At 62.8% G+C, this 115343-nt stretch carries 93 protein-coding genes and 1 riboswitch (2 of these 94 running past the window's edge); of the genes, 39 read left to right on the top strand and 54 right to left on the bottom strand.

Translation table 11 applies throughout. The annotated features are described in order from the left end of the window. On the bottom strand, positions 1-856 hold the 5' portion of the coding sequence (locus INT29_RS03520) for a winged helix-turn-helix domain-containing protein (RefSeq protein WP_193070747.1). It extends 386 nt beyond the left edge of the window; 856 of the gene's 1242 nt are visible here — the first part of the coding sequence; it begins with the start codon at positions 854-856; the stop codon falls past the left edge of the window. A gap of 159 nt (positions 857-1015) precedes the next feature. Here INT29_RS03520 and INT29_RS03525 point away from each other — a divergent pair, with 159 nt between their 5' ends. From INT29_RS03525 to INT29_RS03540, 4 genes are read left to right on the top strand one after another with little or no spacing between them, the layout of a single operon-like run. Then, positions 1016-1582 carry a hypothetical protein gene (locus INT29_RS03525; RefSeq protein ID WP_193070748.1) on the top strand — a complete coding sequence of 189 codons (567 nt, stop codon included), beginning with the start codon at positions 1016-1018 and terminating at the stop codon, positions 1580-1582. Positions 1583-1641: 59 nt separating this feature from the next. Then, positions 1642-2778, top strand: coding sequence for a sensor histidine kinase (locus tag INT29_RS03530; RefSeq protein WP_193070749.1), 1137 nt, complete (start codon positions 1642-1644; stop codon positions 2776-2778). A gap of 52 nt (positions 2779-2830) precedes the next feature. Next, positions 2831-3463, top strand: a complete 633-nt coding sequence (locus tag INT29_RS03535) for a response regulator (RefSeq protein WP_413463152.1) — start codon at positions 2831-2833, stop codon at positions 3461-3463. 31 nt (positions 3464-3494) lie between these two features. After that, positions 3495-3914 carry a DUF418 domain-containing protein gene (locus INT29_RS03540; RefSeq protein WP_264298554.1) on the top strand — a complete coding sequence of 140 codons (420 nt, stop codon included), beginning with the start codon at positions 3495-3497 and terminating at the stop codon, positions 3912-3914. A gap of 18 nt (positions 3915-3932) precedes the next feature. Here the strand turns inward: INT29_RS03540 and hpf are convergent, their stop codons facing one another. From hpf to mtrA, 5 genes are all read right to left on the bottom strand, one after another. Beyond that, on the bottom strand, positions 3933-4592 hold the full coding sequence (gene hpf, locus INT29_RS03545) for a ribosome hibernation-promoting factor, HPF/YfiA family (protein ID WP_101569795.1): 660 nt from the start codon (positions 4590-4592) through the stop codon (positions 3933-3935). A gap of 66 nt (positions 4593-4658) precedes the next feature. After that, positions 4659-5381, bottom strand: coding sequence for a ComF family protein (locus INT29_RS03550; protein WP_101569794.1), 723 nt, complete (start codon positions 5379-5381; stop codon positions 4659-4661). A 35-nt stretch (positions 5382-5416) separates the two neighbouring features. After that, positions 5417-7138: an LpqB family beta-propeller domain-containing protein gene (locus INT29_RS03555; RefSeq protein ID WP_193070751.1), complete on the bottom strand. Its 1722-nt coding sequence runs from the start codon at positions 7136-7138 to the stop codon at positions 5417-5419. Continuing rightward, positions 7135-9156, bottom strand: a complete 2022-nt coding sequence (gene mtrB / locus INT29_RS03560; RefSeq protein ID WP_193070752.1) for an MtrAB system histidine kinase MtrB — start codon at positions 9154-9156, stop codon at positions 7135-7137. Before mtrB ends, INT29_RS03555 begins: the two co-directional genes overlap by 4 nt. Beyond that, on the bottom strand, positions 9153-9833 hold the full coding sequence (gene mtrA, locus INT29_RS03565) for an MtrAB system response regulator MtrA (protein WP_143921237.1): 681 nt from the start codon (positions 9831-9833) through the stop codon (positions 9153-9155). Before mtrA ends, mtrB begins: the two co-directional genes overlap by 4 nt. 136 nt (positions 9834-9969) lie before the next feature. Here mtrA and INT29_RS03570 point away from each other — a divergent pair, with 136 nt between their 5' ends. Genes INT29_RS03570 through INT29_RS03590 form a run of 5 tightly spaced genes read left to right on the top strand, consistent with a single transcriptional unit; the run spans position 9970 to position 15345 of the window. After that, positions 9970-11022, top strand: a complete 1053-nt coding sequence (locus INT29_RS03570) for a hypothetical protein (RefSeq protein ID WP_193070753.1) — start codon at positions 9970-9972, stop codon at positions 11020-11022. Next, entirely contained in the window at positions 11019-11675 is a 657-nt protein-coding gene (locus INT29_RS03575; RefSeq protein ID WP_101569789.1) for a hypothetical protein, read from the top strand. The genes INT29_RS03570 and INT29_RS03575 overlap by 4 nt, the downstream gene beginning before the upstream one ends. Beyond that, the gene (locus INT29_RS03580) at positions 11672-12937 is read left to right on the top strand and encodes a DUF4350 domain-containing protein (RefSeq protein ID WP_193070754.1); all 1266 of its coding nucleotides are present in this window, start codon (positions 11672-11674) and stop codon (positions 12935-12937) included. The genes INT29_RS03575 and INT29_RS03580 overlap by 4 nt, the downstream gene beginning before the upstream one ends. Beyond that, the gene (locus INT29_RS03585; RefSeq protein ID WP_193070755.1) at positions 12934-14058 is read left to right on the top strand and encodes an AAA family ATPase; all 1125 of its coding nucleotides are present in this window, start codon (positions 12934-12936) and stop codon (positions 14056-14058) included. The genes INT29_RS03580 and INT29_RS03585 overlap by 4 nt, the downstream gene beginning before the upstream one ends. Beyond that, positions 14059-15345, top strand: coding sequence for a DUF58 domain-containing protein (locus INT29_RS03590; RefSeq protein WP_193070756.1), 1287 nt, complete (start codon positions 14059-14061; stop codon positions 15343-15345). Positions 15346-15413: 68 nt separating this feature from the next. On the opposite strand, the gene INT29_RS03595 is transcribed toward INT29_RS03590, so the two are convergent. Next, positions 15414-16412, bottom strand: a complete 999-nt coding sequence (locus tag INT29_RS03595) for a stage II sporulation protein M (RefSeq protein WP_101569785.1) — start codon at positions 16410-16412, stop codon at positions 15414-15416. Positions 16413-16505: 93 nt separating this feature from the next. On the opposite strand from INT29_RS03595, the gene INT29_RS03600 reads away from it, so the two are divergent. Further along, positions 16506-17330: an RDD family protein gene (locus INT29_RS03600; protein WP_319020829.1), complete on the top strand. Its 825-nt coding sequence runs from the start codon at positions 16506-16508 to the stop codon at positions 17328-17330. Positions 17331-17436: 106 nt separating this feature from the next. Here the strand turns inward: INT29_RS03600 and ahcY are convergent, their stop codons facing one another. From ahcY to INT29_RS03615, 3 genes are read right to left on the bottom strand one after another with little or no spacing between them, the layout of a single operon-like run. Continuing rightward, a complete protein-coding gene (gene ahcY / locus INT29_RS03605) occupies positions 17437-18897 on the bottom strand; it encodes an adenosylhomocysteinase (RefSeq protein WP_193070757.1) in 1461 nt (486 codons plus the stop codon). A 44-nt stretch (positions 18898-18941) separates the two neighbouring features. Further along, complete coding sequence (manB, locus tag INT29_RS03610) at positions 18942-20435, bottom strand: phosphomannomutase/phosphoglucomutase (protein ID WP_193070758.1); 1494 nt, start codon at positions 20433-20435, stop codon at positions 18942-18944. Continuing rightward, a complete protein-coding gene (locus INT29_RS03615) occupies positions 20432-20782 on the bottom strand; it encodes a DUF3499 family protein (protein ID WP_374701004.1) in 351 nt (116 codons plus the stop codon). Before INT29_RS03615 ends, manB begins: the two co-directional genes overlap by 4 nt. 130 nt (positions 20783-20912) lie before the next feature. Between INT29_RS03615 and INT29_RS03620 the strand changes: the two genes are divergently transcribed. Then, positions 20913-21272: a metallopeptidase family protein gene (locus INT29_RS03620; RefSeq protein WP_101569780.1), complete on the top strand. Its 360-nt coding sequence runs from the start codon at positions 20913-20915 to the stop codon at positions 21270-21272. Between the two features lie 36 nt (positions 21273-21308). Here INT29_RS03620 and INT29_RS03625 read toward each other — a convergent pair whose 3' ends face one another. From INT29_RS03625 to INT29_RS20545, 3 genes are read right to left on the bottom strand one after another with little or no spacing between them, the layout of a single operon-like run. Further along, positions 21309-22766, bottom strand: coding sequence for a DUF5719 family protein (locus INT29_RS03625; protein WP_193070759.1), 1458 nt, complete (start codon positions 22764-22766; stop codon positions 21309-21311). Next, positions 22763-25933: a glycosyltransferase gene (locus INT29_RS03630; protein ID WP_193070760.1), complete on the bottom strand. Its 3171-nt coding sequence runs from the start codon at positions 25931-25933 to the stop codon at positions 22763-22765. Before INT29_RS03630 ends, INT29_RS03625 begins: the two co-directional genes overlap by 4 nt. Then, positions 25930-26373, bottom strand: a complete 444-nt coding sequence (locus tag INT29_RS20545; protein ID WP_308298048.1) for a WhiB family transcriptional regulator — start codon at positions 26371-26373, stop codon at positions 25930-25932. Before INT29_RS20545 ends, INT29_RS03630 begins: the two co-directional genes overlap by 4 nt. 494 nt (positions 26374-26867) lie before the next feature. Here INT29_RS20545 and INT29_RS03640 point away from each other — a divergent pair, with 494 nt between their 5' ends. The 4 genes from INT29_RS03640 to INT29_RS03655 are packed head-to-tail and all read left to right on the top strand — an operon-like array spanning position 26868 to position 30230. Further along, positions 26868-27998 carry a coenzyme F420-0:L-glutamate ligase gene (locus INT29_RS03640; RefSeq protein ID WP_226841571.1) on the top strand — a complete coding sequence of 377 codons (1131 nt, stop codon included), beginning with the start codon at positions 26868-26870 and terminating at the stop codon, positions 27996-27998. Positions 27999-28050: 52 nt separating this feature from the next. Next, a complete protein-coding gene (locus tag INT29_RS03645) occupies positions 28051-28776 on the top strand; it encodes a hypothetical protein (protein WP_101569778.1) in 726 nt (241 codons plus the stop codon). Next, the gene (locus INT29_RS03650; RefSeq protein ID WP_101569777.1) at positions 28764-29552 is read left to right on the top strand and encodes a CoA transferase subunit A; all 789 of its coding nucleotides are present in this window, start codon (positions 28764-28766) and stop codon (positions 29550-29552) included. Before INT29_RS03645 ends, INT29_RS03650 begins: the two co-directional genes overlap by 13 nt. Positions 29553-29564: 12 nt before the next feature. Then, positions 29565-30230: a CoA transferase subunit B gene (locus INT29_RS03655; protein WP_101569776.1), complete on the top strand. Its 666-nt coding sequence runs from the start codon at positions 29565-29567 to the stop codon at positions 30228-30230. Between the two features lie 399 nt (positions 30231-30629). Here INT29_RS03655 and manA read toward each other — a convergent pair whose 3' ends face one another. The 9 genes from manA to INT29_RS03700 form a co-directional block, all read right to left on the bottom strand. Then, positions 30630-31943, bottom strand: coding sequence for a mannose-6-phosphate isomerase, class I (manA, locus tag INT29_RS03660; RefSeq protein ID WP_193070761.1), 1314 nt, complete (start codon positions 31941-31943; stop codon positions 30630-30632). Between the two features lie 362 nt (positions 31944-32305). Continuing rightward, positions 32306-35224 carry an NlpC/P60 family protein gene (locus INT29_RS03665; protein WP_226841572.1) on the bottom strand — a complete coding sequence of 973 codons (2919 nt, stop codon included), beginning with the start codon at positions 35222-35224 and terminating at the stop codon, positions 32306-32308. Between the two features lie 262 nt (positions 35225-35486). Then, a complete protein-coding gene (locus tag INT29_RS03670) occupies positions 35487-37007 on the bottom strand; it encodes an LCP family protein (RefSeq protein WP_101569773.1) in 1521 nt (506 codons plus the stop codon). Between the two features lie 262 nt (positions 37008-37269). Continuing rightward, positions 37270-38418 (bottom strand): acyl-CoA dehydrogenase family protein, encoded by a 1149-nt coding sequence (locus INT29_RS03675; protein ID WP_101569772.1) that lies wholly within the window; start codon positions 38416-38418, stop codon positions 37270-37272. Between the two features lie 37 nt (positions 38419-38455). Beyond that, positions 38456-38929, bottom strand: a complete 474-nt coding sequence (gene purE / locus INT29_RS03680; RefSeq protein WP_193070802.1) for a 5-(carboxyamino)imidazole ribonucleotide mutase — start codon at positions 38927-38929, stop codon at positions 38456-38458. 121 nt (positions 38930-39050) lie between these two features. After that, complete coding sequence (locus INT29_RS03685) at positions 39051-40232, bottom strand: 5-(carboxyamino)imidazole ribonucleotide synthase (protein WP_413463153.1); 1182 nt, start codon at positions 40230-40232, stop codon at positions 39051-39053. 130 nt (positions 40233-40362) lie between these two features. After that, positions 40363-41670: a methyltransferase gene (locus tag INT29_RS20550; RefSeq protein WP_193070763.1), complete on the bottom strand. Its 1308-nt coding sequence runs from the start codon at positions 41668-41670 to the stop codon at positions 40363-40365. A 35-nt stretch (positions 41671-41705) separates the two neighbouring features. Then, complete coding sequence (locus INT29_RS03695; protein ID WP_193070764.1) at positions 41706-42869, bottom strand: alkaline phosphatase family protein; 1164 nt, start codon at positions 42867-42869, stop codon at positions 41706-41708. After that, positions 42869-43456 carry a DUF5998 family protein gene (locus INT29_RS03700; RefSeq protein WP_101569768.1) on the bottom strand — a complete coding sequence of 196 codons (588 nt, stop codon included), beginning with the start codon at positions 43454-43456 and terminating at the stop codon, positions 42869-42871. The genes INT29_RS03695 and INT29_RS03700 overlap by 1 nt, the downstream gene beginning before the upstream one ends. Before the next feature lie 122 nt (positions 43457-43578). On the opposite strand from INT29_RS03700, the gene INT29_RS03705 reads away from it, so the two are divergent. From INT29_RS03705 to INT29_RS03715, 3 genes are all read left to right on the top strand, one after another. Next, complete coding sequence (locus INT29_RS03705; RefSeq protein WP_193070765.1) at positions 43579-46251, top strand: bifunctional GNAT family N-acetyltransferase/acetate--CoA ligase family protein; 2673 nt, start codon at positions 43579-43581, stop codon at positions 46249-46251. Between the two features lie 273 nt (positions 46252-46524). Then, positions 46525-47079 (top strand): TetR/AcrR family transcriptional regulator, encoded by a 555-nt coding sequence (locus INT29_RS03710; protein ID WP_193070766.1) that lies wholly within the window; start codon positions 46525-46527, stop codon positions 47077-47079. Positions 47080-47386: 307 nt separating this feature from the next. Next, positions 47387-50125: a DNA topoisomerase (ATP-hydrolyzing) subunit A gene (locus INT29_RS03715; protein WP_193070767.1), complete on the top strand. Its 2739-nt coding sequence runs from the start codon at positions 47387-47389 to the stop codon at positions 50123-50125. A gap of 100 nt (positions 50126-50225) precedes the next feature. On the opposite strand, the gene INT29_RS03720 is transcribed toward INT29_RS03715, so the two are convergent. The 3 genes from INT29_RS03720 to INT29_RS03730 form a co-directional block, all read right to left on the bottom strand. Then, a complete protein-coding gene (locus tag INT29_RS03720; protein WP_076611397.1) occupies positions 50226-51506 on the bottom strand; it encodes an ISL3-like element ISBli3 family transposase in 1281 nt (426 codons plus the stop codon). Between the two features lie 354 nt (positions 51507-51860). After that, the gene (locus tag INT29_RS03725; protein WP_193070768.1) at positions 51861-53483 is read right to left on the bottom strand and encodes an adenylate/guanylate cyclase domain-containing protein; all 1623 of its coding nucleotides are present in this window, start codon (positions 53481-53483) and stop codon (positions 51861-51863) included. Next, positions 53480-54427, bottom strand: a complete 948-nt coding sequence (locus INT29_RS03730) for a biotin--[acetyl-CoA-carboxylase] ligase (RefSeq protein WP_101569763.1) — start codon at positions 54425-54427, stop codon at positions 53480-53482. Before INT29_RS03730 ends, INT29_RS03725 begins: the two co-directional genes overlap by 4 nt. Before the next feature lie 67 nt (positions 54428-54494). Here INT29_RS03730 and INT29_RS03735 point away from each other — a divergent pair, with 67 nt between their 5' ends. Continuing rightward, positions 54495-56075: an acyl-CoA carboxylase subunit beta gene (locus INT29_RS03735; RefSeq protein WP_101569762.1), complete on the top strand. Its 1581-nt coding sequence runs from the start codon at positions 54495-54497 to the stop codon at positions 56073-56075. Continuing rightward, a complete protein-coding gene (locus INT29_RS03740; protein WP_101569761.1) occupies positions 56072-56350 on the top strand; it encodes a hypothetical protein in 279 nt (92 codons plus the stop codon). The genes INT29_RS03735 and INT29_RS03740 overlap by 4 nt, the downstream gene beginning before the upstream one ends. A gap of 241 nt (positions 56351-56591) precedes the next feature. On the opposite strand, the gene INT29_RS03745 is transcribed toward INT29_RS03740, so the two are convergent. The 4 genes from INT29_RS03745 to INT29_RS03760 all read right to left on the bottom strand — a co-directional run bounded on the left by INT29_RS03745 (position 56592) and on the right by INT29_RS03760 (position 61453). Further along, on the bottom strand, positions 56592-58442 hold the full coding sequence (locus tag INT29_RS03745; RefSeq protein WP_226841574.1) for an MDR family MFS transporter: 1851 nt from the start codon (positions 58440-58442) through the stop codon (positions 56592-56594). Further along, positions 58439-59272, bottom strand: a complete 834-nt coding sequence (locus INT29_RS03750; protein WP_193070769.1) for a TetR/AcrR family transcriptional regulator — start codon at positions 59270-59272, stop codon at positions 58439-58441. Before INT29_RS03750 ends, INT29_RS03745 begins: the two co-directional genes overlap by 4 nt. Positions 59273-59343: 71 nt before the next feature. Then, the gene (locus tag INT29_RS03755) at positions 59344-60141 is read right to left on the bottom strand and encodes a carbon-nitrogen hydrolase family protein (protein WP_193070770.1); all 798 of its coding nucleotides are present in this window, start codon (positions 60139-60141) and stop codon (positions 59344-59346) included. Positions 60142-60256: 115 nt separating this feature from the next. Next, positions 60257-61453, bottom strand: a complete 1197-nt coding sequence (locus tag INT29_RS03760) for an MFS transporter (RefSeq protein WP_193070771.1) — start codon at positions 61451-61453, stop codon at positions 60257-60259. A gap of 246 nt (positions 61454-61699) precedes the next feature. On the opposite strand from INT29_RS03760, the gene INT29_RS03765 reads away from it, so the two are divergent. After that, complete coding sequence (locus INT29_RS03765; RefSeq protein ID WP_009884558.1) at positions 61700-63370, top strand: DUF885 domain-containing protein; 1671 nt, start codon at positions 61700-61702, stop codon at positions 63368-63370. Between the two features lie 76 nt (positions 63371-63446). On the opposite strand, the gene INT29_RS03770 is transcribed toward INT29_RS03765, so the two are convergent. Both INT29_RS03770 and INT29_RS03775 read right to left on the bottom strand, forming a co-directional pair. Continuing rightward, a complete protein-coding gene (locus tag INT29_RS03770) occupies positions 63447-64772 on the bottom strand; it encodes an LLM class flavin-dependent oxidoreductase (RefSeq protein WP_009884559.1) in 1326 nt (441 codons plus the stop codon). A 14-nt stretch (positions 64773-64786) separates the two neighbouring features. Further along, positions 64787-65599: a 3-oxoacyl-ACP reductase gene (locus INT29_RS03775; protein WP_009884560.1), complete on the bottom strand. Its 813-nt coding sequence runs from the start codon at positions 65597-65599 to the stop codon at positions 64787-64789. An 84-nt stretch (positions 65600-65683) separates the two neighbouring features. Further along, positions 65684-65777: riboswitch (TPP riboswitch) on the bottom strand. A gap of 50 nt (positions 65778-65827) precedes the next feature. Here INT29_RS03775 and INT29_RS20555 point away from each other — a divergent pair. After that, positions 65828-66529 carry a GntR family transcriptional regulator gene (locus INT29_RS20555; protein ID WP_009884561.1) on the top strand — a complete coding sequence of 234 codons (702 nt, stop codon included), beginning with the start codon at positions 65828-65830 and terminating at the stop codon, positions 66527-66529. Positions 66530-66531: 2 nt separating this feature from the next. On the opposite strand, the gene INT29_RS03785 is transcribed toward INT29_RS20555, so the two are convergent. The 7 genes from INT29_RS03785 to INT29_RS19980 all read right to left on the bottom strand — a co-directional run bounded on the left by INT29_RS03785 (position 66532) and on the right by INT29_RS19980 (position 74737). Further along, positions 66532-67257, bottom strand: a complete 726-nt coding sequence (locus INT29_RS03785; protein ID WP_009884562.1) for an aspartate/glutamate racemase family protein — start codon at positions 67255-67257, stop codon at positions 66532-66534. Between the two features lie 13 nt (positions 67258-67270). Then, a complete protein-coding gene (locus INT29_RS03790) occupies positions 67271-68788 on the bottom strand; it encodes an NCS1 family nucleobase:cation symporter-1 (protein ID WP_009884563.1) in 1518 nt (505 codons plus the stop codon). Positions 68789-69019: 231 nt separating this feature from the next. Continuing rightward, complete coding sequence (locus INT29_RS03795) at positions 69020-70603, bottom strand: MFS transporter (protein ID WP_009884564.1); 1584 nt, start codon at positions 70601-70603, stop codon at positions 69020-69022. Positions 70604-70691: 88 nt separating this feature from the next. Next, complete coding sequence (locus INT29_RS03800) at positions 70692-71957, bottom strand: MFS transporter (protein WP_009884565.1); 1266 nt, start codon at positions 71955-71957, stop codon at positions 70692-70694. Positions 71958-72094: 137 nt separating this feature from the next. Then, on the bottom strand, positions 72095-73474 hold the full coding sequence (locus tag INT29_RS03805) for an LLM class flavin-dependent oxidoreductase (protein ID WP_009883054.1): 1380 nt from the start codon (positions 73472-73474) through the stop codon (positions 72095-72097). A gap of 58 nt (positions 73475-73532) precedes the next feature. Continuing rightward, entirely contained in the window at positions 73533-74243 is a 711-nt protein-coding gene (locus tag INT29_RS19975; protein WP_240518420.1) for an MFS transporter, read from the bottom strand. Next, positions 74138-74737, bottom strand: a complete 600-nt coding sequence (locus INT29_RS19980) for an MFS transporter (protein ID WP_050773366.1) — start codon at positions 74735-74737, stop codon at positions 74138-74140. Before INT29_RS19980 ends, INT29_RS19975 begins: the two co-directional genes overlap by 106 nt. Before the next feature lie 308 nt (positions 74738-75045). Between INT29_RS19980 and INT29_RS03815 the strand changes: the two genes are divergently transcribed. The 3 genes from INT29_RS03815 (at position 75046) to INT29_RS03825 (ending at position 77566) form a co-directional block, all read left to right on the top strand. After that, on the top strand, positions 75046-75582 hold the full coding sequence (locus tag INT29_RS03815; RefSeq protein WP_096160893.1) for a flavin reductase family protein: 537 nt from the start codon (positions 75046-75048) through the stop codon (positions 75580-75582). A gap of 63 nt (positions 75583-75645) precedes the next feature. Then, positions 75646-76776: an Rv2578c family radical SAM protein gene (locus INT29_RS03820; RefSeq protein ID WP_096158568.1), complete on the top strand. Its 1131-nt coding sequence runs from the start codon at positions 75646-75648 to the stop codon at positions 76774-76776. A gap of 79 nt (positions 76777-76855) precedes the next feature. Next, positions 76856-77566: a DsbA family oxidoreductase gene (locus tag INT29_RS03825; RefSeq protein WP_009883050.1), complete on the top strand. Its 711-nt coding sequence runs from the start codon at positions 76856-76858 to the stop codon at positions 77564-77566. A gap of 39 nt (positions 77567-77605) precedes the next feature. On the opposite strand, the gene INT29_RS03830 is transcribed toward INT29_RS03825, so the two are convergent. Further along, complete coding sequence (locus INT29_RS03830) at positions 77606-78262, bottom strand: TetR/AcrR family transcriptional regulator (protein ID WP_069599866.1); 657 nt, start codon at positions 78260-78262, stop codon at positions 77606-77608. Between the two features lie 202 nt (positions 78263-78464). Between INT29_RS03830 and INT29_RS20560 the strand changes: the two genes are divergently transcribed. Further along, a complete protein-coding gene (locus tag INT29_RS20560; RefSeq protein WP_193070772.1) occupies positions 78465-80963 on the top strand; it encodes an ABC transporter permease in 2499 nt (832 codons plus the stop codon). Between the two features lie 203 nt (positions 80964-81166). Further along, the gene (locus INT29_RS03840; protein ID WP_096177456.1) at positions 81167-81904 is read left to right on the top strand and encodes an MgtC/SapB family protein; all 738 of its coding nucleotides are present in this window, start codon (positions 81167-81169) and stop codon (positions 81902-81904) included. A gap of 63 nt (positions 81905-81967) precedes the next feature. On the opposite strand, the gene INT29_RS03845 is transcribed toward INT29_RS03840, so the two are convergent. From INT29_RS03845 to INT29_RS03855, 3 genes are all read right to left on the bottom strand, one after another. Then, a complete protein-coding gene (locus tag INT29_RS03845) occupies positions 81968-83158 on the bottom strand; it encodes a M20 metallopeptidase family protein (RefSeq protein WP_009883043.1) in 1191 nt (396 codons plus the stop codon). An 85-nt stretch (positions 83159-83243) separates the two neighbouring features. Further along, positions 83244-84566 carry a metal-dependent hydrolase family protein gene (locus tag INT29_RS03850; protein ID WP_009883042.1) on the bottom strand — a complete coding sequence of 441 codons (1323 nt, stop codon included), beginning with the start codon at positions 84564-84566 and terminating at the stop codon, positions 83244-83246. Between the two features lie 187 nt (positions 84567-84753). After that, entirely contained in the window at positions 84754-85323 is a 570-nt protein-coding gene (locus INT29_RS03855) for a TetR/AcrR family transcriptional regulator (protein ID WP_050773370.1), read from the bottom strand. A gap of 122 nt (positions 85324-85445) precedes the next feature. Here INT29_RS03855 and INT29_RS03860 point away from each other — a divergent pair, with 122 nt between their 5' ends. Together INT29_RS03860 and INT29_RS03865 are read left to right on the top strand one after the other, a co-directional pair. Further along, the gene (locus INT29_RS03860) at positions 85446-86645 is read left to right on the top strand and encodes a hypothetical protein (protein WP_009883040.1); all 1200 of its coding nucleotides are present in this window, start codon (positions 85446-85448) and stop codon (positions 86643-86645) included. 121 nt (positions 86646-86766) lie between these two features. Beyond that, complete coding sequence (locus INT29_RS03865; protein ID WP_009883039.1) at positions 86767-87594, top strand: hydrolase; 828 nt, start codon at positions 86767-86769, stop codon at positions 87592-87594. Between the two features lie 153 nt (positions 87595-87747). Here INT29_RS03865 and INT29_RS03870 read toward each other — a convergent pair whose 3' ends face one another. The 5 genes from INT29_RS03870 to INT29_RS03890 all read right to left on the bottom strand — a co-directional run bounded on the left by INT29_RS03870 (position 87748) and on the right by INT29_RS03890 (position 94884). Beyond that, the gene (locus INT29_RS03870) at positions 87748-88899 is read right to left on the bottom strand and encodes a fatty acid desaturase family protein (protein ID WP_081448551.1); all 1152 of its coding nucleotides are present in this window, start codon (positions 88897-88899) and stop codon (positions 87748-87750) included. Positions 88900-88985: 86 nt separating this feature from the next. Further along, on the bottom strand, positions 88986-89786 hold the full coding sequence (locus INT29_RS03875; protein ID WP_083248702.1) for a response regulator transcription factor: 801 nt from the start codon (positions 89784-89786) through the stop codon (positions 88986-88988). Beyond that, positions 89783-91267 (bottom strand): sensor histidine kinase, encoded by a 1485-nt coding sequence (locus INT29_RS03880; RefSeq protein WP_193070773.1) that lies wholly within the window; start codon positions 91265-91267, stop codon positions 89783-89785. The genes INT29_RS03875 and INT29_RS03880 overlap by 4 nt, the downstream gene beginning before the upstream one ends. Positions 91268-92180: 913 nt before the next feature. Continuing rightward, a complete protein-coding gene (locus INT29_RS03885) occupies positions 92181-93455 on the bottom strand; it encodes an IS256-like element ISBli2 family transposase (RefSeq protein ID WP_009882371.1) in 1275 nt (424 codons plus the stop codon). Positions 93456-93984: 529 nt separating this feature from the next. Further along, the gene (locus INT29_RS03890) at positions 93985-94884 is read right to left on the bottom strand and encodes a hypothetical protein (RefSeq protein ID WP_096158549.1); all 900 of its coding nucleotides are present in this window, start codon (positions 94882-94884) and stop codon (positions 93985-93987) included. An 80-nt stretch (positions 94885-94964) separates the two neighbouring features. Here INT29_RS03890 and INT29_RS03895 point away from each other — a divergent pair, with 80 nt between their 5' ends. After that, positions 94965-96752 carry a hypothetical protein gene (locus tag INT29_RS03895; RefSeq protein ID WP_096158548.1) on the top strand — a complete coding sequence of 596 codons (1788 nt, stop codon included), beginning with the start codon at positions 94965-94967 and terminating at the stop codon, positions 96750-96752. A gap of 209 nt (positions 96753-96961) precedes the next feature. On the opposite strand, the gene INT29_RS03900 is transcribed toward INT29_RS03895, so the two are convergent. Next, positions 96962-97921 carry a DUF4190 domain-containing protein gene (locus tag INT29_RS03900; protein ID WP_226833507.1) on the bottom strand — a complete coding sequence of 320 codons (960 nt, stop codon included), beginning with the start codon at positions 97919-97921 and terminating at the stop codon, positions 96962-96964. Between the two features lie 164 nt (positions 97922-98085). On the opposite strand from INT29_RS03900, the gene INT29_RS03905 reads away from it, so the two are divergent. Further along, positions 98086-99396: an ISL3 family transposase gene (locus INT29_RS03905; protein ID WP_193070774.1), complete on the top strand. Its 1311-nt coding sequence runs from the start codon at positions 98086-98088 to the stop codon at positions 99394-99396. Between the two features lie 145 nt (positions 99397-99541). Here the strand turns inward: INT29_RS03905 and INT29_RS03910 are convergent, their stop codons facing one another. Continuing rightward, positions 99542-100357: a PaaX family transcriptional regulator C-terminal domain-containing protein gene (locus tag INT29_RS03910; protein WP_069599852.1), complete on the bottom strand. Its 816-nt coding sequence runs from the start codon at positions 100355-100357 to the stop codon at positions 99542-99544. Between the two features lie 187 nt (positions 100358-100544). Between INT29_RS03910 and INT29_RS03915 the strand changes: the two genes are divergently transcribed. The 7 genes from INT29_RS03915 to INT29_RS03945 all read left to right on the top strand — a co-directional run bounded on the left by INT29_RS03915 (position 100545) and on the right by INT29_RS03945 (position 109599). Next, complete coding sequence (locus INT29_RS03915; protein ID WP_193070775.1) at positions 100545-101930, top strand: MFS transporter; 1386 nt, start codon at positions 100545-100547, stop codon at positions 101928-101930. After that, positions 101927-103540, top strand: coding sequence for an acyl-CoA synthetase (locus INT29_RS03920; RefSeq protein ID WP_205676700.1), 1614 nt, complete (start codon positions 101927-101929; stop codon positions 103538-103540). The genes INT29_RS03915 and INT29_RS03920 overlap by 4 nt, the downstream gene beginning before the upstream one ends. Next, positions 103537-104361 (top strand): crotonase/enoyl-CoA hydratase family protein, encoded by an 825-nt coding sequence (locus INT29_RS03925; RefSeq protein ID WP_009884794.1) that lies wholly within the window; start codon positions 103537-103539, stop codon positions 104359-104361. Before INT29_RS03920 ends, INT29_RS03925 begins: the two co-directional genes overlap by 4 nt. Positions 104362-104372: 11 nt before the next feature. Next, a complete protein-coding gene (locus INT29_RS03930) occupies positions 104373-106415 on the top strand; it encodes an acetoacetate--CoA ligase (RefSeq protein ID WP_096158546.1) in 2043 nt (680 codons plus the stop codon). Further along, positions 106412-107347 (top strand): 3-hydroxyacyl-CoA dehydrogenase NAD-binding domain-containing protein, encoded by a 936-nt coding sequence (locus INT29_RS03935; protein ID WP_009884792.1) that lies wholly within the window; start codon positions 106412-106414, stop codon positions 107345-107347. The genes INT29_RS03930 and INT29_RS03935 overlap by 4 nt, the downstream gene beginning before the upstream one ends. Before the next feature lie 80 nt (positions 107348-107427). Further along, positions 107428-108312, top strand: a complete 885-nt coding sequence (locus INT29_RS03940) for a 4-hydroxyphenyl-beta-ketoacyl-CoA hydrolase (RefSeq protein ID WP_009884791.1) — start codon at positions 107428-107430, stop codon at positions 108310-108312. A gap of 297 nt (positions 108313-108609) precedes the next feature. Then, the gene (locus INT29_RS03945) at positions 108610-109599 is read left to right on the top strand and encodes a universal stress protein (protein ID WP_009884790.1); all 990 of its coding nucleotides are present in this window, start codon (positions 108610-108612) and stop codon (positions 109597-109599) included. A 192-nt stretch (positions 109600-109791) separates the two neighbouring features. Here INT29_RS03945 and INT29_RS03950 read toward each other — a convergent pair whose 3' ends face one another. Together INT29_RS03950 and INT29_RS03955 are read right to left on the bottom strand one after the other, a co-directional pair. Then, entirely contained in the window at positions 109792-110550 is a 759-nt protein-coding gene (locus tag INT29_RS03950) for an SDR family NAD(P)-dependent oxidoreductase (RefSeq protein WP_096158545.1), read from the bottom strand. Between the two features lie 52 nt (positions 110551-110602). Then, positions 110603-111745 (bottom strand): acetamidase/formamidase family protein, encoded by a 1143-nt coding sequence (locus tag INT29_RS03955; protein WP_009884787.1) that lies wholly within the window; start codon positions 111743-111745, stop codon positions 110603-110605. Between the two features lie 70 nt (positions 111746-111815). Between INT29_RS03955 and INT29_RS03960 the strand changes: the two genes are divergently transcribed. Continuing rightward, the gene (locus INT29_RS03960) at positions 111816-112580 is read left to right on the top strand and encodes a phosphatase PAP2 family protein (protein WP_009884786.1); all 765 of its coding nucleotides are present in this window, start codon (positions 111816-111818) and stop codon (positions 112578-112580) included. 17 nt (positions 112581-112597) lie between these two features. Here INT29_RS03960 and INT29_RS03965 read toward each other — a convergent pair whose 3' ends face one another. The 3 genes from INT29_RS03965 to INT29_RS03975 form a co-directional block, all read right to left on the bottom strand. Then, a complete protein-coding gene (locus tag INT29_RS03965; protein ID WP_009884785.1) occupies positions 112598-113200 on the bottom strand; it encodes a PadR family transcriptional regulator in 603 nt (200 codons plus the stop codon). A 69-nt stretch (positions 113201-113269) separates the two neighbouring features. Continuing rightward, complete coding sequence (gene ligM / locus INT29_RS03970; protein ID WP_009884784.1) at positions 113270-114673, bottom strand: vanillate/3-O-methylgallate O-demethylase; 1404 nt, start codon at positions 114671-114673, stop codon at positions 113270-113272. 80 nt (positions 114674-114753) lie between these two features. Beyond that, positions 114754-115343, bottom strand: the 3' portion of a protein-coding gene (locus tag INT29_RS03975; protein WP_009884783.1) for a methylenetetrahydrofolate reductase. 262 nt of this gene lie beyond the right edge of the window; only the last 590 of its 852 coding nucleotides appear in the window; its start codon lies beyond the right edge, outside the window; it ends in the stop codon at positions 114754-114756.

The raw sequence follows: 115343 nt of genomic DNA on the forward strand, positions 1-115343 counted from the left end.
CAACATCGACCTCGATGAGCTCATCGGAGGCCAGCAGGGAGGTGATGGCCTCATCTGTGGGCGCGCGCCTCTGCCGGAAGTAGTCTGCCAGACAGTCGGGCCGGGCGATGCCGAGAGCTTGCGCCGCAATTCGGGTCAGTTCGAGCACATTGTTGCTTGTGCCGGATACGCCTCGGGGTCGTTCTGCTTCGGGATCGAGGCCGAGCTCAGGGGCGCAGGCGGGGCCGTAGGAGAGCTCAGACGCCGGCAGGGACCGGCTGACGTCGCGCGGCAGGGCATAGACCCGTTCGAAGTGGTCGTTGCGGCCCGCGGCGCTGATGATGCCACCGGCGAACAGTGCTTCCAGCGCCACCTTGACCTGGCTGGGGTTCCACCCCCAATGATCGCGGTTGCGTTCGGGGATTTCATGGTCGACGAGTTCGGCGACTCCCCGTGCAGTCTTCGGCCCGGTTTCCAACACGTCGAGGACCGAGTGCTGCAGTGCCCGGAACTCAGGTCCGCTCTCGGGGTGCCGTTGCCCGTAGTCGTTGCGCCACCATTCGGTTCTGGTGCGTTCGAAGTGACTCCAGGTCTCGGGAGGGATGAACGCCGCGGCGTGGGCCCAGTATTCGACGCCCATGCGAGGTGCTGAGTAGAAGAGCCGGTCGAGGGTCTCACGCGGATACGGTCCGAGTCGCGAGTAGTAGGGCAGGTAGTGGGAACGCACGACGCGAGAGACCGAGTCGATCTGGGTCAGTCCTAGTCTGGCGAACGTCGACTTCAGGTGTCTCGCCGTCACCTGCTTCGGACGTGCCCTGTCGAGTCCGGTCGCCGCGATCGCCGTTCTCCGAGCTGCTGAGAGCGTCATCTTCTGCATGGATCCACAGTAGAGCACGGCACTGACACAGCACATCTGCGGCAGGTCTGTCCATCCGGCCGACCCTGATCGGCCGTTTGGCCGACGCCATCTTCTGACCAAGACGGAAAGATCGAATACGTCAACACGAATCCGACACCGAAGGAACCAGGAAACACCATGAAGAAGGCAATCATCGCGCTCGTCTCCACACTCTGCATCATCGCTGCCGCCATCGGCGCCCTCTTCGTCTGGGAACACCAGTCGAAGCTGGCGCTGGAGTCCCAGGCCGAAGATTTCCTCGACGCCCGCGATACCGACGCGACTTCGATCGATGTCCATGGCCGGCCCTACATCCTCTATGCCATGCGCGACTCCGCCGACCTCACCTACGTCGATCTCGCACTGCAGGCCGGAACGAACAAGGATCAGCTGCTCGTCCACCGCCTCAGCGACTCTCACGCGGACCGTCTCACCCGCTTCGTCACCTTCGACCACCCGGACGGTGAAGTCGAGCCGATCGAACGGGCAGACGGTTCATTCACCGACTCCGCAGAAGTCAACGGTTCGAGGGTCACCTTCTCAGCCGACGTCGCCGATGACCGACTGCAGGTGTTCGCCGATGGTTCGTCCACCGGACAGATCGAGATGAAGCAAGACGTCACGGTCAAGGGCACAGCAGTCACGAACGCGGGAGTCGTCGTCGAACTTGAGTACGACTCCCCCGACTGCCCGGCCGCAGCCTGATCCGAGTCCACCCCGTGAACGCTCCCGGCGAGCACCGGGCCTGACTAGACTGAGTGACGATGAAGACCGTGATCACGTGGCTGTGGCTCCTCCCCCTGCCTCTGACGTTCCTGCTCGAGCTGGCGACAGGGTCGAGTCTGCTGCTCGTCATCGCCGAACTGTTCGCTCTGGCCACGGCACTGCCGATTCTGGTGCGAATCCAATCCCGTGCCTCGGGCGGACGCAGTCCGAGCATCAGGCTGCTGCCGTTGGCCGCTCTCGCCCTGCTCCTCGCACTCGTCCCGGTCGGTCTCGCTTCGACTCTGAGTCTGACCGTGATGTGGCTGAGTCTGGTGACGGTGGTGATGCTCTCCCGATGGTTCGTCACCCGCACTCAGATGCTGATGCTCGTTCTGCTGTGTGTGGGCAACATCGTCGAGCCCTGCCTGATGGGCTGGGACGATGGGCTGGCCTTTGCATTCGGTGCCTCCACCGTGATCGTAGTGAGCCTGTCTCTGGGTCTGCTGCTGCGGATGATCGACCGTTCCCTGGTCGAACGTCATGCCACCGCCGTTGAGGCGGAGCGACGTCGCATGGCCACCGAGCTTCATGACCTGGTCGCCCACGAGGTGACGGGAATCGTCGTCCTCTCCCAGGCGGCAGGCCGCAGTGAAGATGTCCGAGTCCTCTCCACCGCTCTGGCCAAGATCGAAGAGTCGGGAACCCGTGCTCTTGAGGAGATCCGCTCGCTCGTCTCGAACACCTCGAACGCGATCGGTCCCCGGTCGCCCATCGCATCCGGAGCTCAGGCACTCATCGACCGAGTCAACGGCTTCGGTACCCAGGACACCATCAGACTCGACATCACCGACACCGTCGCCGAGGCGGTTCCCTCCACCCTCTGGCCCGTCCTTGATCGAGTGCTGGCCGAGGCGCTGACGAACATCCGCCGACATGCGGGAACCGGGGTCCCGGTCACGGTCCGGGTGTCCACCACAGCCTCGGCGAGGCCCGGAGACCCGTCTCGATATGACGTGGTCCTCACTGTGGTCAACGGCCCCGGTTCCGGTGGGATCGGTTCGGGCAGCGGAACTGGGCTGCAGGGTCTGCGGGCCCGGGTCGACCACCTCGGCGGGGATCTGTTCGCAGGACCGGCCCAGGATAGCAGCTGGGTGCTCGAGGCTCGGATACCCTTGGCTCCGACGGGCAAGGCATGACGGACGAGGCATGACTGGCGACGACGATCGATGGAGGACGAACGTGATTTCAGTGGCATTGGTCGATGATCAGGAAATGGTGCGGATGGGGTTCTCCCTCATCCTCGACGCCGATGAGTCGATCACTGTGGTCGGACAAGCCGCCGACGGGGTCGATGCCATCGAACTGGTCAAACGCGAACGCCCCGACGTCATCCTCCTCGACATCCGAATGCCCAAACTCGACGGTCTCGCCGCGCTGCCCCACCTGACGCCGATCTCCAAGGTCATCATGGTCACCACCTTCGACGATGATGACTATGTCGATGCGGCTCTCGCCGGCGGTGCCAGCGGATTCCTCCTCAAGGATGCCGGGCCTGACCTGCTGCTGGCCGCAGTCAGGGCCGCCGCGAACGGTGACGCGCTGATCTCTCCGTCGCTGACTTTGGACCTGCTCAGCCGCCGTTCCCGCAACAACACAACGGGCGAGGACCGGGTGGCCGGGCTCAGCGAACGGGAGAACGATGTCGCTCGCCTGGTTGCGCGGGGGCGGACCAACCAGGAGATCTGTTCCGAACTCTATATTTCCCTGGGTACTGTGAAGAGCCACTTGGGCAATATCCAGACCCGCCTCGAGGCACGCAATCGGGTCGAGATCGCGGCTCGAATGTGGGAATCGGGGGCAATGAATCGGCCGAACGACTGAGACTTGCTCACGCAGTCCGGCCATTGTGCCGATGCGGGCCGAGGTGCGGTTCGACCAGGATGGATGTCATGAGTTCAAACACCACGGCCGCACACCGCCCCCGCCGTCCGCACCATGGGGTCGGATGGCGCTGAGCAACTACATCGGAGCCACACTGCTCATCCTCGCCGTCAAAGCCGTCGAGCCCGGCCTGAGCAGGTTTGATGACCATGACGGATATCTGGCCGGGATCCTCATCTGTGCAGCCATCATGGTCATCCAGATCATCGTCTCGGCCCTGTGGCTGCGCTTCGTCGGGCAGGGACCATTGGAGAAGCTCTGGCGCCTGGTCACCGGGGGTCGCGAGGGTGCACGAGCCTGGGGCCAGAGTGGGTGTAACCGCAGATCGCCGAGGTGGGGGTTCCCACCTCGGCGATCATGTGCGTCTATTCGCGTGTGTTCAGATCAATGATGATCAGATTGGAATCGGTCAGTCGCCGACGGCCTGAAGTTCAGGATCCAAAGCGATGACACCGTAGCTCCAGCCCTTGCGGCGGTAGACCACGGAGGGTTTGCTCGACTCCTCGTCGATGAACAGGTAGAAGTCGTGCCCTACGAGCTCCATCCGGTTGAGCGCTTCCTCGATTCCGATGGGTGCGCCGTTGAATGTCTTCTCACGCAGAACCACGGGAGAATCACCTTCAGCCTTGATGCGGCCGTTCGTCTGGTCGTTGTTCGCAGACTCGTTCGCATCGATCGCTTGGCCTTCTTCGGGAACCAGCGAATCTGCGACGGGCATCTTCGCCAGGGCCTCCGCCGTGGATTCCTTCCTGTGGTGACCCGCTCGAGGAACCTTATTGCGGTCCCTGGCACGCCTTAATCGCTCAACGAGCTTCGCCCAGGCCAAATCCAATGCAGCATACTTATCGCTTGCCATGGCTTCCGCACGAATGGCGGGCCCCTTCGCCACTACAGTGAGTTCGACTCGTTCGCTGGTCTCGGGCTGACGAGAATTCTTCTCGTGGGCAACGTGCACTTCGACTCGTTGAGCTCGCGGTGCGAGCTGCTCGACCTTGGCGATCTTGTCCTCAATGTGGGCCCGAAAACTATCGGAGATGGTCAGTTGACGTCCGTTGACAACAATGTCCATGATGCGTCCTTAGCGACTCGTTCGTCGGATTCATCCGATCCCATTCCCTTGGATGGGTAACCACCGTTATACAGTAAAGGGAGAGACAAATCGAGTGCCCCCGCGGCCGAGACCGAGAACGGCTCCTGCAGCGGGTCTGATCTGCACCGATGCTAGTACCCTTGCGCTTTCTGCCAAAGTTGCTCCGGTAGTTGAGAAATCATCGATGAGAAGATCCACACCGGGAGCGGACGCACTTTCGTCTCCGCGTTCAGAAGGTTCCGAGGGCAGAACCCTCGGGTTGAGGTACTGCGATTTCGCCACGTTGGCCTCCCTGGCATGAGCTCCCAGCCCGACCTGGTCATGGTGACGTCTGGCCAGGAGAACGTCGACCACCTCCAGAGACAGCTCGGGTACGAGTTCCGCCGCGCGGCGAGCCAGTGCCGCAGTGTGGGAGCCGCCTCGGCGTCGCCGTGCTCGTTCAGAGCTCGGCGCGGGAAACAGCCTCACCTGACCACCCGGATGATGAGCCAACTCCAAGGCTGCGGTGATGGAACGCGCAAGGGCCAAGGCCAGAGGGTCAAGAATGTCTCGGCGGCCGTTGTCTTTGAAGTTGACCACCATATGAGAAATCTCAGAGCTGTATTCTGAGACTCCGACGACGGGAATCTGGCCATAGCGCGGCTCCATGGCTCGGGGGATGCCGCCGAGCAGACTCAGACACGCCGTGCACAGTGAGACGTCCTCCCGACCGCAACCGGCGCACCGGCGGGGCAGGAAGAGCTCGCCGAATTCGGTCAGCAGTCCCATGGGAGAAATCTACTATGCCATGGTGAGAAGAATCCTCAGCCCGGGTAGGAAGGGTCCTTGGCCGAGATATCGATGAGCTTCTGCCAGGCATTGGAGTTGTAGGAGTAGATCTCTCCAGAGGAGCTCGTCACGAGGATCGAACGACCGTCTTCGCCGGAGGCGATCCGACTGCCATCAGGGACCTCTCCCAGCTGGGCGGGAGGCCCAGTCACGCCGATGCGGAACGGCTGGACCCGTTCGCCTGCCGTGGCAGCCAGCGCCACCACCGAGGTCGATCCGGCCCAGGAGATGTCCCTGACCTCATCGAAGTTCGACCCGACTTCGATCGGCGCATCAGACACGGTGCCGGAGGGGTTCCCCGCTTTGTCACGTGGGATTCCGACGACGTCGATGCGTGATGGTTCGCCCTTGTGTCTGCTCAGCAGCGCGATCCGTGTGCCGTCACGGGAAACTTCCAGGTCGATGAGGTCGCGACCGGCCAGGAAGTCCGTGTTGATGGTGTGTTCCTTGCTGTCATCGCCGATGGCCGTGAGCTTGCCCTTGTTGGCGCGCTCCCCCGTCCAGACCGTATTGAACCGATCGATGCTGGGGCGCACCAGTTTTTTTCCCTTGAAGATCGGAGTCGCATCAACAGAGTCGGCTTTGAGACGCATCAGCTCCTTCCCGGAATTCTGCAGGTAGACGTAGAGCGAATCGTCGAAGGAGACGGCGGGGTCGCTGGCCCTGGCCTTGGACAGGTCAGGACTGTTCTCGACTTTGGCCACGGTCGTGCCGGAGATGCGCGAGAGTCGGTCTTTGGCCAGCACCACCGGTGGACCGTCGACCTGGACCGAGGAATCGGTCTCGGGCTGCAGACTCTCTGGGACGAGTTGTCCCCCGATAGTCAGTTCGATGCTTGAGATTGAGGGAATTACCTTCAGAGTCGATGCGATCTGTTCTCGAATCAGCCCCTTCTCCTTGTCCGTGGGCGCATCCCCCTGGTTACTCAGGGCAATGTGTGCGACACCGTTTTCGATGCTCACCACGTTCGTGTCGCTGAGTTTCGCGCCGTCGGGAATCGAGGTCACGACAGCCCCTGACAGATATGGGGCTGGACCGCTGAGGAGTTCGTTGATGAGAGCTGTCGGCGTCGACGACGACCGGAGGAACCAGCGGGAGTCAGGAACCAGGTAGGAGTAGTCAGAGGTGAAGAATTGGAGCGAGTAGTTGAGGAAGATCGTCTGGAACTCCGACTGCGAGATGAGCAGACCGTCGGGCGCCGAGGCGATGCGCCATTCCCCGTTCTCCTGCCTCAGCGAGAATTCCATGTTCGACTGGGTTCCCGGTTTGGTTGAGTTGAAGATGCCCGAGGAGTTGACCAGTCCGACGACGGGCGCCGACATCGTCAGCGTCTTCTGGTCGGAGGTGACTTCGGCGTTGAGCGAATCCAGATCGGTGTCGTTGGGCAGCAGCGACACCGATTCCTGCGGATTCCACTCCTGTGCCTCGGCTTCGGTGAGGAAGGACTTGGCGACGGAGAAGTTGTTTCCGGTGCCCGCGCCAGCGGCGAGGAACCCGCGGACGATTTCACCGATGCTGTCACCGGGTTCGGGGCCATCAGGGATCCGAGCGTTGCTGGCACCCGGGTCACCGGAACCGGCCTCGATGTGACCCACGGGCGAATTGCTCGGGATCGAAGAGCAGGCTCCCAGGGCCAGACTGGCGAAGACGGCGAGGATCGCCATGCTCAGACCCTTCTTTCGTCGGGGCGTCGTCATGACTTCGATCCTCCTTCGGGGGGCCACACGGTGTCCATGTCAATGTGAATGCTGGTGTCGGTGTCATCGGCAACGGTGTCGTCTGTGTCGTCAGCAGCAGTGTCGTCGCGGTTACCGGTGGCGTCTTCGCTCATGTCCTCAGTCTGCTCTGCCTCGCCGAGGTCTTCAGCGATCGAGTTGCTGTCAGCGGCCGAGTCACTCTCGGCGTCGCTGGAACTCTCCGTGCCCCTGCCTATGTCAGTGCCGTCGTCGATGATGGCAGCATCGCCGCGGATGACCTCAGGGCCGTCAACGTATCCTCCACGGGCGGGAGGAGTCTGATTGGCTTCGACCACGATGGGGATCGACCCCGTCTGGATTCGCACGGAACCGTCGGAGGACAGAGGGCCTGCCACCAGCGCAGCACCTTGGATCTGCGCATCCCGAGGCGGCAGCGGCAGAGGTGAGGAGGTGATTTCCTGGTCGGGTCGGCGTGGAATGGTCAGGCGGAAGCATGAGCCTTCGCCCGGTTTGCCCCAGACCTGCAGCCAACCGTTGTGCAGGTGAGCGTCCTCGAGTGAAATCGCCAGGCCCAGGCCAGACCCACCCAGTGTGCGTTTGCGAGCGGGATCGGCACGCCAGAACCGGTCGAAGACGTGCTCGACCTGTTCTTCGTTCATGCCCACACCGTGGTCGCGCACGCTCACGGCCACTGCCTCGGCGTTGGAGGCGACATAGATGTCGATCGGGTTGGTCTCACCGTGTTCGATCGCGTTGACGACGAGGTTGCGCACGATCCGTGTGATGCGCACCCTGTCGACCTCGGCCATCACCGGCGAGGACGGAGCGTGGACGACGATGTTCGTCGACATCTGATCTGCCACCATCGACACTGTCTCGATGATCGAGGTGACGATGGCGCCGATGTCGACGGGCTTGGCTACCAGGGCAGCGGCGCCGGCATCATAGCGGGAGATCTCCAGCAGGTCCGAGAGGAGGTTGTCGAACCTCTCCGCCTGCGAGTTCAGCAGTTCGGCGCTGCGAGCTGTCACGGGATCGAGGTCATCACGCGAGTCGTAGATGAGGTCCGCGGCGGCGCGGATGGTGGTCAGAGGTGTGCGCAGCTCATGAGAGACATCGGAGACGAACTGCCTTTGCAGGACGGAGAGTCGCTCCATCTGTTGGATCTGATGCTGAAGGGTGTCGGCCATGTCATTGAAAGACTCCCCCAGCACGGCAATCTCGTCGTTGCCGTGGACGGGCATGCGCTCGTCAAGGTCACCGTCGGCGATCAGTCGTGCCACCTCGGCTCCGGTGCGCACCGGGGTCACTACGAGCCGGGTGACGATCCACGCCACAGCACCGACGAGGACGACGAGGACGAGGGCGGCGACGAGCATCGACCTCTGGACGAAGTCGAGGGTGTCCTGCTGTTCGGACAGGTCGCCCAGATAGTAGAGCTGGAACTGTCCTGCGCCAGGGATCTGAAGCTCCTGGGAGATCAGCAGCCCGGGCCCGGACCCATCGGGAAGTGCCACTGACTGATAGAGCATGTCGTCGGTCGGAGCCTTGCCGATGGCAGCCTTGAGCTCATCACTGATGGGCACCGCGGCCGCCGCACCATCGGAGTCCGTCGTACCGGCACTGATCGTTGAGAACGAGGAGTTCGGATCGCTGGGTTCCAAGGTCAACGAGTACACAGAGCCGGTGGAGCGGTTGTAGATCGATGACAGCTGTGAGCTCAGGTTCTCTTGGGTCACGGCCTGACCGTCGACGGGAGAGAGGCTGCGCAGCTCGGAGACGATGGTCCCCGCCTGGGACGACAGAGACTGGAGCCTGGTGTCGAAGAGGCCACGTGAGATCTGCTGTGACATGTACGTCCCCACCCCGAAGATGGCCACGGAGGTGAGGACGATGGTGAGGACGACGATCCGCAGCTGCAGAGAATGGCTGAACGAGCGGAGGAGGAACCGCCAGAACGTCCGGATCGCCGAGGCTGCGGTGCGGATTGCTCCGCCCACAGCCGAAGAGCGACTCACGCCGCTCTGCCTGCCTTATATCCGACGCCGCGCACGGTGACGATGATGTCTGGTTTCTCCGGGTCACGTTCGATCTTCGACCGCAGTCGCTGCACGTGTACGTTCACCAGGCGCGTATCCGCCGCATGCCGGTAGCCCCACACTTCTTCGAGCAAGGTTTCGCGGGAGAAGACCTGCCATGGTTTGCGGGCGAGAGCCACCAGCAGATCGAACTCGAGTGGTGTCAGTGAGATCGGCGAACCGCCCTTCGTCACGGTGTGACCGGCGACGTCAACGACAACGTCACCGACGGTGAGCAGCTCCGGGGCCTGTGGTTCGGAGATGCGCAGGCGGGCTCGCACCCGGGCAATGAGCTCCTTGGGTTTGAAGGGCTTGGGAACGTAGTCGTCGGCGCCGGATTCCAAACCGAGGACAACATCGACGGTGTCCGATTTCGCCGTGAGCATGATGATCGGCACCGAGGAGATCTCGCGGATCTCTCGGCAGACCTCAAGCCCGTCTTTGCCGGGCAGCATGAGGTCGAGGAGGACGAGGTCCGGGTTCACCTTCTCAAATTCGCCGAAGGCCTGATCACCGGTAGCGCAGAAGAAGGGCTCGAAGCCTTCACTTTTGAGCACAATCCCGATCATTTCGGCCAAAGCCGTGTCATCATCAACTACGAGGATACGAGCGTTCATCTTTCCATTGTCGCTTATGAGCGCCCAATCTTTCGACCTCGACACCCCCACCTCTCATTGCAGACGTTGTGAACTCTGTTTCAGGGTGCGATTCGAGTCGGCGCTGGGCACCAAATCATGGCAGGATTGCGTGGTAATGGGACGATCTAATGCGTGGACCTCAGAGGTCGACTGGCAGACAGGTCAGTGGCAACGACGAGATCAGGGCCCGACGCATCACGAATGGCACCCGCCTTCCCCGCGTGGAGTTCTGGCCAAACGACCGCTGACCTTCTTTGAGGTGCTCGATTCCGGTTTCCGTCTGCTGCGATTCATTCCCGGGCTCACCATCGGTGCGGCTCTCATCGTGTTCACGCTCTGGAGTCTCGTCCTCACCGCGGTCGGTGCTTTCGTCGCGCTCAAGTTCCTGCCCTTCCTCAACGATCTCGTCAGCAATGACGATGCGATGTCCGGGTTCTTCCTGCTCGCGCAGATGGGATCGTTCGCGATCAGCCTGCTCAGCCTCGGCGTCGCTCATTTCCTTGCCGGACTGGCCGCCAGCGGTGCCGAAAATTCGTTCGGGGCACGCAAGACGACTTTGACTCAGTCGTGGGCGTCGCTGCGTGGTCGCCGCTGGTCACTGATTCTCGCGGCCCTTCTCCTGGGCGCCGTCAATCTGGGTCTGCTGGTTCTTCTCGGGCTGCCCTCGCTTCTCTTCGCACTCTCCGACAACACGGTTATCGCAATCGTCACTGCCTTCCTCGCGCTGGGACTCTGGTTGTGCGCCCTGATCTGGCTGAATCTGCGTTTCGCCTTCACCGGCTCTGCGATCGCCGTCGAAAAGCTGGGCGTGCGAGCCGGACTGCGACGCTCCTGGCGCCTGACCGGCACCGGATTCTGGCGCACCCTCGGACAGCTGGGACTCGGCTACTTCCTGTCCAACCAGTTGGTCCAACTCATCATCTCTCCTCTCGTCATGGTCGTCACCGTCATCGCCACCATCGCCATCGGCGCCGCTGGTGCGGCCTCCATGTCGATGACGATCATCGTCGCCATCGCCGGAGCTCTTCTTCTGCTCCTGACGACAGTGTCCTCGGCGATTCTCTTCGCATACTTCTCCTGCCTCGTCTGCGTCTGCTACTTTGACCAACGCATGCGTACTGAAGGGTTCGACCTGGTTCTCATTCGCCGTGAGGAGGACGCCGCATGAGCATGTTGGCAAGTTCGACCATCGATCGAGAGACCGGGCGCGAATGGGTCGAGCACGAACTGTCGAAGAAGGAATACTCGGACACCGATCTCACCCCGTTGGAACAGATCGGTCAGTGGTTGAGCAACTTCTGGGACTCGATCGTCTCAGGCGCACTCAACAACAACTCTCCGTGGATGCTTCTCATCGTCATCGTGGCTCTGGCCGCCATCGTCGGCCTCATCATCTGGCGGGTCCGCCGAGTCGGGCTGAAGAAGACCTCCCTTCCGTTGTCTGCCTTCGACCCTGTCGTCGCCTCACCTGAGCCCGGCCCTTGGAGAGAGAGTGCGCGGGCCGCCGCCGAGCGCGGGGATATGAGGACTGCGGTCATCGATTCTGCACGTGCCATCTTCGCTGTGCTCTCCCAGAAGCACATCGTCACTCTCGATTCAGCATCGACTGCCAGCGAACTCAGCCGCACTGCCGGAGACGAAGTGCCCGAACACCGGCGCCAGTTGGCCCGAGTCGCCGAGGTGTTCAACGACCTCTTCTTCGGTGAGGACCCTGATGGGACTTCGCTCGCTTCGTTATCTGAGACCTATCACGAGTTCCTCGCACTTGATGAGGCGTTGAGCGCGTTGAGTCCGCGCCATCGATCGGCGGTGGCATCATGAGTGCCCTTATCGACGTCGCTACCAGAGGCACCCGTTCGAGTGCGGCGGTCCCGCTGACGGCTAGGCTGAGGTCGGCCGGTGTGTGGATCGTGGCGGCCATCGCCATCCTCATCACCGTGATCGCCACGATGCTGATGACCTCGGACCGCGAGTCCGAGGCACCTCTGCACTACGATTCCACGGCTCGTGAAGGCACGAAGGCCATGGTCGAAACTCTGCGCGACCATGGGGTCGAGGTGACCACGACCGAGGACTACGAAACGGCTCACAAAGCTTCCGGGAAACCGGACACGACACTCCTGATTCCGACGAAGGCCGATCTGCTCTCCCAGGGCGATATCGACGGCTTCCAGTCTCAGCTCGCCGCCAATGACAATCGACTGGCACTCATCGATCCCGGCCATATGGTCCAGGAATTCACCGACAGGATCACGGTCGATGACAGCATCAGCCCCTTGGCCACCCCGGATAAGATCTCACGGCCGCATTGTGAGGTGCCGGCGGCCCAGGCTGCCGGCGGCGTTGAGACCGGCGAGACGGAGTATGCCGAGGCCCGAAAAGGCACCGAGGGTCTGAGCACCTGCTACCCGTTCACCGGCCCTGGCGTCTCCCAGGTTGGCGGTGGCGAAGTCACCCCTGGATCGGCGCACGGGCAGCTCATCGTCGATGAGGGCGGCGGAGGGAAGGCCGACTTCCCCGTCACCGTCCTCGGCAATCCCGACTGGGCGACCAACGCCGGCATCGATGAAGAGGGCAATGCCTCACTGGTTCTCTCCCAGCTATCACAGTCCGGCCACCTGGTCGTCTACTACCCCACCGAGTCCGGTGAGTCCGAGTCGACCCCGTCGACCTTGGACTATGTGCCCAGCTGGTTCATCGCCGGAGCCCTGTGGCTGGTTCCGTGTGTGCTCATCCTCCTGCTCATCCTCGGCCGCAGGTTCGGTCCCCTGGCCGTCGAACGCCTGCCGGTCATCGTTCCCGCTGTGGAGACGGTGCACGGTCGTGCGGCTCTGGCCGCGCGCAGCCACGACCGGACTGGTGCCCTGCACACCCTGCGCACTGGCGCTCTCCTGCGCGTTGCGAAACGGCTGGCGCTGGGTCCCGAGGCCGGGCCCCGCGACATCATCGTCGGCATCGCGAACGCGACCGGCCGAGATCCGGCCCAGGTCGATTCGGTCTTCTCCTCCGCAGTGCCCAGCACCGACTCAGAATTAGCGAACATCGTCCATCAGCTCACCCTCATCGAAAGTGAGATCTCATGACACAGACTCCAGGCGAGAACTCTGCCCAGCAGCCGCAGGGCCAGGCCCAGCCGACCCAACCGGCACAGGCCCAGCCCCAGTCGGCACAGGCACAGGCACAGGCCGAGCCCTCCCAGCCAGCGCAGTCGCAGGCGGCACAGCCAGGCCAGCCCCAGCAGGCGGCTCAGGAGCGCGACCCTCTCCGGGAGGCGTTCGTCGACGTGCGCACGCAGATCGCCAAGGCCGTGGTCGGACAGGACGAAGCGGTCACCGGGATGCTCATCGCACTGCTGTGCCAGGGTCACGTGCTGCTTGAGGGTGTGCCCGGTGTCGCCAAGACCCTCCTGGTGCGCAGTTTCGCCACCTCGGTCAGCCTCGACAACACCCGCATCCAGTTCACGCCCGACCTCATGCCCAGCGATGTCACCGGTTCCCTGGTCTATGACGCGTCCGTGTCGAATTTCGAATTCCGGCCCGGCCCGGTGTTCACCAACATCCTCATCGCCGATGAGATCAACCGCACCCCGCCCAAGACACAGTCGGCGCTGCTCGAAGCCATGGAGGAACACCAGGTCTCGGTCGGCGGCGGGTCCCGTGCTCTGCCGGAACCGTTCATGGTCGCGGCGACCCAGAACCCCCTCGAATACGAGGGCACCTATCCTCTGCCCGAGGCTCAGCTCGACCGGTTCCTGTTCAAGCTCGTCCTCGGACTGCCCGAACGCGACCTGGAATTCGAGATCCTTGACCGTCATGCACGCGGTTTCGACGCCTCTCACCTTGCTGAGGCGGGACTGACACCAGTCGTCGACGCCGCCATGATCGCTCAGGCCAGGGAGCGCATCGCCGGCATCTACATCGCCCCACAGGTCATCACCTACATCGTCGACCTGGCTCGCGCAACCAGACAGGCACCGTCGCTGGCCCTGGGCGTCTCTCCCCGCGGTGCCACCCGAATGCTCGGTGCCGCACGCGCCTATGCCTGGCTCTCGGGCCGCGGCTACGTGACACCCGATGATGTCAAGGCATTGGCGCACATGACCCTGAGCCACCGTGTGATCCTCCGACCCGAGGCTCAGATGGATGGACTCAACGTCGATCAGGTCCTCAACTCGATCATCGCGACCACCGAAGTACCACGCTGAATGACCACACGACTGCTCCTGCTGACCCTGCTCGGGCTCGTCCCCGTCATGCTCATGCCGGGGTTCACGAGTGCACTGATCGTCGCTGGCGTCATCGTCATCGTCGCGCTGCTCGATTTCTTCCTCGTTCCCCCGCCGAGGTTGGTGTCCCTCCAGCGCACGCCTGGACCGATGGTCCGGCTGGGTGATCCGACCGACTGCACGCTCACCATGGTCAATGACTCCCCCAAACGCCTGCGGATCGCGGTCCGTGATGCGTGGTCACCGAGTGCGAGAGCCGAAAACACACGCTCGCACTTCGACCTGTCCCCAGGTGAGAGCAGTCAGATGGTCACTCACCTTCTGCCCGTGCGCCGCGGTGCTCTGCACGCGGACAAGGTCACCATCCGCAGCCGCAGCATCTTAGGCCTCATCGCTCGGCAGAAAAGCTTCGATGTGCCGGCGATCGTGCGCGTCCTGCCGCCGTTCATCTCCCGGCGCGAGCTTCCTTCGAAGACGCAGAAGCTGCGTGAACTCGATGGCCGGTCTGCTGTGATGATCCGCGGCATGGGCACAGAGTTCGATTCGCTGCGCGACTATGTCGACGGTGATGATGTGCGCTCTATCGACTGGCGTGCCAGTGCCCGTGCTCAGGATCTGGTCGTCAAGACCTGGCGGCCAGAGCGTGACCGGAGAATCGTCATCGTCGTCGATTCCTCCAGACTGGCCGCACGTCGCTGCGGTGACGGCACCATCTTCGATGCTGCGCTGGAGTCTGCTCTGCTGTTGACGGCTTTGGCCTCTGGGGCAGGCGACCGAGTCGATGTCATTGTCGCCGATGCACGCATCCGGGCAATCGCCTCGAGCCATCGCTCGAAGGATCCCGTCCATGACCTTTCGGTGGCGCTGACGACGGTGCACCCGGAACTCTACGATGCCGACTGGGAGCAGATCTCGTCGACTGTCCTGTCCACCTCACGCCAACATGCGCTCGTCGTCCTCGTCACCGCTTTGGATGAGGGCAGCGTCTCCGACGAGATCCTGCCTGTCCTGCCGACTCTCTTGGCACGTCACCGCGTCGTGGTGGCCTCGGTGGAAGATCCTGGCCTGGGTGAACTTGCGGCGAAGCGTGAGGGCACCGATGAGATCTTCACAGCTGCGGCTGCGGAATCGGAGCTGCTGACATCGAAGTCCCTGCAGACGCGTCTTCGCGGAGCCGGTGTCCAGTCGGTCGAAGCGGGACCTGAGGATCTGCCCGGAGCTCTCGCTGACCTCTACATCAATCTCAAGGCGACTGGGAAGCTGTAGGACCCTCACACAGTGGTGCAGGCTAGACCAGTCAGTGGTGGAAGGTCCATCTGTCTGCGGTGGAGGCTCTACCGATCTGTCGCGAGGATCGAGTAGCCCGCCTGGTGCTCGTCGAGATCGGCGCTGAGTCCGGCCCTCGCGGCACGCTTGCCGAAGTACCAGGCATAGGCGATGACTGCTGCTGTGTAGGCAACGCCGATGGCGATTTTAAGCTCCGGCGGGATCGGATTGGGGGTGACGAACCCTTCGATGAGTCCCGAGATGAACAGCATGAGGACCAGACCACCGGCCACGGTCAGCAGTGATCTGGCTTCTGAAGCGAGTTTGTTCCGCCGCAGCTGAGGTCCCGGCACCACCCAGGCGAAGAACAGTCTCAGTCCCGCCGCACCTGCGAGGATGATGCAGCTGATCTCGGGGATTCCGTGCGGAAGAATGTAGAGGAAGAAGTCCGAGCCGCGGTCGAACTCGAACATCATCGCACCGGAGAATCCGACGTTGACCGCGTTGGAGAAGAGTCCTGAGACGACAAAAATGCCGGTGATGCCGAGGAGCACGAACTGCACGGCGATCCACGCATTGTTCGTCCACACCCCGACTGCGAAGAACCCGTTCGGATTCTCCTTGTAGTACTCAACGAAATCATGCTCCGCGAACTGCTTGCGGAAGGCGTGGTCGCCGAAGGTCTCGAGAACCTCCGGGTGCATTCCCGCCCAGATCCCGGCCAGACTCGCCACTGCCAAGAAGCATGCGGCGACGATGAGGAAATCCCACCGGAGTCGATAGATCGACAGCGGCAGGCTGATGACGAAGAAACGAGAGAGACCGCTGAGGCCACCGGAGGGAACCGCCGAGAGATGGTTGCGCGAACGATGCACGATCGCCGACAGTCGTGCGGCTTCCAAGGAGTCGGGAGCCACCGTCATGATCCGAGAGAGGTCCTTCGACGCATCCCGATAGAGGTCGAGGAATCTGTGGGCCTGGGCCGGATTCAGCCAGTTCTTCTTCGCCAGCATGGACAGTTCTCGCCACTTGTCGCCGTGCAGTTCGGCCAGCAGATTCGGGTCCATGACTCAACCCTATCTGAGTGTCAGGCAGACCAGAATCTGTGTCCCAGGCGATCCGCAATGAAGTGGGGATGCGAATTATGACAGGATGGAATCGTGAGTACTTTGGTGACGGGCGAAGCCGTCGAATTGAGCATCCAGCCTGCGGCTTTGGCCGCGCGTGCGTTGAGCTGCCTCATCGACTACATCGTGTATTCGATCGTCAACATCGGGCTCCTCATCGCCATGTTCTGGTTCCTGCTGCAGGTCCTTGACGTCAACGAGCTCCTGCTGGCATCGGTGATGACCATCATGAGCATCTCGGTGTTCGTGCTCTTGCCGATGATCATCGAAGTCCTCACCCACGGCCGTTCGATCGGAAAGCTCATCCTGGGTCTGCGCGTCGTCCGCGACGACGGTGGGGCCGTGCGGGCCAGGCACTCGTTCATTCGCGCCATCCTCTGGCCCTTCGAGATCCTCTCCACCGGTGGCGGACTGGCAGCCCTCTCCGGTCTGGTCTCGCCACAGTCCAAGCGCCTCGGCGACTACATGGCTGGGACGATGGCCGTCAGCGAACGCACCGCCCCACCCCAACCGGTTCACACACATGTCTCACCGCATCTGCAGAACTGGTTGGCAGAGACCGACATTGCCACGCTCCCTGCCGGGCTGCACCGCCGGGTTGTGCAGTTTCTGTCCATGGCTGAGAACCTGGGCCGCGATTCGCGCTGGGAGCGGGCGAAGGAACTCGCCACCGAGCTCAACCCCTATGTCGCACCCGCACCGCCAGAGGGAACGATGCCGGAACAGTTCCTGTCTGCAGTCATCCACCGACAGCGCTCGGCAGAGTTTTCGAAGCAGCAGCGCCGCAGTGAACAGTCACAAGCGTTCCGTGCAGGCGTCAACACACTCCCACATGGGCTGCATCTGCAGAACCGCTGAAGGTTTCAAACCCGGCCCCGCGCTCATCTCTCTACACTTAGATCCGCAGACTTTTCAGGCCCGGCCCCCATCGTTTGGGGGTCGGACCTGAAGACGTCAGGGAAGCTCAGTACCGGTAATGCTCGGGCTTATATGGCCCGGCGACGTCGACGCCGATGTATTCGGCCTGCTCCTTCGACAGCTCGGACAGGTTCGCTCCGAGTGCCGGCAGGTGGAGGCGCGCGACCTTTTCGTCGAGCTCCTTCGCCAGGCGGTGCACATCGTTGTCGTAGCGTTCGGGGCTGACCCAGAGTTCGATCTGCGCGAGCACCTGGTTGGCAAAGGACGCGCTCATCACGAACGAGGGGTGGCCGGTGGCGTTGCCCAGGTTGAGCAGGCGGCCTTCGGACAGGACGAGGAAGTCCGTCTGTTCGCGGTCCAGACCCAGGTCGGTGGGGACGGGCACGCGCCATTCGTGGACCTGCAGCTTGATCTCGACCTTGGTGACTCCGGAGACCTTGGCCAGGCCGGCCAGATCGATCTCGTCGTCGAAGTGTCCGACGTTGCCGACGATCGCCCCGGGTTTGAGGCTGGTCAACACCTCGACTCCGACCACCCGCGTGTTGCCTGTAGTCGTGATCATGATGTCCGCGGTCGGTGCCACCGCGGAGAGATGCTCAACCTGGTAGCCGTCCATTGTCGCCTGCAGGGCGCAGATCGGATCGATCTCGGTGACGATGACCCTGGCACCCTGACCACGCAGCGCCTCGGCGGCCCCCTTGCCGACATCACCATAGCCGACGACGACGGCGATCTTGCCGCCGATGAGGACATCTGTGGCGCGGTTGAGACCGTCGGGCAGGGAGTGGCGGATGCCGTAGCGGTTGTCGAACTTCGACTTCGTCACGGAATCATTTACGTTGATGGCGGGGAACGGCAGCTTGCCGTCCTCAGCCAGACGGTAGAGGCGGTTGACTCCCGTCGTGGTCTCTTCGCTGACACCCTTGATGCCTGCAGCCATGCGACCGAAACGTCCTGGTGCGGCCTCGAGCGATTTCTGCACCTGTGCCAGAAGGACCTTGAACTCTTCCGGGTCGTCCTCACCCGCGGTGGGCACTCCCCCGTCGAGCTCGGCCTGGGCACCCTTGAGAACGTACATCGTGGCGTCGCCGCCGTCGTCGAGGATGAGGTTGGCTCCCTGCGCGAAGTCGAAGATCTTATCCGCGGCCCACCAGTACTCTTCGAGGGTCTCACCTTTCCAGGCGAAGACCGGCACACCAGCTGGAGCGTCGAGGCTGCCGGTGCCGACGACGACAGCGGCAGCGGCCTCGTCTTGAGTGGAGAAGATGTTGCAGCTGGCCCACCGCACCTGCGCACCAAGCGCGACGAGGGTCTCGATGAGCACAGCCGTCTGCACAGTCATGTGCAGGCTTCCGGCAATGCGAGCCCCGGTCAGCGGCTTACTCTGCCCGAATTCTTCACGCAGTGCCATCAGCCCAGGCATCTCGCGTTCTGCCAGTCGGATCTGGTGCCGGCCGGCCTCGGCCAGGCTCAGATCGGCAACCTTGAAGTCGGTGGATTCGAGCACGGTACCTCCATGGAGAACGGAAACTGTTGTCGTCTGAGTTGAGTCTATTGCCTTCGGGCCTCGACGAAGTCACTGGCCTGTGCCGTCAATTCGCGCAGCCGCTGCGGGTCGCTGGCCTCGACGTTGAGTCGCACCAGGGGCTCCGTGTTCGACATGCGCAGGTTGATCCACCAGTCTTCGCCCTGTAGCCCGATGCCGTCGAGGTCATCGACCGTGTTGGCCGGGAAGTGACCGGATTCGGCCGAGAAGGCGGTGAGCACGGCTTCGGGATCGGCCACGGTGAAGTTGATCTCTCCCGACTGTGCGTAGAGATCGTAGTCGGCGACGAGTCGTGACGCAGGTGCCTTTGTCTTCGCCAGAGCGGCAATCAGGTGGCAGGCTGCGAGCATGCCGGAGTCGGCACCGTAGAACTCATCGAAGTAGAAGTGAGCGGAGTGTTCGCAGGCGAAGACGGCATGTTCGGTGCGCATGAGTGTTTTGATGCCCGAATGCCCGACCTTCGAGCGGACCGCCCGACCTCCGGCGGCTGTGATCGTTGCAGGCACGCTGCGGGAGGTGATGAGATTGTGGATGACCACAGGTTCGGTGACGCCGGCCGTCTTCGCACGGGCGATCTCACGTTCGGCGACGAGTGCACCGATCGCCGAGGGCGACATGGTCGCCCCGGTTTCGTCGATGAAGAAGCACCGGTCGGCATCTCCGTCGAAGGCCAGTCCCAGGTCCGCGCCGTGATCGAGAACCGCTTGGGAGACGTCGAGGAGGTTCTCCGGCTTCAGCGGGTTCGCCTCGTGGTTGGGGAAAGTACCGTCGAGTTCGGTGAACAGTCCGATGACGTCGAAGGGCACCTTCGCAAAACCGGAATCAGGGCCGAAGACCTCACCGAGGAGTTTGCCCGCCATGCCGTTGCCGCAGTCGACGATGACCTTCAGACCAGTGACCTCATCGACGTGCGTCAGCGTCCGGATGCGTTCGACGTAGCGTCTGCGCATGTCCGCGGCCGCAACCTCGTTGATGTCCACCGCGGGTGCAGAACGGTGTGAACCGTCGACGGCCCGGCCGAATGTCGGCGCCTGTGGTGCCAGCTCCTTGATTCGTCCCAGCCCTGAGGCGAGGCTGACTCCTGCGGCTCGGGGGCCGCAGATCTTGATTCCGTTGTAGTCGGCCGGGTTGTGACTTGCGGTGATCATCGCACCGGGCAGGTCGAAGATTCCCGAGGCGAAGTACAGCTGATCGGTCGAGCACAACCCCAGCAGCACCGCTCGATAACCGGCTGCCTCGATGCCTGCGGCGAAGGCGTGCGCGAAACCGGGAGAACTGGGTCGCATATCGTGTCCGACGACCACCTCGGCGCTCGATTCGAGCTCCGACATAGCGAAGGCAGTGGCCCAGCCGAGAGCGAAGAGCACATCCTCGTCGAGCTGATCAGGGATGCGGCCGCGAATGTCATAGGCTCCGACCGCGGATTCGAGCGCAGTCGTGCGGGCCTCGACGAGGTCTGGACTGGGACTCGGCACAGCTCCGGGCCTGGGGTCGGTCATGAGTCGCCGATGATGCGCAGGTGACCGTGTTTGCGGCCCGGCACGGATCCGTCGCTTCGCCTCTCAGCGCTCGACGACGACGCAGACGAGGGTGACGACGCTGCCTCGCCCGCACTCGCACCGTCTCCGGGGCGTCCTGCCGCTTCTCTGACGGCGTCGGCGATGGCCAACAGATCGTCATGGGTGCGCTCGGGAGGCGCCTGCTCACCTCCGATGCGGATGAGCTCCCACCCCACCAAAGGGGTCAGTTTTGCGGCGTGGTCGGCGCACAGGTCATGGGCACCGGGCTCGGCGCGACGCGACAGCGGACCGATGACGACACAAGCATCAGCGTGCACGTACGTCATGGTGGCTGCGGCACTGCTCGAGCAGCTGACTTTTGAACACAATCTCACGGCTGACACAGTCAACCACTTTACACGCGAGTACCGCCTGTTCCTGTCAGCCAGGGCCGTATGGTCAGTACAATATTGACTCATGAGTACCAGGCGTCATCGTGATCGGCATGGCCGCGGACTGCGGTCCCCGCTGTTCTTGGCCGACGTCCCGGCCCGACTGCGCAGAGGGGAGAGCTTCGCTCGTGTCGCGGCCGAGGAGTTCGCCCGTTTCCGGGCGCAGGAACCGGCCCTGCTCGCCGAGGTGGTGCTGGCCATCGATGCGGTTCCACCGGCAAGTTCCACTGAGCCCGCTTTCGGCCGGGTCTTCCCGGCCACCGCCAACAGGCTCACGCACATCGTCCTCTACCGGCGAGTCATCGAATACCACAGCAGCGGCCAGCGTGATTCTCTCATCGCCGAGGTGGTCGCCGATCAGGTCGAGATCCTCCGGAACTCCTAGCGAAAGCGGATGCAGCCGACGCAGAAGCGTCTGCAGTCAGCCGAGGCGGATGTCGCGGTAGGCTACGCCGGCAGGTGCCGGTGCGGGCTGCACCGCAGAGATCCCAGAGTCCGTGGTTACCACATAGCTGGCGTGAACACCATCGGATTGCGAGCCTGAAGCGTTCTCCCCGCTGATGACGATGGCGCGGACCGCGTCCGGGGACACCTCGGCGGGGCTGAATTCGGTGGTGCCGGTCGGGTTGAGATCGATCGACTGGGGATCCGTGAGCGAACCATCGTCGAGCATGCCCCTCACCTGCACCTGTCCCTGTCCTGGTGAGAGGTAGAGCTTTCCGGTGCCCGTGCGCGGCAGGGCCATGATCTGTGAGTCAGCGAGAGTGTCGGTGGCGTTGATGCTGCCGAAGTCTGCACTGCCCTTCTCTCCGTCACGGCCGATGAAGGCGCTGGCCTGAATGCTCTGATCCGAGTCGAGGACGACACTCGTGGCGTCAAGATCGCCGAGGTCTGCCTCGGCGACTCCGTGTGCAACCACGGTCATCGATGAGCGGGGAATGTCGACCTCCCCATCGTGCCCGTAGGCCTTAAGCGATACCTCTGCCAGGTCATCGCCCGGGTTGGCCACGCGCAGGCGTGCGTCCTTCCCGTCGAGACCGGTGACGACCTGCTGCGAGGCGGCATCCGCTCCGCTGGTGGCCAGGTCGATGCCCTGGGGTGTCAGACCCTCGAGCACTGTCTCTTGGAGAGAGCCGGCCACGACTCCCCCGTCGACCTTGACAGCGACGGCCAGAGCCTCTGCACCGGAGGCAAGGCCTCCCAGTCGGATGGCTCGCTGCTTGCCGGCCTTGATGCTGACCTCTGTCGGTTCCCCGCGCTGTCCCGACGGCGTCATGAGCGTGACCTCAGCCTGGACGGGAACGTCGCCGGGATTGCTCAGCAGCAGTTGGGAATTCGATCCCGCAGCCCCGGAGCCAGCCAGAATTCTGAAGTTGCTTGCCGCTGACCCGCAGGTCAGAGTCGCGAGCCCAGTGAGGTCTCCAGATGTGCCTTCAACGGTCTGCACGCCGGTTGTCAGCGCCGGTGACCCGGGGCGGGCGAAGCCGGTGATGAGCTTGGTCTGATCGATCGGGTCATCGCCGGAGACGAATCCGTCCGAACTGGGATTGTCGAAGTTTGCTGACCCGCCCAGGTCTGCCACCTGCAGACGCGCTGCGGAGACCGAACCGTCTGCGGCGCTGATCGGTGCAGAGGCGGAGACTGCGCGGGTGGACACGTTGGAGTCGTCGACGAACTCCGCGTCGGTGCCTTCTGCCTCGTCATCGGTCAGGAGCGGGCCGGGACAGATCACACGAGTGTCGGCCGTGGGCATTCGGACCTGCTCGGGGCTGCGATCGAGCGTGCCCGGGGTCAACGGGGTCAGGAATGAGGTCGTGGCCACAAGCACTCCGGGGACGGCGATCGCCGCGAAGGTCACGAAGCTTCGCATATGTCTCATGACTTCGCCTCCACAGTGTGCTCGAATGCTGACTGCTTGGTTGCTGGGCTCTCGGTTGCCGGTTCAGCCTTTCGCCGAGGCTTCACCCGCATCGCACGCCCAGTCTTGGCTCGCCCGGTCTTCGCACGACTCGTGCGTGACCACGCCTCGGTCTGGCGCTGGGACCCGAAGGGGATCGCAACGATGATGGTGAGGAGGCCGAGAATCCAGCCGACGATGACGCCCGGAGCATAGAGCGGGGAACCGTAGGTGAGCTCGACGTCTCCGCCGGCGGCCGGCAGTGAGTATTCGGAGGCCCAGCTGATCGTGGACTTCACAGGCTTCGGCAGTTCCTTGCCATCGATGCTGGCGGTGATGTCTTCGGCACTGTCGGACACGATCAGGGTGCGCCCATCGTCGCCGGGAGCCACCTCGGCGGTGGAGCCGTGCATCGGTGCGGTGCTCATCGCACCTTCGGGTTCCCGCACCAGGAATCGGCCGCTGTAGGGGGTGTCAACCTGCCACAGTCCGCCGGATTCGGTTGGGCCGATCTGGATCACACCGTCGGCGGCGGCCACCGAGTTCGTCAGATTCTTCGCGCTCGAGTCGACCAGGACGAAGTCCACGCCCAGCTGGCCCAGGATGGGTCGGACGTCTCCTGCATCATCGGCCGAGAGTGCCGCGGCAGCCTGGGCGATGAGTGTCTGATCAGCGCTGATGGGCAGGGGTCTGCGCTCCCAAGGCCACCCGCCGACCGCCTCGGCGGACCGGATGGTCGAGGTGCCGATGACGGTTCCGTCGGCGGATGCGAGGAGGCGGACACGGACCTCACCATCGACGACATCGAGGTGCAGCGTGCGTGACTGAGTGTCACCGGTGGCCCGATCGGCGGCCAGTGCCGGGACGGTGCCGTGCTCCTGGGTGGTGACGATGTCCGCCGAGGTGGTGCTGGGGCCGGCGCTGACGACGATGAGTCCCACGGCGGCGATGGCTGCGAGCCCGGACAGGCCGCGCATGGGCAGTCGGCGGGAGTTCGTCGACTTCGTCGTCGTGGTTTGGGCACCGAGCGTGAGCAGCATGATCGACCCGAGGCTGAGCAGAGTCAGACCCGCGGCCGGATAGGAGCCGATGAGGTGGAAAGGCCCGGTTTGGGCAGGAAGGAGGATCTGGACGGTGGCCACCAGAAGACCGCCGAGGTAGAGGCCGACGGCCCACATCAGGCGGGACAGTCTGAGGTGAGCTTCGATGAGCGTGAGGAACGCGAGGATGAGCATCGGCAGCACCAGGATCGGTGCCCACAGCTGCAGCATCCCTGGGCTGATGCCGCTGATGCCGACAGCGCCGAGGAGATCGGCCAGCCAGGTCATGTCGATCGGTGAGGGGAAGCCGACAGCCAGGAGGTAGGTCGGTGGTGCCGGTGGGGCGAGGGGCTGGCCGGGCATGACGAAGATCGCGCCAGGGTCGGTGACGAGGCCGACCAGCCAGGGCCAGGCCAGGAACAGGGTTGGAGCCAGCAGCCACAGGTGGCGCAGTCCACGACCGGTGCACAGGAGCACTGCGGTGAGGATGATTCCCAGTGGCAGCATCAGCGGCACACCCGCGGTCATCAGGAACAGCAGAAGTCCGGCGGTTGCGGTGGCGGCGATCGACCCGGTGCGCAGGCTGCGTCGCAGGGCGATGACGAACAGAGGTGCGGCAATCCAGACGAAGATGACGCCGAGGCGGCCGTCCGAGAGCGCGGTGACGAAGAGCGGGGCCGCGATCCACAGCAGGGCGGCGAATCCGCGCACCCAGTTCCGTCTCACGATTGCGCCCGCAGCGCTGTAGGCGGCGATGACGGCAAGGATCGGGGCCAGGAGGATCAGGGTCCGAACCATGATGTCGACATGGCCCAGGAACGGAACACTCAGGGCCGCCAGGAGCAGCTGGTAAGGATCGGCGGGGACTGCAGCACCGGTGGAAACGTCGAGATGGGGGCTGAGCAGGCGGGAGACCAGCTCGCCCAGGCTGACGTCGGTGGACCCGAGCGCACCGCCGACCAGGTAGCCGGGGCCGAAGAGTCGGAAGGAGACGAGGCCGCTGAGTGCCGCAGCTGCGATGAGGAGGTAGGTCAGGGGGCTGCGGAAGAGTCCCGAACCGCCGGTGACTTCGAGGCGTGAGAACGAATCGATTGCTTCTTCGGTGTCACCGACCGGGTTGAGTTCGGTTTCGTCGATGTGCTCCGGGCTCGATCCGGCTGCCGAGTCGGCTTGGGCCTGGCGGGCCTCCTCGGCGGAGTTCATGCTCCGGCGCTGGACGGCGAGTTCGTCCGGGTCCGCGTAGAGGGGTGCCACATGGGAGCCGGTGGTGCGTTTCGCCCGACGGCTGCGGCGGGCGTTGGATCGTCGCAGCCGCGAGGTGATGCGGGCGTCGGCGGCGAGTCCGAGAAGCGCGGAGAAATACCAGGAGGCGGCGCGGACGTTGTTCGACAGCAGTCCCGCCAGGGTGTTCTTCAGCTGAGTGAGGATGAGGAGGCAGAAGATGCCGGCGAATCCGGGGCTGGAGAGGCTGAGGCGGTAGCGCTGTTCGGTCCGGATCTGTGACTTCGACGCGGGTGGCAGTGGTGAGGAGCCCAGCTGAGCGGCCGAGCGTGCGGACACCGTCAGTCTGGCGTTTGGTGCAACGACGACCCTGCGACCGAGGTCGCGCAGTCGACGCGAGTATTCGAGACCGCGGTAGGACATGCCGAGAACACGGGAGGGAGCTCCGATTCTCTCAAGCTCCGCGGTGGAGATGAGCATGCCCGGCAGGTCGAGGCCCAGCGTCTCCGACTGACCGTCGCGCTGTCCCTGGTCGACCTCGCCGTCTCCGACTGGATTGACCCGGGCTCCAGCCGAGGTGGTGGTGACGCCGGCGGAGATGATGCGGTCTCCGTGCGTGATCTTGGGACCGACAGCGGCGATCGATTCGGTCGCGCCGATGGCATCAAGCAGCTCTTCGAGGCACTCGGGGTCGGGACGCGAGTCTGCGGAGAGGAACCACAGATGGGTGCTGTCGGCGACTTCGGGGAGTGCAAGGGCCTCTGTGACGGCAAGACCCCCGAGATCCACAACGGGGATCTCGGGGAAGCTCGCGTTCAGAGCTGTTTCAAGCTCAACCCTGCTGTTGTCGTCGCCTGAGGCGACAACAACGGTGACGGCAGGTTTCACACGACCTGTTTCTTGAGTCGACGGCGTTCGCGTTCAGACATTCCGCCCCAGATTCCGAAGCGCTCATCATTCGCCAGCGCGTATTCGAGGCAGTCCGAGCGGACGTCGCATGAGGCACAGACACGTTTGGCTTCGCGAGTCGATCCGCCCTTTTCGGGGAAGAACGCCTCGGGGTCGGTCTGAGCGCACAGCGCTTGGTCCTGCCAGGAAAGCTCGCCGTCTTCGCCTGCTCCGAAGAGCAGTGAGAGCGGCGATACTGCGGAGTTGTCCGTGGGCAGCGGTGTCAGATCGTTTGGATCGATCGCTAATGGATCAGGCAGAGTATCCGGTGTACGCGCCCCCGGTTCGACGAACCAGTCTTCGGCACTTCGTGAAGTGACTCCGGGCGCGACTGTGGAGAGGTCTTCCCTCTCCTGCCTTTTGCTCTGTGCGCTTTGCACGGTTTTCCCCTTTCTCACGCTCAGCTCACCTACCACTGCGGGCTTCTGTTCCGGTACCGTTCGAGGAGTGAAATGGTCTGGGTGCGACCGACTCCCCGGATGGTTCCGAAGGTGAAGCTCGTGCTGACGGTATCAGCGTGGTGGGTGCTCGAATCCGAGAATTCGTGCTAAGTGCGTTCCCCTGTTAAGTATAAATTACACGCGTGTCATTACCGACTCGTCAAGCCCTTGTGGAGTATTGGCGGGAACGCATGTGGATTAATCGAACACACCTTCACATACACACGCACTATGAACACCACATATAGCGACCACCTGCTGATATTGACACAACCTGTGGTGAGCACCTGAACAAATCTGGAGAATTTCGAAATCATTCGCCGTCGGTGGGATTATGGAGACATGAGAGTCGAATCACTCGCGATCGCTGCCCGATCCCAGCATCCGCCCACTGAAAACGGGCGTGCAGGCGGCCCGAAGACGATAGAGACGCGATGATGAACGACCGACTGCTCACCGTGTATGCGCCTCCCGTCGAGGAGGACATCACAGCCGGGTCTGATCTGGCAGCGATACTTGTCAACGCTCTGCGCCGGAATCGGATCGACCTCAAGGACGGCGACATCCTCGTCATCGCATCGAAGGTTGTGTCCAAAGCGGACGGACGTCTGCGCAGTGTGAAGGACCGAGCGGAGTTCGAGGATCTGGTCAAGGATTCCTCGAATCACCTTGTTGCCGAACGGACCTATGCCTCGGGGTCGACCGTCCAGATCGTGCGCACCCATTCGGGCACCGTGCAGGCGGCGGCCGGGCTCGACCAGTCGAATTCGAGCGGCGCGGTCGTCCTCCACCCTCAGGACAGCGATGATTCGGCTCAGAAGCTGCGGCTGCGGGTCGAAGAATCCTTCTCGGTGCGGATCGGCGTCGTCATCTCCGACACCATTTCGCGGCCCTGGAGGATCGGTGTCGGCGACTTCGCGCTCGGTCTCTCCGGCTTCTCCGGACTTGATGATCAGCGCGGTAAGCCAGACGACGATGGCCGAATGCAGTCGGTGACTGTTCGCGCGGTCGCCGATGAGATCGCGGCAGCGGCAGATCTCGTCAAGGGATCATCACGTGGCCTGCCGATGGCGTTGGTCCGAGGCGCCGGCGGGTACCTGGACAACGGCCAAGCCGGGGCGAAGGCGCTGAGCCGCGACCTCGGCGAGGACTGGTTCCGCTACGGCCACGTCGAAGCAATCCACAGAGGGCTCGGAGTCACGAAGCTGCCGGGCCGCGCCGCTGCCGGAGACAACAGCGACGACATCCTCGAACGCGTCTCCCGAGCCATCCGCGTCGTCCGCGCGGGAACCACGCGCACCCCAGGGCAGGCGGCGTGGCGGATGCGCATTGAAGGTTCCGGATCCAGGATCACGCTTGCCCCCTCGGACTCTCCGGCGACGCCGCAGGCTGGTGGCCCTCCCCTGTTGGAGGCGATGGTCGGCCTCGGCTCACTCGTCGAGCGCATGCACACCGCTCTCTTCGCCGAGGATCTCAGCGCCACCACGAAATGGGAGTGGGCCGAGGGAGAACTCGGAGCATTCCCCCACGGGGTGCGCATCAACATCGGACTCATCAACCACTGAACGTCGCAGGCATCGAACGATTCATCCTCATCCAGAAAGCAGGTCATCCCTCGTGGATCTCTCCATCATCAGCCGCACCGGCGGACCCATCCTCTTCTGGCGCGGCCCTGACTACGACCGACTCGATCTCACCGGTCCGGTCGTGGCCAACTGGGTGAACAAGGGTGTCGGTCTCTTCGGAGACTACGACCTCGGCCCCGACTTCACGCTCTTCGTGCCGATGCCTGCTGGACTGCACTGGCGTGAGCTCGTCGCGATCCTTGCCGTCCTCCTCGCCGATGGTCGCGTCGTACTGGGAACAGATACACAGTCCGACGATTCGATGGCCTCAACAGCCGCCTCGGCCGCACCGGAAGGTGACTTCCATGCCTTCGTGCCGCTGGGCTACGAGGACGATGTACGTCTCTCCGATGCTGAAGAGGTCTTCGTCTACAACCCACCGGCATTGGCTCTGAGCACCCCGGTCGGTGAGGACTTCATCGACGTCAACTCCGCGATCCGCGCCTACCCCGACGTGACGCCTCGGCGCCTCCAATCCACCGGGACTCTCATCGTCGGTGACCAGGAGGTCGAGTGGACCGAAGCACCGAAGGACTCCAAAATCGGCATCCTCGTTTCGAACTCGACTCCCCTCCCCGAGGAGTGGGCGACATTCCTGGGCCATCTTCTGCGCGGCGGTGAGTCGCTGCTGGCCAACGGGATGGACAAGGCTCGCATTACGGACCTGGCGAGCAGCCTCGGCGAGGTCCGTGGCAGACTGGGAACATGGACAAAGTAGTTGATACCCCCGCTGCCGCGGTAGCCGATATTGCAGATGGATCATCGATCGCCGTGGGCGGTTTCGGTGTCGTCGGCGTGCCCGAATTCCTGATCCGAGCGATCAAGGAACAGGGCGCCAAGGACCTCGAAGTGATCTCGAACAACGCCGGAGTCGACGGGCGGGGCTTGGGCCTGCTGCTCGCCGACCACCGTCTCCGTCGCATCATCGCCTCCTACGTCGGCGAGAACAAGGAATTCGCACGCCAGTACCTCTCTGGTGAACTCGAAGTCGAGCTCACCCCGCAGGGCACGCTGGCAGAGAAGATGCGTGCCGGTGGAGCCGGGATTCCCGCGTTCTACACGATCACCGGAGCTGGCACTCAGGTCGCCGACGGCGGCATGCCGTGGAAGTACGACACAGAGGGCAACGTCGTCAAGGAATCACCGGCCAAGGACACCCGGGTCTTCGACACCTTCGGCGAAGAGAAGGAATACGTTCTCGAAGAATCGCTGGCACCCGATTATGCGCTCGTTCGCGCCGCTGTCGGAGATCGTCACGGCAACCTCGTCTTCCACTCATCGGCCCGGAACTTCAATCCCCCGGCAGCGCAGTCGGCTCGGATCACCATCGCCGAGGTCGAGAAGCTCGTCGAGCCCGGCGAGATCGACCCCGATGACGTGCACGTACCCGGCATCTTCGTCCACCGCGTCGTCGAGCTGACCCCGGAGCAGGTGGCCGACAAGCCCATCGAGAAACGCACCGTTCGCACAGAGCCAACCGCTGTAGAGGGCTGAGGAGAACCAGATATGTCATTGACAAGAAACCAGATGGCGGCCCGCGCAGCCCAGGAACTCGAAGACGGAAGCTACGTCAACCTGGGCATCGGAATGCCGACACTCGTACCCAACTACCTGCCCGAGGGAGTCGATCTCGTCCTCCAGTCGGAGAACGGCCTGCTGGGCGTCGGCCCCTACCCCACGGAGGAAGAGATCGACCCTGATCTCATCAACGCCGGCAAGGAGATCGTCACGATGGCCCCCGGTGCCTCCTACTTCGACTCTGCTGCCAGCTTCGGCATGATCCGCGGCGGCAAGGTCAATGCCGCGATCCTCGGCGCGATGCAGGTCGCCACGAACGGCGACATCGCGAATTGGATGATCCCCGGCAAGATGGTCAAGGGCATGGGCGGGGCAATGGACCTGGTCCACGGCGCGCAGCGCGTCATCGTCATCATGGACCACGTTGCCAAGGACGGCTCACACAAGCTCCTGCCCAGCTGTGAGCTGCCGCTGACCGGCAAGGGCGTCGTCAGCCGTGTCATCACCGACATCGCAGTGCTCGACGTCTCCGGAGACTCATTCACCCTCGTCGAGCTGGCTCCCGGGGTCACCGTTGAGGAAGTCAAGGAGAAGACCGGCGCCGAGGTAAACGTCCCCGACGACGTCCCTACTATCAGCGTCGACGCTGCCTGAATCACCGCGCGATAGCGCGGTTGCCGGGTCCTGTGGTCCCGGCAGTCTGAAAAGAGGCCGTCCTGAGCCGATTCCTTTTGAGGAGTTCGGCCCAGGGCGGCCCTTTTCACGTGCGAGGAATGCTGTGCAGACGTCATGGGGCGAAGCGCGGTGCAGGCGTCATGGGGCGGGAGCGCTTCGCCTCTTAACCGTCGGCGATCAGCCTATTCGCCGTCCCGCGTACCACGCACCGTCGGACGTTCAGCACCTCGTCACCCACACGGACAACAGCTCACTCAGCACCACCTACACTCCATGCAAGACGCCACCGCAGCAATGGGTTGATCCGCTGCTCACGGTACGGGGTGCTCGCGAAATCTGAACGATCCGAGAGGCTCGAGAGATCCAGTCGCAGCTGGTTCAGACGGAGGGCAGCGTGGCGTCGAGACCGGTAGTGGCCACGAACAGATCTCCGTGGCCGTCTGCGGTCACTGTGGGCTCGTTGGCCGCGATGAACACGCTCTGGCCACGTGCGAGTGTCACTGTGGACCCGAGGGACGTCAGAGTGACGCTGCCCGAGGTGCACAGGGCGATGCTCGCGCCTCGGCGTTCGACCTGTGTCAGTCGTGGGCAGCGCAACGACTGCAGGGCGAAGTCTTCGGTCGCGCCGAGGAGGATTCCGTCACGGTCGGGTTCGACCATCCGAGGTGTGGCCGAGGTGAACTTCGCAACCTTGCCCAGCTCCGGGATGTCGATGTGCTTGTTCGTCAGTCCACCCCGCAGGACGTTGTCGCTTGAGGCCATGACCTCGATCCCGGTCCCACCCAGGTAGGCGTGGAGCACGCCTGATTCCATCGCGAGGGCTTCCCCGGGCTGTAGGTGGACGCGATTGAGCATGAGCGCCACCAGCACTCCGGGATCGGAGGGATAATCGGCCACAAGTTCCTGGAAGGTCTCCGCAGGATCGACGGCTGTGCCCGAACGGCTGATGTGGCCTTCGGACAGTTCAGCCAGATCCTGCGCGGCGACCTCGTCAACGAATGCAGCGGACCGCGAGTCGCCGAGGACGAGTTCGACCGTTTTGGCGAAAGCCTTGGCCTCAGTCAGGGACTTCAGCGCGGAGACCACATCACCCAGAAAGTCCAGGGAGACCGGCGACAGAGACAGCGAGAGCAGACGTTCGAAGGTTGCTCGCACGGCCTTACGCGACCGGAATCCGGTCAGCGCGTGGAATTCGGTGAGGGCGTAGATAAGCTCCGGCTTCGCGGAGGGATCTTTGTAGTTTCGGGTCGGTGCGTCGAGATCGGGGCCTTGCGACTCTTCGCGGGCGAATCCGATGGCCGCCTGCTCGGGATTCGGGTGAACCTGGATCGAGAGCGCCTTCTGCGCGGAGAGGACCTTGAGCAAAAAGGGCAGACGCGGCCCGAAGGCGTCCAGCGAATCGTGGCCCAGCAGTCCGTCTGGATCACCGGCGAGATATTCGATGAGGTTGGGGCCGACCGTATTGCTGGCCGTCTTCACGTCCAGAGATGATGATGCCCCCTGCTGCGCGGAACGGTGGGTCGAGCGCTGCTGATCAAACTGTCCTGCGTCTAGATGGGAGGGGCTCATAGGGTGGGCTCCGAGCCACAGCTCGGCGCAGGGAGTGCCGTCGGGAGCGGTTCCCAGGATTGCCGGGATCGCGTCCGTGCTGCCCCACGCAAAATTCTTGACCGTATTGTGCAATCGACGCACTGTCTTGGTCCCCTTCGGCTGGACTCATCGGATGAACATACGCACTTGCTGTGCGTGTTTCTCCACGTTAGCGCGTTCATCTCGACTAATCATCGATTTCGGAAGTGCCTTCACTGACTGTTCAGCTAAGGACATCTGCTGTTCACCAGGTGCGACCAGGGCGAATAGAAAAGCACATGGGGATGGCCGGACGAGAAGAGTGAGGCTGTCCGCAATTCCGGCCTGAGGAGAACTGGGACCGGGCGGTACATGGTCCGGAGACCAAAACGTCTCGTGGCCAGTTCCTTTCAGAACCGGCCACGAGACAGTGGGACTTTCTGCGAAGCCTCACCCAGCTCCTAGCTGAGGCGAGGTCGCTGTGATCAGCCGACTACGCGGATGACCTTCGCTCCACGATTGAGCATCCAGCTGTAGCTGCGCTTCGTCGTGTTCGTCCGGGTCGAGCCCGCATCGTACATCTGCCCCTTGGTTTCAGAGATGATGCCGATGTGGCCTGGGATCCAGATCAGATCGCCTGCTTTGGCCTGGCTGACCGGAATGACCGTCCCCGCGTTGCGCTGCTGGCTGGTTGTACGCGGCAGTTTGATGCCGTGCTTGCCATAGACGTACTGGGTGTATCCAGAGCAGTCCCAGCCCTTCGTCGGAGAGGTTCCACCCCAGACGTACCTCACGCCGAGGTGGCCCTTCGCTTCGCTGATGATGGAGTCACGCTGAGCCTGGATCTTCTCAGCCTTGGACGGCTTGTCCTTCTTGTCTTTTTTGCTGTCCTTCGGCTTGTCCTTCTTGCTGTCCTTGGACTTGTCGCCATCCTTGGACTTGTCGTTCTTCTTATCGTCCTTAGGCTTGTCAGACTTCGACTTGCCGTCGTCCTTCTTATCGTCCTTGGCCTTGTCATCAGCCTTGGACTTGTCATCCTTGGAACCCTTGTCGTCAGCCTTGGCGTCTGTAGAACCTTCCCCGGAGTCTGCAGCCGCACCGCCATCGGTGGCCTTGTCGCCCGGTGGCGCCGACTCATCGGCACCACCGGAAGCGTTGGCATCATCGGAATCGCCCGGACCATTGTTGTCGACTACGCCGCCTTCAATGGTTCCCTTGGGCGAGAACTCCGTAGTCCCGTATCCCTCGGCCCAGACGAGTCGAGCGCCTTCGAACAGCTGCTCTCCTCGCCCGTCCTTGTAGACCGGGTCTGAGGTGGGGTAACCGAGGTGTCCCTTGACGGTACCTTTGTCACCCCAATAGTTCAGGAGCGTGCCGGTGGTGTAGTGAGCACCGGTGTCCTTGGACCAGTAGATCTTGCCCTTCTGGAACGACTGTGCCGATCCCCCGTCTTTCAGGCCGCCCTTCTCTTGCGAGGTGGGCAGGCCCAACCGGGTGACAACGTCACCCTTATACGAGTTCTTGATCGCACCGGTCAGGTGGTAGGCACCGGTCTTCTTGGACCAGAAGACGTTGCCCTTCTCGTAGCTGCGGGTACGTGCCCCGTCAACGCCCTTGACATCGTGTTCCTTGCCAGTGGCCTTGCCGAGTTCCTTCGTGTGGTCGGCAGCGTACTTGTCGATGGCAGTCTTGGGCTTCGGCGTTGCCTTCTTGCCATCGTCCTTCTTCTTGCCATCGTCCTTCTTCTTGCCATCGTCTTTCTTGCTGTCGTCCTTTTTCTTGTCGTCCTTTTTCTTGTCGTCCTTCTTCTTATCGGACGGCAGTTCGCCGGACTTCGTGATGCTGGTGACAGTCGAGCGGATTTCGCCCATCTTGGAGTAGAAGGCATCACCGGGGCAGCTGGTGTTCGCGAGGTCGCGGTGTGCGACGACGGTCGATTTGCTCGGCTTGACGCCATCGAGCGAGAGCTTCCAGGCGATCGCCGAGGCGACTGCGTCCCGGGTCTTCTTCGGCGGGGCCGACTTGTCATAGGAGCCGATCACCGAGATGCCGAATGTTCCGGTGTTGTGTCCGGCAACGTGGGCACCGACGACGGCTTTCTTGATGTCGCCGCCGCGGGCCTGCCAGAGGCGACCGTACTTATCGGCGATGACGTTGTATCCGATGTCGCTCCAGCCGCGACCCGACTGGTGGTAGGACTGGATACCGCGCAGGACCGAGGGAACGTCTTCAGCAGAGTAGCTGTTCGAACCTGCGGTGTGGTGAACGACCGCCTGCTTGATGCCGCTGGCATAGTCGGGGCTGCCCTTGTATGCCTTGGCACCCCAGGAGGAGCGCGAACCGATCTTCGGCTTCGGCACCTTGGCCGATTTCGCCACGTTGTTCACGGAAGAAGATCCGGGAACGTAGTTCTGATTGGTGACCTCGGCCTGACCCGATGCAGCCACATTCTCGGTGTTCGCAGCATCGGCGGTCGAGCCGGAGCTCGTCTCCGAGGTGTCGGCATCGGTTTCGGCGGAATCTGAGTTCTGCGGTTCGATCTCGACAGGAGCATTCTCCGCCACGGCGGCAGCATCGTTGGGATTCTGCTTCGGGTCGACGAGTACGAGCTCGGCGTCGCTGGGAGCCTTGTCGCCCAGGATGCGCATCTGCACACCCGAGGCACGGTTGACGGTGAACGGCTCGGAGCCTTCGTTCTTCGCCTGCTCCTGCTTCTCCTCATCCAGAGACTCCCAGTTACCCCAATCAGAACCACTCTTGACGCGGACCTGAATGCGGATATTGGACTGCGTTTGGGAGAAGGTGAAGCCGATGAGGCTCGGGTTGTTGGTCGGAACGTCGAGAACGTCGGAGATCAGCGCAATGTTGACGCCGTCCTCGGTCTTCTGACGAACCGAACCCGAGATGTCGTCGCTGTCCTTCGAGTCCTCAGAAGATTCGGAGCCCTTGGATGTCTCGCCATCGGACGCTCCATCCTTCTTCTCCGACTCTTCAGCAGACGCCGATGGGTCAGCCTTCGGCGCGGAGTCTTCCGATGCAGCCGCTTCGCCTGCACCCTCAGGTGAGGACAGTCCTGCAGAGACAGGATTGATCGACCCTGTGGAGCCGGCAGCAGCACCGGAACTCGCGTTGACGAAGGCTGGCACCTGCGTCGAGGCGGCAGCCGTCTGCGACTTGAAGATGTTCGGCAGATTGCTGGTTGTGCTTTGGTTGGCAACGCTGGCAGAGGAGTCACTGGAATCACGGGCACCGGGGACATTGAGTCCGTCTTCGCTCACGCTCAGCGCCTCTTGGGTCACTTCCGGCTCAGTCGATGCCGCGAAGGCAGTCGGTGCCGTGACCGCTAAGGTGCCGACGAGTGCGACTGTTGCGCAGCCCGCGACTGTGGGCAATAAGTATTTCATCGTTCAGCCTTTTCGAGGAAGTCAGGGAAGTTCAGGCCCTGGAATCATCTCACCGTTGGCAGGACGGTGGGTAATCCCAACATCTCAAAATTGTTACACATATACGGCGTGTCACACTAGCCAAATTACAAATTAATCAAATTACACCAGTGTGGTTCCCAGTGTTTGCAAGGGACACACCGAGGGAAAGTTTTTCTGGCAAACGGCTGCGATTCCCGGCTTCTGTCGTCAGCCTCACAAGACCGCCTGGGTCATCGCAACCTCAGGGAACGTAGCAGATAGCTCTCTCTGCGCTCTCTTGGCCCTCGTCAGAGCCGCCTTCGCTTCCACTTTGAGCACTGACCCGGGTGTCACTGCCAGCCGAGAGACCACGGCCCGCATTGACCCCTGCAAGAGCTGCAGAGTTGCCACCTGGCGCCGCCTGAGCGCCTTTGTCCTTCTCAGAATCCTTGGACGATTTTTCGATCGTGTCCGCAATCAAGGTCCGGGCGGTGTCGAAATCAGGGTGTGATGGTGTCACGTTGGGCGGAGTGAGGTCAAGCGACTCGATCTTCTGCGACTTCACCTTCAGCGCGAGATCGACGAAATCATCCACCTCGGAGGAGGGAATGTCCGTCGACAGTGCGCCTGGTGTGGCTTTGGCGATCTCCTGGTACCGGGTGAGAACGGTAGCGGGGTCGAGCTGCTTGACCATCGCCGTCTGCACGCAGCGCTGCCGGATCATCCGCTCGTAGTCGCTGGAGAACTCCCGTGAGCGAGCGAACCACAATGCGTGGAAGCCGTCGAGCTTCTGCTTGCCCGGCTCGATCCAGCCCTTGACCGGACCGTGCTCGCCGGTCGTCGGATCGACCTTCGAGGAGATGGGGACTCGCTTGCCTGAGACCAGCGTGATCCCGCCGAGAGAGTCGATGAGCTTTTCGAACCCCTTGAGGTTGACCATGGCGAAGTACTGGACTTCGAGACCGGTGATCGCCGAGGCAGCATCCATAGTGGCCTGCTCCCCTGCCCGCTTCGGGTCCTCGAACTCGTCCTTGTGTCGCTCGCCTTGCTGGAAGACGGCATTGAGCAGGCATTCGTCACCACAGTTGAACCCCTGTGGGTAGTGCTTGTACAGCGGGGAGCCCTTGGGGAAGGGCACGTTCTCCATATTGCGTGGAAGGCCGACGATGACCGTCTTGCCGGTCTTCGCATCGATCGAGACCAGGGACAGCGAATCCGGACGGATGCCGGTGCGTCCCTTGCCGGCGTCTGAGCCGAGGAGAAGAATGTTGTAGCGGCCATCGACGGGCTTCGCCGCTTTTCCGGAGGCGAAGAGGTCAGCCATCAGTCCGCGCTGGGAATCCAGCAGAGTGGTGCCCCAGGCCAGTGGGCCGACAACGACGAGGACCAGGGCGCAGAATGCGGCGACAAAGCGCTTGCGCGCCCGCGCCGAGAGTGTGACCAGCTTGATCCGGCGCAGCGTGTCGAAGAGGCACACGATCCAGTTGATGGCGATGACCGGCAGCCAGATTGTGAGGAACGTCAGCAGGAATGGATTCGTGCCGATCGTGAAGAGGAACTTCTTGTCGATGAGAATCACGATCAGAGCAATGATCGTAAGGATCCAGCTGATCGCGGTGATCGACAATGAGATCTTGGCCCAGCGGCGAGCCCGGAACAGCAGCTGCACTCCCCCAGGAATGAGAACAGTGACTAGGAGAAGGATCCACGCCCGTACATCCCGCGTCGGCTGTGAAGCGTACGAGGGATGATGAATGGGGTCGACGTATCTCGTTTCGGCCACTGACCTACCTTTACCTCGCGCTCGCTGCTGCTATGGCCACCCCGCTGACCTGAGGCCCGCGGCGACACAGACCACTGTGCCAAACCTTCTGGAGAGTCCACTGTGTTCATCCATTGTGGCGCGTGGGAGCCGTGGATTCCGGCACATTTCGCCTGCGCATGTCGCGTCGTTCCAGGAGTACTTGATCACAGATACGAAGGAGGCCACCACTTGGAGGCGGTGGCCTTCTTTCGTGCGGTGAGCGCTCTCACCTGCTGAAACATCAGCCGATGAGCTTACGGCCCATCACCATGCGCTGGATCTGGTTGGTGCCTTCGTAGATCTGTGTGATCTTCGCATCACGCATCATCCGCTCGACAGGGTGGTCGACGACATAGCCAGCCCCGCCGAGGAGCTGGACGGCATCGGTCGTGATTTCCATGGCCGCGTCCGAGGCGAAGGCCTTCGCCGCTGCGCCGAAGTACGTGAGGTCGTCATCGAAGCGCTGGCTCTTGGCTGCCGCGGTGTACGTGAGCTGACGGGCCGCCTCGAGTTTCATGCCCATATCGGCGAGCATGAACTGAATGGCCTGGTTCTCGGCGATGTTCTTGCCGAACTGCTGACGCTCCTTGACGTAGCCCAGCGCATAGTCCAGCGCGCCCTGGGCGATGCCGACGGCCTGAGCCGCGATCGTGACGCGAGTGTGGTCCAGTGTCCGCAGAGCGATCTTCAGGCCCTCACCTGGGTCACCGATGATGCGGTCACCGGGCAGGCGAACATTGTCGAAGAGGAGTTCGCGCGTCGGTGAGCCCTTAATGCCGAGCTTGCGCTCCTTCTCGCCGAAGGTGAAGCCCTCATCGGACTTCTCCACGACGAAGGCGGAGATGTTGCGTCCGCGAGCACCGTCCGGGTCGGTCACGGCCATGACCGTGTAGTAATCGGAAACGCCGGCGTTCGTGATCCAGGTCTTGACTCCGTTGAGGACCCAGTCGTCGCCATCGGCGATGGCCCGGGTCTTCATCGAAGCTGTATCGGATCCGGCTTCGCGCTCGGAGAGCCCGTAGGAGAAACCAGCCTCTCCACGGGCGACCTGTGGGAAGTACTTCGCCTTGATCTCTTCGCTGCCGCCGAGCTGGACCGGCATGCTGCCGAGTTTGTTCACCGCTGGGATGAGAGAAGACGAAGCGCATCCACGGGCGACCTCTTCGATGATGATGGCCACTGCCAGCGCGTCGGCACCCATCCCGCCGTGCTCCTCGGGAATGTGGGCGGCGAAGAAGTCGGTCTCGACCAACGCGTCGTGGGCTTCCTGCGGGTAGCGGGAATCGGCGTCAACCTCGGCGGCGAAGGGCGTGATCTTCTTCTCGACGACGTTGCGCACTGCCGCGCGGATCTCTTCGTGTTCTTCGCTGGGCTGGTAGAGGTCGAACATCATTCTCCTATAACTGATCGATCGTTAAGTACTACTATTATCGCCGCAGTGCCTGCCCTTTGTCGAGAGCGACCTGACGCAGCTGGCTCCGATGGTCGTCGAGTCGACCGCGGATCTCCGCCGCTGCTGCCGTGTCACCGGCGCCCAGGATCCGGGCGGCGAGCAGTCCCGCGTTCTTGGCTCCGCCGATGGAGACCGTCGCCACGGGGACCCCTCCGGGCATCTGCACAATCGAGAGCAGGGAATCCATGCCATCGAGGTACTTCAGCGGGACGGGCACGCCGATGACCGGAAGTGAGGTCATCGAGGCGATCATTCCGGGCAAGTGGGCCGCTCCCCCAGCTCCGGCGATGATGACGCGCAGGCCGCGATCTGCTGCGGTCTTGGCCCATTCGACCATTTCCTCGGGCATGCGGTGGGCGGAGACGACCTCCGCGGTGGAGTCGATGCCCAGTTCCTCGAGCGCTTCCGCCGCGGCCTTCATCGTCGGCCAGTCCGAATCCGATCCCATGACGATTCCGACGACAGCGGGCACGGAACTCGCAGAGCCCGTCGCCGAGGTGGTCCCGGAGGTCTCGTCGACAGCTGGGGTCTCGTTCGTCGTGGAGTTCTCGTCATTCGTGTGCGGCATATCAGGCCCTTTCGTCACTGGAGGTGGCACTTACGCCACCGGAGTCGCCGGCGGCCGGTGTCGCTTCGAGATTCGCAGGGGCCGGCATCTTCGGATGCGGGTCGACGTCGACGCCGGCGATGAAGTCCGCCGCGTGACGGGCACGAGCGAGCACAAGGCCCGAGTCCTGTCCGTAGGCATTGACGTGGCCGACCTTTCGGCCCGGGCGCACGCCCTTGCCGTAGAGGTGGACCTTCACAGCGGGGTCGTGTGCCATGACATGGAGATACGGGTGGAAGAGGTCTTCATGGTCAGCACCCAAGATGTTGACCATCACGGAGAAATCCTCCCGGGCCGCGGGGCTGCCCAGGGGCAGGTCGAGGACCGCGCGAAGGTGCTGTTCAAACTGACTGGTCACGGCCCCGTCCTGAGTCCAGTGACCCGTGTTGTGGGGACGCATCGCAAATTCGTTGATGAGGAAGCCTTCGGCGGTCTCAAACAGCTCCATCGCCATCACACCGGTGACCTCGAGCGCCCCGGCGACCTTGAGGATCGCCTCGGTGATCTCCGTCGCCTTCTCGACTGCGAGCCCCGGAGCGGGAGCAATGGCTTCCTTGCACACACCGTTCTGCTGCCAGGTCTCAACAACGGGCCAGACTGCGGTCTGGCCCATCGGAGAACGTCCGACCATGACGGCAAGCTCCCGGGTGAAGTCCACCTTCTCCTCGGCGAGCAGCGGCCCGACCTCGTCGAGCCAAGTCAGAGCTTCATCGAGAGTGTCGATGACTCGCACACCCTTGCCGTCATAGCCGCCACGAGGAGTCTTGAGGATGAAAGGGAAACCGACCCGCTGCGCGAAGGCTTCGACATCGGCGCGTGAGGTGATCTCGGCCCATGCGGGGTTCGGCAGCCCGAGTTCGTCCATCCTCCTGCGCATCAGGATTTTGTCCTGAGCGAAGATGAGGGCCTGGGGTCCAGGTCGGATCGCATGGCCAGCCTCGGCGAGGGCCTGCAGATGTTCGGGAGGAACATGCTCATGGTCGAAGGTCACCACATCCACTGTCTCGGCGAAGGCCTTGAGGGTCGCGAAGTCCGTATAGTCTCCGACGCTCACCTCATTGATGACCTGGGTGGCCGGGGCGTCAGCGGTCTCAGCGAGAACTGAGAAGCGGATGCCGAGGGCTTCTGCGGCAGGGGCAAGCATACGTGCCAATTGGCCGCCGCCAATGACACCAACACGAGGAAAAGTCACGTCTGCAATACTATCGCCCGCCGCGGACATGAGACGCACGGGTTCCTTCTGCGAGTCCCGGGCTCAGCTGAGGAGCCCATTTTCAGCTGGAGCGACGCAGTCTCCACAACGACGTGACCTCGGCCCCACGAGCTTTGTGCAGCTCGTCCTCGGTGTCAGAGGCACGGGGATGGCGCGGGGTGGTGTCGTGCCGATCGTGGATCCGCAGCCCTGCTTCGGCGAAGCGCTCCAGCAGAGCTTCGCGGGTTCGCAGGCCGAGGTGTTCGGCGAGGTCGGACAGAATCAGCCATCCCTCGCCGGCAGGAGAGAGGTGCGCGGCCAGACCGTCGATGAATCGGTGGAGCACATCGGAGCCGGGGTCATAGATTCCGGCCTCGAGGGCAGATGTCGGTCGGGCAGGCAGCCAGGGCGGGTTGCACACGACGAGGTCGGCTCGCCCCTGTGGGAAGAGATCGGCCTCGACCACCTCGGCGGTTCGACTCAGTCCGAGGCGTTCCAGGTTCTCGCGAGCGCAGACCACGGCACGAGGATTGATGTCCGTGGCCACTACCCGACTCACACCACGGCGCAACAGCACAGCGGCGAGCACGCCCGTACCGGTACCCAGGTCGAAGGCCGTATCGGGTGGCGCTGAACTGTCCGTACTGGAGTCTGGAAGTGGTGTCTGGGCGACGAGGTCGACGTATTCTCCGCGGATCGGGGAGAACACACCGTAGCGCGGGTGGATGTCCTCGCCGAGGGCGGGAATGGCCACACCCTTCAGCTGCCATTGGTAGGCGCTGAGGACCCCGTTCAATTCGGTCATGGAGACGCACATCGGGCCCGTCGATGGGCCGTAGGCAGCCTTGCAGGCCAGGCTCACATCGGGGGCGCGGCGCAGATTCAGGCGGTAGTCATCGTCGAGTTCGACGATCAGTGCACCAAGCAGTCGAGCACGATCGGCGATGTAGCGACGCTGTGCTTCGAAGGCCTCGGCCCCGCCGTTGTGCCGGCCGTCCGCCTGGTCGACTCCGTGCCGGCCTGCACTTCTCCCATCAGCACCCTGTCTATCGCCGCCCCGCTTGCCGGTTCCCCGGCGGGCACTATGGCATTTGAAGCGGCGGTCCATCGCCTGCAGCAGCTGACGGCCGTTGTGATAGTCGCCGCGCCACAGCAGCCCGGTCCCGGTCCGGGCCAGCCGGTAGGCGGCATCGGCAGTGATGTCATCGCTGACCACGATGACCTGTCCCGGAGGTGCGGACTGGTTCTCCGAATGCCAGTTCGCCGCACGATGAGCTCCGCCCTCGGTCCAGTCGAGCCCGGTCGCTGAAGGAACGAGTCCGCCCGCTGAGGGGTCGGGACCGGTCGCGGAAGGGCCGCTCCCGGTTGCGGAAGGGTCGACTCTGGTCACTGGGGGCTCCTGAATGCAGCGTTCAACGACACCCGTCACACCACGAGCAGGGGAATCTGGAGTTCGCGTTCCGTCGTCGAACCATGATGGCCGATGAGCGCGATCGCGGAGACAGATTCGTTGTCCGAGTCGACGATGGCGAATTCGTCCTGGCAGATGACCATGAGGTCGCCTATGCGCTGTCGGAACCGGGGGTCGACGGGGCCGAAGTAGTCGCGTCGGATGGCCTCATCGCGGCTGAGGATGAGTGCCCTGTCCCCCACTGTCTCGGTCCAGGCCGAGTAGACATCGGCCTCAGCACCGTCCTCGGCGTAGAGGTGGATCGCGCGCGGTTCGCCGCCGACATGTCTGACACCAGTACGCAGTGCGGGAGCATCGGCGAGGTCGAGGCGCAGATTGTGGTCGATGTCGACCATTCCATGATCAGCGGTGACGATCATCGTCGAATCGGCTGGCAGATCGTTGGCCAGCTGCGACAGTGCCAGGTCGACGTGTTCGAGCTCTTCGGTCCATTGCGAGGAGTTCGATCCGTAGACGTGGCCGGTCTTATCCAGGTTGCCCCAGTAGAGATAGACGAGACGACGACCGGGTGCCTTCGCCTCTTCGATGGCCTGGGCACAGCGCTGTTCGAGAGTCTTTGAGGCACGGAACCGTCCCCCACGCAGAGAGGCTCTGTTCAGGCCGCGTCCGGCGAATTTGGCCTCGCCGAGGCTGACGACGTCGACCTCGACCTCGGTGAGGCGTTCGAACAGGGTCGCGTCGGGCACCCAGGAGACCGGGTCGACGTCGAGGTCCCAGGTCAGCTGGTTGAACACAGCATCTTTGGCCGGGTCGAGGACTCGGTATCCGACGACGCCGTGGCCGCCGGGCAGTCGCCCTGTGGCCAGTGAGGACAGGGAGTTCGCGGTAGTCGAAGGGAATCCCGTGGACAGAGTCCGTCGCGAGGCAGCCTGGGACCGGAAGAAGGGTGTGTAGCCGCTGTACTGCTTGAGCTGGCTCTCTCCCATACCGTCGATGAGGACCACGATCGTCGTCCTCGAATCCCGGTCCAGCCCCAGAGACGCAGCCCGAGCCCGGGCAGTGTTATCGAAGATGTCTCCTGCGCCGAGGCTGAGCGCCGCAGCCGGGACCACGTCGGAGAGGATAGGTCCCGAATAGTCGGGCGGCCCTGTCAGGGGTGAGGTGGTCGCAGCTGCCATCAGCGGCGGGACCGGAGCCTGGCTTGGAACACGGCGGCCCGCAGCTTTCCGGCGAATTCGGCGATGCGGTCGACTGCGGACTGACCTTCGGCCTCGGCGGATACGCGCAGCATGACGTCTTCGGAGAAGATGGATCCGCCGTAGCCGTGATCGGCCGCGCAGTCCGGATCGCCGCAGGTCTCCGGGAAGGCTTCGATGCGCCGTGAGGCGCCCCAGGACATGGTCAGAGACACCTCGACCGGCTTGTCTCCGGGGATGTATCCGGCGGGGTCTGCGAAGGTCCGGCCGACCATGACTGTGCCGAGGCGTTCGAGTTCGATGTCTTCGCTGCTCGTCACGGCCCGTGGCTTGGAGCCGGGGACGACGTTCGGGTCATCGTCGACGTGCGCCAGCAGTAGGCGTGTTTCGGTGAGCACGAAGGCCGTGACGTGACGGTGGATGGATTCGATGTCGACGTGTGTGTCGATGTGGACGAAGTGAGCCAGAACCGGTTCGTCGAACAGAGAATCCGCCAGAATCCCCTGTGTGAGCTGTGGGTAGTATCCGGCCGACTGCAGATCGTGGACGAGAACTTCGGGTAAAGCCATGACTACCATTGTGCCGTACTCGCCCGTCTCTTCCCACTTGGGCTTATTCCTTCGGCTCCCGTTCTGCCACCTTCCAGTTGATGTTCGGCCGGAGATCCTCGCTGTCCGCTTATGCTGGGGTCATGGAAAATTATCCTGCCGAGTGGGAAGCCGATGTCGTCTTGCGCGACGGGGGAACCGCCCATCTTCGTCCCATCGTCCCTGCCGATGCCGACGCCCTGTCGAAGATGCACGAGGCGCAGTCGCCCGAGTCCGTCTACCTGCGTTTCTTCGCTCCTCTGCCCCGGCTGCCCAAGCGCGATCTGGAGCGGTTCGTCAACGTCGACCACCGAGAACGAGTGGCGATGATCATGTTGGTCGGGTCCGACATCATCGGCGTCGGTCGCTTCGACAAGATTTCGACCACATCCGCCGAGGTGGCCTTCAACATCGCCGATGCCCACCAGGGCCGCGGCATCGGTTCGATCCTGCTGGAGCATCTGGCCGCCGCGGCCCGGGATCTGGGGATCCGCAAATTCACCGCCGAGGTGCTGCCTCAGAACCGTTCGATGCTGCAGGTCTTCCAGGCCGCCGGCTACGAGGTGTCCCGCGGTTTCGATGACGGCGTCGTGGCCGTGAACTTCGACATCGATCCCACCGCACGGTCCATCGAGGTCCAGGCCTCCCGAGAGCACCGTGCCGAGGCACTGAGCGTGCGCACGGTCCTCCACCCCACCTCGGTGGTGGTGATCGGCGCCAGCCGCAAACGCAACTCCACCGGCCATCTCCTCATCCGCAATATCACCGCCGCGAAATTCACCGGCGATCTGTGGGTCGTCCACCCGGAAGTCGACCAGATCGCCGGAGTCCAGGCGTACCCGAGCCTTGGCGATCTGCCGGGCAAGGCCGACCTGGCCGTGATCGCGGTGCCCGCGGAATCCGCCACCGAGGTGGTCCAGGAGTGCGCGGCCCACGGGGTCAAAGCGGTCCTCGTCATCTCCTCCGGCTTTGCCGAGACCGGTGAGGACGGTGCTGAGCTGCAGCGCCAGATGGTCTCCACCGCTCGCGCCTACGGAATGCGCGTGGTCGGCCCAAACTCGTTCGGCCTCGTCAACGAAGCCGAAGACATCTCGCTGAACACATCGCTGGCCCCTTTCCTGCCGGCCTCCGGCACGCTGGGTCTATTCAGCCAGTCGGGAGCGTTGGGCACCGCACTCCTGGCGGGGGCGAAGAAGCGCGGACTCGGCATCTCCACGTTCGTCTCCGCTGGCAATCGCGCTGACCTCTCCGGCAACGACGTCCTCCAATACTGGGAGGAAGATCCGGCGACGAAGACCGTCGGTCTCTACCTCGAATCGATCGGCAACCCGCGCAAGTTCGCCCGCATCGCCCGCCGGGTCTCACGAGTGAAACCGGTCATCGTCATCAAATCCGACCTCACCGGACGGGAACTGCCGCCCGGCCACATCGTGCGCACCTCATCCTTGGCACCGAACACCCTCGATCAGGTGCTCGGCCAGGCCGGGGTGATCAGGGCCGATACGATCCACCAACTCTACGACTTGGCCCAGGTGTTCTCGACCCAGTCTCTGCCGGCGGGCAGGCGACTGGGAGTCATCGGCAACTCGGCGGCGATGGCCACCCTCGTGATCCAACGCGCCCGCTCCGAGGGGCTGCACGTCGAGACTGACCCTGTGTCGCTCCACCCTGAGGTCGAGGCCGAAACGTTCCGGGCCGAGCTCGAGGCCATGTATGCCCGTGAGGACATTGACTCCGTGATCGTCACCTTCACCCCCTCGGCCGGGGCCGAGGAGTCCGAGATCGCGGCTCACCTCTCCGAGGCGGCGGCTCGTTCGAAGAAGACGACCGTGGCCTGCTTCCTCGGCATCCAGGGTGTCCAGGATGAGCTGACCACCCACCTCAGCGACAGCGAGGGCACGCGGAACTCGCACACCGTGCCCAGCTATGTCGGTCCAGAGGATGCAGTGTGGTCTCTGGCCCGCGCCACCGACTATTCGCGGTGGCGCAGTGCCGACCACGGTCGCTTCCTTGAGGTCGAGGATCTCGACGACAAGGGTGTGCGCTCGATCATCGAATCGGTACTCTCCGATGCTGGGCCGGGCAAACCCGTCCGGCTCGACCGGGACCAGGCGAGCTCCCTGCTCTCCTGCTACGGAATCGAGGTGCTGCCCCACATCACAGCCGCCTCGGTGGACGATGCATTGGCCGCTGCCGATGAGATCGGCTATCCGGTTGCGCTCAAGGCAGTGTCGAACACCCTGCGCCACCGGATGGAGCTCGGAGGTGTGCGGTTGAACATCGACTCACCGGAAGAGCTGCGCGAGGACTTCCAAGCGATCCAGGAGACCATCAGCTCCCTCCTCGTCGAGGAGAATCCGCTGGTCGACGTTCAGGCTATGGCGCCCCCAGGCGTGCCCTGCGTGATCCGCGCCGGCGAGGACCACCTGCTGGGGCCGCTGCTCTCGTTCTCCCTGGCCGGGGATACGACCGAACTGCTCGGCGATGTCGAACATCGCGTGGCTCCCCTGACGGATAAAGATGCCGAAGACATGATCCGATCGGTGAAATCATCACCGAGGCTGTTCGGGTATCGGGGCCTGCCACCGGTGAACATCGACCCGCTGAAGGACGTGATCGAACGTCTGTCGGTACTCGTCGAGAGGCATCCGCAGATTCTCGAACTCGAAATCCATCCCATGGTCGCCACCGTGACCGGCGGACATCTGCTGAGTGTGAGGATTGAGCTGCTCACCGATTCCACACGCATCGATTCAACGCGGAGACTGCTGAGCTGATCCCTCGGATGAAATGTCACTTCTGTTCAGCTGACGTGTCCGAGGAATGCAGATATGACTCATTAAGTGGGAACCGACTGGAAGTTTGGCGAGTCTTATACCAATTCTTCTCTATTGCAGGTAGTGTCTGTATCCGTTCGACACCAAACGTTATGGATTCGTGTTTTAGTGTGAGGCCAAACATTGGCCATAGTCTGTGGCCAGCTGCTGGTCATCCACCGTCCACAAGGCACCTGCACCGCAGGAGCCTCACGAGAATGAGGCCCAAAAGAAATGATTTCACGAAGAGACGTCGTCACCGACTCCGCCATAGCCGTCGTCGCCGAACAGGGAGTTCGTGGACTCACCCACAGGGCAGTCGATGCCCTGGCCGAGCTGCCCGTCGGCTCCACCTCGAATGTCTACCGCACGCGTGATGCGCTGATCACCGGAATCATGGAGCGCATCGGAGACCTGAACTCGCAACAGCTTGAACGCCTGCCTGACTCGTTCCGCGCCAACGACAAGCCTGCTCAGGAAATCGCCGTCGATTTCTGCATGAACTGGCTGACAACGGACCGCAATCGCTTCTATACGATGATCATGCTCAGCCTCGATCCCGCACTTCCGGATGAGGCGTTGGCTGCGAAGCAGAAGAACATGGCGAAGATCGACGAGTTCGTGATGCGACTGGCCGAAGTCGATGCTGAAATGGCGCGTTCGATAAACAGCTCGGTGATGGGAATGATGATCACCGAACTGATCTCAGGGACGGCCGACCGCGCTCACATCGACACGTTCATGGGGCAGTTCCTGACCTGGATGAACGCCATGCGAAAGCAGGGTTGAAGCTCACTGAGCATCCCGCCTGGGCCGTTCTGACAGCACGGGTCTGAACAAAGCCCTGAGCCCAGCACAGTGCTCAGGCGCAGGCACAGTTCGAAACGACACGGGCCTTCGCAGATGATGCGGCGGACCCTCGCAGGTAACGACACGGGGCCTCCGCAGACGACGACACGGACGCCTCGAAAAGCGGGCTTGAGCCGTAGAACTCAAATCGAACGCTAGAATCGACAGGTGCTCTCCGTTGTCGATGCCGAGCCTCGGTGCGTGAGAGGGCACCCGGAGCGGAAAATTCGTGCGTCAAAGGAGTTCCATGACCGAAGGCAGAGTCATCGATGTCGACGTCTCGTCAGAGATGGAGAGTTCGTTCCTCGAATATGCGGTCTCGGTCATCCACTCCCGTGCCCTCCCCGATGCACGCGACGGACTGAAGCCCGTCCAGCGACGCATCGTCTACCAAATGGGAGACATGGGCCTGCGCCCCGAGCGCGGCCACGTGAAGTCTTCCCGCATCGTCGGCGATGTGATGGGCAAACTCCACCCTCACGGTGACACCGCGATCTACGATGCGCTGGTGCGCCTGAGCCAGAACTTCATCATGCGCGTGCCGCTCGTCGACGGCCACGGAAACTTCGGTTCCCTCGACGACGGTCCTGCCGCCCCGCGCTATACGGAGGCCCGGCTGACCTCAGCCTCCATGCAGATGATCGCCGGCCTCGACGAAGACGTCGTCGACTTCGTCGGAAACTACGACAACACGCTGACCCAGCCCGATGTTCTGCCCAGTGCGTTCCCGAACCTGCTCATCAACGGCACCTCCGGAATCGCCGTGGGCATGGCCACCAATATGGCCCCGCACAATCCGGGCGAAGTCATTGCCGCCTGCTGCCATCTGATCCGCAATCCCGAGGCCGGCCTGGCCGAGCTCATGCGCTTCATTCCCGGACCCGATCTGCCCACCGGCGGCCGGATCATCGGACTCGACGGTGTCCGCGAAGCCTACGAGTCCGGCCGCGGAACGTTTCGCACCAGGGCCACGGTCTCGATCGAGAACATCAATGCCCGCCGCAAGGGCATCGTCGTCACCGAGCTGCCCTACCTGGTGGGGCCCGAGAAGGTCGTGGCCAAGGTCAAGGACGCTGTCGGCGCGAAGAAGCTCACCGGCATCGCCTCGATCGATGACTACTCGGACCGCAAGAACGGAATGCGCCTGGTCATCGGCATCAAGAACGGATTCAATCCGGAGGCAGTACTCGCTGAGCTCTACCGGCAGACCCCACTCGAGGAATCGTTCAGCATGAACAACGTCTGCCTCGTCGACGGCCAGCCGCGGACCTTGGGACTGCGCGAGCTGCTGACCGTCTACTTGGCCCACCGCATCGACGTCATCCGCCGCCGCACCGTGTTCCAGCTGCGCAAGGCCAAGGACCGCCTCCACCTCGTCGAGGGTCTGCTCATCGCGATCCTCGACATCGACGAGGTCATCCAACTCATCCGCTCCTCCGACGATGCGGCCACCGCCCGCACGCGCCTGATGGATGTCTTCGAACTCTCGGAGCTCCAGGCCACCTACATCCTCGACCTGCAGCTGCGCCGACTGACCAAGTTCTCGCGCATCGAGCTCGAGGCCGAACGCGACGAACTGCGTAAGAGGATCGACTACCTCGAGGCGCTGCTCGCCGACGAGGCCAAACTGCGCGAACTCGTCGCCACCGAGCTCGAGGCAACGGCAGAAGCCATCGGCTCACCTCGGCGCACGGTCCTCATCGAAGGTTCGATGAAGGAGCTCTCCGCCAAGGGCAAGAAGGCTCAATCGGACCTCAAGATCGCCGACGCCCCCTGCCGAGTCCTCCTCTCGACGTCCGGGCGCATCGCCCGAACCGCTGATGCCTCGGCTCTGCAGCGGATCGGGAAGCGCTCGAGCCATGATGCGCTGCGTTCAGAGATCGTGTCGATGACTCAGGGCAAGGTCGGCGCGGTGACCTCGACAGGACGTCTGCACATGGTCGACGTCGTCGACCTGCCGGCCCTGCCGCCGGCCGCGACACGTCCGAATGTCGCCGGAGGCGTCAAGATCGCCGACTACGTGAGCCTGGAGAAGAATGAGACCGTCCTCGGCCTCATCGACCTCGACCGCGAATTCGTCCTCGGAACCGCAGGCGGAGTCGTCAAACGCGTATCTGTCGCCACACAGCCGAACAAGAGCGAATGGGAAGCGATCACGCTCAAGGGCAAGGACTCCGTCATCGGAGTCGCTCAGCCGAAGGACATCGATGAGTCTCTGGCCGTGTTCGTAACCTCCAATGCACAGCTGCTGGCCTTCGACGCCTCCGGGCTGCGGGCCCAGGGCTGGAACGCCTCAGGTGTGGCGGGAATGAAGGTCGCAGCCGATGCACGCGCTCTCTTCTTCGGAATGACGCCCAAGGAGGCCAAGACCGACGAAGACGGGGATGCCGACACCAGCATCGGCACGTTCTCTGTGGTCACTATCGCCAGCGGTGAGAACTTCTATGGCGCACCATCGTCATCGATCAAGGTCAGCGATTTCTCCGAGTTCCCGACCAAGGGTCGTGCCACCTCGGGCGTGCGTGCCCATAAGTTCCTCAAGGGCGAAACCGAGCTGTCTCTGGCCTGGGTCGGCGACACCCCGCAGGCCGCTGCCCAAGCCGGAGGAGCCAGGACCCTTCCGGCCGAGACGTCCAAACGCGATGCCACCGGCTCGCCCCTCGAATCCAAGATCGATGTCATCGGAACGGTCCCCCGCCTCGGCGCCGCCGACAATGCCATTGCGGGTGCGGCGGGTGCTGGTGGGGGTACCGATGCTCAGGGTAACGGTGGCGCGGGAGACGGCGCGGGCGAGGGGGCATCGTCCTCTGCTGCGGCGCGCTCCCCAGGCTTGGCAACGAGCTTCGACGGCCTCGATCTCGACCTTGACGATCGACCCGATCTCGACGAGGTGAAGGAAGAGATCGCCCGCTCGAAGATCGACTCCGACGGCGCCGTCATCGTCTCCCATGACGATGACGATGATGACGACACAGCACTGTTCTGAGGCTTGAGCTGAATCCAGTTCTGAAGCGTGGGCTCTGACCTGTCCTCAGACCAGCTCTGAGCACCGCGCTGCAGAATTGGGTAGGAAGTTGCAGGGCTCTTCATAAATAGGGCTGTAGGAGCTGGCCCATTCCTCCGGCGTGGAGTAGCGACCGGATGAGATAGTTGCCCCGGTTACGGAACCCCAACGCGATACCCCGCAGATGTTCCAGCCTGCCGTTAATTGCTTCCGTGGGCCCATTCGACGTTCCGGGGTGGTCGAAATAGGCGAGAATATCGGCACGCCGGCGTTGAAACGTCGTTCGCAGACTCCGTAGTTCCTTCAACTCATCCGGGATCGTGTCTGCCAGCTTGTCGATGAGTCCGGCGATGATCGTTTTGCCTTTCTTCGGGGCGGCAGAGTAGGCCTTGATGGTGTCTTGGTAGAACTGCCAACACACCACCAAAGCCGCATGATTATCGGCTGCGAAGACCGTGTTGAGTCGGTGTTTTTGCTTCTGGGACAGCAGGCCAACTCGGGTGCGGATCGTTTTCCGAATCCCGTAGAGGTCGTCACCAGACCGGCCCCTGCGCCCATGAAGCTCGGTTTGGAGTCGTCTCCTTGTCTCATCGAGCTTTGTCCCGACGAGAGCAACGACATGGAAGGGGTCCATGACCGTGACCGCGTCCGGGACTACTTCGGTCGCGGCCTTCTTGTACCCGGCGAAGGCGTCCATGGCGACGTGGTCAATCCTGTCCCGAAACTCATCGGGCTGATTGTTGAGCCAATCAGAGAACACCTCGGCGGACCGGCCGGGAACGATGTCGATCAACCGTGCGGGCCTGTTGGTGAGGTCGACGATGACGGTGACCCACCGGTCGAGTCCGCGGTGGGACCAACAGTGTTCATCGACGCCGATCGTGGTGACACCATCGAGCCTGGTCGCGTCGGCGAGCAACAACGTCCGGCCAAGATCCAGCACTGCCGAACAGACTGTGTTCCACGACGTCGCGAGGTTCTTCGCGATGGCGTGGATGCTCATCTTGTCGATCACGACAGACTTCAAAGCCCATAGACGTGCGGGACGAGAAAGCTTCGAGCGGCCCACACACGCCTTCGACGGTGACTGCGACCACCGGCGATCGCAGCTGGGGCACACGTATGTGCGGATGCGGATGGCCAGGATCACGGCTGTCAGCCCGATCGGGGGATGGACGAGCCGGCGGATCCGTGTTGATCGGACTCGACCGGGCTGCTGGCATTCGGGACAGTCGGCGTTGGCGTCGGTGATCAGGCACAACACAGTCAAGTGCCTACCTGTGTGGTGTTGGCCGATGGCGGTGAGTCCGAGCTCATCCAGGCTGAGTGTGGTGTCGAGGCTGGGCGGGGTAAAGTTGTGCATCAGGGACCTTGGGTCGTGATGGAGTCTTGAACACCTACATCATTGCACCCAGGGTCCCGTTTCTTGTGTTGCTCGAGAGTGGCTACCGCACCGCCCTATTTATGAAGAGCCAGTTGCAGGGGAAAGCCACCCTGCCACCAACAGTGACCGTAATCACATGCCACTTCACACGTGATACCCGTACGGGCAAAAACAACCACTGCACCTGTAAGACTTACAGCTAACCGTGCCAAAAGGCAACCAGTGGTGCCGCGCAGACGCAGCGCTGCGTGGTGCGAGCCGAAGCACCGGCCTGAGGCACACATACGGATAGGAGATGCGCCCACCGGCGCGTAATGCTCGCTGGGGGTTGACTCAGCTCTCGTCGTCGTCGAGGTCCAGTTGCATGCGGGCAGCCGTTCCTCGCTTCATTTCACCGATGCCGGTCTCCCCCAAGCCTTGGAGTGACAGAGACTCGCGTCGCTCGAACACGTAGGCATCGGATGCAGACAGCACCCGAGCTGTGTCCTCGTCGGTGAAGATCGTTCCAGGGTCAGCCACGGCGGTCAGCCGAGCGGCCAGATTCACGCTCGAACCGAAGATGTCCCCCAGCCGGGACAGGACTCTGCCCCAGACGAAGCCGACGCGGGCCTGCGGCAGGTCTTCGGCCGCTGTCACCCGCTCCATCAGCGTCATCGCGATCTCCGCTCCGCTCATCGGCGTCTCGGCGGCGAAGAACACCTCATCGCCGACGGTCTTGATGACTCGACCGCCGCCGGTGGCCACAATGTTGTAGGCCATGCCCTGAAATTCCTGCACGAGGTTCGCCAGCTGTCGCGGTTCCATCTTCTGCGATAGACGCGTATAGGAGACGAGGTCGATGAAGCCGACTGCGCGAGCCAACGGCATCGACGAGTCGTACCAGCCCTGCCGGTTGTCCATGGCCAGGCCGTCGGAGACGTTGACGTTGAGCCGGCCCATCACCTCGGCGAGGTTGCGCCGCCAAGAATACGTCAGCATCTTCTGCAGCGGGTCGACCATGTCCTCGACGACCTGCAGCGCATCGCGTCTAGCTTCGGGATCGGTCAGGCCCTTCTCCTCGGTGAGGAAGTCGACGAGGGTCTCCATCTGCCACACGACGAGACGATCCGTGGTCTGGCCGATCGCGCGGGCCAAAGACAGCGCTGTGCCCTGATCGATGAGCCCGTCGGCCACGGGCTTGGCCCACATGCGCAGCGCATGGGCATCGCTGACGGTGTAGGCCTTCTCCGAACCGTCCGTCTGCGACATTCCCAATGCTCGCCACATCTTGCGCGCGGAGACCGTGGAGATGCCGCCGAGTTTCGCCGCTTCACGCCGGTCGAGCACACGCTTGCCGTCGAGGAGGATCTCCTCGAGCCGTTCGGCTGCACTGCGGGTCTCGTAGACGGTGTCGTCCTCGTCTTCGTCTGCCTCGTCGACGATCTGCAGGGCAGCGGTGCGCGGATCTTCGTGCAGTCCTTCGAAGAAGTCCCCACCATGTTCATCGACCGGTTCGCTGCCCGAGGACTCTTCGTCATCCGATGTCCCGTCCTCTGCCCGCGGAATCGTCGACATCACCGAGGTGTCAAGCAGGTCTTCGTCACCGTGTTCGATGCCGGGAACCGAGGGAGGCGCCGAGGCGGCAGGTGAGGCATGGGCGGCGGCCGAGCCAGGTGAGCCAGCCGAGTCAGGTGACGAGTCGATCTGTTCCTCCGTGATCACCGGAATCGAGTTCAGGCCATGGTATGAATCCTCTGGGTCCGCGCTGTCCTCCACCTCAGTGGATTCGTCGGCAGCTGCCTCGGCTGTGTTTGTCCCAGTTGAATTTGTCCCAGCTGCGCTAGTCCCTGCCGAGCCTGTCCCACCTGAAGCTGCGTCGTCAGAATCCATGCCGTTCGACGAAATGTCGTCGGTGCCATCGGAATCGCGCTCGGGGATAGTGTTGAATTCTGCGGTGAAGTCCGAGACGCCCGTCATCTGCGGCCCCCAGCTTCCATTCCTGCAGATCCTGACCCTGCCCCGTCCTCGGCCGGACGCAGGTGGTGGACGTCGCCTGCGCTGACGCAGATGTCATTGTCGATGATGAGGTCGCCGCTGGCGTCGAGCCCTGTGGCACGGCCGAACAGGTTGCTGCCGTCGGGGCGTTCGACCCTGACCTGTGTCCCCAGAGTCACCATGTTCGCACGCACCTCACAGCCGACTGAGCTGCGGCTGAAATCGTCATCGTCATACTCGACAAGCTCTCTGTAGGCAGGAATCAGTGTGCTCAGAATCGAGATTAACAAGTCTTCATGAGCAACTTCTGAACCGTCCGTATCCGTCTCAATCGCAATTGAGCTGGCACTCTCACGAGGCAGATCCTCACGCAGCAGACGAGTGTTGATTCCCATCCCCAGAACGATCCGCGGGCCTGTGGGCAAGGGTTCGACCCGGGCGAGGATCCCGCACAGCTTCTTCCCATCCGTCGTCAGCACATCGTTGGGCCACTTGAGTACGGCAGGCACACCCGCCTCGGCGATGGCGGCTCGCACTGTTTCACCGGCGAGCAGGGGAATCCACCCCCACGAATCGAAGACGGCACCCGGCTCCAGGAGGATCGAAAACGTCAGTGAACGACGCGGCGGGACCGTCCACGTCCGCCCCAGTCGACCGTGGCCGGCGTTCTGATGATCGGTGCCGTACACGGAGAACTGGCCAGGCACCTTCGCGAGGTCGACACCATCAGCCGTGGCAATCTGGCGGGTGCGATCGGTGGGAAAGTCGGTGAGGGTGGACTGCCCCCGCACCAGCCCAGCCAGCTCGTCGTTCGTCGACGAGCACACGTCGTCCCAGATGACAGTAGGTAGCTCGAAGCCGCGGTCCGCAGCCTTACTGCGGAGGGAATCGACATCGACGAGGAGGGGAATGTGTTGGCTGTTCACCAGTCCACTTTAGATTCTTTTGGCGAGAGTACACAATGATCGCACCGTGCGTCGTTATTGTGGAGGCATGACGGATACCCCACGTACAACAGTTGAGCGCATCGACGCTTTCGTCCAGCGCCGGGATGCGGCCCACACCGGCAATGTGAAGTCGGTGGAGAACCAGCACAACCGCGGCAAGCAGACCGCTCGCGAACGCATCGAAGCACTCCTCGACGAGGGCTCCTTCCAGGAGATCGACGAGTTCGCACGCCACCACAACCACCAGTTCGGGATGGAGAACAACCGCCCCGACGGTGACGGTGTCGTCTGCGGTCTGGGCACGATCGAGGGCAAGACCGTGGCCGTGTTCGCTCACGACTTCACCGTCCTCGGTGGCTCCCTCGCTGAGGCGAATGGACGCAAGATCGTCAAGGTCCAGAAGCTCGCCATCAAGCTGGGATGCCCCATCATCGGCATCAACGACTCCGGTGGTGCCCGGATCCAGGAGGGCGTCGGATCGATCGCCCTGTTCGCCGAGATCTTCCGCCTCAATGTGGCCTCCTCCGGCGTGATCCCGCAGATCTCACTGATCATGGGCCCCTCTGCCGGCGGAGCGGTGTATTCCCCCGCACTCACCGATGTCACGATCATGGTCGATCAGACCAGCCACATGTACATCACCGGCCCCGACGTCATCAAGACGGTCACCGGCGAAGAGGTCGGCCATGAGGAGCTCGGCGGTGGCCGCACCAACAACACCGTCTCCGGCAACGCTCACTATCTGGCCAGCGACGAGGACGATGCGCTGAACTATGTGCGCGACCTGCTTTCGTTCCTGCCCCAGAACAACCTCGACCCTGCCGATGCCGACGAGTTCGAGTCGGATCTGTCCGTCGCACCCGAGGACGAGGCGTTGGATTCGCTCATGCCGGATTCGCCCTCACAGCCCTATGACATCCTCGATGTCGTCACCACCGTCCTCGACGACGCTGAGTTCCTACAGGTCTCCGAACTCTTCGCCCCGAACGTCGTCACCGGCTTCGGTCGCGTCGAAGGTGTCAGCGTCGGCGTCATTGCGAACCAGCCGATGCAGCTGGCGGGAACGCTGGACATCGATGCCTCGGAGAAGGCCGCCCGCTTCGTGCGCCTCTGCGATGCCTTCAACATCCCGATCCTCACCTTCGTCGACGTGCCCGGCTTCCTGCCCGGCACCGACCAGGAGTTCAGCGGCATCATCCGTCGCGGAGCCAAGCTCATCTACGCCTACGGTGAGGCGACGGTCCCGCTGATCACGCTCATCACCCGCAAGGCCTACGGTGGAGCGTACTGCGTCATGGGTTCGAAGCAGCTGGGCGCGGACATCAACCTCGCCTGGCCCAGTGCTCAGATCGCGGTCATGGGTGCACAGGGCGCGGCGAATATCGTCTACCGGCGCAAGCTCAAGGCCGCCGGTGAGGCAGGCGAAGACGTCGATGCGTTGCGTGACGAACTCATCCAGGACTACGAGGATGCACTCCTCAACCCGTACCTGGCGGCCGAAGAAGGCTACATCGACGCGGTCATCAAACCGAGTGAGACTCGGAACCGGATCGTACGTGGGCTGCGGGCGCTGAAGAACAAGCATGTTGACGCTCCAACGCGCAAGCACGGTAACATCCCACTATGAGCCAGGATGCACAAGAGGCCACAGCCACCTCGGTCGAGGACCGGACACAGGTGCGAGCACACGACGGTGAGCCCGTCAGCGACGACATGGCCAGTGCTGCAGCGGTGGCGGCCGTCGTTGCGATCCGCCAGGTGGCCCTTGCCTACGCTGCCAACCAGGCGGCGGCTCTGGACCTGATGGAGACGACGAAACACGGCCGAGCCGGGTTCAGCGCACCCCGCCGCAATGTGCGCAGACGACTCCCTCAGGCCTGGACGCAGACGCTGGGACGCTGAGATCTCGCCTGCCCAGTAGGGCCGAGTAGGGCTGAGCAGCCGCATACGCTTCGGGCGTCGACAGATGTACTGTCGGCGCCCGAAGTGCGTCGGCACGCGTGTCCAGTCACCGAAAGGACCACTTACCGTCCAGGGGTCTGATTACAGCTGGCCCCCTCGACGCTAAGGGGTCCCCTCGACGCTAAGTGGTCCCCTCGATGCCACCCGCACGTCAGCACATCGTCAGCGGCATCGTGTCAGTTCACTTCAGCCGGTACTGATCCTTGTCCGGATCGGCTCCAGGGCGAGGCACCCTCCTGCCCTCAACCGTCACGGTGCTCAATCGCTGCGGACTGCGTGCATGAGTCTGCGCCGAGCCGGATGAGCCCGCAGCTGTGCCCGACGAGCCGGTCATTACCGAACCAGTCGCCCCCGAACCAGTCGCCCCCGAGCCTGTTGTCGCCGAACCGGCCATCGCCGAGTCGGCCATCGCCGAATCAGGGCCAGCGCTCGTCACGCCTCGAGTCGGTCCGCCCATGTCATCGCCGTAGACGGCTTCACCACGGGCCACCATGCCGGCGACATCGGAGAGTTTAAGCTGCGGCAGGAACCAGGCGAGGACGAAGGCCACGATGAACACCGGCACCATGTACCAGAACGAGGGCGCCAGGGCGTCCGCATAGGCGTTGACGACGAGGTCATGGATAGGTCCAGGCAACGAGGCCACGGACTTAGGTGTCAGCGAGTCAGTGGTCGGAGCGCCTCCCCCACCGCCTGCACCACCGGGTGTCTGCGACATCGCTTCGCCCACCTTGTCCGCCAGCCTGGAGGTGAAGATTGATCCGAACAGCGCCGTGCCCACCGAGGCACCGATCTCGCGGAAGTAGTTGTTCGTCGAGGTCGCGGTGCCCACCAGCTCCGGCGCCACGGAGTTCTGGATCACGAGGACGATGATCTGCATGACCAGGCCCAGGCCGAAGCCCATGGTGAAGATCATGCATCCGATGAGCACCATCGAGGTGTCGGCCGTCAGCGTGGTCATCCAGGCCAGAGCAAGCCCGGCGATGAGGGTACCGAAGAGCGGGTAGATCTTGTACTTGCCGGTCTTCGACACAATGAAGCCGGAGACGATAGAGGTCAGCATGACACCGGCCATCATCGGAAGCATGAGCAGACCGGAGTCCGTCACGTCGGTCCCGGATGCCATCTGCATGAACGTAGGCAGGAACGCCATCGCGGAGAACATTCCCAGCCCCAGCAGCAGGCCGATGACCGTCGAGAGCACGAAGGTCTTGTTCTTGAACAGGAAGATCGGAATGATCGGGTTGCTGACCTTCGATTCGACGTAGACGAAGATGAGTGCGGCGACCACGGTGCCGATGATCAGGGAGATGATAGTCGGCGAGTTCCAGTCGTAGTCGTGTCCGCCCCAGCTGGTCACGAGGATCAGCTGCGAGGTCGCTGCCACCATGAAGATGATGCCGAGTACGTCGATCTTCTTGTCCGATTTGTGGCTCGGCAGCTTGAGGGCGAAGAGCGCAATGATGAATGCGACGATGCCGATCGGCACGTTGATCCAGAAGCACCAGCGCCAGTCCATGTGCTGGGTGAAGAATCCGCCCAGGACCGGTCCGAGCACACTGGAGATCGCGAACAGACCGCCGAGAGGACCCATGTATTTGCCGCGTTCGCTGGCAGGAATGATGTCGGCGATGATGGCCTGCGACAGGATCATCAGACCGCCGCCGCCCAAGCCCTGGAAGCCGCGCCAAGCGATGAGCTCCCAGAAGTTCTGCGACATGCCGGACCCGAACGAGCCGACGACGAAGATCGCGATCGCGACGAGGAAGATGACCTTCCTGCCCCACATATCGCCGAACTTTCCGTACAGGGGAATGACGATCGTCATCGCCAGGAGGTAGATGGTGACCAGCCAAGCCTGGTGCTCGACACCGTCGAGTTCACCCACGATCGTCGGCATTGCCGTCGACACGATCGTCTGGTCCAGAGTCGCCAGGAACATCGCGGCCATGAGCGCGGAGAAGATCAGGATGATCGTCTTCTTGGTCAGGACGATCGGTGCCTTCTCAGCAGTTGCGGTTGCTGAGCTCATGCGGATTCCTCCTCAAAAATGTCTCGTAGTTCGTCAAACAGCTCTTTGATGACCGGGGCGGGATCGCCCTCGACCTTGCGCAGACGCATGAACGTCGCCTTGATCGACATCATCGCCAACGCGGCGAGAGCCTCGGCCCGTGTGGAGACGGGCACACCGCCGCCGTCATGACATTCCTGAGAGACGGAGGCATCAGGAGAGGCTTCGCTCGCCGAGGTGGGTGCGCGACTCTCGCCGGAACCTGAGGTCCCGGCGGAGGCTGAGTTCCCCGCGGAAGCCGAGGTCCCGTCGAGACGACGTTGGATCATTTCGCGGAACAGGCGCTCGTTGTTGCCCATGCGCGACATCTGCGCCTGCATGAGCGAGGGATCCTGCTTCATCAGCTGGTGGTACTGGTGCATCTCTTCGCGCTTATTCAGACGCGTCCGCACGACCGAGGCCAGCAGATGCTGGAGGTCGGCTAGCAGGCGTCCGTTCGGACCGCCTGCTTCGAAGGCTTCGATGTCGGACTGATCCTCATCGTCGAAGATGGTGTCGGAACGGCCCAGCAGCGCCTCCTCCTTGCTGGAGAAGTAGTTGAAGAAGGTCCGCCGTGAGACTCCACAGCGTTCGCAGATGTCTTCGACGGTGACATTGGAATAGCCGTTCTCGAGCGCCAATTCGAGGGCAGCCTGGCGCAGGGCCTGACCGCGCTTGCGCTTCTTCCGTTCGCGCAAGCCCTCGGACTGAACTGCCTCGGCTGTGCTGCTCGCGGCGTCGCCGGTGGCGTCGGCAGGCTCGGCCGCAGCAGAGTCGGCGCGCGTAGGCTCGCCAGAAGGTGTGGAATGCATAGAATCATTATTGCACTCGGTGCATTTTTGCCTCAAGTGCACCTATTGTGTTTTAAGGCACATTCCCAGCCTCAGTACCCGAGCTTCGCATTCGCCAGCACGGGGATCGCCTCGGCGGCCTTATCGGCTCCGGCAAGGTCCACCTCGACGACTTCGAGGGCCTCTTCACCCTCAAGGGAGGAGATAACGTGGCCGAAGGGATCGGAGACGAGGCTGTGGCCGACACCTGTGGGCCCCTTCTTGGGCACCTCGACACCGCTGACCTCTGGATCGGCCTGACCGATGGCTGCGACGAACATATTGCTGTCCAGCGCCCTTGCCCGGGCCAGGATCTGCCACTGCTCGACCTTGCCCTTCCCTGAACCCCAGGATGCGGAGACGATGGCGAGCTTGGCACCGCGGCGACTGATCTCGGCGAACAGTTTCGGAAAACGAATGTCGTAGCACAGGGTCAGCCCGACGCTCTCACCGTCGAGGTCAATGACTACGGGGTCCTCACCGGGGACGACAGTGTCTGATTCCTTGAACCCGAAGGCATCGTAGAGATGGATCTTGGCATAATCGCGGCGCTCACCCTGCGGCGGGTAGACGGCAAGCAGGTTGATCACCTTCTCACCGGAGGTGGCGAATTCACCCACGATGACGGTGATATCGGCCTCGGCTGCCAACTGGGCCATAGCGGTTCGCCAGGACTGCGTATTGGCTTCGGCGACTTCGCGCAGACCGGGGCCGAACGCAGACATTGTGGCCTCGGGGAAGACGACGAAGTTCGCTCCCGCTTCGGCGGCCCTGTGCGTGTAGTTCCGGACCTTGTCGAGATTGTCCGCAACTGTGGTGGTGGAGTTGATCTGCGCGAGTGCGAATTTCATGGCCAGTCCTTGCGATCCGGGGGTGTCAGCGGTTGATTCAGGCTATCGCGATCGCACGCGCGGAGAAACCTCCGTCCACCTGGGAGCGTCCCCACCCTCCGCCTGGGTACAACTCTCAGTGCAGATATTCGCGGCCCGGGCGGCCCCCTCGGTGCCGACCATGGACGAATGTGTAGACGATCATACCGAGGACGACGAGTCCTGCGCAGAGCATGAACATGCCGCTGCCGCCGGTCAGCGGCATGATGGCGCCGAGGATGATCGGCCCGATGCCGGATCCGGCGTCAAGGAGCAGGAAGAATGAGGAGGTGGCGACGGCTACGCGCGACATCGGCACCGATTTCACGGCGATCGCCTGCATGCACGGCATGAGCGAGCCGAAGCCCAGTCCGACGAAGACGCCGGCGAGGATGATTCCCGTCATGGTCGGCCACATGGCCAGCAGGATGTTGCCTACGAGGTTGAAGATGAAGACGGGATAGATGACGAAGTTGTCGCCGAGGGTGTCCTGCAGGCGACCGACGAACAGTCGTGCGATCAGTGAGGCCACGGCGAAGGCGACGAAGAACAGGGAGGCAGCACTGGCGACCCCGTTGTCCTCGGCATAGCCGGCGAGGAACACGAGGGCCGCGGCGTAGGCGGTGCCGACGACGAGCATGATCGAACCGATCCGCAGCCCTGCCGGATCGACGAGGGTGGAGAGTTTGAGGTTCCATTTGCTGCTTCGCTGATAGTCGCTGAGTTCCTGCTTGGGCAGCTTGATGATGACGCAGAGGATGAAGGCGACGAGTGACATGAACGCCGAGGCTGCGAAGAGCATCGGGAAGTCGTAGGCACGTGGGAGGATGACACCCAGATAGGGGCCCAGGGCCGTCGACAGCGTGGTGGCGGTGCCGAAGTAACCGGTGCCTTCACCTCGGCGAGAGGACGGGATGACGCTTTGGATCGCGGTCATGATGGCCGTGTTGCCGGCTCCGAAGGCGATGCCGTGGATGATGCGGATGACGAGGAGCCAGACCAGGGTGTCGGCGAAGATATAGGCCACGGAGGCGAGGATCGAGATCGCCATCGTGATGATGAGCAGTTTCCTCCGGCCGATGAAGTCCAGGTACTTTCCGGTCAGCACACGTGCGACGACGGCACCCACGACGAAGGAGGAGGACGCGAAGCCGGCAGCGGCCTCGCCTGCGGAGAATCTGGCGACGGCGTAGCCGGCCATGGACGTCATGAGGAGGTAGAACACCATCGACATCGACAGGTTGAGACCGATGCCGACAACGAAGTCCTTGGTCCATAGCTGTGCCCGTGCCACTGAAGATCAGTCTCTCTTCCTGTCGAATGATGCGCTCAGTCCCCTGGCTGCCTACCACAATTGGCGCACCCGCGGTGAAGGCCGATCGGCCGTGATCGGCTGATTCACCGAGATCGACTGATCCGTTGAGATCGAGCCGGGAACCTGTCCATGTTATCCGGTGAGCCCAGGAGTCGGCGGTTGTGTCCAGGTGATCCTGCTCTAGTCATCTGATTGCTGTGTTCTCGGTCATATAGGGTGAGAATCATGACCCAGAAGAGAACCCCTTCGGCCGTTGACGCCGTCGCTGAAGAATTTGTCGACAGATCACTTGCCCTCTCCCCCTCCCTCGCCCTCTACCTCGGTATCGAGGGCGCGAAGGGTTTCGATGACTTCTCCCCCGCCGGTCTGGCTGCCGCCAACGATCTCACCGTCGAGACGCTGGCCAAGCTCGCCGAGGTTGAGAAGACGTCCGAACTCGATGACGTCGACCTCGTGACCATCGATGCGATGCGCGAACGACTGAGCGTTGATCGCGACTATTTTGAGGCCGGGCTCAAACATTCGAGCCTCAATGTCATCGAATCGCCCCTGCAGGCCATCCGCGACGTCTTCGATCTCATGCCCACCGAGACCACCCATGACTGGGAGACGGTGGCCACGACCATGGAGGCCGTCCCGACCTCCGTCGCCGGCTACCAGGAGTCATTGTCCCTGGCCAAGAGCCGCGGTCAGGTCTCGGCCCGGATTCAGATCGAGAAGGTCATCGAACAGGCCCGCACGCTGGCCGAACCCGGCAGCAACTTCGACCAGCTCATTGCCGGCGCCACCGATGTCGGCTCGTCGTTGCGCAAACAGCTGGGCACCCACGCCGAGGCGGCTCGTGAGTCCTTTGCCCACCTTGCTGATTTCCTGGCTGCCGAACTTCTCCCGGCCGCGCCGGAGAACGAGGCCTGCGGGCGTGAGGCCTACGCCCTGTATTCGCGTGACTTCCTGGGCGCCGAGGTCGACTTCGACGAAACCTATGCGTGGGGGCTCGAGGAGCTTGCTCGCATCGATGCCGAGCAGCGTGAGGTCGCTGAGAAGATTCAGCCCGGTGCCGACCTGTTCGAGGTCATGGAGACGCTGAACAATGATCCCGAACGCACCCTGCATGGAGCCGAAGGGCTGCGTGAGTGGATGCAGACAGTCGCCGATGAGGCGATCACGGAACTCGGGAAGTCCCACTTCGACATTCCCGAGCCGGTGCGCACGATCGAGTGCAGGATCGCACCCTCGGCGACCGGAGGCATCTATTACACCGGCCCCACCGACGACTTCTCCCGTCCGGGTCGCATGTGGTGGTCTGTACCCGAAGGCGTCACCGAGTTCGCGACCTGGCAGGAGAAGACAACCGTCTATCACGAGGGCGTGCCCGGCCATCATCTGCAGGTCGGCCAGGCCACGTATGTCTCTGACACTCTCAATCGCTGGCGCCGACTCATGTGCTGGGTCTCCGGGCACGGCGAAGGCTGGGCGCTCTACGCCGAGAAGCTCATGGCCGATCTCGGCTTCATGAACGATCCCGGTGACTACCTGGGTATGCTTGATTCCCAACGCCTGCGCGCCGCACGCGTGGTTCTCGACATCGGATTCCACCTGGGACTCGAGGCGCCCGCCAGCCTCGGCGGAGGGACCTGGAATCGGGAGAAGGCCTGGCAGTTCCTCACCGACAATGTCGCCATGGATCGCTCCTTCCTCGCCTTCGAACTCGACCGCTACCTCGGCTGGCCCGGGCAGGCCCCGAGCTACAAGATCGGACAACGGCTGTGGGAGCAGTTCCGCGATGAGGCCAAGGCCGAGGCCGGAGCGGACTTCGATCTCAAGGCCTTCCACACCAAGGCCCTGAACTTGGGATCGGTCGGCCTGGACACACTGGGCCGGGCCATGAAGCGCTGAGCCTCGCGAGTCGTTCGAATCCGGTCGGTTGAGCTCTACCGCACAGCGGGCTCAGCCGCTCAGCGGGCCCGGCTGCTCAGCCGCTCAGATTCTCCCGCAGCGTCAGGCCCTGGTAGGCGCCGCGGAAGCGTCCCCGCTCCTGCAGTACCGGCACGACGAGCTCGACGAAGTCCTCGAGCCCCTGGGGCAGCCTCGGCGGCATGAGGTTGAAACCGTCGGCCGCGCCACCATCGATCCAACGCAGAATTTCGTCGGCAATCTGCTCAGGTGTCCCGACGAACGTCGCGTGCCCGCCACCGGCGCCAAGATAGCCGAGCAGTTCCCGCACCGTCGGCCTGGTGGTCTCGATGATCCGCAGCACCGTGGCATAGCGCCCCTGCGGTCCGGTGAATTCCTCGAGCGGTGGCAGCTCGGGCACCGGAGAGTCGAGGTCCCAGTCGTAGGCGTCCTGACCGATGAAGAACGACAGCTGTCGCAGGGAGTCGTCGATAGGCAGGAGCGAGTTGAGCCGGTGCTGCTGCTCTTTGGCCTCGTCCTCGGTCTTCGCCACGTAGGTGACGAGTCCCGGCATAATGGTGATCTCCTCAGCCTCCCGCCCGTGGGATCTCGCTCTGGAGAGGATGTCCTGCCGGTATTCGAAGGCCGACTCGAAGTCCCAGGCCACGGCGTAGATGCCGTCTGCGAATCTGGCTGCGAGTTCGCGTCCCGGTGCGGAGGCACCGGCCTGGACGACGACGGGTCGACCCTGCGGCAGGCGAGGGATGTTGAGCGGGCCGGCGACTGCGAAGTGCTCGCCCGTGTGGTCGATCGTTTGCAGCGCCTCCTCATCGGCATAGGATCCGCTGCGATCGGCTTTGATCGCCTCTGCCGGCCAGGAGTCCCAAAGTTCTCTGAGCACGGCGGTGAATTCCTCGGCCCTCCCATAGCGCTCATCGTGATCGGGCAGGCGCTCCATCCCGTGATTGCGGGCCTCTGCATCGGTCATCGAGGTGACGATGTTCACGCCTGCTCGGCCCCCAGAGATGTGGTCTAGGCTCGCCAGGATCCGCGCGGCGTGAAACGGATCCCAGAACGTCGCGGACACCGTGCAGATCACGCCGATGTGCTCCGTGGCCCGGGAAAGTGCGGTGAGGGTGGTCAGGGGCTCGAGGAACCAGCGCGGACCCTTGCCCAGTCCGCCGAGTCCCGCCGACTGTCCGTCGGCGAGGAAGAACGCGTCGAAGCATCCGCGTTCGGCGGTGACGGCGAGTTCCTCCCAGTAGGTGATGTCGCCCAGACGTTCGACGGGTGATTCTGGGGCTCGCCACGCAGCCGAATGGTGCCCGCAGCCGTGGGCGAAGAGGTTGAGGTGGACATCGCGTCGACTGCGCTGTGCAGCGCCGGTCGTAGGCGTGGTGCTCATGTCTGCAGGGCTCATCAGTTCTTCACCAGTCCGCCATCGACGACGAGGTTCTGCCCTGTCACCCCGCGGGCCCAGGGTGAGGCGAAGAAGAGTGCGGTGTCTGCGAATTCCTCCGGCGTCGTCACCCGCTGCAGGGGTGTGCCCTGCGCAATCGCGTCGAAGACCGCCTCGGGGGTGGCCGAACTCGCGTCGGTAGTGCGCAGCAGCCCACCGCTGATCATGTTCACCGTAATCGCCCGTGGGCCGAGATCGACGGCGAAGGTCCTGGTCAGTGACAGTAACGCGGCCTTGGCTGCGGTGTAGTCGTGGTAGGGCACGACGGGATTCTGGAATAGGTTGGAGCCGATGTTGATGATCCGCCCCGAGCCGAGTCGGTCGAATCCGGCCAGCGCCGCCTGCGTCGTCCTCGTCGCCGCTCCCACTGCACCGAAGAACTGCCGACCGAGGTCCTCGACCGTGATCTCGTGAGCGTGGGAGCGAGCGTCGCCGTTGAAGGAGAAGTCGACGAGGGCGTTGTTGACCACGGTGGAGACCGGGGCGCCGAAGTGTGCCTCCGACAAGGCGAAGAGCTCCTCTACCTGATCCGCTTCACAGACGTCGGCCCGAATGGCCACTGCCTGCGAGGGATGCTCGGCGACGATGCTTTCTGCAGCATCCTTGCTGGTGAGATAGTTGATGACGACTTTGGAGCCGGCCCGCAGGAATGCCGTGGTCAGGCTGCGGCCGAGTCCACGCGCGCCGCCGGTGATGAGGACGATCTGGTCCTTGATCGCCGGCGCCGAGGCAGGTGTGTCCACGGCGTTCTCAGATTGGTACGTCTTCGTCATATCTGTGTCCTTCTGCTCGAGGCGAAGGAACACCGAAGACCGACGGTGCGCAGCCGCAGTCGAGGAGCCACCTCCGCGGTTCGCAGTCTCTGCTGCGGACAATCCCTTCGCCGGTACTGACCGGATCAGGTTCGACGGGTGTCATCTCAGCCTCTTGCAGGCACCCCGTGTCACTGCCAAGCACCCTAGCAGACCGATCGCAGGGACGAAGAATGAGAGAATGGCCTCGTGAAGAACAATGACGATCCACGCTCTGAAACCGTGCGGCGCTCTGAAACCGTTCGAGTCACCGAGGTGCTGCGCAACGAGATCATCGACGGTGTGCGCCTGCCCGGCAGCAAACTGGTGGAGCGGAATCTGGCCACGGAGCTCGGGGTCAGTCGTGTGCCGATCCGTGAAGCCCTCAAACAGCTGGCCTCCGAGGGGCTGGTGGCGAATCGGCCGAACACCTGGTCGACGGTGCGTGAGTTCTCCCCCAGCGACATAGCCGACCTGAATGAAGTGCGCGCAGTCTTTGACATTCTGTCCTTCGAACTCGCCGCGCAGCGTCACAATCGGGAGGGCCTGGCGAGGCTCGAGGCCACCTTGGCCAAGGGCAAGGAGCAATCAAAGGCAGGGGACGTGGTCGGTGCCCATCGCTCGGCCGCGGACTTCCACGCGATCGTCACCGAGCTGTCCGGCAACCGTCTGCTCACCGAGATAGGTGAGCTCCTCGATTCACGCATGCGCTGGCAGCTCAGCCAACACGACGACCTTGACTTCGTTGCCACGGAACACGCCGAGCTCTATGACGCGATCGCCCATCGGGACCAGACGAAGGTCAGGGATCTGGCTGCCCGACATCTCGGGACCAGTCAGGATCAGCATGACAAGCACAAGGATCGCCTCGCCCGGGCCGTCGACGAAGAAGCAGAGTCGGTCGAGGACTGAGCTCAGGCAGCGTTGAAGGGCCACCCATTCAGCTGCTTGGGACGGGCAGGGGCGTAGGTACGGACCTTCGAGGTTGTCAGTCCCAGCCCCACCAATGATTCGGCCAGCTTCACCGCGGCGGTGACGCCGTCGACGACGGGAACATCGCAGCGTTCGACGACGACCCGCTTGAGGTCTGCCATTCCTCCACACCCGAGGACGATGGCCTCGGCACGATCCCGTTCGACCGCCTCGGCGGCTTGATCAGCGATCGCCCCCACGGCACGCTCGGGCTGATTCTCCAGCTCCAGCACGGCCATCCCGGAGGCCCTCACCGAGGTGCAGTGAGCGTTCAGCCCGGCCAGGAGGAGTCTGTCCTCAATGAGGGGAACCGTGCGATCAAGCGTCGTGACGACCGCGTACCTGTGGCCGAGGAACATGGCCAGGGCCGCCCCTGCCTCGGTGATGTCGATGACGGGAACGTCGAGGAGTTCCTGCAGACCTTCGCGGCCGTGTTCGCCGTAGCCTGCCTGAATGACGGCATCGAAGTCCCCCGGGTATTTCATCACCGCGTCCATGACCCCCAGCGCCGCGAGATAGCTTTCGACATTGCCCTCGCAGGACTCCGCTCCGAAGCTGGGGGTCAGCGCGACGATCTCGGTGTCCGCCGAGGCGACCTCCCGTGCCGCACGGGCGATGGACTCGGTCATCGACTCGGTTGTATTCACGTTGACGACGAGGATTTTCACGATGAGCTCTCAATCAGTGTGTGGTGGGGACGGCGATCTCTTCGCCGTCGACCTCGCGGAACGTGAAGTTCCGGCGGGCGATGATGAAGTAGATGATCGCCGCGATGCCTGCCCCGCTGAACCAGGAGAATTCGGAGAGTCCTGCGAATGCGGGAACCAGGGCGAATACGAGGGAGATGAGGGAAGCCGGGATGAAGGCACCGATGGCGCGCCAGTTGATTCCGCGGTGATAGAAGTACTCGCCGTCGCCCGCCTCGGTGTAGAGCTGGGGAACGTTGACCTTCGTCTTCCGGATCACCCAGTAGTCGACCATGATGACGCCGAACAGGGGTCCCAGCAGGGCGCCGAGTCCGCCCAGGAAGTACACGATGACGACAGGTGAGTCATAGAGGTTCCATGGCAGGATGACGAAGCCGATGACCGCGCTGATGATTGCCGCACTGCGGAAGTTGAGGTGACGGGGGAACATGTTCGTCAATGCGTAGGTCGGGGCGACGAAGTTGGCCATGAGGTTGACCGCGACGGTGAGGATGAGCAGCGCCAGGGAGGCCAGCGCCAGCAGAATCGGGTTGCCGATGGTCTGCACGATGTCGGCCGGTGAGGTGATGACCGTGCCGTCGATCTTGTACTGAGCTCCGGCCAGGGAGATCACGACGAGGCCGAAGACGAGCATGTTGATCGGGATGCCCCAGAAGTTGCCGACGACGATCGATCCCTTCTTCTTCGCAGCGCGGGTGAAGTCGGAGAAGTTGAGGACGAAGGTGCCGTAGATCGCGACCCACAGGGACCCACCGCCGAGGATGTGCATCCACATCGGCCACCCGGACAGGGCGTCCTCTCTGGCCCAGGAGATGGAGAAGTCGACGCGGGAGAGCATCCAGATGGCCAGTAAGACGAAGGTGACGAGGATGATCGGTCCGGCGATCGCCTCGTATTTTCGGATCATCTCCATGCCGTAGCTGACGATGATGACCTGGACGATCCAGAGCAGCGTGAACGAGAACCAGCCCAGCCCGGAGAGTCCGAGGAACTCGGTGTCGGCCCACGACTGGAGACCGGGAATGAGGGTGATGAGCAGGACGTTGAGGACGCTCGAGGCCAGGTAGGTCTGGATGCCGAACCAGGCGATGGCGACGATTCCGCGCACAGATGCCGCCAGCTGCGCGCCGTGGACGCCGAAGGCGATGCGGCTCATCACCGGGTAGGGCACGCCCGTCTTGTGACCCATGAAGCCGGAGAGCGTGAGCAGGAAGAAGAGCAGTGCGGCACCGACGAGCAGCGCCACGAGGATCTGCCAGGCCCCCAGGCCCAGGGCGAAGAGTCCGAGAGCGAACCCGTAGTTGCCCAGCGAGTGAACGTCGTTGGCCCAGAGAGTGAAGACACTGTAGGCCGTCCAACTGCGCCCTTCTTTGCGACTGGGCGCCAGATCCGAGTTGTAGAACCGGGGACTGATGCGATGCGCCGCCAGCTGTTCGGGGCTCGGCCCCATCCACTTCGGTGCGGAGTCCTGCGTGGCCTCGGTCTTTGACATGGGTGTCACTCAAATCTGCAGGGCACAGAGCTGGGATACCAAATTTAATACCACTGCGCTGCGACGGCGGGTTCTTTCGAACTCAGCGTAACCCCAGTCACAGACTGTGCGCAATGACACACTTGCACCAGAGCCGTCGATACGCTCAACTACAGGGATCGTGCGAGCGGCTCAGCCGCTGGTCACGGGCTTGAACCCGACAGTTCAGCCATCAGATTTTTGGCATACCATTTATTCTTCTTCTACGTCCTTGGCCGTCGGATCCCACTTGACGATGCCCACGGCGATGGCTCCGGCCAGCGGTGCGCAGGCAACAATCCAGAAGACTCCGGTGCCCATCGAACCGGCCAGGATCGGGAACATGATGAGGGAGACGATCGAGAACGCACGCAGCACGGACTGGTTGAATCCGATGCCGATTCCACGCAGCCTCGTCGGGTAGGACAGGGTGGCGTAGTTCATCAGGTTGGCTCCGGGCCCACCTGCCTGCGCGAAGACGAAGGCCGCGAGCATTGCCACCGATACCAAGACGAGGGCACCGGTCGGGATGCCGACGATGGCCAGCAGGGCCAGTGCGACGGCCTGGATCGCGAAGCCCACGAGCGTGATGCGGCGGGTGCCGAACCGGTTGACGATCGTCATGCCCAAGAGTCCGCCGATGGCCCCGAACCCGAGGTTGATGACGAGTGAGGCGATGATCGTGACCAGCGGAGTCTGGTGGAACAGCGTCGTGATGATCAGCGGGGTGCCGTAGGCGACGGCGTTGTAGCCGAAGGTGGAGAACACGGACACGCAGAGGGCGACGATCGTGCGCACGCGGTACTGCGGGGCGAAGAGTTCTGCGAACCCGCTCCACTTGCCTCCGCGCTTGGGCGCTTGAGGCTGAGATGCTTGGCTCGTGGGTGCTTGCGGAGTGGATGTTTCGTTCGCGATCGTATCAGCCGATTCCACCGTATCCGTCGATTCCGATGGGCTGCGTTTCGCGTCGTCTGCGAGCCTGACATCGAGGTTGTGGTGTGAGCGCATGACGTCCACGGCCGCGCGCAGGTCGCCCTGGTTGGCCAGCCACTCCGGTGATTCGGCGAGGTAGCGGCGGCGGACGAGGAGCACGATGAGGGCGGGAACTGCACCGAAGCCGACGACGATTCGCCACAGGATGGCGTGCTGGTCATAGGGCAGGGTGACGAAGATGATGAGGACGACCAGATACCCGATGCCCGTTGCGATGTACCAGGCAGGTGACCAGGCGTTGACGCGCTGAGAGCGGTTTCCCTTGCCCTTGAGTTTGGAGAACTCGGCGAGGAAGGCCATCGCCACCGGCAGGTCGAGGCCCACACCGATGCCCATGATGAACCGGAAGAAGATGAGGACCCATTCGTTGGGAGCCACGGCACAGCCGATGGCGGCGACGACGAAGAAGACCATGTCGGCCATGAACAGTTTGTAGCGCCCGAAGCGGTCGACGAGGTATCCGCCGAAGAGAGCACCGATGACTGCTCCGACCATGATCGAGGCGTTGACGAGCCCGGTCATGAAACCGGAGAGCCCGAACTGCTCCTTGATCGCAGTGATGCCGAAGGCCAAGGAGGAGAAGTCATAGGCGTCCATGAAGATCCCGCCGAGGGCGAGGATGATGACTGCCTTGGTCTTCGTGCCCTGGGATCCGAATTCGGCGAGGACCGAATGGATGTCGGAGGCGCTGCGGATGATCCGTGGAGACCTCGTCCCGCTGGCTGTGTCCTCCGCCGAGGTGGGGCCTGGGTCGGTCTTGTCTGGTGCGTGCGCCGAAGTGCCGGCTGGTTCTGGACTATTCACAATCGCTCAGTATGGTCTGGGCACGTGCCCGCCCACTCCCCCGGCCGTCACAAAATGTCACGGACCGCTGATTGCCGGGGCTGTCGCCCTATTCCAGTTCGACGCCGCGCTTCTCCGGGAGCAGGAACATGGCGAGGAACTGGATGATGTAGATGGTCGGCAGCAGGGCAAGAGCGAAGGCGAAGCCGAAGGAGTCTGCGAGCAGTGCGATGACCACGGGCGCGAGTCCGCCGAGGGCGCGGCCGATGTTGAACACGACGTTCTGGGCCGTGGCTCTCACCTGTGTGGGGTACATCTCTGCCAGCAGTGCACCATGACCGCCGAGCATGCCGTTGGCGAAGGCGCCCATGAAGAAGCCGCCGATGAGCAGTGCACTCGGGTCGGTCATCTGGCTGTAGACGAGGATCGAGACGATCGCCCCGGCCTGGAAGATCCAGAAGGCCGGACGCCTGCCCAGTCGGTCGGCGACCTGACCGAAGATGAGGATGCCGGCGAGCATTCCGATCACCGTCACCGCTGTCCACAGCGATCCCTTCGTCACACCGAGGTCCATCTTCTCCGACAGATAGTTGGGCAGCCAGGCGATGATGCCGAAGTACCCGAAGTTCTGCACCGTCGAGAGGACGATGAGGGCGAACGTGATCTTCACAGTCGCCTTGTCCTTGACCAGCGCACGGATCTTCGCGCCGAACGTCGGAAGCTCCGCTGAGTCTCCCGACTCCCCCGCTGTCTGGCCCCGCTGGGACTGCACGAATTTGTCGGGCTCTTGGACACCTCGGCGAATGACGAAGGCGAAGATGGCGGGGAAGAGACCGATGACGAACAGCGCCCGCCAACCCCACAGGGCGATCACCGGAGCGGAGACGATCGCGGCGGCGAAGACGCCGATCTGGAATCCCACGCCCACCCATGAGGTGGCTCGGGCACGCTGGTTGGCCGGCACCGCCTCGGCGGCCAATGCCATGCCGATGCCGAACTCGCCGCCGATTCCGATGCCGGCGATGAACCGGTAGGCGGCCATGTCCCAGTATCCCTGCGCGATTGAGCTCAGTCCGGTGAACACGGCGAAGATGAGAACGGTCCAGGTCAGAACCCGGACGCGACCGTAGCGGTCGGCCAGTGATCCGAAGATGATGCCGCCGAGGACCGCTCCGAAGAGGGTGATCGTCGACAGTGACCCTGCCTCGACGTCGCTGAGTCCGAAGGTGGCGATGATCCCGCCGAGGGCGAAGCTGAGGATGAGCAGATCGAAGCCGTCGAGCCCGTATCCGACAGCCGCGGCGAAGAGCGCCTTGCGTTTGTAGGCGGGCGCCGAGGTGGCCTCGGCAGTTGTCTTGGGCGTCGCAGCGCTCATGCGGGATCCTCAGGTGATCGGCGGATCGGAAAATGGCCGCAGACCATTATCCACCAGAAGTGGCCGGCAGATGAACTCGCAGGTCAACTGCGAAATGCTCATCTACCGGCCACCTAGTCGAACTTGCCCGCGCAGGCTCACACCAGAGCGTCAGATCCCAACCGGAATCCTGCACCCTTGTGATCATCGGCCAGCCGGGGTCCCTGTCCCGTGAGCTGCTCACGGACTGTGGCACCTTCGACGGGTTCGGGCAGGAGACCGCGACGACGCAGTTCGGGCGAGACGTACTTCGTGAACCGTTCGGCGTCGGCAGGGCGGACGGCCGCGGCGATGTTGAAACCATCGATGTCGGCCTCGTCCATCCAACGTTCGAACTCGTCGGCGATCGTTGCGGGTGCACCGGTGATGACCGGTCCACGTCCGCCGATGGCGACGAACTCGGCGAGGTCGCGGATGGTCCAGGTCTTATCACCGGCCATCGTGGTGAATGAGGCGAGCGCGGACTGGTTCGCATCGGTGGCCACGTATTCCAGCGGGTCTTCGGGCTTGGCACCTGAGAGGTCGACGCCGGTCCAGCCTCCGAAGAGGGAGAGTGCGGATTCGGTGTCGACGTAGCGCGTGTAGTCGGCGAGCCTGGCCTCTGCGGCTTCGTCGGTGTCGTCGACGACGACGGTGGCGAGCGCGAAGATCTTCACGCTGTCGCGGGCCCGTCCGCGTTCTTCGAGTCCGTCGCGGACCTTGTCGACCCAGGTCCGCAGGATCTCCGGGGTGGGTCCGGAGAAGAAGATCGCCTCGGCGTGGTCGAGGGCGAATTCCTGTCCGCGCTTGGAGGCGCCGGCCTGGAACAGCAGCGGTGTTCCCTGCGGGCCGGGCACGGCGAGCGCCTGCCCGGGGACGGTGAAGAACTTGCCCTCGTGATTGATATCGCGAACCTGGTCGGGGTCGACGAAGACATTGGCCTCGGCGTCGGCGCGAAGTGCCTCTGGCGTGATGGAGCCTTCGAAGAGCTTGTACATGATGTCCATGTACTCGTCGGCCCGGTCGTAGCGCTCATCGTGTGGGATCTGGCCTTCTAGTCCCAGGTTGCGTGCCGCGGAGTCCACGTAGCTGGTGACGATGTTCCACGCCACGCGCCCGTTGGTGAAGTGGTCGAGGGTCGTCAGCGTCCTGGCCAGCAGGTAGGGCTGTTCGTAGGTCACCGAGGCGGTCACACCGAATCCCAGCGTCTTCGTCACCGCTGCCATGGCGGGCACCGCAACGAGCGGGTCGAGGAGGGGGAACTGGACTCCCCCGCGGTTGGTGACGTCGGCATTGCCTCCGTAGACGTCGTAGACGCCGAGGATGTCGGCGAGGAACAGGGAGGAGAATCCTCCTTCCTCGAGGGTCTTGGCCAGATCGGTCCAGAAGTTCAGCTGGGTGAATTCCTCGACTCGTGATTCCGGGTGGCGCCACAGTCCTGGTGACTGGTGGACCGGTGTCATCATGTCGAAGGCATTGAGAATGATCGGTTTCGTCATCGTGTGTCTCTTTCCTTGTCGGTGTCAGGTGGCAGGTCAGTAGGAGTCAGGTGCGAGCTCAGTCGCCCGCGCGGGCGCTGATCGCCAGCTCCCGGGCGGGGTCCTTCGCCGCCAGTGCCGCGATGAGTGAGAGCAGGCACAGCAGGGTGAGGTAGCCGCAGATCAGCCACGGTGAGTGGCCGCCGATGACGTAGAGCAGTGCCGCGACCATCGGCATGATGCCTCCGCCGATGACGGTGCCCAGCTGGTAGCCCATGTTCACGCCCGAGTAGCGGATCTCGATGGGGAACTGCTCGGCGAACCAGGCTGCCTGGGGTCCGTAGATGGCGTCGTGGGCGAGGTTCATGCCGAGGATGACGACGATGGGCAGGAACGCCAGTGGGCCGGCGTCGAGGAAGGCGAAGAAGATCCACCCGAAGGCGGCCACTCCGATGATGCCGCCGATGGTCACGCGTTTGCGACCGACTTTGTCAGAGATCCATCCCCACAGAGGCCCGGTGAACAGGCCGATGGCGGAGGCGATCATCACGGCGGTGACGCCGGCGGTCGAGTCGTCGCGGTTCTCGGCCAGGTAGCTGAGCATGTAGACGGTGATGAGGTAGAAGACGCTGTTCTGTGCCAGGCGCAGGCCGATCGTGACCAGGAGGACGCGTGGGTGCTTGGTCAGGACGTCGCGCAGAGGTGCCTTGGCGACGTTGCCGGAGTCCTTGAGTTCCTGGAACTCTGGGGCATCGGAGACGCCGAGGCGGATCCGATCTGGGTGAAGGATCCGAACAGGCCGCGTTTGCGTGGGGGTGCGTGTTCGACCGAGAGCAGTGCCGATCCTCCCCATTCCGCGCCGGCGGAGAGTCCCTGGACGATGCGCAGGACGACAAGTGCGGCAGCGGCCCACCAGCCGATGGTGTTGAAGTTCGGCACCAGGCCGATGAGCGTCGAGGCGATGCCCATGGACAGCAGAGAGACGACGAGTAGGGCCTTGCGTCCGACTCGGTCGCCCAGGTGTCCGGCGATGATGCCGCCCAACGGTCGGGCGAAGAATCCGACGGCGAGGCTGGCGAATGCGGCAAGGCTGCTGCCGAGTTCGCTGCCGCTGGGGAAGAACTGGACGTTGAAGATGAGTGCGGCGGCGGTGCCGTAGAGGTAGAAGTCATACCACTCGATGGTGGTGCCGGCGAAGGCCGAGGCGAGCACGCGCTTCTTCCCGTCCAGGAATCGCCGAGGTGGGTCCGGGGTGATCGTCTTCACTGCGGAGGTCTGTGACATGGGGTTCTCCCTCATCGACGTGGTCAGGGTGTCGCTTCAGAACCTGGTGCTTTACCGTGGTCAGGTGCTTTATCAGTGTCTGAGTTTCGTTGAGCAATCTGGGGACTCTGTGGCGGTTCGTGTCGCCGCCGCGTCACTGTTGGACTTTGATCGTCATATGGGGACGCACGAAGACTCACTGGTGTCATATCGGGATGCACTTGTCGGCGATATCTGTGATGATCGCTTGAGATCAGTAAGGCTTTGTTGAGCGGAAGATCTCAGCAGTCACAGCCGCTCAACAGCCCAATTCCACCGGAGGCAAGTTCATGACGACGATCGCACGAGCCGCAGCCGTGTCACCGGATGCTCTGCGTGAGACCTTCTCCCACTTCCCCCAGGCCGTCGCACTCATCGGCGCCGAAGTCGACGGCACACCCCTCGGACTGGTCGCCTCAACAGTGACCGCAGGTGTCTCACTCGACCCGCCATTGATCAGCGTTGCGGTGCAGACCACCTCGAGCACGTGGCCGCTGCTGCGGGCAGCACCCGCACTGGGAGTCTCCCTCCTCGGCGCCCATCAGTCGCTCCTGGTCAGGCAGCTGGCTTCGAAGGATCGTGCCTCGCGATTCTCTGGGATCGACCCCGTGATCACCACCGATGGTGCGCTGACCATTCCCGGCAGCCCTGCCCACCTGTGGACGCGTCTTTACAACGAGGTCGAGGCAGGCGACCACACCGTCGCACTGCTCGAAATCCTTGACACCACCAGCCTGGAGGGCGCAGACGTTCGGGCTGATGACCCACCGAACACCGATGCGCTCGTCTTCCATCGCAGCGAGTTCAAGGGCATGACAGCCCCCTAGACCGCGTCACATCCCACCTCGAGCACCCTTGACTCGCACTCGAACACATGTTCGAATGTAGTCATGAGGTGGAATCAGCAGAGCACGCTTACCCCGACACCTGGTCCACAGACTGGCGCAGCGTCAGCTGGTGCAGAAGCGGGCCTGGTCGAATCAGCCACCACTGCCCCACCCGCCGAGCTCTTCGGCCTCAAAGGACTCGTGCGCAGTGTTCGAACACCGGAGTTCGCAGGCGTCACCTTCCACGAAGTGCTGGCGAAGTCGGCCCTGAACAAGGTGCCCGCGGCCAGTTCGATGCCCTTCACCTGGACGATCAACCCCTACCGCGGGTGCTCTCATGCCTGCGTGTACTGCTTCGCCCGCAGCACTCACCGCTACCTCGATTTTGATTCCGGGCAGGACTTCGACAGGCAGGTCATCGTCAAGGTCAACACCCCAGAGGTCCTCGCCGCCGAGGTGGCCAAACCGAAGTGGGCACGTGAGCTGGTGGCCCTGGGCACGAACACGGATCCCTACCAGCGAGCCGAGGGCCGCTACTCTCTCATGCCTGGCATCATCACCGCTCTGGCCGAGCACGGCACCCCGATGTCAGTGCTGACGAAGGGCACGCTGCTGCGCCGCGACCTGCCGCTGCTCGCCCGCGCCAGGGAGGACGTCGATGTCGAGATCAGCATGTCGATCGCCGTCTTTGACGACACCCTCCAGCAGACGATCGAACCGGGCACACCGACGACGACAGCACGCCTGGCAACAGTACGAGCGGCCGCGAACCTCGGCTTCAACGTCACGGTCTTCCTCATGCCGGTGATGCCGAAGCTCACCGACTCCATGGACCATCTTGATGCCGCGCTGAGCGCCATCAAGGAGGCCGGCGCGAGCCGCGTGGTCTATGGTGCCCTGCATCTCCGACCGGGTGCTCGCGAGTGGTTCTTCGAATGGCTCGAACGCGAACATCCCGAGCTGCTCCCCCGTTACCGCCGGATGTATGCGAAGTCCTCCTATGCGTCGAAGGAGTACCGCGCCTGGCTGAGCCGGCGCATCAATCCGCTCATCGACGCCTACGACCTGCGCGGCTCCGCCGACGATGATTACCCGATGACGAAGCGCGGAGACCGGACGCGGTCCGGGGCCGCAACGTCGACCGCAGCTCAAGCCGCAAGCCTGACTCCCCCGCCACAGGAAGCACTGTTCTGATTCGAACCCACCAGGCCAGCGCTCGCTCCAGCACCCAAGACCGGGGAATAACCCGTCTCACGCTCGGGTTCTAGCTGTCATGAGGATTGAAATCTGGTCGGACATCGCCTGCCCTTGGTGCTTCATCGGAAAACGTCGCTTCGAGACCGCTTTGGACGGCTTCGCGCACAAGGACGACGTCGAGGTCGAATGGCGCAGCTACCAGCTCGACCCGAGCCTGCCCGAGCACTATGCGGGAACCGAGACCGACTACCTCAGCCAGGCCAAGGGCATGCCCGCCGAGCAGGTTCGACAGATGTTCGATCACGTCACCGCGCAGGCCGCTGGCGAGGGCCTGAACTATGACTTTGATTCCATCGTCGTGGCCAACAGCTTCACTGCTCATCGCTTCCTCCACTTGGCCAAGTCCCACGGGGTTATGAGCCAGGCCAAGGAAGCCCTTCTGTCCGGTCATTTCGAGCAGGGCCGCAACATCGGTGACGTCGAGTATCTCGCCGAGGTGGCCCGCGCCGTTGGCATCGACGCCGACGAGGCCCGTCGCGTCCTCTCCACCGATGAGTACACCGCCGAGGTGAAGGCCGACATCGCCGAGGCTCAGGCACTGGGTGCCAACGGAGTCCCGTTCTTCGTCATCGACCGCAAATACGGAGTCTCCGGCGCCCAGCCTCCCGAGGCATTCACACAAGCGCTCGAGACCGCGTGGGGAGAAAGCCAGAAGCTCACAGTGCTTGCCGGCGGAGACGAAGCCTTTCGCGATGGCGCAGTGTGCGGGCCCGAAGGCTGCGACTGATTCAGTCCCGCAAGACATTTATCCTCGCGCAGCCACCCGTTACAGGTACGGAATCGAGGGATAGCGGATCGCACCGTCCGGTGATGTCACGGGGCCTGCGATCATGCCAGCGGCGGCATCGATGAGGAATCGCCCCACCTGCTCCCAGTCACCTTTGTGGGTCCCCTCATTCATCCTCACCTCTTGGTCAGAACACGCGCTGGTGACCATATGGGCCAGCAGATAGGCCCGGCCGCGCAGGACCCCTTCGGGAATACCCTCCATCTCGCCGTGGATGAATCTCAACCCGTCAGGCAGCGAGGACTCAGCCAACACGGACTTCATAATCTCGACGGCTGAGGGCACGATTCCCATCTGCGCGAGAAACTGTGCACGCCAGCTGGGCCGCGGCAGATCGGCGAGAACATCGAACAACGGGCCCATTCTGCTGCGGACGTAATCATGAATGCTCGGAGCTTCCCCCAGGCCAGCGATGTAATCGTCTCGGCGCAGGGACATCGCGGCGACATGACGCTCCATAAGTGCGCGCAGCAGACCGTCTCGCCCTCCGAAGTGGTATGAGATCGCGGAATGATTCGCAGCCCCGGCATAGTCGACGATGCGGCGATTCGACACCGCATCGATGCCGTGGATGGCGAAGAGCTCCTCTGCGGAGTTGAGCAGCACCTCGCGCGCTCTGTCACTCTGGCTTCCCATAGTCCCTATTCTTTCATTCTCAAGTGGCTCACGACGCGGACTCCCTGCCGCGATATCAGCGGCCTGACCACCTCGGCGAGCATCGCCCTCACCTTGGCAAATCTCTGTCGATTTCACAATTCTAAGTCACGTGTCTTAAAGTAGTCGAGTTCAAGGTGGTCAACGGTGATCACTCGACTTCCGATCCATCAGGAGGACGACAGTGGCCACACCACCACCGCCGCTCACCCGCCGCGAGGCCCGTGAGCATGACTCACACGACACCAGGCACGATCACGACTACGACGACAGCCAGGACCACGACCAGGCACCGCAGTCGACGAACGAGCAGCACACCACCGATGCCGATGCAGAGGCTGCAGCCGCCAAACGCGCCAAGGCAGAGCTGATCGGCCGGACGGCAGCGATCTTCATCATGCCGCTCATCATGGTGGGCATGATGATCACGGGCTACCTCGGCACCATGCACTCCCCCTCGGCCAACGACATGCCCGTCGTGGTGGCCGGTTCGGATTCGAAGGCCGCGGACATCAAGTTCGCACTCGACGGTGCCGAACCGGATGCCCTCGACGTCGACACGGTCGAGGATGCTCACACCGCACGTGAGATGGTCTACGATCGCGAAGCCTCGGCGGCGGTTGTCATCGAGGGCGATAAGGCCACGCTCTACACCGCCGGAGGTGCCGGAGTTCAACAGCAGACGACGGTCACCGGTCTCGTCATGCCCGCCCTGCAGGAAGAGGGCCTCGACGTCGCCACCGAGGACATTGCGTCCTTGCCGGACAACGATCCGTCGGGACTCGGGGCAATGTTCCTCATGACAGCCATCGTCATGGCCGGATACCTGCCCTTCAGCGTGCTGCGCTCGAATTCGCCCGAACTGCTGAAGTTCAAACGCATCGTCCCCATCCTCGGAGCCTGGGCCGCGGTGATCGCCGGCTTGGTCTGGACGGTTGTCTGCCCGATTCTCGACATCGTCGATGTCAAGGACACTGTCCCAGTCCTCGGCATAGCCTGGTTGGGCGTGTTCGCGATCTCCTGCATGCAGCTGTTCATCACCCGAATCGTCGGTGCCTTGGGCGTGATCGTCGGCATCTTCTTCCTCATGGTCCTCGGTATGCCGTCGTCGAACCTGTCCTACCCCGTGTACACGATGCCGGCGTTCTACCGCTTCACGCACGAGATTCTGCCCATGCCCGCGATCGGCGAAGCACTGCGATCCGTGCTGTACTTCGACGGCGCAGGAGTCACCGAGCACCTCCTGGTCCTGGCCATCGGAGCCGTCGTCGGTCTGCTGCTGACGAAGGCCTATGACTTCATCTCCCACCGACGCAATCCGGATCCGAAGCCGCTGGATGTCAATATTCCCTCGCTGCACGGTGGTCGGCGCCCGGATTCGAAGGTGTGGCGCTACATCTCACTCATCGTCTTCCCCTTGGCGATGGTCACGATGATGCTCACCTTCATGCTCGGCGCGATGGGCTCCCCCACGCCCAAGGACATGCCCGTGACTGTGGTCGGCTCCTCGACCGAGCAGGCGAAGGACACCATCGCCGACCTCGAGAAGTCAATGGGCAAAGACATGTTCGACTTCACCGCCACGTCGGACAAGGAAGAGGCACGAGCTCAGGTCGAAGACCGTGACGAGGTCGCGGCTCTCGTCCTGCCGACTCAGAAGAATGCCGAGTTCGGTCTCTTTGCGAACGAGGCCGGGAACAACAGTGCCTACCAGGTCGTCAACCGGATCTTCGATCAGGTCGCTTCGGCGCAGGACATGGAACTCGACGTCGACAACGTTGCGCCCCTGCCGGATCGGGACAAGAACGGCGTGGTCGTCATGTACATCGCCATGGGCTGGATCCTGGCCGGTTTCATGGTCGTCATCGTCGGCGCGAACGCGAACCCGTGGAGTCGACCGCTGAAGCGGATGATTCCGCTGACCGCTGCCTACGCACCGTTCATGTCTCTGGTCGTCGCCCTCATCGCCGGTCCGATCACCGGTGCCGTCGACGGTCATTTCGCGCAGCTGTGGGGAGCCGGGATCATCGCGATCTTCTGCATCGCCATGTTCGCGATGGTCTTCGAGAGACTCATCGGCATGCTCGCGATCATTCCGGTCATCGGCACGCTGATGTTCGCCGGAATGCCCGCCTCGAACGGGGCGATCTCCGAGTACATGATCCCGTCGTTCTTCACCACGCTGCACGACTTCCTGCCGATGGCAGCCGCGGTGGAGACCATCCGTTCGATCATCTACTTCGACAGCGATGTGGTCACCGAGCATATGCAGGTCCTCGGACTCTGGGGTCTCGTGTCCCTGGCGCTGGTGTTCCTCATCGACAGCATCAAGCCGCCGCGGACTGAGCATGACTTCGGCAACCTCCACCTCGAACGTGAGCGGGAGCAGAAGAAGCAGGCCCGGAAGCAGGCCAAGGCCCTCGAAGGACCGAAGTCAGCACCGGGATCTGCAGGTGCGCAGGGTTTTGACGCATCGGACAGTGCCGAGTCGAGCCAGTTCGGACAGTCGGGCCAGACCGTGCAGTCGACGATCGTCGAAGACGATCCGAACGATTACCACCGGCTCTCCTCCAGGCCCACGATGGCACCGACCGCAGGCGATGGCATGAGCAATCGCCCCGCCGAGGCGGCCGATCGGTCCGAGTCATCCGATCAGCAGGAGTGGATCCCCTCCACTGTGTGATCGCCACTGTGTGATCAACACCGTGTGATCGCCACTGTGTGATCGGTTGATTGCAGTTCCCGCGTGACCCAGACAGGCCAGCGCCGAGGTGGACAACCACCTCGGCGCTGGCCTGTTCTGACGTGTGGTGCGGTGTTCAGTGCCCGGTGTTCAATGCGAAAGGCGACGTCGTGCACAGATGAGGGGCTAAAGTCAGAAGCACTATGGGCTCTCACATCGAATTCTTCGGTCCGACCGGCCTCGTCGAGGCGGAACTGCTCCTGGCCAGCTTCGTCCTGTGCTCGCTGATCGGCTTCGAACGGCAGTTCCGGCAGAAGAGCGCCGGCTATCGCACACACGTTCTCGTGGGCATCGGCACGTGCGCGTTCACGCTGGTCTCCGCCTACGGGTTCGCCGCCGTGCTCGGCGACGAGGCTCGCCTGGATCCGTCGCGGATCGCCGCGCAGATCGTATCGGGCATCGGCTTCCTTGGTGCGGGTGTCATCTTCAAGGGCCGGAACATGGTGCGCGGTCTCACGACGGCCGCCACTGTGTGGGTCACGGCCGCCGTGGGCATGGCCTGCGGCGCGGGAATGCTGTCGTTGGCCATGATGCTCACCGCACTCCACCTGCTGACTCTGTTCGTCATCGCTCCCCTGATCCGCCGTATCCCCGACGACTCGCACCGCAAGCTGCTGCGCATCGCCTATAAGGATGGGTCCGGGATCCTCCGCGATATCCTCGCCGTGGCCGGAAACATGGGGTATTCGAACACGATCCTCGACTCCAAACGCTTCGAATCGGAGGACGGAGTGAAGATGGTCCAGATCGACGTGAAGTTCGAGGGCAGACCTTCCCTGCACCTCCTGATCCCTCCCTTGATGGAACTGTCCGGCGTGGACAAGGTGAGCATGCGCGAGGACCGGGTCCACTCTGTCGACGAGGACGGCGACACCGTCTGACCTGGCCCCTCGCAAGCCAGCGCAGGCCTGTGTACCTCAGGCCTGTGCGCCTCAGGCCAGGACTCAGCCTCGCAGCGTTCGTTGCCAGGCTAGGGTGGCCAGCGCTGCCGCTTGGTCCGGCAGGTGTGCGTCGTCGAAGAGGACCTCAGGCGAGTGGTTCGTCGCTGCGGTTGCAGGATCGACGTCCTCCGGAGAGACGAACATGAAGAGGAACGCCCCAGGTACCTCATTGAGCACGAAGGAGAAGTCCTCGGAACCCATGACCGGGTTCGGGGCGGTCACGTAGCGATGCGCCCCGAAGGCTTCGGTCAGCGTCTCGGCAACGAACTCGATTTCCTGCGCGTCATTGACCGTCACGGGGTACTGCTCGGTCCACACCACCTCGGCGGTGCATTCGTGTGCGGCGGCGATCGACTCTGCCAGGCGAGTCGCGGCTGCAGGGAACTTCTTCGTCGTCTCGGCCGACATGGTACGCACGGAGGCGCCGAGCTTCGCCGTCGCGGGAATGATGTTGACGGCGGTGCCGGCCTCCAGCTGAGTCACCTCGGCGACAATGGGATCGAAGACGCTGAACGATCCGGTGATCATCGAATACAGTGCCTGGCCGAACTCCAGGAGCGGACGAATGGGATCGGTGGCGTCCTCGGGGCGGGAGCTGTGCCCACCTTTGCCGTGCATCGTCACGTGCAGCGTATTGGCTCCGGCCATGACCGTGCCGGGGCGACCGACGAATGTGCCGGGAACTCCCGGGGCGACGTGGATGGCGTAGGCGGAGTCGGGAGTCGATCCGATGGTCTCGAACATCCCTTCGTCGAGCATGCGCTGGGCTCCGCCCGGTCCCTCTTCGCCGGGCTGGAACATGAATGCCACCGTCCCGGCCAGCTCTGCCTGGTGAGCGGACAGGAGCTTGGCCGCTCCCACCAGACCCGTCACGTGCAGGTCGTGACCGCAGGCGTGCATGTTTCCGTTGATCGATGCGTAGTCGAGTCCGGTGGCTTCGGTGACGGGCAGGGCATCCATGTCTCCGCGCAGCAGAACCGTGGGACCGGGCATGCCGCCGCGGAGCACGGCGACGACCGAGCTGAGGCCCTGACCTGTGGTGATCTCGAGTGGCAGGCCCTCGAGCGAGTCGAGGATCTTCTGCTGAGTGAAGGGCAGCTCGAGTCCCAGCTCAGGGTTGCGGTGGAGCACGCGACGCAGGTCACGCAGTTCGGTGGTCAGGGACAGAGCCTCTGTCCGGAAGTCAGTCGTCATTGAGGTACCTCTTCTGTGGTCGAGATGGTGGGTGGAGCTGGTGCGCGGAGGCGGTGCGTAGAAATGGTGAGTGGTGAGGTCAGTATTATCCGAGCGCCGAGGAGACAGGGGCGGAGCCGAACCAGCCGGCAGAGTCCTTGACCAGGGATCCGCCCTGGACGACGGCCTTGACGTTGTCGGGTTCAGCCAACGCAGTGATATCGGCCAGCGGATCGAAGTCGACAACGACGAGGTCGGCGAGTTTGCCTTCCTCGAGAGTGCCGACGTCGGCTGAGAGTCGCAGCAGTTCGGCCGCGTTCTTCGTGCCGGCCACGATCGCCTGCATCGGTGTCAGACTGAGTTCGACGGCGTGCATCTCCTCGCGCAGGTTGAGCCCGTGCGGGCACACCCCAGCGTCGGTTCCCAGTGCGACCTTCACCCCGGCGGCCATGGCAACGGCGACACGTTCGCGTGCGATCGCTGACCACTTGACCTTCTTCTCGTACAGATAGCCGGGCACGTTCTTCGGGTCCGGTATCCGCAGTGCGCTGCTGAGCGTGGGGACGAGGAAGGTGCCGTGTTCGAGCATGAGCTCGATGCCTTCATCGTCGATTCCGTAACCGTGTTCGACGGAGCGCACTCCGCCGCGGATAGCGGCCTTGATGCCCTCGGGCCCCTGGGCGTGGGCGGCGACGGGCTGACCTGCTCGCTTGGCGGTCTCTTCGACGATGAGCCGCACGTGTTCTTCTGGAACGCCGATGTCATCGGGTGTATCGGTTGGGCTCGAGACGCCACCGGTGGTGCAGACCTTGATCACGTCGGCTCCGGAGCGCACGAGGGTGCGAATGGTCCGGCGCACATCGTCGTCGGTGTCGATGATCGGGTCGACGGGCATCGGGGGCATGGTGGGCATGCCGTTGGGCATAGTGAAGTCGGTGTGCCCACCGGTCGGTGACAGCGGGCTGATGGCCAAGTGGATCCGCGGCCCCAGGATCAGTCCCTGCTCGATGCTGTCGCGAATGCCGCGGTCCGTTCCACCCAGGTCACGCGCCGTGGTGACTCCGGCCATGAGCGTGTTCCGGGCGTTGACAACGCTGCGCACGATCCGCTCGGAGGCGAAGCGGGCGAGGTTCGCCGCCGGGTTCTCGACCGTGAGTCCGAAGTGCACGTGGGAGTCGATGAAGCCGGGCATGATCGTCTTGCCCTGCAGCTGGATGACACGAGGGGACGTGTCACCTGCGTCGTTGCCCTCCCTCGCCGAGGTGGTTCCTTCGTCGCGCCGGGACCCGACGTAGACGATGTGTCCGTCCCTGACCTCGATCTCGGAGTCTGTGATCGGGTCACCGCCGTTGCCGTCGATGAGAGTGGCTCCGCGCAGGATGATGTGCTCGGATTCGCGGTTCGTGGCGGGGAGGTAGGCGATCGACATGGGAGGTCGTGGTCCTTTCGACAGACGAGCGTGCGCTTCAGGTGCCATTGTTGACCATTCTTCGCCCTGCGGTGTGCAGTGATCGCATCATGGCCGAAAAGAGTGTCGGCCAGAGAACATCGAGCCCAGGCGCGAGGTTGGAGCCTCAGACGCATACTTCCAGTCTTCGAACTCCGCGGTCAGTGCCTCAGTCCGCGATCTCTGTCAGCAGCGCTTCGATGGCGCTGGCAATGCGCTCACGCGAATCCTCACCGAAGATCGCGTTCTGCACGATGGCGCCTTGCATCAGCGCAAGGACCGCGGGAGCGATCTGCTCAGCTTTCGCCTCCGCCGCATCTGTGCCCAGCCCTGCTCCCCGGTGGAAATACGCGCTCAGATAGGCCGTGAAGCGATCAATCAGGTCTGTATAGATCTTCGCTGCGACCTTCGCGAAGTCGGGCGAGTGCGATGCCTCTGCCCACACCTGCAACAGCAGCGGGGCGAATGGTGAGTCGCGGAGAATCGTGTTCAGCAGATTCGGGAAGACCTGCTGAGGAGGCGGGACCTCGTCTGCCGACCCGAAATCCTGCAGTTCGGCTGCCCGCTGTTCCATGATTCGCCTGCCGGCATCGAGAGTGAGCTCGGCCTTGGACGAGTAGTAGACATAGACGGCACCGGCGGAGAGATCCGCCTCCCTGATGATGTCGGCCATCGACGCCCCGGCAAAGCCCTTGCGAGAGAAGCACGTAAGCGCGGCATCCTGAATCCGCGTGCGCATGGCCTCTCTGTGTTCGTCCGTGACCTTCGGCACCAATCCCCCAAAAACGAATGACCATTCTTGATATATCGTACCCGCAGGAGTAAAAAGAACGAGTATTCGTTTTCAATGATTGGACAGGCATGCAGACGAGAATCCTCGCCACCTCGGACTCAGCCGAGACTGCCCCCGATGCCGAGGCCGAAACCGCCAAGGGTGCACCCAAACCCAGCATCAAGCAGGCTCTGCTCGCAGCCATCTTCGCCGCGGCCATCGTCACCATCATTCTGCTGGCATTCAGCTGGCCGACCGTGACATCCGAACCCAAAGACCTTTCGGTGGCAGCCGTCGGCGATCAGAAGCAGATCGATCAGATCACCGCTAACGCCCCCGACGGAATGCTCGATCTCAAGAAGGTCGATTCCCGCGCCGAGGCGCAACAGCTCATCCGTGAGCGAGAGGTCTACGGAGCATTCATCGTTGGTGACGAACCCGAGATCCTCACCTCAACCGCAGCCTCCCCCGCCGTTGCCCAACAGCTGAATGGGATCGCCTCACAGATGCAGCAGAAGATCGACAAACAGGCGATGTCGGGAATGCAGGATGGAATGAAGGAGATGCAGGACGCATTGGCGAAAGCATCTCAGGGCCCAGCATCTCAAAGCCCTGCATCTCAGGGTCCTGCCGGACCCCAGGAAAACCCCGGTGAGCAAGCACAGGCCCCAACCACCTCGGCGATGGAGGTCCCCCAGGTCACGGTGACCGACGTCGTTCCGCTCAACGACAATGACTCCACCGGTGCCGGCCTCGCGATAGCCGGCCTGCCTCTGACCATCGGCGGAATCGTCGGCGGTGTGCTCACCAGCATGATCGTCCACTCGCGCCGCATGCGTGCCGTCGCGGTACTGGCCTACGGGGCAATCGGCGGACTTGCACTCACTCTCGTTCTGCAGACCTGGTTCGGCATTCTGCAGGGCAACTTCGGGCTCAACGTGCTGGCTGCCGGACTTGCTGTGGCGGCAACGGCGGCACTCATCAACGGCTTCGTCTCGCTGATAGGCCCAGGGGGCATCGCCATCGGCGCGGTGCTCACGATGTTCATCGGCAATCCGATCGCCTCGCTCCAAGCACCGAAGGAATTCCTCGCAGGAGCCTGGGGAGACATCGGTCAGTTCCTGGTCCCGGGTGCCTCTGGAACCTTGTTGCGAGACCTCTCCTACTTCCCGGGTGCGCCCATGACGATGCAGTGGTGGGTGCTCATCGGGTGGTTCGTCCTGGGCATCGCCCTCATCCTCGTCGGTCACCTTCTGGCCCATTCGAAGAAGCGCGCCGCTGTGAGCTGAGCTGCTCTCCGGCTCACCAACGGGGGTGACCCGACAAGGGCCCTTCGCGCCACACCCGACCTCGGGTACCTGGCCCCTCCTGCACCCGAGGACTATCCTCGGGTGCAGGAGGTTTTCCCCGATGACAGCACTGACGAACGTGACGATCTGCCGAACGTGCGGTGTCGAAACGACTACGCCTCCACCGGATGTCTGCCCGATCTGTTCGGATGAGCGCCAGTGGCTGCCGGAGTCAGGCCAGGACTGGACGACGCGTGAAGAGCTCGAATCCGAACACCACAGCGTCTCCATCGTCGAACGCGAACCCGGCCTCTATGCTCTGCGGGTGGAACCGAAGCTGGGCATCGGACAGACATGCTATCTGGCACAGACCGAGCACGGCAATCTGCTCTTCGAAGTCCCACCCTACATCGACGAGGACGTCATCGCCGCAGTCTCCGACCTCGGCGGTGTTCAGGCCATCGCTGCCAGCCATCCCCACATGTTCGGCCTGCAGCTCGAGTGGAGCGCGGCCTTTGACGATGCCCCGATCTTCGTCTGCCGTGCCGATGCCGACTGGGTTCAGCGCGAGGGCCCCAACATCTGGCGTTACTATCACGTCGCGGAACCCGTTCCCGGCGTCCGACTGCAGCGAACGGGCGGCCATTTCCCGGGCAGCGCTGTGGCTTTGTGGACTGGTCAGGACGGCCGCGGCGTCATGCTCAGCGGAGACACAATCGCACCGGTGGCCCGGTCGGGCTGGGTGACGTTCATGCGCAGCTTCCCCAACTATCTGCCGCTGTCGGCACAGGTCGTCAGACGCGTCGCCGCCTCGGTGGCTGACCTCGACTTCGATCGCATGTACGGCAACTTCGGGCAGATGATCTCGAGCGGAGCCAAAGAGGCGGTGGCGAGCTCGGCCGAGCGCTATGCCGAGTGGGTCTCCGGTGCTCACGACCACCTGACCTGATTCGTGTACCTGGCCTGATCCGAGCACCTGGCCTGATTCTCGACGACCTGAGCAACATGCACGAAGCAGAAACCCCCACCGCCGAGGTGGCAGTGGGGGTTTGCGTGGAATCGTCCTGGTCGGCTTGTTCGCCGATGGAGATGTGCGGCTAGCTCAGCGTGAGCGGAACTGTGCGGTGACCGGGCAGTCGAAGGGATCGGCCTGGCCGAGTCCGGCCCGGTTGAGGTAGCGGACGATGATGCCGAACGATTCGAAGAGCGTCGTCTCCGTGTATTTGATGTCCTTCTGAGCGCAGTATTCGCGGACCATCGGCTGAACCTTGTGCAGGTTGACGCTGGGCATACTCGGGAACAGGTGATGTTCGATCTGGTAGTTCAGTCCGCCCATCAGGAAGCCCATCGGACGTCCGCCGGAGATGTTGCGTGACATCAGTGTCTGGCGACGCAGGAAGTCGATCTTCACGTCCTTGGGAACGATCGGCTGTCCCTTGTGGTTGGGAGCGAACGAGCCGCCCATGTGCACACCGAAGACCATGACCTGGACGATCGTGAAGACGATGCCGATGAGTGGTCCGGCGGCCCAGATTGCGATGAGGGGGAATCCGATGATGCGGATGCCGATGAAGATGCCTTCGATCCAACGGCGCTTGATCGAGGACTGGCCGACGAGAATCGCCTTGACCGAGTTCACGTGCAGCTGCACTCCCGCCAAAGTCAGCAGTGGGAAGAAGAACCAACCCTGATGGGCCGCAAGCCACTTGCGCAACCCGGTGAGTCCTTGGGCATCTGCAGGGTCGAAGATCAGTGCACCGGGGGCGATGTCGCCGTCGACGCCGGCCTTGTTCGGATTGGCGTGGTGGAGAGCGTTGTGCTTCTTTAGCCACCAGCCGAAGCTGAGGCCGATGAACAGGTTGCCGATGATGGTCGACACCCACTCGCCGACCTTGCCATTGGTGAAGATCTGACGGTGAGCCGCATCGTGGGCGACATAAGCCGTCTGGGTGAAGAGGATTCCGAAGACGACGGCCGTGGCCATCTGCCACCAGCTTTCGCCGATGAGGAAGAGCATCGCGAAGGCGACGACGTAGGAGATTCCGAGGAGGACGAAGCGCAGCGTGTTCCAGCCGGGTCGTCGAGCCAGCAGACCAGCCTCTTTGACCTGGGCCATCAGCGCACTGAAATCGCTGGTGAACTCCTGCTTCTCGGTACCGCGATTAGCTCGCCTCTTCTCGAGCACCTCCGCCCTTGTTTCTTTCCCAAGAGTGGGTGTCGACAGCGTCCTATTCACGACATCTACTGATTCCATATTACTTACGGTACGAGAGGGACCATTCGTTTGGCATCACCCCACGGCACCGTATTCCACCCCCTACTCCGGTAGGGGGTGGACGATCAGGCTTTTGCTCCAGGCACCACAAGCCCGGATTCGTAGGCGGCGATGACCGCCTGCGCACGGTCTCTGATGTCGAGTTTGTAAAGGATTCGTGAGACGTGAGTCTTCACGGTCTGGACGGCGATGAAGAGCGTGGCAGCGATCTCTGTGTTCGTCTGGCCGCGTGCCACCAGCACCAGGATCTCGCGTTCACGGTCGGTGAGATCAGGCAGTGCCTCCGCGTTCGATGTCTGCGGACCCGCGGCGAAATGCTCGATGACGCGACGGGTGACGCTTGGGGCCAGCAGCCCATCGCCCGAGGCCACCACCCGCACCGCCTCGGCGAGCTCATTGGGCGGGGCATCTTTGAGGAGGAAGCCGCTGGCACCGGCACGGATCGCATCGAAGACATAGTCGTCGATGTCGAAGGTCGTGAGCATGATGATGCGCGGAACGTCATCGCCGATACCGCTTGTCTCCGAGGTGGACACAGCCGATTTCGATATCTCTGCGTTCGCGGGCTGGCCGGCGATCCCAGTCTGGCCGGCGAACCCAGGTTTGCCAGCGTTCACCGACGCAGCAGTGTTCGCGGATTGACGGCTCCGGGCCGAGAGGATCTCGCGGGTGGCTTCGATGCCGTCGAGTTCGGGCATGCGCACGTCCATGAGGACGATGTCGGGCTTCAGCTCGGCGACAAGGCTGACGCATTCGACACCGTCTTGTGCCTGGCCCACCACCTCGATGTCGGGGTGTGCGTCCAACAACGCGGCGAAGCCTGCTCGAACCATTGCCTGATCATCGGCAATCACGATGCGAATCACGCGTTGCTCCTCTCATCACCCTGCGATTGACCCGCTGTGTCGTCTGCCTCGGCGCTTGTGAGCGCGTCTGCCTCTGCGGCAGTGACGTCTTCTGCGCCTGTGTCTGTGCCTGTGTCTGTGCCTGTGTCGGCGTCCGGGACCGCACCTATGTCCTGGTCGGCGCTGACGTCGCGATCGTCTGTCTCGTCAGCTTCGTCTGTCTCGTCAGCTTCGCGTGAACCGGGCTTATCTGAGCCTGACTTGCGCGCATCGGCCACGGACAGCGGCAGCACCGCCGCCACTTCGAAGCCTCCGCTTCCGGTCCAGCCGGTCCGAAGTTCGCCTCCGACCGAGGACGCGCGTTCCCTCATCCCGATAAGCCCCTGATGACGGTGAACTTCGTTCTTCGCGGCCTCAGAGGGGCCTTTTCCCGCGGTGTTGAAGACATTGATCCACAAAGCGGTGCCGCCGCTGTCGATCTTGATATGGATCTGCGATTCAGTGGCGTGACGGATGGCGTTGCTCAGCGCTTCCTGGACGATGCGATACCCGGCCAGCCCGGTGCTGTCGCGCAGGCTGCGATCTAGCGGTCCCCCGCTGCGTTCCATGGTGACGTTGACTCCAGCCTGCTGTGCCTTCTTCACCAGGCCCTCAACCTCGGAGAACTTGGGTTGAGGTGCCAGCTGCTGGTTCGATTCCTCATTGCGCAGCACCCCTAAAAGTCCTCGCATCTCGGTGAGGGCATTGCGAGCGGAGACGGAGATGTCCTCGAATTCCCTTTCCACATCCGAATCGATATTGGGGTGGCGAAATGGTGCGCTCGAGGCCTGAATGTTGATGATCGACATGCTGTGGGCGACGATGTCGTGGAGTTCGCGGGCAATTCGCGTCTTCTCCTCGACCACGACGCGCTTGGAATGCTCTTCGGCAGTGTTCTCCTGCTCCTGCAGCAGCTGTGAACGGATCAGGTGCCACTGCTGAACGATGATGGCAGCCACGTAGAAGCCGCCGGCGATGCAGGAGAAGATGACGATGTTGACGATCGATGATTCCGACCGACTCTCGGGGTACTGGAAATGTCCGATCACGGCTGCGGCCGCAGAGACGGCGATGCTGGCCAGCAGCGCGGCCAATGCGACGCCCCAGTGGGCGCGGAGTCCGACGATGAGGATGATGAGGATCTGAGTGATCATCATCGGCACCATCCACGGCCATGGATTGCCGGCAAGATACGGGCCGAGCAGCGGTAGGACACCACAGGCGATGGCTGAGACGATCACGCCGAAGAGTGGGCGCAGCATTGACAGCGGCATCGATCCTGCGTGGATGACGGTGATGATGAATGCCAGCGCGACGGGTGCTTCGTGGACTCCCACCGCGATCGAGGATTCGACTGCGAGCATCACGATGGCGGTGAAGATCACCGCTATCCAGGCCAGAGCCTCAGGGTTGAATCTGCGGTCGGCTGGCAGGAATCTGTCGAACAGCTTGCTGAGCAGCACGAATTCCGGTTCTCCTTCTGCGGCTCTGAATCGATCCGAGGGGTCGAATCGCCTGGCACACTTCGTCAGTGTGACATTAGCAAACACAGCTATGCGTCCCGTGAGAGTCCCAAACCTGCCCCTCTCCGGGCCGCACAGACCAGACAGCAGAAGCCAAGGACCGCCGAGGTGGTCCCTGGCCTCTGCCAAACGTTCAGACCGATCCAGTGAAATTCAGATCAGTGAAGCGAGGTTCAAACTACACAGTTGGGGGCTCAGATCAGTGAAGCGAGGATCAGAATGGTGGTGGGTCATTCGCGCTGTCATGTTCCCACTGCACGCGTGCGGCTTGCCAGGCTCTGCTCATTCGCATGTACTCACTCTTCGAAGACCAACCATCGGGCCCCTTCTTAGCCTTGGAACGCGGAAAGCCTCTCCGACGGCCCCGAGGTAGGCGCTTCATGGTCACAGGATCCGCCCCTGGCGGCAGGCAGAGCTGGAATACTGCATTGTCCCAATCCTGCATCCGATCGATCATCAGTTGTCGGCGCTTGGTCTTTGCGAGGTCATAGTTCTCCTGCAGACATTGCTGATGGTCTGCCCGTTCTCGTTCGCGCTGCTTTTCCTCGTCACGTTTTCGAATCGTCGTCTCGCCGGGCGTGAGCACAAGAATGTTCGGTGGCGGAGGAACCATTTCTGTTGGGACCCGCCACCTTTTTGGACTGATCCCCGATAGTGCATAGAGCTCAAGTGCTTGAGCAGCATCGACAGGTTGGTCTGGAGCCGTAACACCGGCGGTCACACCATGGGAGAATTCGTATTCGACAAGGCCAGATTTCGGCATTCGCACCAAGTAGTTTGGTCAAGTCCCTTTTCGTGGTGTTCTTCGGTAGTTCCTTTAACTTGGTATTAAGCAGCGGGGTCGGGCTACGAATCACGCGGTCAGCGGCATCACCACCCCGACCGGGTCGACCTCGGTCTGCCCATGCAACACCGTCACGAGTTTGCGCATCGAGATCTCCGACAAATAGCGTCTCTCACCGTACTGCCATTCCTCGTGCTGTTCCTGCAACACGGCCCCGATCAACCGAGTCACCGACTCCCGGTTCGGAAAGATCTGAACGACATCAGCACGGCGTTTGATCTCCCTGTTCAACCGCTCGATCGGGTTATTCGACCAGATCTTCTGCCAATGCTGCCTGGGCATGGACACGAACGCCGTCAAATCGACCTCGGCGGACTCGAGCATGTCGGCGATGTCGGGAAACGACGCCCGCAGACTCTCAGCGACTTGCTTGTACTGGGCAATGACGGCCTCGGCTGTGGTCTGGGCGAAGATCGTTGAGATCAACGCGTTGACCGGCTTCGAGTGCGCACTGCCAAGGCGCTGAGTGACGTTACGAGCGAAGTGGACTCGACACCGCTGCCACCCAGCACCGGGCAGGATCGCTTTGACCGCGGCCTTGATCCCCGAATGAGCATCAGAGATCACCAGCGCGACCCCTTCGGGATCAGTCTCGGTGCTCACCTTCAACCCCCGCTCACGCAGCCCACGCAGGACCTGTGTCCAGAAGTCCGTGGACTCGGCATCTCCGACACTCATGGTCAGGATCTCCCGCCTGCCCTGTGATGAGACACCCGTGACCACAGCCACGGCCTGAGACACGACACGACCCCGGTGGCGGACATCGACATAGGTGGCGTCGACGAAGAGGTAGGGAAACCACGTGTGATCGAGTCGACGGGCCAGGAACTCGGCCACTGCCTCGTCGATGTCGGCACAGATCCGCGACACCGTCGACCGAGAGATCCCGGACTCGTTGCCCAAAGCACGCACAAGGTCATCGACCTTCCTCGTCGAGACTCCGTCGATCCAGGCCTGGCAGATGACGGCGTAGAGGGCCTTATCGACCCGCCGACGGGGATTGAGCAGGGACGGGAAGAACGAGCCTTTCCGTAGCTTCGGGATCGCCAGGTCGACTTCTCCCGAGGGAGTTGCCAGGGTCTTCTTCCGCGACCCGTTACGGCGTGTTGAACGGTCTTCGCTGCGTTCGTAGCGGGCGGCACCGATCGTGGCGGTGGCTTCGGCTTCGATGAGGTCCTGGAGGCCAGCTTGGAGCATTTGCCTAAACACGTCGGAGTGGGCGAGGTCAGGGTCGGTCAGGACTTGGTTGATCAGGGTCGACACGGCAGAATTGGGGTCAGCCATCGTGGGATGCCTTTCGTGAGGTTCTTGGCGGAACTACTAGCGGGATCCCACGATGGTTCTTCACATTTTTGGGGGTGAAGTCCCTGGTGGGAATGCCACCACTCTATGGGACTCACCCTCTTTGGGTCCATGCTTCTCGTGAGGTTCGCATGTCTCCGGCCAGTACCGCCCCTCTGGACTATCGGTTCCAACAAGCGCTACGCGCCACCGAGTTTGCGCTAGGTCCATAAAGTGATGCTATCGGCTCAATACAAGAACTACACACGGGCCTCAAACTACACACGGGCCTCACCTCCTCCTGGATAGGAATCCGAACCTGTTGCTGGTCCGCCTCGATCTACCGACTTCGACAATAACGAACATTGCGGGGGCAACGGCACCTCAGCGCAACGGCATGCTGAACTCTCTTCGTTGAGCAGTGGAGTTCGTAGAAGGGCGATCGGGTTGACGGCGACGATTGGTCAAAGAAGCTCGCCGAGCCTTCTCAGGGCGAATTCGACGCGACTGAAGACCATTGCGGATGGCAGATTCAGTTGGAATCGAGCGCCCGCTGATAGCCCCGCATTCTCTTTCTGCCGTTCGCAGTCAGACCCCGATTGTCCAGCAGTGCAGCGATGCGATCATCTGCCCCTGACGCGTGCAGACGTTCGATGAGTGACTTGTTGAGCGGCTCCAAGGCATCGGTCCGTGCGGAGACCGTGCCGTAGCTCGGTGACTTCTTGCCCGCCACCGTGTCGAGTTCATGAATGTAGTGCTCGGTGAAGCTGCTCCACATGTCAGGGGTCAGCAGGTGACGAGGCAGCACCTCGGCCAACGTCGATTCCTTTTCTGACGTTCGGCCGAATCCGAAACGAGTCCACCCGTATTTGCGTTCCCAGTGAACGATCTGAACGGCCGAGAGTCGGCACAGCTCCTCCGGGCCCAGAGCCCGGCCTATACCAGTCCACAGTTGGTCGACCATCTCTGAGATCACGACCTTCGATGCTTCGATCGGGTCCTCGGAGCGGAAGTAGTCGAACCCTTCGGTTTCGCAGGCCAGAGTGATGAGTGTGCTCACCGCCTCGACGGCAGGGCGAATCTCTTCACCGGTTCCGGCCGACAGAGCCGCGAACGATTGTGCGAAGTGGTCCTTGTAGGTGAACCGCCACCGCGTGCGCTCCTTGGGCGAGACCCGACGATCTCGTGCAAGATATGCTCCGGCACGAGCCAGAGCAGCGAACTCCTTGACGTTCCTGCGAACCACTTCGGCCGATGGCGGCGCAGGGGCCGTGACGGTCACCTGAGACGGGTCGATGAGCTCCTCGACCCGTTCTCGCGTCCGGGCGTCGCCGCGCCAGTAGAGAGTCCAGAGCATCTTCTCCAGGTCGTCACGGTCGAAGCCCGAGGTTGTGCGGAAGAACTGCGTACGATCGAATTTCTTGGCCACCACCCGTTCAGAGTAACAATCACATGCGCGGCGAGCTCATCGAATCCGATGCATGTCAGCCTCTGATGCAATAGCGTGGGAGCATGCCTTCACAGCCACCGGAGCCACCGAGCGACGAACCCGACCTTCTCGCCGAACTCTCGGCTGTCCTTGCCGATCCGAGTCCTGTCCCGCTGCTTCTGGCCGCGAGCTCCATGGGGTACGCCGCCAATGTCGACGAGGACGATGGTTCATCACCATTCTCGATGCCTCCCAAAGTCGAGTCGAGCCCGCTCTCGGAGCAGTTCCTTACCCTCACCTCGGCGATGATGGAATCAGCGGCGCCAGAGACCGACGCGCTCCTGCTCATCTGGGCCGCCATGTTCGACGACCCATTGTTGCGACGACGCATCCACCGTGCCGTCGATTCCAGGTCACAGTCACTACCGGAGTGGCTGCGCAGCCTTGATTCAGTGTCACCTGTCGCCGCTGCTTCACTGCGCCACGAGCTCGGCCACGAAGAGACACTGTTCGTCGAATTCTCGCTCTCAGGGCAGCCTGTCACGATGGCTGTGGCAGTGACCCGGCTGGGCATCCCCTACCTCGAGGACTGCTATCCGATCGACGACACCATCGATTCGATCCAGCGACTGGCCGCGGACAATCCGCAGATGCCCTCCGATCACATCGAACTGACGCTGGCGAATGCGCGAGCCCAGATCGAGGAATTCGTCGATCACGGCGACCACATGATGCCACCCACGGAAACCGACACCTGGCCCTCGGTGCGACTGCTCCTGGCCTGGATGCTGCGGCTCCTGCCTGACGGCGGAGAGGTTGAGGAACCCCACGAATGGACGGAAGACGAGATCGGCTCTCTGGTCACCGATTTCCTCGCTTCGTCCTGGGCACAGGAGATCCGATCCGATGCCGCGATGCACGCTGAACGTCTCTTCGATTTTCAGCTCACCCACGGGTCCGGCGAGCCACTCAAATGGGGCGCGACCGCTGTCAATATGATCATGGGCGATCTCTACCCGCGCAAGGTCCTCGCAGATGACGAGTTCATGCTCAGCATGCCCACAGTCCTTGCCGCAGTGGTTCGATTCGCCAATGAGCGCTCAGGCACCTCGCCGGAGTTCACAACCTCGGCCCTCGAGGCGATTGATGAAGCTCTCCCCGAGTATCGCCGCCGCGTATCCGAGGGTTCCAGCGCATCCGGGGCCCCCGCCTCTGGGCTCGCAGACCTTCTGGGCCTGCCATCGGATGTCGAACTGCCAGAAGGGCTGATCGAACAGCTCAGCACAATGGGGCTCGATCCGAACTCCGGTCGAGGATTCGATCCTCGGGCGATCACTGCGGAGGACGCCAAACTCTGGAGGGAAGAACTTCGACTGCGGGCAGGCGGTGAGGAGAACCTCGCCTCCCTCGATGAGGAGCCGCTGCCCGCCGAGGACTTCAGCACCGGCGGCATCAGCCCGAAGGTGCTCCCTCAAGTTCAGGCGCTGGCCGCCGACCTGGCCCGCTTCGCCGACGCCCATTTCCGAGATCCGGAGATGACGACTGCCGTACTGCGGATCCTGAATCTCACAGCTCGGACGAACCCTGCAGCATTCCGCCGGGGCTTCGCCCACCCGCCGGCGATCGCCGCTCTGTGCTGGATCGCGGGAAAGAACAACCGGTGGTTCATCGCCGAGGTTCGCCAGCGCACGATTCAGACGATGATGTTGGCCGCTGGGGCCACGACACAGCCGACTGCACGGGCTAAGTCGATGCTCAAGAACGTCTCCTACTCGCTGGAGGCCCAGGAGCTCGATCTGGGTGATCCTGCGTTGCTGACATCACTGGCGCGGGCGGACCTCATGGCGATGCGCGACGCCACTATTGAGTGAGGGGCGAAGAGGGCCGGTATGCGGCCAGTGACTCAGGCCTCCTTGCCACGACATCTGTTTGGAGCGCGCACATGCCGTAGACCCCGATGAAACCCCTCCTCATACCGAATGTTGCACGTCAAGTGCAACGAACCGAAGACAGAGGGGCGTCACAACGGGGAATCATATTGCAGGGTAGGTCAACGTCGGCAGACCGCTTCCGGCGGTTCCTATTTCACTGCGACATAGACCTTGTCAGCGAGCATGTCAGGGTTGACTGCCAGCACACCGGCTTCGGCGTCTTCTGATGGAATCTGGATGGCAATGGACCCGGAAGTCGATGCACCGTTGTACATGTTCTCCAACGTGTCGAGCGCGTTCGGCGCTACCACCATGTCGTCGAGGCCATCAAAAGTATTGCCGCCAGCTGAAACGTATTCAAAGGTGGCCATCGGCATTTCCCCGTCGGGTGCGTCGCCTGTATATGTCATTTCGACGTCGATCATCATGTACTGGTTGCCGGAATCTGGCGTCTCGTTGAGCTCGCTCTCTGCAAGGACTTCGTCGGTGGCATCCAAGGTGACGTTCGTAATCGTCATGTCCCAGTTTTCGCTGCTGATCTTGGTTCCGACAGCGTATGGGTTCTCTCGGGTACCTTCTTCGGCTCCAGCTTCCTCTGCATCGCCGGCCTCGTCCACGACTTCTTCAGCCGGGGCCTCCGCTGACACATCATCGCTGAAAGCATCGTCGACCGAGGAAGCAACCACAAAGAAGAACACAAGAATCGCCACGATGGTTCCAACGACCGACAAAATCAATGCCGAAATGGAGAATCCTTTTCCGCCCTTAAGAAAAAACGAAATGATTGCCAAAAGGAACGCAATTGGAAGAAGAATCCATCCCATAATAAGTGCGCCCGGGATGCATCCGAAGATGAACCCGACAATAGCGATTATAAACGCTACGATACCCATCACGTTTTTCTGACGCTTCTTTGGCGGCTGCGCGAAGTTTCCACCAGCCTGCTGTCCGTTGACGCCGTACGCATCGGCACCGCTGTACTGCGGGCCACCGCTGTACTGCGGTTGGCCGTTGGCCTGCATGGCGGGCTCTTGATACTGAGGAGCCTGGGACTGCCCCTGGGCTGGGCTCTGCGACGGACGGCTGTTGGGGTCAAAGTTCTGGCTCATGCTACCTCGGTACTAGAAAGTTCAATTTTCTATCAGAATACCCGGCTCTTCGTAAACGAGAGTGTAGGTCAGTGATCTTCAAACACGGCGAGTCGCTGCCCGGATAGACGTCGAGGCCTTCCGATGATGGAAGTTCCTACACAATCCACACGGAAGACCTCGACGTGGCCAAGCCTACTTTCTCGACCCCGGACCTCACGACATTTTGCCGACTCAACGACCTCGACCTCACCTGCATCGGCCAACACATCACCGCCCACAAAGCGGTGCTGAAATGCCGGCCGAACACCACCGATAACTGGTGCCGCCGGTGTGGCGGCCACGGCGAAATCCGCGACACCGTCCTGCGTCGCCTGGCACATGAACCCTTCGGCCACCGGCCCACGACACTCCACATTCGAGTGCGTCGCTACAAGTGCATCGAATGCGGCCACGTGTGGCGCCAGGACACCACGACCGCGGCACCAGCCCGGGCAAAGATCTCCCGGTCCGGACTCGATTGGGCACTGCGTGCACTCGTCGTTGATCACGACACCGTGTCCGTGATCGCTGCGAAACTCGCTGTGTCCTGGCATACCGCGAACTCCGCGGTTCTGGCCGAAGGACACCGGCTGCTGATCAATGATCCGAATCGTTTCGACGGTGTGTCTGTCATTGGTGTCGATGAGCACGTGTGGCGCCACACTCGCCGGGGAGACAAATACGTCACCGTCATCATCGACCTCACCCCGATCAGCCAGGCCACGGGACCTGCACGCCTACTCGACATGGTCCCTGGACGGTCGAAACACGTCTTCAAGCAATGGTTAGCCGCACGCCCGAAGGCCTGGCGTGATGGTATCGAAGTCGTCGCGATGGACGGATTCTCTGGATTCAAGACCGCAGCAGCGGAGGAACTTCCCGATGCTGTGGAAGTCATGGACCCCTTCCACGTCGTCAAGCTTGCTGGTGATGCCCTTGACGAAGTTCGTCGTCGCGTCCAGCAGGAGACAACTGGGCATCGGGGACGGGCGAAGGATCCGTTGTATCGGGCGCGGAGGACTCTGCATACGGGTACCAGTTTGCTCACGACCAAGCAGCAAGCCAGGATCGTGCGGCTTTTCGCTGACGACAATCTCACTGAAGTCGAAGTCACCTGGGCTGTCTATCAAGACATCGTGGCTGCTTACCGGGCCGAGGATCGTAGCGAAGGCAAGAGACTCCTTCAGGAAGTCATCGATACCCTGGCGTCGGGTCTGCCACCAGGGTTGATAGAGCTGAAACGGTTAGGACGAACGCTGAAAAGACGAGCAGCCGACGTGCTGGCGTTCTTCACCCGATCCGGAACATCGAATGGTCCGACCGAAGCCATCAACGGCAGGCTCGAACACCTTCGAGGATCGGCACTAGGATTCCGCAACCTCACCCATTACATCGCCAGATGCCTACTCGAATCCGGCGGATTCAGGACAGTCCTACACTCTTATTTACGATGAGCCGAATACCCTCCAGGAAACACAGATATTTTCCAAGGAACCTCAACTACTCCGATGGTTATACAACCGTTACTATCGCTAGCACCTCTCATGAATATTCGGTCACGTGCGTAGTCTTCAATACTCCCTCAACACGTGATTCTTGTCACAAAAATGAATAGAGTTCATTCAGATCTCCCGCGAAAAAACCCGACACTGCATGAACTTCCCGAGTGCCCAACTCAGCATCAAGCTCTCGAAACGAAATACTCTGCGCGGCCCCCGGCCATCCCTTCGGCAACAACGTCGCTGGCAGCTGCGGGTCCGTACGCGCAAGAGCCAGCCAATCCAAGTGGAGCTCGACTCGCTTGACCAGCGCGTCAACCGGCGACAGTGAATCCGGATCAACAGCTCGCCACTTCTCGCCGAACGACTCATAGTCGGCGGCCAACTCCGCCAGGTCGAAAGCGCCTGCCAGCATCTCTTCGGACGTCGGGGGCTGAGGCTCGCCATAGACGACAATCGGAGAGATCACCGACTGCTCCGGCCCCAGTATCGTGGCAACATCATGCGGCCCGGGAGCCACCCAAGGGCCGCCATCCACCTGAGCGAAACCAGCCCACGACAGCCTCGACGCCATCTGGTGGCGCAGTGTCCTCTTCGACTCGGGCACCTGGATGCGCACAAAGGTCCATCGGCCGTCCCAATCCTGGGGCTGCCAGCCGGCGAACATCTTCTCCTGACCCTCGCGCAGAATCGCCCGTCCGCGATCGGAGAGCGTGTAGAAGGTCTTGCGGCCCTCTTTGTGTCGCACGATGAAGTTCTTCGCCGCCATCCGCTGCAGCACGGACCTGGCCGCCGACTCCCCCACACCCAGCCTGCCCATGACGAACACGATCGAGGCCCCGCTCAGCGGCCTGGGGTCATCAAGCATGTGCAGGCCGGCGAGCGCGAAGAAGAGTGACTGCGGGTGAACCGTCATGCCTCTACTTTACGGTCTCTACGTCGCTCCGAACCATCTATTAATCGCATTTCATTGACGTCACAACATAATATTGCATAGTATTGGAAACGGTTCGGTCAGCGGCGATCGGCCCCCTTCCCGGCACAGGACACCGCACAGAACGACGAGCCACCCACAGCCAAGCCACACAATCAGCGAGGATCACATGGCTTCCGCGAAATCCACACAGACCAAATCGACACCGATGCTCAAACGAGCAGCCGCCTCGGCGTACCTGGGCAGTGTCATCGAGTACTACGACTTCTTCGTCTACTCCGTCTGCGCAGCACTCGTCTTCAAGGACGTCTTCTTCTCCAACCTCACCCCGGCCATCGGCACCCTGGCCAGCCTGGCTACCTTCGCCACCGGCTACCTGGCCCGGCCCCTGGGCGGCATCATCTTCGGCCACTTCGGCGACAAGCTGGGCCGCAAGCGCATGCTCATCGTCAGCATGTTCACCATCGGCATCGCGTCGACCGCAATCGGCTTGCTGCCCACCTACGACCAGGCGGGGCTCATCGCCCCCGTCCTTCTCATCCTCATCCGCGTCATCCAAGGCGTGGCCATCGGCGGCGAATGGGGCGGGGCCATGCTCATGTCCGCCGAACACTCCACGTCCAACCGCGGCTTCTGGGCCAGCTTCACCAGCGCCGGGGCACCCACCGGCCAGCTCGTCTCCGCGCTCGTCATCGCCGGTACCCTCGCAGCCATGGGCCCCGACGCCTTCATCGCCTGGGGTTGGCGACTGTCGTTCCTCGCCTCGGTCCTCCTGCTGGTCATCGGCGTCATCGTCCGCTCCGCTGTCGATGAGTCACCAGAGTTCCTCGCAGCGAAGAAGCGCACGCCCAAGGCTGGCATCCCGATCCTCGCCACTCTGCGCAAGCAGCCGCTGACACTGCTGCTCGCAGTGGGCGTGGGCCTGTCCGCCTTCATGTTCCAGGGACTGCTCACCACCTATTCCATCGCCTACGGCGTGCAGATCGGCATCGAACGGCAGACGGTTCTCAACGCTCTGTCCTTCTCCTCCTTCTTCGCGATCTTCGGCATCATCGGCTGGTCCCGCCTCTCCGACACGATCGGACGCAGGCCCCTCGTCATCGCCGGGGCCGTGTTCATCGCCGTCTGGGGCTTCGCCCTCTTCCCCCTGCTGGAGACGAAGAACGGCATCATCATCACCATCGGCATGGTCGTCGGCCAAGGCATCATCCACCCGATGATCTACGGCCCGCTGGCCGGTCTCTACTCGGAGCTCTTCGACACCGAGCACCGCTACACCGGTGCCTCACTCGGCTATCAGATCGCCGGCATCGGCGCGGGCATCTCGCCCGTCCTCTTCGCCGCGATCATGAGCTCCACCGGATCACCGTCGACCATTCCGCTGTCCATCGTTCTCCTCGTCGTGGCCGCCATCAGCATCCTCTGCATCTGGCGACTCGGTGAGACGAAGTCACGGACCTTGTCCGAACAGCGCTTCGCCGAGACACCGGCTGCCACCGGTACTGCACCGACGACCGACACCCCACCAGCAGCAATGGAAGGACCGACTCAGTGACCTTCACCCACCCCAGCCTGGCCAGGCTCTCCGAACGCCAGGCCACCGACTACGGCGAGAAGACTGCGATCACCTTCGCCGGCATCGACTACTCCTACGTCCAGATGCACGAACGCACACTATCCCGGGCCGCCGACCTCCACTCACGTGGCATTGGCCGAGGCGACCGGGTGGCCTACCTCGGCCCCAACCACCCAGCGCTCATTGAAGTCCTCCTCGCCTGCCTGCGCCTGGGAGCGATCTTCATCCCGCTGAACTGGCGGCTGGCCCCGGCCGAACTGGACTATCAGCTCACCCTCGCCGAGGTGGCCCGACTGTACGTCGCCCCCGAGATGTCTGAGACCGCCGAGCAACTCAGCGACGCCGTCGCGCAGAAACCGGTGCGCTGGGAGGACACAGCCACCTCGGCGAGCGTGCCGGTGGTGCCTGCGGCTGAGGTCACCGGTGACGAACCGGCGTTTCTGCTCTTCACGTCCGGAACGACGGGGCGGCCCAAGGGTGCGGTGCTCTCACACGCGAATCTGCTGTGGAATTCCTTCAACCTTCTGCTCAACTCGGACCTCACCGCCAACGACGTCACGCTGGTCACCGCTCCCCTCTTCCACGTCATCGGCCTCGACCAGCAGGTGATGACCAGCTACCTGCGCGGGGCGCACATGCTCATCGAATCCAAGTGGGACGTGAACCGCGCCTTCGACGCCATCGAGCACGAAGGTCTGACGTGGATGGCCGGGGTGACGACCATGTTCTCCGACATGCTCCAATCACCGAGGTGGAACACCGCCGACCTGTCCTCTCTGCGATTCGTCAACTCCGGTGGCGCACCGATCCCCGTCTCACTCATCGAGGCATTCCAGGCCAAGGACATCATGTTCTGCCAGGGCTACGGACTCACCGAAACCTCCCCCGGATGCACGTTCCTGCCTGCTGCGAACGCGTTGGACAAGGCAGGATCGGCAGGCCGGGCCGTGCCCTTCACCGAGGTGCGCGTCCGTGACCTGGCCGGCAACGACTGCGAAGCCGGAGTCAAGGGCGAGATCGTCGTCCGCGGGCCCAATGTCACCAGCGGCTACTGGAACAACCAGGCCGCGACCGATGCGGCGTTCTCGCCCGGCGGTTGGTTCCACACCGGCGACATCGGCTATCTCGACGCCGAGGGGTTCCTCTTCATCGTCGACCGGCTCAAGGACATGTTCATCTCCGGCGGGGAGAACGTCTATCCCGCCGAGGTGGAATCCGCCCTTTTCGACCACCCTGCCGTGGCCGAGGCCGCTGTCGTCGCGGCCGCCGATGAACGGTGGGGCGAGGTGGGCCACGCCTTCGTCATCGTGACTGTACCTGAGACCGGGGCTGGCGCTGATGCCGGAGCCGACTCTGCAGCTTCGCCCCTGACCGGAGAAGAACTGCGCGAGTTCCTGCTCACCCGCCTGGCCAAATACAAGGTGCCGAAGTACTTCGACCTCGTCGACGAACTCCCCCGCACCGGCTCCGGGAAGGTCCACAAGGTCTCTCTGCGCACCACCGGCGGCCTCGGCGCCCACTCCACAGAATCTTCTCCCTCAACCACCGGCAAGCCAGCACCAACCGCACCATCGAAGGACCACGCATGACCAACTCCCCTGCTTCCCACCTCACGGACGTCTCCTCACAGCCGACCACGCTCGAGATCTCCGAGGCTCTGCGCTTCACCACCGAAGGCAGCATCGGCATCCTCACCCTCGATCGCCCGGCCAAACGCAACGCCCTTGACGATGCCACGGTGGCCGCCCTGGGCGAGTTCTTCCGCACCCCGCCAGAGGTCTCGGCGATCGTGCTGACAACCGTCGGCGATCACTTCTGCGCCGGCCTCGACCTGTCCGAAATGGCCGAACGCGACGCCGTGGCCGGCCTCCACCATTCGCGCGGTTGGCACAAGACGATGAGCATGATCACCGAATCCGAAATCCCCGTCGTCGCTGTCCTCCAGGGCGGGGTCATCGGCGGTGGACTCGAACTCGCCACTGCCGCCCACCTGCGCGTGGCCGAAGAGAGCGCCTACTTCGCCCTGCCCGAGGGCAAGCGCGGTCTCTTCGTCGGCGGCGGCGCTTCGGTGCGCGTCCCCCGACTCATCGGACTCAGCCGTGTGCAGGACATGATGCTCACCGGGCGTAAGTTCGATGCCGCCGAGGCCGAAGCGATCGGGCTCGTCAACTACCGTGTACCAGTCGGCGAAGGCCTGGACAAGGCCAAGGAACTCGCGGCCTCGATCGCCTCGAATTCCCCGGTGACGAACTACGCGATCACCCAGACACTGCCGCGCATCGTCGAATCCGGGCGAGATGAGGGCTACATGATGGAGTCCCTCATGGCCTCCGTCGCCCAGTCGAGCACCGAGGCCAAGGACCTCATGCGCGCCTTCCTCGACGGCTCCGGCCCCAAGGTCAACAAGTGAGGAGCTCCGACATGCCAAAAGTCATCCGCGACGTTCCCACCGACGCCATCGAGACCAGCAGCATCGGTGCCTTCCTCACCTGGGTCAATGCCAAGTTCGGCTACTCGTTTGATGGCTGGGACGATCTCTACGCCTGGTCGATCACCGATATCGAAGACTTCTGGGAATCCGTCTGGGAGTACTTTGACGTGAAGTCCCACAGCCCGTACACCTCGGTGCTCGAGGAACGGGTCATGCCGCACGCTCGCTGGTTCACCGGAGCAACGCTCAATTACGCCGAGCACTCCCTGGGTGCGCCCGAACAGGCCGACGAGGTGGCCGTGACCGCGGTGTCCCAGACTCGTGAGGACTTCACACTCACCTACGCCGAGCTCCGCCGCGAGGTCGCCCGAGTCCGCGCCGGTCTCATCGACCTGGGAGTGAAGAAGGGTGACCGAGTCGTCGGCTATCTGCCCAATCAGCCCGAGGCCCTCGTCGCGTTCCTTGCCGCGGCCAGTCTCGGAGCGATCTGGGCCAGCTGCGCACCAGAGTTCGGCACCCAATCCGTCATCGACCGCTTCAGCCAGGTCGAACCCACCGTGCTGCTGGCAATCAGCGGCTACATGTACGGCAACAAGGCCGTCGACCGCACAGGCGAACTCACCGAGGTCCTCGCAGCACTCCCCACACTGACCCACCTCGTCTCCCTCGACTATGGGGACTTCACCCTCGATGACGACACACGCGAACAGTTCACGAACGGTGCCGGCCTCGACCACGCGATCGACGTCGTTGACTATGCGGGGCTCGGGGCAACCTCGGCGGGTACGGCCGGCGGGGCCCCCTCGGCGGAATTGGAGTTCGAACCGGTACCCTTCGACCACCCGCTATTCATCCTCTTCTCCTCCGGAACCACCGGCAGGCCGAAGGCCATCGTGCACAGCCACGGCGGCATCCTCCTCGAGACGCTGAAGAATCACAGCCTGCACTTCGATCTGGGACCGGGCAGCCAGTTCTGCTGGTTCTCCACGACCGCGTGGATGATGTGGAACGCTCTCATCGGCGGGTTGGTCGTCGGGTCCTCGATCGTCATGATCGACGGCAACCCCAACTTTCCGGATCCCAAGGAACTCTGGCGCATCGCTGCGAACACCAAAGCCACACTCATGGGTGTGGCACCTGGAGCGATCATGTCTGCCCGCAAGGCTGGGTTCAACCCCACCGAGGAATTCGACCTGTCCGCGGTCTCCCAGTTCGGCGCCGCCGGTGCACCACTGCCCGCCGAGGGGTACGAATGGGTGTACGAGCAGTTCGGTGACGATGTGCTGCTCAATGTGGGCTGCGGCGGTACCGATGTGTGTACCGGCATCCTCCAGGCTTCCCCACTGACACCGGTGTACTCGGGCGAAATGTCGGGAGTCTCCCTCGGCTTCGCCGCTTCCGCCTTCGACGCCTCCGGAAACGAAGTGGTCGATGATCTGGGCGAACTCGTCATCACCCAGCCCACCCCGTCCATGCCCGTAACCTTCTGGGGCGAGAACGGTGACGCCCGGTATGAGGCAGCGTACTTCGACAAGTACCCCAGCATCTGGCGCCACGGGGACTGGGCGAAGTTCACCACCGGCGGCGGTGTCGTCGTCACCGGCCGCTCCGACGCCACCCTCAACCGCGGCGGGGTGCGCTTGGGCACCGCGGACTTCTACTCGGTGCTCGACACCTTCGCCGAGGTAGCCGATGCCCTGGTCATCCACCTCGAGGATCCCGATGGTGGGATGGGCGAGCTCGTCCTTTTCGTCCAAACCGAGGACGGGATGTCATTCTCTGACGGACTGTCGGATCGGATTAGGACTGAGCTGAAGTCACGGCTGTCCCCCAGGCATACGCCGGACGAGGTCGTGCCGGTCACACGGATTCCACTGGGTCGCACGGGCAAGAAGCTCGAGGTCCCGGTCAAACGCATCGTTCAGGGTGCGACCGCCGAGTCAGTGGCGAGCACCGGGGCCTTGCAGGATCCGTGGTCGCTCGATGAGTACGTGGAGTATGCACAGGCACGAAAGGCGAAGGTGGAGGCATGAGTACAACTCTCAAGGTCGCGATCCTCGGTACCGGTGTCATCGGGGCCGCGTGGGCGACGGGATTCCTCACTGCCGGGCACACGGTCACGGCCTTCGACCCAGCAGACGGTGCCGAAGCGCGATTGCGGTCCCAAGTCGAGGGAAACCTCGAAGTGACCGGAGAAGGTGACATCACCTCGGCGATGGAGCGTCTGCACTTCGCAGGATCATTGGCCGAGTCGGTCGGCGATGCTGATTTCGTGCAGGAGAACGGTCCCGAGCGTCTCGACATCAAGCAGTCCATGCTCGCCGAAACCGACTCCGCAGTGCCCGCTTCCGCGATCATCGCATCGTCGACCTCCGGGTTCGCGCCGAGCGAGCTGGCGACCAAAGCGACCAATCATCCCGAACGGATCGTCGTCGGGCACCCGTTCAACCCGGCTCACCTGGTTCCCCTCGTCGAGCTCGTGCCGACACCGGCGACTCCCGCCGAGGTGGTCAAGCGTGGGCTCGAGATCTACCGGTCGATCGGGAAGAAGCCGATCCTCGTCCGTGCCGAACTGCCCGGTCATGTCACGAACCGCCTGCAGGCGGCCCTGTGGCAGGAAGCGTATTCGCTTGTCGACCGCGGCATGGTCTCTGTCGAGGACATCGATACGGCGATCTCCTATGGGCCCGGTCTGCGCTGGGCGATTCTCGGTCCCCTCGTGCAGCAGGGACTGTCCGGCGGACAGGGCGGGATGCGGCACGTGCTCGAGCACCTGGGACCACCACAGGAAGTGTGGATGCGTGACTTGGGGCAGGTCCACCTCGGCGAGGAGTTGACTGACAAGCTGGTCGCCGGGGTCGACGATGAGCTCGAGGGCAAGGATCCTGTGCTCATCGCCAAGCAACGCGACGAGATGCTGCTTGAACTCATCGCCCTCAAGCGCAAGTACGGGGAGCTTCCCTAGAGCCAGTTCCTGGGCACTGAGGTACAGCGTCCCTCACCCACGGCTACGATGCTGACAATCCCGTTTCCGGAAGGACACTCATGATCTACCAACCCAATATCGACCTCTCGAAGATCACCGCGATCGACGTGCACACACATGTCGAAGCCGATGCCCACCAACACACCTCGCTCGATCGCGAACTCCTCGACGCCTCGGCGGGGTATTTCAAGGCACCGGTCCCCCGCACGCCCACGGTCGACGACCTCGCCGCCTACTACCGGGAGCGGAACATGGCGGCCGTGATCTTCACGGTCGACGCCAGAACGGCGCTGGGAGATCACCCTCCGGTCTCGTCGGAGATGATCGCGGAGAAGGCCGCCGAGCACAACGACGTCCTCATCCCCTTCGGATCCGTCGATCCCCTCAACACCGCCGAGGCGATTGCCCGGGTCCACGATCTGGCGACGAACTACGGAGTCAGGGGCATGAAGTTTCACCCCAGCCTGCAGGGATTCGATCCCAGCGATCGCACCTACTACCCGATCTACGAAGCCTGCGCCGAACACGGACTGGTCACGCTCTTCCACACCGGACAGACCGGAATCGGAGCAGGACTCCCCGGCGGACGCGGAATCAAACTGCGGTACTCGGACCCGATGCTCCTCGACGACGTGGCAGCGGACTTCCCCACGCTGACGATGATCCTCGCGCACCCGTCCGTGCCGTGGGCCGATGCCTCGATCTCGATCGCCACGCACAAGTCCAACGTGTTCATCGATCTCTCCGGGTGGTCGCCGAAGTACTTCCCACCACAGCTGACCCGCGCCATCGGCTCCATGCTCAAGACCAAGACACTCTTCGGCTCCGACTTCCCGCTCATCACTCCCGAGCGTTGGATCAAGGACTTCGAGGAACTAGGTATCAAGGAGGAAGCCGTGCCGCTGATCATGAAGGACACCGCGGTGCGGGTGCTGGGGTTGTGAGATGACCGAGGCAGTATACGAACTCCGACTCCGCGGCAAGCTGCTGATGTCGATCGGACTTCCTGCCTGAGACGTCAGAGGTGGAGGCCGACCATACAGTTGAGTGCTTCCTCAGACCAGTGACGCGGAGCCGCCCCTCGACCGGTAGTTCGCCCGGATTCTCGCCGCGGAAGATGGGACGACACGTTATTCTACGTTCTGTAGAATTGTTGCTATGGTTGTAGTAGCGAATTCGATCGTCATCAACACGGCTTTCGCGTTCGTCGTGATCAGGGAAACTCCGATGAGAGGATTGCAATGAATAGCAGCGCTGGCACGGCTCCAATCACCACACCCTTCGATTCCGCAGAGCGAGACCTCGATGTCATGGTCGGATTCGATGGCTCCGAACACGCACAATCTGCACTTCACTTCGCAGCTGTGGAGGCTTTGAGCCGCGGTATCGGGCTCACGGTCGTCACCGCATTCAGCGTCCCGCTGATGATCTATCCCAACATGGCATCACTTCCGGCCCAACCCGAGGACCAGTTCAGACGGGAACTCGCCGAGAAGACTCTTAGCGAGGCACGCGAATCCCTCAGGGAATACCCGGGAAAAGCAGAATTCGTGACCACGCAGGGAGACGCCACCGGCGCCCTCGTCGAACTTTCGGCTCGGGCGAAGCTGGTCGTCGTAGGAGCCCGCGGTCGGGGAGGCTTCGTCGGGCGGATTCTGGGATCGGTCGCGGCGGCACTGCCCGCCCATGCCCATTGCCCCACCGTCGTGGTGCCCAGTGGCTATCAGCCGGTCGAGGCCCAAGGCGCCGAGCGCTTCACCCACGGAACGACCGACTCCCCTGTCGTCGCTGCGATCGATGGATCCGAGCAGAGTCGCATGGTCCTGCTCACGTCGGCACAGCAGGCCGAACACCGCAGCGGCAAGTTGCATATCTTCGCCGCCATGCCCCTGATTGATGAATGGGTGTATTGGTACCCTGAGCTCTACGTCGACGAGTCCAGCACCAAAACGCGCCGGAGTGAACTTGAGGAGTCGATCGAGGCCGAACTCTCCTGGCTCCAGGAGCTGCACCCGTCCGTGGACATCACGGCCGAGGTCGCCGTTGGTGAGCCGATCTCCCTGATCGCCGCCAAGACGCGTTCGTCTGCTCTCACGGCCATCGGCACTCGCGGTCGCGGCGCAGTCAAGAGCGCTCTGCTGGGTTCAATATCACGCGGTGTCATCAACAACGCTGAAGGGCCGGTCCTGGTTGTCCCGACTGAGGCGATGCACGACGTCACCGACCGCTGACAAACAGGTCTAGTCCGCTGTGCTGCTCCCGGACCCTGCGGACACTGCGCTGCAGGGTCCGGGGTGGCCCCCCCCACTTCGCAGGTCGTACATGCAAATGACCCGGAGCAGAAGGACGCCGAGGATCGCAAGGACGATGAAACCCAAGCCCCACGCGACGAGTCCGATGACGACTGAACGATCACACTGATTTCAGAACTGGATCCCGCGAGTCAATGCTCCGTCGATCAATAGGTTCGCCCCAGACGTCCGGCTCGACAGAGGACTGGATAGGAAGACGACGCTGGCAGCTGTCTCCGCTGGTGTTCCCATACGTCCTGTGGGGTTCAGACCCAGCGCGAACGAGAACAACTCAGGATCGTTCGTCTCGATTCCCGGCCACACTCCATCCTCGTGATATGTATTGCCCGGCGACACCGTATTCACCCTGATGCCCTTGTCAGCCAGGCTGAGAGCCAACCCGGCCATGTAGCCGATGATCGCGGTCTTCATCGTGCCATACGGCCCGGATGCGAAGTCGGCCTCACGCCCCGAGACACTCGAGATGGAGATCAGCGACGCCACATCGCTCATCTCCAAATGGGGAATGACGAGTTTGGACAGGTTGACCGTGCCCATCATGTCGACGTTGAACGACTCGTACCAGTTCTCCTCGGTGTCCGGAATCGCCAAGGCGCTGACACTGCTGACAACCATGTCGATGGTGCCGAACTCTGCGACTGTGGCATCAACCCATGCGGACAGAGACGTGGCATCTCGAACATCGAGGACCGTGCCGAGGGCCCTACCCTTCGAAGCCAAAGACTCTTCCGCCTCGGCGACCTCTGAGGCGCTTCGTGCGCAGAAGGCCACGTTTGCGCCCTCGGCCAGAAAAGCCTCAACGATGGCACGCCCGATACCGCGTGTGCCTCCGGTGACCATTGCTGACTTTCCGCTGATCTTCAAGTCCATGGTGAGACCCTTTCTCTTCGACGTTCGCGGGTTCTGAGTTCGCTGTCTGGGATCAGACCAAAGAGCGAGCACGATCGCGGAGGTCCGCGTGCATCCCGTTGAACGCGCTCCGCTCCGGCAGCAGGGACTTCGCGATCTTCGTCATCACGCTGTAATTGGTGTCGACGACATTGGCGACGGGGACCAGCGAGATCTGGGTGAGCAGCTGATAGGCGTCCATCCTGTCCAGCCCGTAGAGCTCGCCGAGCCACTGGATCATCTGCACTTGGGAGATCCTCCACGAGTCCTCCATCGGTCGGGAGGATCCGACGACCATCCAATGAGCGTCGTCTTCCAGACGCGGCCACGCCGGAGCACCGCCTTTGATGAGATCGACGATGATCGTCGAGTTCATCGCTCCCTCCACTGCAGTACCGCAGGCTTCACCTTCGCCCTGCCGGTAGTGTCCGTCGCCGATGGAGAACATGGCACCTTCAACGTTCACACCGAAGTAGGCAGTCGTCCCGACTCTCATCTCCGGGGTATCCATGTTTCCGCCGAAGCGTTCGGGTGTCAGAGAGGAATGCACCTCTCCGCCGGCCGGGGCCACCCCAACGGTTCCGAGCATGGGTTCGATCGGCAGGGCGACTTCGAAATCGCCCGTGCATGTCTGGAATCCCACGGTCTGCGCGGTGGAGTCGATTTCATAGATCCAGACGCCTTCGGGAAGATGATCGTGGAGCAGGCTCGTCCTGTCAGTGGCGGTCAGCCCGCCGAAGAAGGGAATCATGGCGGAAGCACCCCAACCACGAGCCGGGGTCAGGTCGACGATGTGGAGAGCCAGCGTGTCCCCAGGTTCGGCCCCTTCGACATAGAAAGGGCCGGTCTGTGGATTGAGACGCCGCGGATCGAGCACCGTGCTTGGAATGTCGGTGGCTGAGGTGATTGCATGGTTGAATGCGTCCTCGGACCACAGTCGCAGGGTGGTACCGGGCTTGATCGCGGCTGCCGGCCGGCAGCCGCCGAAGGTATAGACGAATTGATTGTGTTCAGGAACAAAGTCGACGACGTCCATACTTGATGCTACGTGATCATTGTCACTGGGCCAATGGTTCTGCTGGTCGCCCCAGGGCGCTGATTCGTCACCGTGCACGGGATCTGCACTGAACGCCTCATGAACTTCCTTGGAATGGGCGACGTCTTCGATCTGCAACATGACAGGGCTGAGGCAGTTCCCGAACTACAGCAGTGTCAACAGCAGCACTTGCGACGGACTAGACTTTCCCATGATGGTTGTCGATTCACATACGGCGTCTGATGATCCGGTTGGCATTCCCTCCGATCGTGACAGACTGCGGGCTCAGAGCAAGGGGTGGCTGGATCAGGCGACCTCAATTTGGGTCTTGACGCTGGGTTTCATCGTGCTGACCGTCCTCGCCGCCGGGCCGGTACGAGTACTGGACTACCAACTCAATCGGCGTTGGCTCTATCTCTTCAATCCCGATCTGGTGTGGTTCGCACAGAACGTGTTGGATCGCATCGCCGGGCAAGCAGTCTGTCTGCCTGTGCTGGCGGCCGTGGCGATCACCCTCGCGTATCGACGCCGATCCTGGCGTCCGATCGGATTCGCGCTGGCAACGGAAGCAGCGTTCTACATCGGCGTCGGGGGTCTGAAAGTTCTCCTGGCACGGCCGTCGACGACCTTGCACGATCCGAGGTTCTTCCAAGGTGGTCTGCTCGACTTGGGTGATCGTGGAATCAGCTACCCCTCTGGGCATTCCTCCGAAGCGATCCTCATCTACGGGGCAGCTGTCTACCTGATCGCCCATTACAGCGGCGCCTCCCAAAGAGTCGTGCACGGACTCAGCTGGGTCGTGGCAGCGATCGCCATGAATTCCGTCGTGGTGTCATTCCTCCTCGGGTGGCACTGGATCACCGACCTCGTCGGCGGCCTCATCGCCGGTGGTCTGTTCCTGCGAATCCTGACGACGCTCGACCAGCGGCTCCTGGACCGGGAGCGAAGGAAGACCTTCCTCGCTGCAACTCTGTGAGCGGCTTCGATCTCGCCCTAGTGCGAACTCCCTGCGGCAGTGCGCTCGAGTCTTTTGCTGAGCTTCAGCCCCCGCTGCGCCCATTCGATCTCACTGCGGGCACGAGCGGCCAAACCTTCGTAGGCGAACTTCTTGTAGGCGATGGTGACTTCACGGTCCGCATCGGCGGTGACCGCCAGACGGCGATTGAGCATCGGGGATTCGAGTGCCTCGATCGTAGCGATCTCGTCCTCCCAGACCTGCAGCTCACTCTTCCAGTGAGCGATATGTTCATTGAGGAATGCGTAGACAGCCGCCTGGTCGGCTGATTCCAGATAGGCGGCTCGCAGGTGGGCGGCATCTCGTGTGCGTTGGTACTTCAGTGGGCCGTTCATCCAGTCGGTGAAGGCACGCTCCCCCGCCTCGGTGACATGGTAGACGCGGCGCATTCCGGCGGATCCACGGGTCTGCTCCTCGGCGACGATGAGCTCTTCCGTCGCCATTTTCCGCAGTTCCGGATAGATCTGCGAATCCGGGGCATGCCAGACGTGGCCGACGGACTGGGAGAACTGCTTCTGCAGCTCGTAGCCGGACATCGGGCCGATGCGCAGCAGAGCCAGGAGTGCACTTCGGAGACTCATCGTGGTTCCTATTCTGTGAATCAGCGAGGCGCCCGGGCGCTCTGCCCGGGCCCCTTCAGACTACAACTCTCAGGCGTCTTGGCCGGTGCGCCACCCGCCACGGTAGGTCTGACGTGCAACGGTCGAATACGGAACGGGGCTGACGACGACGCCGACCTCGGTCTGCTCATGGGGCTCGACCGATGCCTTCGAGGTACCACCGTCGGGCTCGCCCCAGACGACCTTGAGCTCAGCACCCTCGGGAACGTCGGGATTGACCGTGGCCAAGGACAGACCTCGGCGCTCATTGGCCGAATAGCCGGTGAACATCGAGAACCCGACGACATTGCCATCGGCGTCGATGACCGAGTCATAGTTCGCCGAACCGTAGTTGGCCAAGGGCAGATCGAAGTACTTGTAATTCGGTCCATCGACGTTGAGCGGGGAGGCCAACACTTCACCCAAGTCGTCGGCGTCCCAGGCCAGCGTCACCTTCTTGCGCTGCGCTGCCGGATCCATGGCCTCCAGCGCGCTGCGGCCGATGAAGTCGTGGTCGAACTTCACGAACGACCCGTAGCCGAGCTCCCACGGGGTCAGGTAGTAGTCCTCGATGTTGTCGGAGACGAACGACCCGGCCAGTGTGCCGGTCGCTTCATAGCTGTCAGCGCCGAGCCATTCGCGGTATCCACGCTCGGCCTCACCGGAGTAGATGGCCGGCAGCGGCGAGGGGATCCAACCCGACTCCAGGGTGTTCGATGGGTAGGCTCGCGCACCGACGGGCAGGAGACCGAACTCGGCGCCCGCCTCGACGATGGCATCCCTGATCTCATCATGGTCCTGGTAAGGTCCCCAGATCTCGAGGCCGGGGGCACCGGCCATGCCGTGGCGCAGGGTGCGGACCTGTTTGCCGGCGATGGTCATGGTCGACATGTTGAAGAAGCGCAGCTTCTCCAGTTCGCCACCATTGAGCTTCTCGATGATCGCCCAGGCATTGGGGCCCTGGATCTGGAAGCGGTAGTAGCGGCGGCTGACGGCGTGGCCGTATGGCCGCGATGGGGACCGGCGATCGACCTCGATGTCGAGGTTCGCATAGCCGCCGGTCTCACCGTGGTAGAGCAGCCAGTTCGATGCCGGCGAGCGCCCCACGTACACGTACTCGTCCTCGGCCTCATGGAAGAGGATGCCGTCGCCGATGACGTGGCCGGATTCGGTGGTGGGCACGTACTGTTTGGCCTTGTTCACGGCGAACTTGGCCACGGAGTTGATCGCGGTGTCAGAGATCAGGTTGATGGCATCGGAGCCCTTGAGGAACACGTTGTCCATGTGGTGTGACTGGTCGTAGAGGACTGCAGTTTCGCGCCAGGCCTTCTGTTCCTTGATCCAGTTGGTGAAGTCGGCGGGGACGACCGGGTAGATGTAGGAGCCGATCTGCGAATTGCGCAGGTGGTCGACGGCATTGGTCGAATCGAGGATCTGCTGGAGATTGTCGGTCATGGTCGATGAACCTCTCTGTTCTTGTCGCTGTGTGGGTGCTGCTGTGGAGTGGCGACTTGCTGGGTCGTCGGGTATCGCTGTTATGCCTGTGTGGTGAAGTCCTGGACCCATTCGGCTGTGGCCGCGAGTCCGCCGAAGGTGTAGAAGTGGGTCTTCACCCCTGATGTCGCCGAGGTGATGGACTCATATGAGGACAGATCGGTGAGGAATCTGTCCGGTCCGGCTGTGCCGAGGAGGTTCGTCAGTGAGAACCCGTACTTCTTCGCGATTCCCGCACTGGTGCCCACTCCGAAGCGGCGAGCATAGCCCAGGAGTCGCTTGATGCCTGCGGGCCCTGGCGTGCCGATGCGGATGTCGGCCTCGACGCCGTGGCCACGCACCTCGTGGACCCACGCCACGACTGCCTCGGCGTCGAAGGCGAACTGGGTGAGCACGACTTGGCCCAGCCCCTGTTCCGTCAGCGATGCGCTTTTGGCCGACATGTGCTCCCACAGGGTTTGGGTGCTGATGTCGGGATGGCCCTCGGGGTAGCCGGCGATCCCCACCTCGGCCACACCGTATTCCTGCAGGATGCCTGTGCGAATGACCGAGAGCGAATCGGGGTAGGGACCTTCAGGGGTCGCGGGGTCTCCCCCGACGACGAAGACACGGTCACTGGCTCCGGCCTGCT

Origin of the sequence: Brevibacterium sp. FME37, from assembly GCF_014897485.1 — a bacterium.
In the GTDB taxonomy this organism is placed as follows: Bacteria; Actinomycetota; Actinomycetes; order Actinomycetales; family Brevibacteriaceae; genus Brevibacterium.

What these genes read in the sequence shown, in the direction of transcription:
- INT29_RS03525 (WP_193070748.1), top strand. Translation starts at nt 1,016, where the DNA reads ATGAAGAAGGCAATCATCGCGCTCGTCTCCACACTCTGCATCATCGCT.
- INT29_RS03655 (WP_101569776.1), top strand. Translation starts at nt 29,565, where the DNA reads ATGTCATTGACAAGAAACCAGATGGCGGCCCGCGCAGCCCAGGAACTC.
- INT29_RS03790 (WP_009884563.1), bottom strand. Translation starts at nt 68,788, where the DNA reads ATGTCAAAGACCGAGGCCACGCAGGACTCCGCACCGAAGTGGATGGGG.
- INT29_RS03585 (WP_193070755.1), top strand. Translation starts at nt 12,934, where the DNA reads ATGACACAGACTCCAGGCGAGAACTCTGCCCAGCAGCCGCAGGGCCAG.
- INT29_RS03625 (WP_193070759.1), bottom strand. Translation starts at nt 22,766, where the DNA reads ATGAGACATATGCGAAGCTTCGTGACCTTCGCGGCGATCGCCGTCCCC.
- INT29_RS03640 (WP_226841571.1), top strand. Translation starts at nt 26,868, where the DNA reads ATGATGAACGACCGACTGCTCACCGTGTATGCGCCTCCCGTCGAGGAG.
- INT29_RS03945 (WP_009884790.1), top strand. Translation starts at nt 108,610, where the DNA reads ATGAATAGCAGCGCTGGCACGGCTCCAATCACCACACCCTTCGATTCC.
- INT29_RS03840 (WP_096177456.1), top strand. Translation starts at nt 81,167, where the DNA reads ATGGGCTCTCACATCGAATTCTTCGGTCCGACCGGCCTCGTCGAGGCG.
- hpf (WP_101569795.1), bottom strand. Translation starts at nt 4,592, where the DNA reads ATGGACATTGTTGTCAACGGACGTCAACTGACCATCTCCGATAGTTTT.
- INT29_RS03860 (WP_009883040.1), top strand. Translation starts at nt 85,446, where the DNA reads ATGCAGACGAGAATCCTCGCCACCTCGGACTCAGCCGAGACTGCCCCC.
- INT29_RS03720 (WP_076611397.1), bottom strand. Translation starts at nt 51,506, where the DNA reads ATGCACAACTTTACCCCGCCCAGCCTCGACACCACACTCAGCCTGGAT.
- INT29_RS03955 (WP_009884787.1), bottom strand. Translation starts at nt 111,745, where the DNA reads ATGTTGCAGATCGAAGACGTCGCCCATTCCAAGGAAGTTCATGAGGCG.
- INT29_RS03940 (WP_009884791.1), top strand. Translation starts at nt 107,428, where the DNA reads ATGATCTACCAACCCAATATCGACCTCTCGAAGATCACCGCGATCGAC.
- INT29_RS03870 (WP_081448551.1), bottom strand. Translation starts at nt 88,899, where the DNA reads ATGGAATCAGTAGATGTCGTGAATAGGACGCTGTCGACACCCACTCTT.
- INT29_RS03865 (WP_009883039.1), top strand. Translation starts at nt 86,767, where the DNA reads ATGACAGCACTGACGAACGTGACGATCTGCCGAACGTGCGGTGTCGAA.
- INT29_RS03885 (WP_009882371.1), bottom strand. Translation starts at nt 93,455, where the DNA reads ATGGCTGACCCCAATTCTGCCGTGTCGACCCTGATCAACCAAGTCCTG.
- INT29_RS03620 (WP_101569780.1), top strand. Translation starts at nt 20,913, where the DNA reads ATGAGTACCAGGCGTCATCGTGATCGGCATGGCCGCGGACTGCGGTCC.
- INT29_RS03950 (WP_096158545.1), bottom strand. Translation starts at nt 110,550, where the DNA reads ATGGACTTGAAGATCAGCGGAAAGTCAGCAATGGTCACCGGAGGCACA.
- INT29_RS03775 (WP_009884560.1), bottom strand. Translation starts at nt 65,599, where the DNA reads ATGACGAAGACGTACCAATCTGAGAACGCCGTGGACACACCTGCCTCG.
- INT29_RS03910 (WP_069599852.1), bottom strand. Translation starts at nt 100,357, where the DNA reads ATGACGGTTCACCCGCAGTCACTCTTCTTCGCGCTCGCCGGCCTGCAC.
- INT29_RS03800 (WP_009884565.1), bottom strand. Translation starts at nt 71,957, where the DNA reads ATGAGCGCTGCGACGCCCAAGACAACTGCCGAGGCCACCTCGGCGCCC.
- INT29_RS03530 (WP_193070749.1), top strand. Translation starts at nt 1,642, where the DNA reads ATGAAGACCGTGATCACGTGGCTGTGGCTCCTCCCCCTGCCTCTGACG.
- INT29_RS03740 (WP_101569761.1), top strand. Translation starts at nt 56,072, where the DNA reads ATGAGCCAGGATGCACAAGAGGCCACAGCCACCTCGGTCGAGGACCGG.
- INT29_RS03805 (WP_009883054.1), bottom strand. Translation starts at nt 73,474, where the DNA reads ATGACGAAACCGATCATTCTCAATGCCTTCGACATGATGACACCGGTC.
- INT29_RS03570 (WP_193070753.1), top strand. Translation starts at nt 9,970, where the DNA reads ATGGGACGATCTAATGCGTGGACCTCAGAGGTCGACTGGCAGACAGGT.
- INT29_RS03850 (WP_009883042.1), bottom strand. Translation starts at nt 84,566, where the DNA reads ATGTCGATCGCCTACCTCCCCGCCACGAACCGCGAATCCGAGCACATC.
- INT29_RS03695 (WP_193070764.1), bottom strand. Translation starts at nt 42,869, where the DNA reads ATGGCAGCTGCGACCACCTCACCCCTGACAGGGCCGCCCGACTATTCG.
- INT29_RS03700 (WP_101569768.1), bottom strand. Translation starts at nt 43,456, where the DNA reads ATGGCTTTACCCGAAGTTCTCGTCCACGATCTGCAGTCGGCCGGATAC.
- INT29_RS03845 (WP_009883043.1), bottom strand. Translation starts at nt 83,158, where the DNA reads ATGACGACTGACTTCCGGACAGAGGCTCTGTCCCTGACCACCGAACTG.
- INT29_RS03770 (WP_009884559.1), bottom strand. Translation starts at nt 64,772, where the DNA reads ATGAGCACCACGCCTACGACCGGCGCTGCACAGCGCAGTCGACGCGAT.
- INT29_RS03555 (WP_193070751.1), bottom strand. Translation starts at nt 7,138, where the DNA reads ATGACGACGCCCCGACGAAAGAAGGGTCTGAGCATGGCGATCCTCGCC.
- INT29_RS03960 (WP_009884786.1), top strand. Translation starts at nt 111,816, where the DNA reads ATGATGGTTGTCGATTCACATACGGCGTCTGATGATCCGGTTGGCATT.
- INT29_RS03930 (WP_096158546.1), top strand. Translation starts at nt 104,373, where the DNA reads ATGCCAAAAGTCATCCGCGACGTTCCCACCGACGCCATCGAGACCAGC.
- INT29_RS03615 (WP_374701004.1), bottom strand. Translation starts at nt 20,782, where the DNA reads ATGACGTACGTGCACGCTGATGCTTGTGTCGTCATCGGTCCGCTGTCG.
- manB (WP_193070758.1), bottom strand. Translation starts at nt 20,435, where the DNA reads ATGACCGACCCCAGGCCCGGAGCTGTGCCGAGTCCCAGTCCAGACCTC.
- INT29_RS19980 (WP_050773366.1), bottom strand. Translation starts at nt 74,737, where the DNA reads ATGTCACAGACCTCCGCAGTGAAGACGATCACCCCGGACCCACCTCGG.
- INT29_RS03725 (WP_193070768.1), bottom strand. Translation starts at nt 53,483, where the DNA reads ATGACGGGCGTCTCGGACTTCACCGCAGAATTCAACACTATCCCCGAG.
- INT29_RS03895 (WP_096158548.1), top strand. Translation starts at nt 94,965, where the DNA reads ATGCCTTCACAGCCACCGGAGCCACCGAGCGACGAACCCGACCTTCTC.
- mtrA (WP_143921237.1), bottom strand. Translation starts at nt 9,833, where the DNA reads ATGAACGCTCGTATCCTCGTAGTTGATGATGACACGGCTTTGGCCGAA.
- INT29_RS03935 (WP_009884792.1), top strand. Translation starts at nt 106,412, where the DNA reads ATGAGTACAACTCTCAAGGTCGCGATCCTCGGTACCGGTGTCATCGGG.
- INT29_RS03750 (WP_193070769.1), bottom strand. Translation starts at nt 59,272, where the DNA reads ATGCATTCCACACCTTCTGGCGAGCCTACGCGCGCCGACTCTGCTGCG.
- INT29_RS03820 (WP_096158568.1), top strand. Translation starts at nt 75,646, where the DNA reads ATGAGGTGGAATCAGCAGAGCACGCTTACCCCGACACCTGGTCCACAG.
- INT29_RS03685 (WP_413463153.1), bottom strand. Translation starts at nt 40,232, where the DNA reads ATGCTTGCCCCTGCCGCAGAAGCCCTCGGCATCCGCTTCTCAGTTCTC.
- INT29_RS03675 (WP_101569772.1), bottom strand. Translation starts at nt 38,418, where the DNA reads ATGTTCGACCTCTACCAGCCCAGCGAAGAACACGAAGAGATCCGCGCG.
- INT29_RS03765 (WP_009884558.1), top strand. Translation starts at nt 61,700, where the DNA reads ATGACCCAGAAGAGAACCCCTTCGGCCGTTGACGCCGTCGCTGAAGAA.
- INT29_RS03900 (WP_226833507.1), bottom strand. Translation starts at nt 97,921, where the DNA reads ATGAGCCAGAACTTTGACCCCAACAGCCGTCCGTCGCAGAGCCCAGCC.
- INT29_RS03595 (WP_101569785.1), bottom strand. Translation starts at nt 16,412, where the DNA reads ATGGACCCGAATCTGCTGGCCGAACTGCACGGCGACAAGTGGCGAGAA.
- INT29_RS03705 (WP_193070765.1), top strand. Translation starts at nt 43,579, where the DNA reads ATGGAAAATTATCCTGCCGAGTGGGAAGCCGATGTCGTCTTGCGCGAC.
- INT29_RS03580 (WP_193070754.1), top strand. Translation starts at nt 11,672, where the DNA reads ATGAGTGCCCTTATCGACGTCGCTACCAGAGGCACCCGTTCGAGTGCG.
- INT29_RS03815 (WP_096160893.1), top strand. Translation starts at nt 75,046, where the DNA reads ATGACGACGATCGCACGAGCCGCAGCCGTGTCACCGGATGCTCTGCGT.
- INT29_RS03590 (WP_193070756.1), top strand. Translation starts at nt 14,059, where the DNA reads ATGACCACACGACTGCTCCTGCTGACCCTGCTCGGGCTCGTCCCCGTC.
- INT29_RS03745 (WP_226841574.1), bottom strand. Translation starts at nt 58,442, where the DNA reads ATGAGCTCAGCAACCGCAACTGCTGAGAAGGCACCGATCGTCCTGACC.
- INT29_RS03830 (WP_069599866.1), bottom strand. Translation starts at nt 78,262, where the DNA reads ATGGGAAGCCAGAGTGACAGAGCGCGCGAGGTGCTGCTCAACTCCGCA.
- INT29_RS03540 (WP_264298554.1), top strand. Translation starts at nt 3,495, where the DNA reads ATGCGGGCCGAGGTGCGGTTCGACCAGGATGGATGTCATGAGTTCAAA.
- INT29_RS03575 (WP_101569789.1), top strand. Translation starts at nt 11,019, where the DNA reads ATGAGCATGTTGGCAAGTTCGACCATCGATCGAGAGACCGGGCGCGAA.
- INT29_RS03710 (WP_193070766.1), top strand. Translation starts at nt 46,525, where the DNA reads ATGATTTCACGAAGAGACGTCGTCACCGACTCCGCCATAGCCGTCGTC.
- INT29_RS03855 (WP_050773370.1), bottom strand. Translation starts at nt 85,323, where the DNA reads ATGCGCACGCGGATTCAGGATGCCGCGCTTACGTGCTTCTCTCGCAAG.
- purE (WP_193070802.1), bottom strand. Translation starts at nt 38,929, where the DNA reads ATGGGATCGGATTCGGACTGGCCGACGATGAAGGCCGCGGCGGAAGCG.
- INT29_RS03665 (WP_226841572.1), bottom strand. Translation starts at nt 35,224, where the DNA reads ATGAAATACTTATTGCCCACAGTCGCGGGCTGCGCAACAGTCGCACTC.
- INT29_RS03925 (WP_009884794.1), top strand. Translation starts at nt 103,537, where the DNA reads ATGACCAACTCCCCTGCTTCCCACCTCACGGACGTCTCCTCACAGCCG.
- ligM (WP_009884784.1), bottom strand. Translation starts at nt 114,673, where the DNA reads ATGACCGACAATCTCCAGCAGATCCTCGATTCGACCAATGCCGTCGAC.
- INT29_RS03755 (WP_193070770.1), bottom strand. Translation starts at nt 60,141, where the DNA reads ATGAAATTCGCACTCGCGCAGATCAACTCCACCACCACAGTTGCGGAC.
- INT29_RS03825 (WP_009883050.1), top strand. Translation starts at nt 76,856, where the DNA reads ATGAGGATTGAAATCTGGTCGGACATCGCCTGCCCTTGGTGCTTCATC.
- INT29_RS03735 (WP_101569762.1), top strand. Translation starts at nt 54,495, where the DNA reads ATGACGGATACCCCACGTACAACAGTTGAGCGCATCGACGCTTTCGTC.
- INT29_RS03550 (WP_101569794.1), bottom strand. Translation starts at nt 5,381, where the DNA reads ATGGGACTGCTGACCGAATTCGGCGAGCTCTTCCTGCCCCGCCGGTGC.
- INT29_RS03965 (WP_009884785.1), bottom strand. Translation starts at nt 113,200, where the DNA reads ATGAGTCTCCGAAGTGCACTCCTGGCTCTGCTGCGCATCGGCCCGATG.
- INT29_RS03715 (WP_193070767.1), top strand. Translation starts at nt 47,387, where the DNA reads ATGACCGAAGGCAGAGTCATCGATGTCGACGTCTCGTCAGAGATGGAG.
- INT29_RS03650 (WP_101569777.1), top strand. Translation starts at nt 28,764, where the DNA reads ATGGACAAAGTAGTTGATACCCCCGCTGCCGCGGTAGCCGATATTGCA.
- INT29_RS03915 (WP_193070775.1), top strand. Translation starts at nt 100,545, where the DNA reads ATGGCTTCCGCGAAATCCACACAGACCAAATCGACACCGATGCTCAAA.